Annotated in this window: 108 protein-coding genes, 4 tRNA genes and 1 pseudogene; 46 read left to right on the forward strand and 67 right to left on the reverse strand. The window is 44.7% G+C overall.

What is annotated here, in order from left to right:
* Positions 1-123: 123 nt before the first annotated feature.
* From tuf to rpsJ, 23 genes are all read right to left on the reverse strand, one after another.
* Complete coding sequence (gene tuf, locus DBZ36_RS01750; RefSeq protein ID WP_120353205.1) at positions 124-1,308, reverse strand: elongation factor Tu; 1,185 nt, start codon at positions 1,306-1,308, stop codon at positions 124-126.
* 104 nt (positions 1,309-1,412) lie between these two features.
* A tRNA-Thr gene (locus tag DBZ36_RS01755) sits at positions 1,413-1,488 on the reverse strand.
* Between the two features lie 15 nt (positions 1,489-1,503).
* Positions 1,504-1,578: transfer RNA gene (locus DBZ36_RS01760), tRNA-Gly, on the reverse strand.
* 39 nt (positions 1,579-1,617) lie between these two features.
* Positions 1,618-1,701: transfer RNA gene (locus tag DBZ36_RS01765), tRNA-Tyr, on the reverse strand.
* Positions 1,702-1,733: 32 nt separating this feature from the next.
* Positions 1,734-1,809, reverse strand: a tRNA-Thr gene (locus tag DBZ36_RS01770).
* 111 nt (positions 1,810-1,920) lie between these two features.
* Entirely contained in the window at positions 1,921-2,883 is a 963-nt protein-coding gene (gene birA / locus DBZ36_RS01775; protein WP_120353206.1) for a bifunctional biotin--[acetyl-CoA-carboxylase] ligase/biotin operon repressor BirA, read from the reverse strand.
* Positions 2,873-3,925 carry a UDP-N-acetylmuramate dehydrogenase gene (murB, locus tag DBZ36_RS01780; RefSeq protein ID WP_120353207.1) on the reverse strand — a complete coding sequence of 351 codons (1,053 nt, stop codon included), beginning with the start codon at positions 3,923-3,925 and terminating at the stop codon, positions 2,873-2,875. Before murB ends, birA begins: the two co-directional genes overlap by 11 nt.
* Before the next feature lie 5 nt (positions 3,926-3,930).
* Positions 3,931-4,884 (reverse strand): type I pantothenate kinase, encoded by a 954-nt coding sequence (gene coaA, locus DBZ36_RS01785; RefSeq protein ID WP_120353208.1) that lies wholly within the window; start codon positions 4,882-4,884, stop codon positions 3,931-3,933.
* Positions 4,885-4,971: 87 nt separating this feature from the next.
* Positions 4,972-6,456: an efflux transporter outer membrane subunit gene (locus DBZ36_RS01790; protein WP_120353209.1), complete on the reverse strand. Its 1,485-nt coding sequence runs from the start codon at positions 6,454-6,456 to the stop codon at positions 4,972-4,974.
* Entirely contained in the window at positions 6,446-9,529 is a 3,084-nt protein-coding gene (locus DBZ36_RS01795; RefSeq protein ID WP_120353210.1) for an efflux RND transporter permease subunit, read from the reverse strand. The genes DBZ36_RS01790 and DBZ36_RS01795 overlap by 11 nt, the downstream gene beginning before the upstream one ends.
* Complete coding sequence (locus tag DBZ36_RS01800; RefSeq protein ID WP_120353211.1) at positions 9,526-10,620, reverse strand: efflux RND transporter periplasmic adaptor subunit; 1,095 nt, start codon at positions 10,618-10,620, stop codon at positions 9,526-9,528. Before DBZ36_RS01800 ends, DBZ36_RS01795 begins: the two co-directional genes overlap by 4 nt.
* Positions 10,621-10,728: 108 nt before the next feature.
* Complete coding sequence (locus DBZ36_RS01805) at positions 10,729-11,619, reverse strand: LysR family transcriptional regulator (RefSeq protein WP_120353212.1); 891 nt, start codon at positions 11,617-11,619, stop codon at positions 10,729-10,731.
* 462 nt (positions 11,620-12,081) lie between these two features.
* Positions 12,082-12,330 carry a 30S ribosomal protein S17 gene (rpsQ, locus tag DBZ36_RS01810; protein WP_120353213.1) on the reverse strand — a complete coding sequence of 83 codons (249 nt, stop codon included), beginning with the start codon at positions 12,328-12,330 and terminating at the stop codon, positions 12,082-12,084.
* Positions 12,330-12,521: a 50S ribosomal protein L29 gene (rpmC, locus tag DBZ36_RS01815; protein ID WP_120353214.1), complete on the reverse strand. Its 192-nt coding sequence runs from the start codon at positions 12,519-12,521 to the stop codon at positions 12,330-12,332. The genes rpsQ and rpmC overlap by 1 nt, the downstream gene beginning before the upstream one ends.
* Positions 12,521-12,931 (reverse strand): 50S ribosomal protein L16, encoded by a 411-nt coding sequence (gene rplP / locus DBZ36_RS01820; protein WP_120353215.1) that lies wholly within the window; start codon positions 12,929-12,931, stop codon positions 12,521-12,523. Before rplP ends, rpmC begins: the two co-directional genes overlap by 1 nt.
* Before the next feature lie 11 nt (positions 12,932-12,942).
* Complete coding sequence (rpsC, locus tag DBZ36_RS01825) at positions 12,943-13,635, reverse strand: 30S ribosomal protein S3 (RefSeq protein ID WP_120353216.1); 693 nt, start codon at positions 13,633-13,635, stop codon at positions 12,943-12,945.
* Positions 13,636-13,645: 10 nt separating this feature from the next.
* Positions 13,646-13,978, reverse strand: a complete 333-nt coding sequence (gene rplV / locus DBZ36_RS01830; protein ID WP_120353217.1) for a 50S ribosomal protein L22 — start codon at positions 13,976-13,978, stop codon at positions 13,646-13,648.
* 10 nt (positions 13,979-13,988) lie between these two features.
* Positions 13,989-14,267: a 30S ribosomal protein S19 gene (rpsS, locus tag DBZ36_RS01835; protein WP_120353218.1), complete on the reverse strand. Its 279-nt coding sequence runs from the start codon at positions 14,265-14,267 to the stop codon at positions 13,989-13,991.
* Between the two features lie 11 nt (positions 14,268-14,278).
* Positions 14,279-15,106 (reverse strand): 50S ribosomal protein L2, encoded by an 828-nt coding sequence (rplB, locus tag DBZ36_RS01840; protein WP_120353219.1) that lies wholly within the window; start codon positions 15,104-15,106, stop codon positions 14,279-14,281.
* A 12-nt stretch (positions 15,107-15,118) separates the two neighbouring features.
* Positions 15,119-15,421, reverse strand: a complete 303-nt coding sequence (gene rplW / locus DBZ36_RS01845) for a 50S ribosomal protein L23 (protein WP_120353220.1) — start codon at positions 15,419-15,421, stop codon at positions 15,119-15,121.
* Positions 15,418-16,023 (reverse strand): 50S ribosomal protein L4, encoded by a 606-nt coding sequence (rplD, locus tag DBZ36_RS01850; protein ID WP_120353221.1) that lies wholly within the window; start codon positions 16,021-16,023, stop codon positions 15,418-15,420. Before rplD ends, rplW begins: the two co-directional genes overlap by 4 nt.
* A gap of 15 nt (positions 16,024-16,038) precedes the next feature.
* Complete coding sequence (rplC, locus tag DBZ36_RS01855) at positions 16,039-16,674, reverse strand: 50S ribosomal protein L3 (protein ID WP_120353222.1); 636 nt, start codon at positions 16,672-16,674, stop codon at positions 16,039-16,041.
* Positions 16,675-16,705: 31 nt separating this feature from the next.
* Entirely contained in the window at positions 16,706-17,017 is a 312-nt protein-coding gene (gene rpsJ, locus DBZ36_RS01860) for a 30S ribosomal protein S10 (RefSeq protein ID WP_014290685.1), read from the reverse strand.
* Between the two features lie 391 nt (positions 17,018-17,408).
* Here rpsJ and DBZ36_RS01865 point away from each other — a divergent pair, with 391 nt between their 5' ends.
* The 4 genes from DBZ36_RS01865 to DBZ36_RS01880 all read left to right on the forward strand — a co-directional run bounded on the left by DBZ36_RS01865 (position 17,409) and on the right by DBZ36_RS01880 (position 21,117).
* A complete protein-coding gene (locus tag DBZ36_RS01865; RefSeq protein WP_233558075.1) occupies positions 17,409-19,331 on the forward strand; it encodes an ATP-binding protein in 1,923 nt (640 codons plus the stop codon).
* Positions 19,332-19,333: 2 nt separating this feature from the next.
* Positions 19,334-19,828, forward strand: a complete 495-nt coding sequence (locus DBZ36_RS01870) for a response regulator (RefSeq protein WP_120353223.1) — start codon at positions 19,334-19,336, stop codon at positions 19,826-19,828.
* A gap of 88 nt (positions 19,829-19,916) precedes the next feature.
* Positions 19,917-20,807, forward strand: a complete 891-nt coding sequence (locus DBZ36_RS01875; protein WP_120353224.1) for an endonuclease/exonuclease/phosphatase family protein — start codon at positions 19,917-19,919, stop codon at positions 20,805-20,807.
* 4 nt (positions 20,808-20,811) lie between these two features.
* Positions 20,812-21,117, forward strand: coding sequence for a DUF5329 family protein (locus tag DBZ36_RS01880; protein WP_120353225.1), 306 nt, complete (start codon positions 20,812-20,814; stop codon positions 21,115-21,117).
* A gap of 65 nt (positions 21,118-21,182) precedes the next feature.
* Here the strand turns inward: DBZ36_RS01880 and DBZ36_RS01885 are convergent, their stop codons facing one another.
* The 4 genes from DBZ36_RS01885 to DBZ36_RS01900 are packed head-to-tail and all read right to left on the reverse strand — an operon-like array spanning position 21,183 to position 24,414.
* Positions 21,183-21,560, reverse strand: coding sequence for an MmcQ/YjbR family DNA-binding protein (locus DBZ36_RS01885; RefSeq protein ID WP_120353226.1), 378 nt, complete (start codon positions 21,558-21,560; stop codon positions 21,183-21,185).
* A 23-nt stretch (positions 21,561-21,583) separates the two neighbouring features.
* Positions 21,584-22,402, reverse strand: coding sequence for a DUF2797 domain-containing protein (locus DBZ36_RS01890; RefSeq protein ID WP_120353227.1), 819 nt, complete (start codon positions 22,400-22,402; stop codon positions 21,584-21,586).
* Between the two features lie 60 nt (positions 22,403-22,462).
* A complete protein-coding gene (locus DBZ36_RS01895) occupies positions 22,463-23,293 on the reverse strand; it encodes a nitrate- and nitrite sensing domain-containing protein (protein ID WP_120353228.1) in 831 nt (276 codons plus the stop codon).
* Positions 23,293-24,414 carry a methyl-accepting chemotaxis protein gene (locus DBZ36_RS01900; RefSeq protein WP_158589008.1) on the reverse strand — a complete coding sequence of 374 codons (1,122 nt, stop codon included), beginning with the start codon at positions 24,412-24,414 and terminating at the stop codon, positions 23,293-23,295. Before DBZ36_RS01900 ends, DBZ36_RS01895 begins: the two co-directional genes overlap by 1 nt.
* A gap of 507 nt (positions 24,415-24,921) precedes the next feature.
* Here DBZ36_RS01900 and phnC point away from each other — a divergent pair.
* The 15 genes from phnC (at position 24,922) to DBZ36_RS20665 (ending at position 36,033) form a co-directional block, all read left to right on the forward strand.
* A complete protein-coding gene (gene phnC, locus DBZ36_RS01905; RefSeq protein WP_120353230.1) occupies positions 24,922-25,743 on the forward strand; it encodes a phosphonate ABC transporter ATP-binding protein in 822 nt (273 codons plus the stop codon).
* 23 nt (positions 25,744-25,766) lie between these two features.
* Positions 25,767-26,774: a phosphonate ABC transporter substrate-binding protein gene (gene phnD / locus DBZ36_RS01910; protein ID WP_120353231.1), complete on the forward strand. Its 1,008-nt coding sequence runs from the start codon at positions 25,767-25,769 to the stop codon at positions 26,772-26,774.
* Between the two features lie 65 nt (positions 26,775-26,839).
* Positions 26,840-27,628: a phosphonate ABC transporter, permease protein PhnE gene (phnE, locus tag DBZ36_RS01915; RefSeq protein ID WP_120353232.1), complete on the forward strand. Its 789-nt coding sequence runs from the start codon at positions 26,840-26,842 to the stop codon at positions 27,626-27,628.
* Between the two features lie 30 nt (positions 27,629-27,658).
* The gene (gene phnF / locus DBZ36_RS01920; RefSeq protein WP_120353233.1) at positions 27,659-28,357 is read left to right on the forward strand and encodes a phosphonate metabolism transcriptional regulator PhnF; all 699 of its coding nucleotides are present in this window, start codon (positions 27,659-27,661) and stop codon (positions 28,355-28,357) included.
* Complete coding sequence (gene phnG, locus DBZ36_RS01925; RefSeq protein ID WP_120353234.1) at positions 28,354-28,812, forward strand: phosphonate C-P lyase system protein PhnG; 459 nt, start codon at positions 28,354-28,356, stop codon at positions 28,810-28,812. The genes phnF and phnG overlap by 4 nt, the downstream gene beginning before the upstream one ends.
* Complete coding sequence (gene phnH, locus DBZ36_RS01930) at positions 28,809-29,414, forward strand: phosphonate C-P lyase system protein PhnH (RefSeq protein WP_120353235.1); 606 nt, start codon at positions 28,809-28,811, stop codon at positions 29,412-29,414. The genes phnG and phnH overlap by 4 nt, the downstream gene beginning before the upstream one ends.
* The gene (locus DBZ36_RS01935; protein ID WP_120353236.1) at positions 29,405-30,478 is read left to right on the forward strand and encodes a carbon-phosphorus lyase complex subunit PhnI; all 1,074 of its coding nucleotides are present in this window, start codon (positions 29,405-29,407) and stop codon (positions 30,476-30,478) included. Before phnH ends, DBZ36_RS01935 begins: the two co-directional genes overlap by 10 nt.
* Positions 30,475-31,353 (forward strand): alpha-D-ribose 1-methylphosphonate 5-phosphate C-P-lyase PhnJ, encoded by an 879-nt coding sequence (locus DBZ36_RS01940; RefSeq protein ID WP_120353237.1) that lies wholly within the window; start codon positions 30,475-30,477, stop codon positions 31,351-31,353. The genes DBZ36_RS01935 and DBZ36_RS01940 overlap by 4 nt, the downstream gene beginning before the upstream one ends.
* Positions 31,346-32,173 (forward strand): phosphonate C-P lyase system protein PhnK, encoded by an 828-nt coding sequence (gene phnK, locus DBZ36_RS01945; RefSeq protein ID WP_120353238.1) that lies wholly within the window; start codon positions 31,346-31,348, stop codon positions 32,171-32,173. Before DBZ36_RS01940 ends, phnK begins: the two co-directional genes overlap by 8 nt.
* A gap of 13 nt (positions 32,174-32,186) precedes the next feature.
* Complete coding sequence (phnL, locus tag DBZ36_RS01950) at positions 32,187-32,900, forward strand: phosphonate C-P lyase system protein PhnL (RefSeq protein WP_199711755.1); 714 nt, start codon at positions 32,187-32,189, stop codon at positions 32,898-32,900.
* Positions 32,887-34,023 (forward strand): alpha-D-ribose 1-methylphosphonate 5-triphosphate diphosphatase, encoded by a 1,137-nt coding sequence (phnM, locus tag DBZ36_RS01955; RefSeq protein ID WP_120353240.1) that lies wholly within the window; start codon positions 32,887-32,889, stop codon positions 34,021-34,023. Before phnL ends, phnM begins: the two co-directional genes overlap by 14 nt.
* Entirely contained in the window at positions 34,023-34,643 is a 621-nt protein-coding gene (gene phnN / locus DBZ36_RS01960; protein WP_120353241.1) for a phosphonate metabolism protein/1,5-bisphosphokinase (PRPP-forming) PhnN, read from the forward strand. Before phnM ends, phnN begins: the two co-directional genes overlap by 1 nt.
* Positions 34,631-35,410, forward strand: a complete 780-nt coding sequence (gene phnP, locus DBZ36_RS01965; protein ID WP_120353242.1) for a phosphonate metabolism protein PhnP — start codon at positions 34,631-34,633, stop codon at positions 35,408-35,410. Before phnN ends, phnP begins: the two co-directional genes overlap by 13 nt.
* Positions 35,407-35,709 carry an LbetaH domain-containing protein gene (locus DBZ36_RS20660; RefSeq protein ID WP_233558076.1) on the forward strand — a complete coding sequence of 101 codons (303 nt, stop codon included), beginning with the start codon at positions 35,407-35,409 and terminating at the stop codon, positions 35,707-35,709. Before phnP ends, DBZ36_RS20660 begins: the two co-directional genes overlap by 4 nt.
* 33 nt (positions 35,710-35,742) lie before the next feature.
* On the forward strand, positions 35,743-36,033 hold the full coding sequence (locus DBZ36_RS20665) for a DapH/DapD/GlmU-related protein (RefSeq protein WP_267900167.1): 291 nt from the start codon (positions 35,743-35,745) through the stop codon (positions 36,031-36,033).
* A 46-nt stretch (positions 36,034-36,079) separates the two neighbouring features.
* Here the strand turns inward: DBZ36_RS20665 and DBZ36_RS01975 are convergent, their stop codons facing one another.
* The gene (locus DBZ36_RS01975; RefSeq protein WP_120353243.1) at positions 36,080-37,456 is read right to left on the reverse strand and encodes an MATE family efflux transporter; all 1,377 of its coding nucleotides are present in this window, start codon (positions 37,454-37,456) and stop codon (positions 36,080-36,082) included.
* A gap of 123 nt (positions 37,457-37,579) precedes the next feature.
* On the opposite strand from DBZ36_RS01975, the gene DBZ36_RS01980 reads away from it, so the two are divergent.
* Positions 37,580-38,452, forward strand: a complete 873-nt coding sequence (locus DBZ36_RS01980; RefSeq protein WP_120353244.1) for a LysR family transcriptional regulator — start codon at positions 37,580-37,582, stop codon at positions 38,450-38,452.
* A gap of 60 nt (positions 38,453-38,512) precedes the next feature.
* Here DBZ36_RS01980 and argH read toward each other — a convergent pair whose 3' ends face one another.
* The 5 genes from argH to argC all read right to left on the reverse strand — a co-directional run bounded on the left by argH (position 38,513) and on the right by argC (position 44,500).
* Positions 38,513-40,390 carry an argininosuccinate lyase gene (argH, locus tag DBZ36_RS01985; protein WP_120353245.1) on the reverse strand — a complete coding sequence of 626 codons (1,878 nt, stop codon included), beginning with the start codon at positions 40,388-40,390 and terminating at the stop codon, positions 38,513-38,515.
* A gap of 85 nt (positions 40,391-40,475) precedes the next feature.
* Positions 40,476-41,696 carry an argininosuccinate synthase gene (locus tag DBZ36_RS01990; protein WP_120353246.1) on the reverse strand — a complete coding sequence of 407 codons (1,221 nt, stop codon included), beginning with the start codon at positions 41,694-41,696 and terminating at the stop codon, positions 40,476-40,478.
* Positions 41,697-41,742: 46 nt separating this feature from the next.
* Positions 41,743-42,660, reverse strand: coding sequence for an ornithine carbamoyltransferase (locus DBZ36_RS01995; protein WP_120353247.1), 918 nt, complete (start codon positions 42,658-42,660; stop codon positions 41,743-41,745).
* Between the two features lie 17 nt (positions 42,661-42,677).
* The gene (gene argB / locus DBZ36_RS02000) at positions 42,678-43,493 is read right to left on the reverse strand and encodes an acetylglutamate kinase (protein ID WP_120353248.1); all 816 of its coding nucleotides are present in this window, start codon (positions 43,491-43,493) and stop codon (positions 42,678-42,680) included.
* Positions 43,490-44,500 (reverse strand): N-acetyl-gamma-glutamyl-phosphate reductase, encoded by a 1,011-nt coding sequence (gene argC / locus DBZ36_RS02005; protein ID WP_120353249.1) that lies wholly within the window; start codon positions 44,498-44,500, stop codon positions 43,490-43,492. Before argC ends, argB begins: the two co-directional genes overlap by 4 nt.
* Positions 44,501-44,810: 310 nt before the next feature.
* On the opposite strand from argC, the gene ppc reads away from it, so the two are divergent.
* From ppc to DBZ36_RS02020, 3 genes are all read left to right on the forward strand, one after another.
* Positions 44,811-47,456 (forward strand): phosphoenolpyruvate carboxylase, encoded by a 2,646-nt coding sequence (gene ppc / locus DBZ36_RS02010; RefSeq protein ID WP_120353250.1) that lies wholly within the window; start codon positions 44,811-44,813, stop codon positions 47,454-47,456.
* 143 nt (positions 47,457-47,599) lie between these two features.
* Positions 47,600-49,180 (forward strand): methyl-accepting chemotaxis protein, encoded by a 1,581-nt coding sequence (locus DBZ36_RS02015; RefSeq protein WP_233558078.1) that lies wholly within the window; start codon positions 47,600-47,602, stop codon positions 49,178-49,180.
* A 113-nt stretch (positions 49,181-49,293) separates the two neighbouring features.
* Positions 49,294-50,475 (forward strand): OmpP1/FadL family transporter, encoded by a 1,182-nt coding sequence (locus tag DBZ36_RS02020; protein WP_120353251.1) that lies wholly within the window; start codon positions 49,294-49,296, stop codon positions 50,473-50,475.
* 69 nt (positions 50,476-50,544) lie between these two features.
* On the opposite strand, the gene DBZ36_RS02025 is transcribed toward DBZ36_RS02020, so the two are convergent.
* The 12 genes from DBZ36_RS02025 to DBZ36_RS02080 all read right to left on the reverse strand — a co-directional run bounded on the left by DBZ36_RS02025 (position 50,545) and on the right by DBZ36_RS02080 (position 61,774).
* Complete coding sequence (locus DBZ36_RS02025; RefSeq protein WP_120353252.1) at positions 50,545-51,042, reverse strand: GDYXXLXY domain-containing protein; 498 nt, start codon at positions 51,040-51,042, stop codon at positions 50,545-50,547.
* Positions 51,035-52,087: a DUF4401 domain-containing protein gene (locus DBZ36_RS02030; protein ID WP_120353253.1), complete on the reverse strand. Its 1,053-nt coding sequence runs from the start codon at positions 52,085-52,087 to the stop codon at positions 51,035-51,037. The genes DBZ36_RS02025 and DBZ36_RS02030 overlap by 8 nt, the downstream gene beginning before the upstream one ends.
* Positions 52,075-53,013, reverse strand: coding sequence for a DUF2157 domain-containing protein (locus tag DBZ36_RS02035; protein ID WP_120353254.1), 939 nt, complete (start codon positions 53,011-53,013; stop codon positions 52,075-52,077). Before DBZ36_RS02035 ends, DBZ36_RS02030 begins: the two co-directional genes overlap by 13 nt.
* A 106-nt stretch (positions 53,014-53,119) precedes the next feature.
* Positions 53,120-54,001, reverse strand: coding sequence for a methylenetetrahydrofolate reductase (metF, locus tag DBZ36_RS02040; RefSeq protein ID WP_120353255.1), 882 nt, complete (start codon positions 53,999-54,001; stop codon positions 53,120-53,122).
* 178 nt (positions 54,002-54,179) lie between these two features.
* Entirely contained in the window at positions 54,180-54,701 is a 522-nt protein-coding gene (locus tag DBZ36_RS02045; RefSeq protein ID WP_120353256.1) for a pyridoxamine 5'-phosphate oxidase family protein, read from the reverse strand.
* A 52-nt stretch (positions 54,702-54,753) separates the two neighbouring features.
* Positions 54,754-56,913, reverse strand: coding sequence for a TonB-dependent hemoglobin/transferrin/lactoferrin family receptor (locus DBZ36_RS02050; protein WP_120353257.1), 2,160 nt, complete (start codon positions 56,911-56,913; stop codon positions 54,754-54,756).
* Between the two features lie 51 nt (positions 56,914-56,964).
* A complete protein-coding gene (locus DBZ36_RS02055; protein WP_120353258.1) occupies positions 56,965-57,753 on the reverse strand; it encodes a heme ABC transporter ATP-binding protein in 789 nt (262 codons plus the stop codon).
* Positions 57,754-57,757: 4 nt separating this feature from the next.
* Positions 57,758-58,750, reverse strand: coding sequence for a FecCD family ABC transporter permease (locus tag DBZ36_RS02060; RefSeq protein ID WP_233558084.1), 993 nt, complete (start codon positions 58,748-58,750; stop codon positions 57,758-57,760).
* A 79-nt stretch (positions 58,751-58,829) separates the two neighbouring features.
* Positions 58,830-59,684 carry a heme/hemin ABC transporter substrate-binding protein gene (locus tag DBZ36_RS02065; protein WP_120353260.1) on the reverse strand — a complete coding sequence of 285 codons (855 nt, stop codon included), beginning with the start codon at positions 59,682-59,684 and terminating at the stop codon, positions 58,830-58,832.
* Positions 59,681-60,094 (reverse strand): ExbD/TolR family protein, encoded by a 414-nt coding sequence (locus tag DBZ36_RS02070; RefSeq protein WP_120353261.1) that lies wholly within the window; start codon positions 60,092-60,094, stop codon positions 59,681-59,683. Before DBZ36_RS02070 ends, DBZ36_RS02065 begins: the two co-directional genes overlap by 4 nt.
* Entirely contained in the window at positions 60,087-60,869 is a 783-nt protein-coding gene (locus tag DBZ36_RS02075) for a MotA/TolQ/ExbB proton channel family protein (protein WP_120353262.1), read from the reverse strand. The genes DBZ36_RS02070 and DBZ36_RS02075 overlap by 8 nt, the downstream gene beginning before the upstream one ends.
* 5 nt (positions 60,870-60,874) lie before the next feature.
* Positions 60,875-61,774 (reverse strand): energy transducer TonB, encoded by a 900-nt coding sequence (locus DBZ36_RS02080; protein WP_147394984.1) that lies wholly within the window; start codon positions 61,772-61,774, stop codon positions 60,875-60,877.
* A gap of 70 nt (positions 61,775-61,844) precedes the next feature.
* On the opposite strand from DBZ36_RS02080, the gene hutX reads away from it, so the two are divergent.
* The 3 genes from hutX (at position 61,845) to greB (ending at position 64,465) form a co-directional block, all read left to right on the forward strand.
* Positions 61,845-62,351, forward strand: coding sequence for a heme utilization cystosolic carrier protein HutX (gene hutX / locus DBZ36_RS02085; RefSeq protein ID WP_120353264.1), 507 nt, complete (start codon positions 61,845-61,847; stop codon positions 62,349-62,351).
* Between the two features lie 8 nt (positions 62,352-62,359).
* Entirely contained in the window at positions 62,360-63,700 is a 1,341-nt protein-coding gene (gene hutW, locus DBZ36_RS02090) for a heme anaerobic degradation radical SAM methyltransferase ChuW/HutW (protein ID WP_120353265.1), read from the forward strand.
* Between the two features lie 276 nt (positions 63,701-63,976).
* Positions 63,977-64,465 carry a transcription elongation factor GreB gene (greB, locus tag DBZ36_RS02095; RefSeq protein ID WP_120353266.1) on the forward strand — a complete coding sequence of 163 codons (489 nt, stop codon included), beginning with the start codon at positions 63,977-63,979 and terminating at the stop codon, positions 64,463-64,465.
* A 22-nt stretch (positions 64,466-64,487) separates the two neighbouring features.
* On the opposite strand, the gene DBZ36_RS02100 is transcribed toward greB, so the two are convergent.
* The 4 genes from DBZ36_RS02100 to DBZ36_RS02115 all read right to left on the reverse strand — a co-directional run bounded on the left by DBZ36_RS02100 (position 64,488) and on the right by DBZ36_RS02115 (position 71,111).
* Entirely contained in the window at positions 64,488-64,730 is a 243-nt protein-coding gene (locus DBZ36_RS02100) for a hypothetical protein (protein ID WP_120353267.1), read from the reverse strand.
* Positions 64,731-64,869: 139 nt separating this feature from the next.
* Positions 64,870-66,204 (reverse strand): sigma-54-dependent transcriptional regulator, encoded by a 1,335-nt coding sequence (locus DBZ36_RS02105; RefSeq protein ID WP_120353268.1) that lies wholly within the window; start codon positions 66,202-66,204, stop codon positions 64,870-64,872.
* Positions 66,201-68,720: a PAS domain S-box protein gene (locus DBZ36_RS02110; RefSeq protein WP_233558079.1), complete on the reverse strand. Its 2,520-nt coding sequence runs from the start codon at positions 68,718-68,720 to the stop codon at positions 66,201-66,203. Before DBZ36_RS02110 ends, DBZ36_RS02105 begins: the two co-directional genes overlap by 4 nt.
* A 36-nt stretch (positions 68,721-68,756) precedes the next feature.
* The gene (locus tag DBZ36_RS02115; protein WP_120353269.1) at positions 68,757-71,111 is read right to left on the reverse strand and encodes a HEAT repeat domain-containing protein; all 2,355 of its coding nucleotides are present in this window, start codon (positions 71,109-71,111) and stop codon (positions 68,757-68,759) included.
* Between the two features lie 381 nt (positions 71,112-71,492).
* On the opposite strand from DBZ36_RS02115, the gene DBZ36_RS02120 reads away from it, so the two are divergent.
* The 6 genes from DBZ36_RS02120 to DBZ36_RS02145 all read left to right on the forward strand — a co-directional run bounded on the left by DBZ36_RS02120 (position 71,493) and on the right by DBZ36_RS02145 (position 80,041).
* A complete protein-coding gene (locus DBZ36_RS02120) occupies positions 71,493-72,584 on the forward strand; it encodes a cytochrome c peroxidase (RefSeq protein WP_120353270.1) in 1,092 nt (363 codons plus the stop codon).
* A 10-nt stretch (positions 72,585-72,594) separates the two neighbouring features.
* Positions 72,595-73,803, forward strand: a complete 1,209-nt coding sequence (locus DBZ36_RS02125; RefSeq protein WP_120353271.1) for a cytochrome-c peroxidase — start codon at positions 72,595-72,597, stop codon at positions 73,801-73,803.
* Positions 73,800-74,393 (forward strand): arsenate reductase (azurin) small subunit, encoded by a 594-nt coding sequence (locus DBZ36_RS02130; RefSeq protein ID WP_120353272.1) that lies wholly within the window; start codon positions 73,800-73,802, stop codon positions 74,391-74,393. The genes DBZ36_RS02125 and DBZ36_RS02130 overlap by 4 nt, the downstream gene beginning before the upstream one ends.
* Positions 74,394-74,395: 2 nt before the next feature.
* Positions 74,396-77,092, forward strand: a complete 2,697-nt coding sequence (locus DBZ36_RS02135) for a molybdopterin-dependent oxidoreductase (protein WP_120353273.1) — start codon at positions 74,396-74,398, stop codon at positions 77,090-77,092.
* A gap of 61 nt (positions 77,093-77,153) precedes the next feature.
* Positions 77,154-77,459 (forward strand): c-type cytochrome, encoded by a 306-nt coding sequence (locus tag DBZ36_RS02140; RefSeq protein WP_120353274.1) that lies wholly within the window; start codon positions 77,154-77,156, stop codon positions 77,457-77,459.
* A 257-nt stretch (positions 77,460-77,716) separates the two neighbouring features.
* The gene (locus DBZ36_RS02145; protein ID WP_120353275.1) at positions 77,717-80,041 is read left to right on the forward strand and encodes a Tex family protein; all 2,325 of its coding nucleotides are present in this window, start codon (positions 77,717-77,719) and stop codon (positions 80,039-80,041) included.
* Here the strand turns inward: DBZ36_RS02145 and DBZ36_RS02150 are convergent.
* From DBZ36_RS02150 to bioH, 3 genes are all read right to left on the reverse strand, one after another.
* Positions 80,038-81,003, reverse strand: coding sequence for a putative metalloprotease CJM1_0395 family protein (locus DBZ36_RS02150; protein WP_120353276.1), 966 nt, complete (start codon positions 81,001-81,003; stop codon positions 80,038-80,040). The genes DBZ36_RS02145 and DBZ36_RS02150 overlap by 4 nt on opposite strands.
* Before the next feature lie 2 nt (positions 81,004-81,005).
* A complete protein-coding gene (locus tag DBZ36_RS02155; protein WP_120353277.1) occupies positions 81,006-81,251 on the reverse strand; it encodes a hypothetical protein in 246 nt (81 codons plus the stop codon).
* A gap of 154 nt (positions 81,252-81,405) precedes the next feature.
* A complete protein-coding gene (bioH, locus tag DBZ36_RS02160) occupies positions 81,406-82,125 on the reverse strand; it encodes a pimeloyl-ACP methyl ester esterase BioH (RefSeq protein ID WP_267900168.1) in 720 nt (239 codons plus the stop codon).
* Positions 82,126-82,207: 82 nt separating this feature from the next.
* Between bioH and DBZ36_RS02165 the strand changes: the two genes are divergently transcribed.
* Positions 82,208-82,915 (forward strand): ComF family protein, encoded by a 708-nt coding sequence (locus DBZ36_RS02165; RefSeq protein ID WP_120353279.1) that lies wholly within the window; start codon positions 82,208-82,210, stop codon positions 82,913-82,915.
* A 53-nt stretch (positions 82,916-82,968) separates the two neighbouring features.
* Positions 82,969-83,547: a Fe-S biogenesis protein NfuA gene (gene nfuA, locus DBZ36_RS02170; RefSeq protein WP_120353280.1), complete on the forward strand. Its 579-nt coding sequence runs from the start codon at positions 82,969-82,971 to the stop codon at positions 83,545-83,547.
* A 343-nt stretch (positions 83,548-83,890) separates the two neighbouring features.
* On the opposite strand, the gene DBZ36_RS02175 is transcribed toward nfuA, so the two are convergent.
* A complete protein-coding gene (locus DBZ36_RS02175) occupies positions 83,891-84,085 on the reverse strand; it encodes a hypothetical protein (protein ID WP_120353281.1) in 195 nt (64 codons plus the stop codon).
* Between the two features lie 562 nt (positions 84,086-84,647).
* Between DBZ36_RS02175 and tnaC the strand changes: the two genes are divergently transcribed.
* The gene (gene tnaC / locus DBZ36_RS20810) at positions 84,648-84,722 is read left to right on the forward strand and encodes a tryptophanase leader peptide (RefSeq protein WP_120353375.1); all 75 of its coding nucleotides are present in this window, start codon (positions 84,648-84,650) and stop codon (positions 84,720-84,722) included.
* A gap of 190 nt (positions 84,723-84,912) precedes the next feature.
* Positions 84,913-86,334, forward strand: coding sequence for a tryptophanase (gene tnaA, locus DBZ36_RS02185; RefSeq protein ID WP_120353282.1), 1,422 nt, complete (start codon positions 84,913-84,915; stop codon positions 86,332-86,334).
* 290 nt (positions 86,335-86,624) lie between these two features.
* Here the strand turns inward: tnaA and DBZ36_RS02190 are convergent, their stop codons facing one another.
* Positions 86,625-87,188 carry a pyridoxamine 5'-phosphate oxidase family protein gene (locus DBZ36_RS02190; RefSeq protein ID WP_120353283.1) on the reverse strand — a complete coding sequence of 188 codons (564 nt, stop codon included), beginning with the start codon at positions 87,186-87,188 and terminating at the stop codon, positions 86,625-86,627.
* A 213-nt stretch (positions 87,189-87,401) separates the two neighbouring features.
* On the opposite strand from DBZ36_RS02190, the gene DBZ36_RS02195 reads away from it, so the two are divergent.
* Entirely contained in the window at positions 87,402-87,656 is a 255-nt protein-coding gene (locus DBZ36_RS02195) for a DUF4282 domain-containing protein (RefSeq protein WP_120353284.1), read from the forward strand.
* Positions 87,657-87,717: 61 nt separating this feature from the next.
* Here the strand turns inward: DBZ36_RS02195 and DBZ36_RS02200 are convergent, their stop codons facing one another.
* The 5 genes from DBZ36_RS02200 to DBZ36_RS02220 form a co-directional block, all read right to left on the reverse strand.
* Complete coding sequence (locus DBZ36_RS02200; protein WP_120353285.1) at positions 87,718-88,182, reverse strand: DUF302 domain-containing protein; 465 nt, start codon at positions 88,180-88,182, stop codon at positions 87,718-87,720.
* Positions 88,183-88,339: 157 nt separating this feature from the next.
* Positions 88,340-88,897, reverse strand: a complete 558-nt coding sequence (gene yjjX, locus DBZ36_RS02205) for an inosine/xanthosine triphosphatase (protein ID WP_120353286.1) — start codon at positions 88,895-88,897, stop codon at positions 88,340-88,342.
* 90 nt (positions 88,898-88,987) lie between these two features.
* Complete coding sequence (gene gpsA / locus DBZ36_RS02210) at positions 88,988-89,992, reverse strand: NAD(P)H-dependent glycerol-3-phosphate dehydrogenase (protein ID WP_199711760.1); 1,005 nt, start codon at positions 89,990-89,992, stop codon at positions 88,988-88,990.
* Positions 89,993-89,997: 5 nt separating this feature from the next.
* Complete coding sequence (gene secB / locus DBZ36_RS02215; protein WP_120353288.1) at positions 89,998-90,483, reverse strand: protein-export chaperone SecB; 486 nt, start codon at positions 90,481-90,483, stop codon at positions 89,998-90,000.
* Between the two features lie 51 nt (positions 90,484-90,534).
* Entirely contained in the window at positions 90,535-90,966 is a 432-nt protein-coding gene (locus DBZ36_RS02220; RefSeq protein ID WP_120353289.1) for a rhodanese-like domain-containing protein, read from the reverse strand.
* 304 nt (positions 90,967-91,270) lie between these two features.
* On the opposite strand from DBZ36_RS02220, the gene gpmM reads away from it, so the two are divergent.
* The 6 genes from gpmM (at position 91,271) to DBZ36_RS02250 (ending at position 96,128) form a co-directional block, all read left to right on the forward strand.
* Positions 91,271-92,800 (forward strand): 2,3-bisphosphoglycerate-independent phosphoglycerate mutase, encoded by a 1,530-nt coding sequence (gene gpmM, locus DBZ36_RS02225; protein WP_120353290.1) that lies wholly within the window; start codon positions 91,271-91,273, stop codon positions 92,798-92,800.
* Positions 92,801-92,942: 142 nt separating this feature from the next.
* Positions 92,943-94,067 (forward strand): murein hydrolase activator EnvC family protein, encoded by a 1,125-nt coding sequence (locus DBZ36_RS02230; RefSeq protein WP_147394985.1) that lies wholly within the window; start codon positions 92,943-92,945, stop codon positions 94,065-94,067.
* Positions 94,052-94,864 carry a divergent polysaccharide deacetylase family protein gene (locus tag DBZ36_RS02235; protein ID WP_120353292.1) on the forward strand — a complete coding sequence of 271 codons (813 nt, stop codon included), beginning with the start codon at positions 94,052-94,054 and terminating at the stop codon, positions 94,862-94,864. Before DBZ36_RS02230 ends, DBZ36_RS02235 begins: the two co-directional genes overlap by 16 nt.
* A 47-nt stretch (positions 94,865-94,911) precedes the next feature.
* Positions 94,912-95,145, forward strand: a complete 234-nt coding sequence (locus tag DBZ36_RS20670) for a YkgJ family cysteine cluster protein (protein WP_120353293.1) — start codon at positions 94,912-94,914, stop codon at positions 95,143-95,145.
* A 147-nt stretch (positions 95,146-95,292) separates the two neighbouring features.
* Positions 95,293-95,727 carry a hypothetical protein gene (locus DBZ36_RS02245; RefSeq protein WP_120353294.1) on the forward strand — a complete coding sequence of 145 codons (435 nt, stop codon included), beginning with the start codon at positions 95,293-95,295 and terminating at the stop codon, positions 95,725-95,727.
* A 17-nt stretch (positions 95,728-95,744) separates the two neighbouring features.
* Positions 95,745-96,128, forward strand: coding sequence for an acetyl-CoA sensor PanZ family protein (locus tag DBZ36_RS02250; RefSeq protein WP_120353295.1), 384 nt, complete (start codon positions 95,745-95,747; stop codon positions 96,126-96,128).
* 19 nt (positions 96,129-96,147) lie between these two features.
* Here the strand turns inward: DBZ36_RS02250 and glpX are convergent, their stop codons facing one another.
* Together glpX and DBZ36_RS02260 are read right to left on the reverse strand one after the other, a co-directional pair.
* Positions 96,148-97,155: a class II fructose-bisphosphatase gene (gene glpX / locus DBZ36_RS02255; RefSeq protein WP_120353296.1), complete on the reverse strand. Its 1,008-nt coding sequence runs from the start codon at positions 97,153-97,155 to the stop codon at positions 96,148-96,150.
* A gap of 163 nt (positions 97,156-97,318) precedes the next feature.
* On the reverse strand, positions 97,319-97,906 hold the full coding sequence (locus DBZ36_RS02260; RefSeq protein WP_120353297.1) for a DUF4202 domain-containing protein: 588 nt from the start codon (positions 97,904-97,906) through the stop codon (positions 97,319-97,321).
* A 187-nt stretch (positions 97,907-98,093) separates the two neighbouring features.
* On the opposite strand from DBZ36_RS02260, the gene ald reads away from it, so the two are divergent.
* On the forward strand, positions 98,094-99,209 hold the full coding sequence (gene ald, locus DBZ36_RS02265; protein ID WP_120353298.1) for an alanine dehydrogenase: 1,116 nt from the start codon (positions 98,094-98,096) through the stop codon (positions 99,207-99,209).
* Positions 99,210-99,241: 32 nt separating this feature from the next.
* On the opposite strand, the gene DBZ36_RS02270 is transcribed toward ald, so the two are convergent.
* Both DBZ36_RS02270 and rpoH read right to left on the reverse strand, forming a co-directional pair.
* Entirely contained in the window at positions 99,242-99,733 is a 492-nt protein-coding gene (locus DBZ36_RS02270; RefSeq protein ID WP_120353299.1) for a DUF4357 domain-containing protein, read from the reverse strand.
* Positions 99,734-99,802: 69 nt separating this feature from the next.
* Positions 99,803-100,657, reverse strand: coding sequence for an RNA polymerase sigma factor RpoH (rpoH, locus tag DBZ36_RS02275; RefSeq protein ID WP_120353300.1), 855 nt, complete (start codon positions 100,655-100,657; stop codon positions 99,803-99,805).
* Between the two features lie 377 nt (positions 100,658-101,034).
* Between rpoH and nirB the strand changes: the two genes are divergently transcribed.
* Positions 101,035-103,569, forward strand: a complete 2,535-nt coding sequence (nirB, locus tag DBZ36_RS02280) for a nitrite reductase large subunit NirB (protein WP_120353301.1) — start codon at positions 101,035-101,037, stop codon at positions 103,567-103,569.
* Between the two features lie 10 nt (positions 103,570-103,579).
* Entirely contained in the window at positions 103,580-103,933 is a 354-nt protein-coding gene (gene nirD / locus DBZ36_RS02285) for a nitrite reductase small subunit NirD (protein WP_120353302.1), read from the forward strand.
* A gap of 59 nt (positions 103,934-103,992) precedes the next feature.
* Here nirD and DBZ36_RS02290 read toward each other — a convergent pair whose 3' ends face one another.
* The 4 genes and pseudogenes from DBZ36_RS02290 to ftsY all read right to left on the reverse strand — a co-directional run.
* Complete coding sequence (locus DBZ36_RS02290; RefSeq protein ID WP_158589009.1) at positions 103,993-104,508, reverse strand: GNAT family N-acetyltransferase; 516 nt, start codon at positions 104,506-104,508, stop codon at positions 103,993-103,995.
* 13 nt (positions 104,509-104,521) lie between these two features.
* Positions 104,522-105,472, reverse strand: coding sequence for a permease-like cell division protein FtsX (gene ftsX, locus DBZ36_RS02295; RefSeq protein ID WP_120353304.1), 951 nt, complete (start codon positions 105,470-105,472; stop codon positions 104,522-104,524).
* The gene (ftsE, locus tag DBZ36_RS02300) at positions 105,472-106,149 is read right to left on the reverse strand and encodes a cell division ATP-binding protein FtsE (protein ID WP_120353305.1); all 678 of its coding nucleotides are present in this window, start codon (positions 106,147-106,149) and stop codon (positions 105,472-105,474) included. Before ftsE ends, ftsX begins: the two co-directional genes overlap by 1 nt.
* A 12-nt stretch (positions 106,150-106,161) precedes the next feature.
* Positions 106,162-107,142 (reverse strand): annotated as a pseudogene (gene ftsY / locus DBZ36_RS02305) (signal recognition particle-docking protein FtsY); the annotation flags it as partial.
* Positions 107,143-107,165 lie beyond the last annotated feature (23 nt).

Below are 107,165 nucleotides of genomic sequence, written 5' to 3' on the forward strand. Positions count from 1 at the left end.
AGTAGCAGATGAGGTGTATGGCTTAAAATATGGATATAAAACAGGCAAAGTTTTTTAGAACATTAGAAACGAAAAAAGCCCGCGTTAGCGAGCTTTTTTTAGACTGGATGTACTACATTTCGACTAGGCGAAAATCTTAGCTACAACACCAGCACCAACAGTACGACCACCTTCACGAATCGCGAAACGTAGACCTTCGTCCATCGCGATTGGGCAGATTAGCTCTACAACAAATTTCAAGTTGTCGCCTGGCATTACCATTTCTACGCCTTCAGGAAGCTCTACAGCACCTGTTACGTCAGTTGTACGGAAGTAAAACTGTGGACGGTAACCTTTGAAGAATGGAGTGTGACGTCCGCCTTCATCTTTGCTTAGTACGTATACTTCAGCTTCGAACTTAGTATGTGGGTTGATTGACCCTGGAGCTGACAATACTTGACCACGTTGTACATCTTCACGCTTAGTACCACGTAGAAGAATACCACAGTTCTCACCAGCACGACCTTCATCTAGAAGCTTGCGGAACATTTCAACGCCAGTACAAGTCGTTGTAGTCGTTTCTTTAATACCAACGATTTCTACAGACTCACCAACTTTAACAATACCACGCTCAACACGACCAGTTACAACAGTACCACGACCTGAAATTGAGAATACATCTTCAATTGGTAGTAGGAACGGCTTATCAATGTCACGCTCTGGCTCTGGGATATATGAATCAAGAGCTTCTGCAAGCTCGATGATTTTAGCTTCCCACTCTTCTTCGCCTTCAAGCGCCTTAAGTGCTGAACCTTGGATCACAGGGATATCATCGCCTGGGAACTCATATTCAGAAAGAAGTTCACGAACTTCCATTTCTACTAGCTCAAGTAGTTCTTCGTCATCAACCATGTCACATTTGTTCATGAATACGATGATGTAAGGAACACCAACTTGACGTGAAAGCAAGATGTGCTCACGCGTTTGTGGCATTGGGCCATCTGTAGATGCAACAACCAAGATTGCGCCATCCATTTGAGCAGCACCGGTGATCATGTTTTTAACATAATCGGCGTGTCCTGGGCAGTCAACGTGTGCATAGTGACGCGTAGGAGTATCGTATTCAACGTGAGACGTTGAAATAGTAATACCACGCTCGCGCTCTTCTGGAGCGTTATCGATTGCTGCGAAATCTTTAGCTTCACCGCCGTAAACTTTAGCAAGTACGTTAGTGATTGCTGCTGTAAGAGTAGTTTTACCGTGGTCAACGTGGCCAATAGTACCTACGTTCACATGCGGTTTTAGACGTTCAAATTTTTCTTTAGACATGATAGTCCCTTCTGGATAAAAATCTGTGCCACGCGGTGCACATAGGATTTTGGTTTTGTCAAAACGACAAAAATGATAACAGATGGACTTATAGCAGGGAAGACTGGTGCTGATAGGCAGATTCGAACTGCCGACCTCACCCTTACCAAGGGTGCGCTCTACCAACTGAGCCATATCAGCACAATCTTTGTGTCTTGGAGCGGGCAGCGGGAATCGAACCCGCATCATCAGCTTGGAAGGCTGAGGTAATAGCCATTATACGATGCCCGCATCAATACCTACTGGTAAGACGACCTATTACCGTAATAGTGGTGGGGGGGGACGGATTCGAACCATCGAAGCTTGCGCGGCAGATTTACAGTCTGCTCCCTTTGGCCACTCGGGAACCCCCCCACGGTCTTTCTTTCGAAAGTACTTAAGCTAAATGGTGCCGACTACCGGAATCGAACTGGTGACCTACTGATTACAAGTCAGTTGCTCTACCTACTGAGCTAAGTCGGCACTGCTTAAGTGCTGCGCATTCTATGCAACCCCATTTTCAAAAGCAACACCAATTTTCAAAAAAAACACGCTTTTTTGTTTAGCCGCGCACTTTTCGGGCATTTTGACCAATTATTGGCTTCTTAAGGATACTTCTCCAGCCAGATAGGCGTTTATTTGACCGGCTTCGTTCAATAAAAAGTTTCCCTGTTGATCGATACCATGTGCATATCCGCTCTTTTTCTTACCATTAGAAAATTGTAGGTAGACCGGAAGCGATGCAAAACAATCAAATTCCGGCCAAACCTTAGCAAACGGAGAAAACCCTTGAGCTAAAAATAGGCTCAATTGATTGTGGACTTGATTAACAATTGCGATTAAGCATGCATTGCGGTCTACCGTTTCAGTTTTCAAACTTTGCAAGTCACAAATTTTTTGGTCTATTTGCGAATAGGCTGACAAAGGTAATTGGACATTAATGCCAACACCGATAATCAATTGCAATCTACCGTCGGCCTGCCCCACCATTTCAACTAGGATACCGCCAAGCTTTTCTCCGTTGGCGTAAATATCATTAGGCCACTTGAGTCCAACATCGTTATAACCTTGGTCTCGTAGAGCTTGAGCGCAAGCGATTCCGACGACCAAACTCAACCCCATGGCCGCTTCTATGCCGTCGTCGATTTGCCAAAGCAAGGAAAGACACAACTGAGACGCATAGGGGGTAAGCCAATTTCGCCCTCGCCGTCCACGTCCCGCGCTTTGATGTTCAGCAACCACAATTTGCCCTGGAGGACATGCATCTTTATTCGCCATCAACCATGCATTGGTTGAATCAATACTATGAAATAGTTTCAGTGGGTGCGGCGCTATCTCAGCAGAAATTCGACTCTCTTCAAGCAAACTTAATGGGGTTGCCAAACGATAACCTTTACCTTTGACTTTGAAAATCTCCAGTCCAGTTTGTTCTAGATCGTGGATATAGTTAGCGATGGTGGTTCGGCTAATCCCTAGCTCTAAAGCCAGGGCTTCTCCAGACACAAATTGCCCCTGATTTAAATGACGAACCAGTTTAAACGCCATATCAGATTGCATGGTTTATTCCGCTCAGCCTTGCCAAACAATCCATCGCATCACATTCACCCAAGGCGTTAATGAATCGCACTTCCGGCTCAATCTTGACTCCAAATCTTTCTTGCACTCGTAGCTGTACATACTTGGCCAACTGCAGAACATCACTAGCGCTTGCCTGCGCAACATTTACCAAGACTAAGGCCTGCTGCTCGTGTACTCGAGCACCACCGACTGTATATCCCTTAAGACCGCATTGATCAATGAGCCATCCCGCCGCAAGTTTTGTTTCGTCATCTTGTTTGGTAGCAAAATGAGGTGCATCAGGATACCGAGATAACAATGTCTCTAAGGTCTGTCTATCGACGATAGGATTTTTAAAGAAGCTACCGGCATTACCCAACACCTTTGGGTCTGGCAATTTGGCTCTACGAGTTTCACAGACTTTATCAAAAATAGCTTGCGCAGTGGGTATAGGGCCTAGATCTCGCAGAGGTCCATAATCACATACTGGGTGCCATTTTTTAGGCATCATTAATTCAACTTCAGTAATGACTGCGCGACCTTTAAGACTCGATTTAAAAATACTATCGCGGTAGTCAAACTGGCATTGCTCAGCACTGAGTTGGTAGCTTACTCCATCGTAAAGGTCCGTATACCGAACTCTATTCACAAACTTACAAACTTCCACGCCATAAGCGCCGATATTTTGCACCGGAGCGGCGCCTACCGTGCCAGGGATAAGTGCTAGATTCTCAAGCCCATAGATGCCCTGAGTGATACACCACTGCACCAACTCGTGCCAATTTTCACCGGCGCCAATTCTTAAAATCCAGCTGTGCTCTAATTCAATAACTTCTCGCTTCAGAATACGGTTGAGCCAAACGTCGATTTCCAAATTACAGGTCAACAGTAGATTCGACCCTTCACCAATGATTAGAGGTAATGGACGATCTGGTTTAAGCAATTCGACGGCATTGTTAAGCCTAGTTGTACTATCAATGATGTACAGCTTTTCAGCTTTGCACTCAAGTCCAAAGCTGTTGTATTTAGCAAGTGAATTCATAGTTCTTATTTTCTTAAACGAACACGCTGAATTTGGTGGTTGTCACCTTTTTCCAGAATTAAGTCGGCGTGGCCGCGGGTTGGGTTAATATTCTCTAGTAGATTTACTTCGTTGATCGAATCCCAAATGCCACTAGCGACATCGGTTGCTTGTTTCTGATCTAACTGAGCATAACTGTGGAAATAGCTTTGTGGGTCAGCAAACGCACCTTTTCTGAACCTAAGAAAGCGTTCAATATACCAGCGGCGTAACAAGTCCATTTCAGCATCGACAAAAATCGTGAAATCTAAAAAATCACTAATCAGAGAACGTGGACTATTGCCATCGAAATCGCTGCGATTTTGCAGCACATTGAGACCTTCTAGTATCACAATGTCAGGCTGGCGCACTTCAACAAACTGTTCAGGAAGAATATCGTAGCTTAGATGTGAATAAATCGGTGCACTAACCACGTCTCTGCCAGACTTTAAACGCGCCACAAAATCCAATAAGGCCTTTGTGTCATAGCTTTCAGGAAAGCCTTTGCGCTTGATTAAACCACGCTTTTTTAATTCCTCAAGCGGGTATAAGAATCCGTCAGTTGTAACAATGTCAACTTTGGGATGTTCTGGCCAACGAGAAAGCAGGGCTTGGAGAATGCGCGAGGTGGTACTTTTACCAACGGCAACACTACCGGAAACACCGATAATATAAGGCACATGCTGCTTATTCCCCAAAAAATTGGTAATGACTTCACGTCTGTCCTGTCGCGATTTTACGTACAGATTAAGTAAACGAGACAAAGGTAAATAGATATCGACAACCTGTGACAACGATACATCTTCATTGATACCTTGGAGCTTGGCTAAATCGTCTTCACTAAGCGTCATCGGGACTGATTGACGTAGCTGTGCCCATTCACTACGTTGGTAGTCGAAATACTCGAGAGGGCCGTGTTCGCCTTGGGCGGCAAATTGCATAGGGTGCTCCATAGTTTAAGCGCCACAACCTTATAAAAAACTACTACTAATAGCAAACCTCCCTGTCTGCATTATCCATTATTTCACTTAAACATTAGGTAAGCTGTTTATATTCCAATCACCACCTAAGGCTTTATGTAGTAAAACTACCGTATGTGCCTGTTGTAATTCAGCAATGATCATGGCGTCAGAAAGCTGATTTACCTGCCGCTGAGCATCCAACACCGCAAGGTAATCAATCAGCCCTGCTTGATATAACTCCCGAGCACGCTGCAACGCGCGCTGTCCTTGGATATTTGCTTCTCTGATACTTTGGTAGAATTTATAACCATTACCATAAGCGATCAGCAAGGTCTCTACTTCAGTCACCGCGGCTTGATAAGCTTGTTGGTGCATTAGCACCGACGTTTTAACTTGCGTATCAGCTATTTGCTGTAAAGCGTCTTGTCTGCCACCGTCAAAAATATCCCACTTAACTCCCAATGCAGCTCCCCATGTGAAAGAATTGGATTGGAACAAGTCTCCAAAATCACCACTTAAAAGTCCCGGTCCGCCGGTTAAATAGAAGCTAGGGTAGCCTTGCGCTATTTGTGCTGCTAATAGCTCATCACGGATGGCGATTTGGCTGAAAGTCAATTGTAAGTCAGGCCGGTTTAGCAATAGCTCCGATGGCAGTCCTAAAGGAACTGATGCCTTATAAGCGGGTAAATCAACGTCATTATATAGATCTGCAAGCTGGGTTGGGCTTTCAGCCACTAGCATCGCCAAACGATGTAAGTGAACTTTTTGTGCAGCCTCAATCGCATAACGATTAGCCTGAGTTGTTGCCAACAAAGCCTTCGCACGGGTCACATCAATATCTGATGCAAGGCCATTTTCTGCAAGGCTTTGAGCGATGTCTAAAGTTTTCCGCTGATCGCTGATATTTTCATCTGCAATCTTCAATCGTTTTTGCGCGCCTCTAAATTGCAAATAGTTTTGAACAACCTCGGCACTAACCGCAATTAGCACCCCCTCTCTTACTATCTCCACTTGCTCTGCTTGCAATGCTGCCGCTTGAGCATAGTTGTCAATCTTACCAAACACATCCAGTTCCCAGGACACGCTAGCACCTAAGAAAAAGGCATCGTTATTTTGAGATAATAAGTCCCCACCCATCATCTGAGATAATTGTTGACCTGCATTAGAATCTTGCAGATCAAAAACCGGCCCAAGTAGCGGATCGTTTTTACTTAGCCCATAGCTTGCAACACCTGCTCCTAAGCTTACCGTCGGGACTTTAAATGATTCGACAGCCTGCTGATAAGAACGCGCTGCTGTTATACGTTGCTGTGCCATTTTGAGATTGATATTTTGCTCTTGTACTCTGGCAACTAATGCATTGAGCTGCTCGTCTTCAAAACCGTACCACCAATATTGTTGTTGCACGTCAAGACCCTTGCTTAGCTCTGGGCTCTGGTTTAGATACACTCGATCCCAATGTTGTTCAGGCTGAACTTCGGTATGGTTTGTTGCGCAAGCAGTTACCAGCAGTGCACTCAACACAATTACTAATCGTTGACTATATGTCATAGTTTAGGTGCTCCACTTTTAAGCTTTCGACAGAGGGATTTGGCTTAGATTGGTGACGATGTACCAGTACATACATTGCTGGCATGATCACTAGCGACAGTAATGTCGCGGCAAACAAGCCTCCAATGATTGTTGCGGCCATTTGGTCGAACAATAAATCACTAAGCAAAGGAATCATGCCTAAAGCGGTTGTCAGCGCTCCCATTGAAATTGCCAAAGTACGATTTTGAGTCGCAGATTTAACGGCGCTTTTTAGGTTCGCTCCCTGATTTCGCTCTAATTCGATCTGGTCCATCAATACGATTCCGTTCTTAATGATCATTCCTGTCAGCGTTATCACCCCAACCAAAGCCATAAAGCCGAAAGGTATGCCACTTAAAAACAACATCCAAGCGATACCAATAAAAGCTAAAGGTAAACTAAGAAAAATAATCGTTGGCTGCTTAAAGCTGTTAAACATACCGACCAGAATTATAAGCATTGCCAGCATCGCCTTGGGCAGTTGAGCCAGAGTGTCACTGATAGCGCGGTGCTCATCATAATACTCGCCACCCCATTCGAAGCTGTAGCCATATGGTAATTCTATCGCTTCGATTTCAAGCATGAGTTGCTTGCGAACCTCACTTGGAGTCTTACCCCAAACATCTGCTTGGGCAGTGATGGTTCGAACTCGATCACGGCGCCAAATTACACTTTCTTCGGCTTTGAACTCGAAATCATCAACAACTTGAGCCAGCGGAACACTATGCATTCCAGATATTGAGCGCACAGGAAGTGAGTCAAGATTATCCAAACTAGTGTTCGTACTGCGCAAAATTACCGGTATTTGACGATTATCCTTAGCAAAGACCGCAACCGGCACGCCTTCTGTCGCTCGTTTCAAGGCCAATGCTACGTCAGCACGATTAATCCCGGCTTTGCGAGCCGCATCTTGATTTAGTAGGGGGACCAATACTTTACTTTGCTGACGCCAATCATCCCTCACTGCCAAGGTATTTGGGTTGGCTTCGAATATAGCTTTAGCTTGATCTGCGAGTTGATGTAAAACTTGGGGGTCAGGTCCACTAAATCTTGCTTCGATATTGTATTTGTCACTAGTAGCAAGTTTTAGTTTACGAAACCGAGGCTCCGCATAGGTGAAATTTTCTTCCAACCAAGGTACGCCGCGTTGAATCAAGGTATCGACATCCTCCGGCGCACGCACGTTAATCAGTATTTGCCCGTAACTGCTGTCATAGGGCTCAGGTTCAACGGTTACAGAAAATCGAGGCGCACTGGTGCCTACTGCTGTTAGTACATCAAGAACTTCATTTTGCTCCAATAACCAGCTCTCAACTTTTTTGAGATCGGTCGAGACTAAGTCAACACGACCGCCGTTTGGTAACCAATAATCTAGAAACAACATTGGCCGATCAGATGCAGGGATAAAGTTTAACTTCATATGCGGGACGACAAGAGCGGTGATCAGCATTAAGGGGACAATAGAAAGCAAAACAACAAAGGGTCTATTCACCACAGTATCCAATACTTTGTTATAAATCCTAGCTGCTTGATTGCCAAATTTTGAAGATTTTTCTTCAGGACAGCGCTGAATAAAATGCGTACACAACAGCGGCGTTACTGTCATTGCTATAAACCATGACAATAGTAAAGACGCACCAACCAGTATCGGTACCGATATGGCGAATTCACCCGCATCAGTTGTGGAAAACAACACCGGCATCGTGCCCATAATGGCAATGACAGTAGCCCCAAACAAAGGCCAAGCCATTTCAGCGACGGATTCAATAGCCGCTTGCTTAGGTGCCACTCGTAATTTTAGTTTACTAATATACAAGTCAACAATCACAATCGCATTATCAACTAGCATTCCTAGAGCTAAGATAAAGGTTCCAACTGAAACCCGATGCAAGTCAAGGCCCGCCAACAACATAAAGCACAAGGTCATCAAGATGGTTAGTAGTAAACTAAATCCTACAATCCCTGCACTTTTGGGTCCCATGAATATCCATAAAACCGCTACTACAATTAAAATTGATTCAGCTAGATTCACCATGAAGTTTTTAAGTGACTTGTTAACTTCATCTGGTTGAAAAGCAATAGTGCCTATTTCTACGCCTAAAGGTAATTCGTTCTGATACTGGGTAATTAACTGCTTTATTTCCTCACCTAAACTTACAACGTTCACCCCATTTTGCGGGCTGACAGCTAGAACGACTGCGGGCTGTCCATTATATCGATTCTCAACCAACATTGGATCTTGGTAATCAAAGTAGACATCCGCAATATCTCCGAGCCTCACAATCCCACTATTTAGTTCACCAATACCGCTGTATAAACTTAGGTTCTTAATATCATCAAGAGTGTGAAAACCACTGCTTTGATCCACTCTGATACGTTCAAATTGGGTTTCGAATTGGCCTGCATCAAAGGTCATATTGTGGCTAGCAAGTTGATTTAAGACTTGAATACCGGACAACTGATACTGCGCTAAGCGCTCATCAGCAATATCGATATTAACCACTTGTTGAGCAACGCCGTGTAGCTCAATTTTTTTGATTCCGGTTACAGACTTAATCCGTCTTTGTAGCTCTTGAGCATAGTCATGCAGTGAACTGGCAGGAACGTCTTCTCCGTAAACAGCAAACACCATGCCGTAAACCTCAGAGAACTCGTCTTGCACGATACTAATTTGTGCACCCGCTGGTAGCTGAAGCTTGAGGTCATTGATTTTACGTCTTAGCAAATCCCACTGTTGTGGCAACTCACTCCCTGGTAATCCCTCTTGAAGATCAACAAAGACCATCGACATTCCAGGACGTGAGATTGAACGAAGCCGGCGTAAACTGCCCATTTCTTGCAATTTAGTTTCAACGGTATCCGTCACTTGCCGTTCAACTTCAAGCGCGGACGCTCCGGGGTATAAGGTGACTACGGCTGCAGTTTTGACAGTAAACGAAGGATCTTCCAATTTACCTAATTGGAAGTACGAAATAACCCCTGATATCAGGCAGATAACAGTGAAGAAAATAACAAAGACTTTTTGACGTATCGCGAATTGTGCAAGGTTCATTGAGCACCCCAAACGTATCGTTGTTGTTGTCCAATCGTTTGGCCCTCGACAACAAAGTCGACACCAACTGCAAGTAATCTGTCTCCTTGTTCTACATCGCCAGATACACATATCTTATGGCTGTCGATTAGCGGCACTTCTACCATAACGCTGCGCACTTTATTGACATCAATTTTGTATACTTTGGCCTGATCACCATTCATGCTTACGGCACTGTGCGGCAGGCAAACAAGTCCAGCCAAACTGGAGTTCTCAATCTCAACGGCAACTCGTGCCATTTTACCTGGCAATACTGACTCCGGCTGTTCTGGCAAACTAAAGCTAAGTTCATACGTTTGTTTAAGCAGATCAGGCGAGCTTGTCATTTCACTCACGTGCGCTGATTGCGACTGACTTTGCCCAAACCATGTTAGTTTTGCAGACTGTCCATGTTCAAAGTGTTGACGGTGGGCCTCTGGAATTTGCGCTACAAACTCCAAGCTATCATTCGCCTGTAAAAACATCACCGGCACACCAGGTAAGGTTTGCTCAAAGCTTTCTGAATAAACGTCGGCAACGGTAGCATCAAAAGGTGCATACAATTTGGTATAAGCCAAGGCATCTAGGGTTTTTTGTAAATTCTGTTCGATGACCTGCACACCCGCTGCACTTCGAGCAACAGCTGATTTTGCCCGGTCAAGATTGACCGCGGCTATCGCATTATTAGCATTGGCTTTTTGTAATCTTTTTTGTTCCACTTTGGCCAGTTGATGCGATGATTTGGCTTCGATTAGACGGGCTTCAATCTCATTAACTAGGACTTGGTAATCATGCGGGTCTAGCTCTGCCAGCAATTGCCCTTCGACAACCTCCTCGCCAGACTGAACATGAATGTCGGTAATAGTCCCTGGTACGCGAAAACTAAGACGTGTAACGTCAGTGGAACGAAACTCTCCGCTATATTCATGGCGTTGGATAGAGCTATTTGAATCTATTTCTATAACACTAACGGGTCTTAGTGTTTTACTTTGGTTTAAATCTTGCTGCTCCATGCAGGCACTCAGATTGAGCGTACACATCCCTAGTGTAATGATTCGCAGAGCAGTGTTCATACGGCACCTCTTAGTTTAATAATCGAGGTATTGTACGAATGAAAACCGTTATGATAAGTGCGTGAATCGAGATCTCTTTGTCTCGTTTTTTGAGACAAACAGAAACAACTAAGGTAAAGGAACTAAATACTCGGTAATTCTTTGGCTAAAGAAATCAAGAACACTCTGAGCTGCGTGACTTAGGGATTTTCGTTCAGAAAAAACAACCCAAATAGTTTCAATTTCACTTTGATATTGACTAAAAATTTGTTCCAATTGCCCAGATTGAAGTTGTTGTTGAACTTGATGTTGAGGTAGCAAAGCTATACCCAATCCACTTTGCACCGCTAGCACAATAAAATTGTAATTATTGCTAACAATATGGCCATGAACATCAATGTCTGTTCCATCAAAAGTCCAAGGACTGGGTGTACCGGTTTTTGGGTGGCGATATCGGATGCATTCGTGCTGTTCGAGTTGATCTAGTTGGCGTGGCATGCCATTGCTTTGTAAATAATCAGGGCTAGCTACGCAAACCAACGGTGTCGATACTATAGGTTTTGCCACGTAACTAGCGTCATCAAGAACGCCGACTCTAAAAGTTAGGTCCAAGCCCTCTTTGTACAAGTCTAAGTGGCTATCAGAGAAAACCAAGTCTAACTCAATATCAGGATACTGAGCCCTAAACTCTTGAAGCGGACCATTTAACCATTGTTCGCTATATGGAGCCAATCCAATTCTAACGACTCCTTTTGAAATCTGCTGCGTACTTTGCGCAGCATGTTGTGCGTTATCAAGTTGCCCGATAGCTGCCTGAATACCTGCAAAGTATTGACGACCGGCTGTTGTTAGCGTCATTTGTCTGGTGCTTCTGGCAAAAAGCTTGAATCCTAGCTCAACTTCCAAGGTGTTTATTCTTCGACTTACATTAGCGCGAGGAACGCCATATGCCGTAGCAACCGAAGCAAAATTGCCCATTTCAACAACACTTACGAAAAGTTTAAGATCTTCGATTTTCATGGCTATTCTTAATCTCTATGTTAGCGGTTGATAGTAATGACTAGAAAAATGATAAACAAGTCATACCAATCCTATTAATGAGTTGGTCGTCATTAGTTGTATATAGAATTGTTTGGATCAATGAAAATATCGCAGTTAGTAGTTGACCTAATGACACCGTTTTTGTCGCTGGAAAGAGATAGTAATCGACTAGGTTGATTAAAAAATTATACCAATCCCATTATATTTTTGGTCTTTTACTTGTTGTACTAAAACGGAAGAATTCGTAGTTATTAGCGGTCTAATGACAAGAGTTATGACGACAAGATTGGTGTTTTAGTCAAACAATAGTGATCAATAAATTACTGTGATTGGTATTAGTAGGATTGGGATAATACCCTATCTCAATTTTCACTGACAAAAAAGGCTCCCGAAGGAGCCTTAGTGTTGATTCTAAAAAGAATCAGCGCGGTAAGCCGAAGCTTAAGCTTTTGTCACAATCTCAACCAAAGTCCAAGACTTGGTTTTAGAGATTGGTGCACATTCTTTGATGCTTACTACATCGCCTTCAGAGACAACGTTTTCTTCATCATGAACGTGAAGCTTAGTAGTACGCTTAATGAATTTCCCATAGATAGGGTGTTTCACTTGGCGTTCAATAGCAACAACGAAAGACTTATCCATCTTGTCACTAACTACTTTACCTTGCAATGTACGGAGAGATTCGCTCATTACGCACCTGCCTTCTGGTTCAAAATAGTTTTAACACGCGCGATGTCGCGGCGTACATTTTTCAACAAATGCGATTGCGCTAGCTGACCAGTGCTCGCTTTCATGCGCAGGTTGAACTGCTCACGTAGCAAGTTTAGAAGTTCAGCATTAAGCTCTTCTACATTCTTTTCTTTGAGTTCGTTAGCTTTCATTACATCACCGTCCGAGTTACAAAAGTGGTTGCAATTGGAAGCTTGCGAGCAGCAAGTTCAAATGCCTCACGTGCAATTACTTCAGAAACACCGTCCATTTCATAAAGTACTTTGCCCGGTTGGACTTGAGCTACCCAATATTCCACGTTACCTTTACCTTTACCCATACGAACTTCGAGTGGTTTTTCAGTAATTGGCTTATCTGGGAATACACGAATCCAAATTTTACCTTGACGTTTAATATGACGTGTCATCGCACGACGTGCAGCTTCAATCTGACGTGCTGTCAGACGGCCACGGCCAGTCGCTTTAAGGCCGAAGTCACCGAAAGATACTAATTGACCTTTGGCAAGACCACGGTTACGACCGGTAAAAACCTTACGGAATTTAGTACGTTTTGGTTGTAACATTACCGAGTCTCCTATTTAGCGTTGCGCTTGGCACGCTTAGGCTTACTTGGAGCTTCTGGTGCAGGAATTGGCATACCGCCAAGAATTTCACCTTTGAAGATCCAAACTTTAACACCGATGATACCGTAGGTAGTCAGTGCTTCAGCCGTTGCGTAGTCAATGTCTGCACGAAGTGTATGTAGAGGCACACGGCCTTCACGATACCATTCAGCACGTGCAATTTCAGCGCCGCCTAGACGACCGCTAACTTGAACTTTGATGCCTTTAGCGCCTAGACGCATTGCGTTTTGAACAGCACGCTTCATAGCACGACGGAACATTACACGACGCTCAAGTTGACTAGCGATAGACTCACCAACCAATTGTGCATCAAGTTCAGGCTTACGAACTTCAGCAATGTTAATTTGTGCAGGTACGCCAGCTAAGATAGCGACGCGCTTGCGCAATTTTTCTACGTCTTCGCCTTTCTTACCAATCACAACGCCTGGACGGGCTGTGTGGATAGTAACGCGAATGCTTTTAGCAGGACGTTCGATAGTGATACGTGCAACAGAGGCGCTCTTCAATTCTTTAGTCAAGTATTGACGAACTTTATAATCGCTGTTGAGGTTATCAGCATACTCGCCTTTATCGGCATACCAGGTTGAGTTCCATGGTTTTACGATACCTAGGCGAATACCATTAGGATGTACTTTTTGACCCATTGCTTATCTCCTAGTTATCAGATACAACCACAGTTATGTGACTGGTACGCTTGATAATACGGTCTGCACGGCCTTTCGCACGAGGGCGAATGCGTTTTAGAGTTGGTCCGTCATCTACAAAAATTGTAGTTACTTTCAACTCATCAATGTCAGCGCCTTCATTGTGCTCGGCGTTGGCAATTGCAGATTCCAATACTTTCTTAACCAAAGTGGCAGCTTTCTTAGTGCTGAATTGAAGCTGAGTTAAAGCTTCTTCCACTGGTAGACCGCGTACTTGGTCAGCAACCAATCGTGCTTTTTGCGCAGAAGTTCGGGCAAAACGGTGTTTAGCTAATGCTTCCATCATTTATTCCTTATTTCTTCTTCGCTTTCTTATCTGCAGCATGGCCGCGATAAGTGCGTGTTGGTGCGAACTCACCCAGTTTGTGACCGATCATTTCATCAGTAACAAAAACTGGAACATGCTGACGACCATTATGGACAGCGATGGTCAACCCGATCATTTGAGGTATGATCATTGAGCGACGAGACCAAGTTTTCAATGGTTTCTTGTCCCCGCTTTCCATCGCTTTCTCTACCTTCTTCAACAAGTGCAGGTCAATGAATGGACCTTTCTTGAGAGAACGTGGCATGGCGATTCCCCTTATTTCTTAGAACGACGACGTACGATATATTTATCAGTACTCTTGTTTTTACGAGTTTTGTAACCTTTGGTAGGTACGCCCCAAGGTGTAACCGGGTGACGACCACCAGATGTACGACCTTCACCACCACCGTGTGGGTGATCAACCGGGTTCATTACAACACCACGAACCGTTGGACGGATACCACGCCAGCGCGTTGCACCAGCTTTACCAAGTTTACGAAGCATGTGCTCAGAGTTACCAACTTCACCGATTGTTGCACGGCAGTCAGATAAAACTTTACGCATCTCGCCACTACGTAGACGAAGCGTTACGTATGCACCATCGCGAGCGATGATTTGTACGTAAGCACCAGCAGAACGTGCTATTTGAGCACCTTTACCAGGCTTCATTTCTACTGCGTGTACTGTTGTACCCACAGGAATGTTACGCATTGGAAGACAGTTACCTGCTTCAATTGTCGCGTCAACGCCAGACATCAATTTGGTTCCAGCAGAAACGCCTTTTGGAGCCAAGATGTAACGACGTTCGCCATCTGCATACAATACCAACGCGATGTTCGCGCTACGGTTTGGATCATATTCTAAACGTTCTACTTTGGCTGGAATGCCATCTTTAGTACGTTTGAAATCCATAATACGGTAATGCTGCTTATGACCACCACCATGGTGGCGAACAGTAATACGACCGCTGTTGTTACGACCCGCTGTCTTTGACTTAGGCTCCAACAAAGGTGCGTAAGGTTTACCTTTGTGCAGGTCCTTGTTTACCACTTTAACAACGTGGCGACGACCAGCAGACGTAGGCTTACATTTTACAATAGCCATTTAGCTTAACTCCTATTCTGCGCCGCCCATAAAGTCGATATCAGCGCCTTCTGCCAAGGTCACGTATGCTTTCTTCACGTCATTACGACGACCGAAACGAGCACCGTGACGCTTAGTTTTACCTTTAAGGATCAAGGTAGAAACGCCAGTTACTTCAACTTCAAATAATTTTTCAACAGCAGCTTTGATTTCTGCTTTAGTTGCATCAGCAACTACTTTGAAAACGACAGTGTTGTCGACTTCTGCAGACATAGTGCTCTTTTCAGAGATATGTGGAGCTACTAGAACTTTCAACAAACGTTCTTCGCTGATCATGCTAACCACTCCTCAATTTGCTTAACTGCGTCAGCAGTAACCAATACTTTATCAAAAGCAATCAAGCTAACTGGATCAATACCAGCAACATCGCGTACGTCTACTTTGTAGAGGTTGCGAGCAGCTAGGAACAAGTTCTCATCTACTTCTGGAGTAATGATTAGAACATCGTTCAATTCGTATTCTTTCAATTTAGCGACAAGATCTTTAGTTTTTGGAGCTTCAACTGTGAAAGCTTCAACAACGATAAGACGCTCTTGACGAACTAATTCAGAAAGGATACTGCGGATAGCACCGCGATACATTTTCTTGTTTACTTTTTGGCTGTGATCCTGAGTCTTAGCTGCGAAGGTTACGCCACCGCTGCGCCACAATGGGCTACGGATTGTACCTGCACGAGCACGACCAGTACCCTTTTGACGCCATGGCTTTTTACCGCCACCGGACACTTCCGAACGAGTCTTCTGAGCACGAGTACCTTGACGCGAACCTGCAGCATATGCAGTTACGACCTGGTGAATCAGTGCTTCGTTAAACTCACGTCCGAAGGTAGTCTCGGAAACTTCAAGAGCGCTCTGCGCATCTTTCAATACCAATTCCATTACTATCTCCTAACGTTACGCTTTAATAGCTGGTTTAACGATGACATCGCTGTTTATAGCGCCAGGTACCGCACCTTTTACAAGGATAAGGTTGCGCTCAGCGTCAACGCGTACTACTTCAAGGTTCTGAGTAGTAACTCGTTCTGCACCCATGTGACCAGACATTTTTTTGCCTTTAAAGACTTTACCTGGGCTTTGGTTTTGACCAATAGAACCAGGTGCACGGTGGCTCAGAGAGTTACCGTGAGTCATGTCTTGGGTAGCAAAGTTCCAACGTTTAATAACACCTTGGAAACCTTTACCTTTAGAAGTACCAGTAACGTCTACTTTTTTAATTTCATTAAACAGATCAACGTTTAGCTCATTGCCAACTTCAATCTCTTTACCTTCTCCGTCTGTTAGACGGAATTCCCACAGGCCACGACCTGCTTCAACACCTGCTTTGGCAAACTGGCCAGCAGTAGGTTTGTTGATGCGGCTCGCTTTTTTAGCGCCAGTGGTCACTTGTAGAGCACGGTAACCGTCAGTTTCCTCAGTGATAACACGAGTAACACGGTTTGGCTCACATTCGATTACAGTCACAGGAATCGAGACGCCTTCTTCAGTGAAGATGCGAGTCATTCCTACTTTACGACCGATTAGACCAATCATTGTAAAAACCTCTTATTCGTCAGACTCAGGCTTAACCCAAGCTGATTTGCACATCAACACCAGCAGCCAAGTCTAGACGCATCAAAGCGTCAACTGTTTTATCAGTTGGCTCAACGATATCAACTAGGCGTTTGTGGGTGCGGATTTCATACTGGTCACGCGCATCTTTGTTAACGTGCGGTGATACAAGTACTGTATAACGCTCTTTACGAGTAGGAAGTGGAATTGGACCACGAACCTGAGCGCCAGTGCGTTTTGCAGTTTCTACGATTTCCGCAGTAGATTGATCGATCAGACGGTGATCAAATGCTTTCAAGCGGATTCGAATTCTTTGGTTCTGCATGTACAGAGCTCCAAATTAAAATAAAAGAACCTAACAAACACCAACTACATCCTATTCCAAAATCTGGGGATGGTGGTGCATGCGACGAGTAACGTTTACTCCCAAATCGGGAGTACTGTCATTACTGCAACTCATATCGAATCGCAGCCGGTCGTTAGACCGCCTTAAATTAAGGTGGCGCTATTATACTCAGCCAGCTTTCTAAAACAAGCCTTATGTAGAAAAAAACAGCGATACTCTCGTCCTATCCAAAATCAAAGCTCGATATATGCTGTAACTAGGCCCTTAGTCTTGGTATCTACCTCAAAATGCTTACTTGGTTCACTCTTTTACTCTCAAAAGTTATCTATAATGACGCCAGCCTGTGGTTATTCCTTGAATAGAGAGCTTTATGCCAGCAAGTCAGAATAGACGCTCCATTATCCTTTATAGCAACAACTCGATTGAGCTCGGTGATTTGGTTCCGCACTTGGAGCATTTACGCGAGGATTTTGACTTACTTAATTGCAATCACCTAGAGCAAGCACTAAACCAAGCGCAGCAACTCAAGCTGAACAAGCAAGAGTTAGTGATGGTTATTTGTGGAGCAGGTGTTAAACATGAACCACTTTGCGAAATGCTCACCGGTATTAAGGCCTATGGCGATCCGCTCACCCTAGTGATTAGAGATCTAAGCGAAGACCATGATCCGCAACAATTGGCAAAAATTACTAATATCGCCGGACTTAACGGCCTGTTACTGAAGCCTTACACTGCCGGGGCATTCATTTCTCAAGTACAACGTCTAGTTGAACAATACCGCTCTACCCCACAACTTCTGGAACGTTATACCCAACATCATCAAGATTGGTTGCAACAAAAAGTAGAAGCCAAAGTTAGTAAAATGCGCGCTGGCTTTTTTGACTACACCAGCATGACAGATGCCGAACTGGTCGACAAAGTTAGTCAAGAGTTGTTTAAGTTCTTTCAAGACAACGACGAAAACCATTTATGCCGTACTTATAGTAAAGGCCACTTACTTACTCAAGAAGGCGCCGAGAACGACTTTTTGTGGTTTATCTCTAGTGGCGAAGTGGTCCTAAAACGCAGCGACGAAGAACAAGAACTAGAAGTAGCGCGGATGGGAACAGGTTCACTGGTTGGCGGTATGTCGTTTGTCACTGGAGAACGCGCGTTTACCTCTGGTGAGACAACCTGCAATACCGAAGTGATTAAACTCGATAGGAAAACCTTTGCTCGGGTAATGGAAACAAGCAGTTCTCTGCTTGCTTTGTTTACTAACTTGTTACTACGAAACTTTAATCGTAGACTTCAAAAAAGCATTCTGACCAAGTTGCAATTGCAGCGCACCATTAACTCCTTAGATCAAGCTTACGAACAGTTATTTGAAAAAGAAAAAATGGCGGTTTTAGGACAACTCATCGCTGGTGTTGCACATGAATTAAATAACCCTGTTGCTGCCATTTTACGTGGTAGCGAAACAATCAGTGAACACATTCCAGATTTAGTTAGAAACTCTTTGCCTCAGTCAGAACAGCAACTGGGTCTTGATATTTTACAAAGCGCCATGAAAATTAGTCCGCTGTCTACCCGAGACATCCGCAGCCGAGCTCGAGAAGCACAGCAATATTACCCCAATAATCTAATGGCCCGTAAAGCCGTATTGATGGGACTAGACTCAAAAGAAGCGTTCAAAGCCCATTTCACAAGTAGCGATAGCGATACCAAGCTTGATGCCTTGGAGAAGTACCATCAAGTGGGCACTTTTCTGCGCAACATTTCAGTTTGCAGTCATCGCATCGCGGATTTGGTTAAAAGTCTTAAGCACTATTCCGGACAGGACCCAGAACAGCAAGTCGAAAGCGATATCAATGAAGGACTAGCTGAAACCGTTATGATTCTAGACAACCGTCTGAAGCATTTTAATGTCGATTGTCGTTACGGCGAACTGCCCTCTTTAGCTTGTTACCCTATTGCACTGCAACAAGTTTGGACCAACTTAATCGCTAATGCCTTAGATGCCATGGAAGAAGGTGGAAACATTAGTATTAGCAGTCAATTTTTTGATGTATCACCAAGCTATATAAATGTTGTTATCGAAGATAATGGTCCAGGTATTCCAGATACAATTAAAGACAAGATATTTGAGTTAAACTACACCACCAAACGAGAAGGTAATTTTGGTCTTGGGATTGGACTTACTATTTGCCAACAAATTGTCACACAGCACCAGGGGCAAATAACCGTCGTGTCAGAGCCCGGAAATTTCACCCGTTTCACAGTTAGCCTACCGGTAAACCACCAGCGAGGATAAAAATGAGCCAACTATTTGTAGTATGCATCGACGATGAGCGCGCCGTTCTAGATAGTGTTATCCATGACTTACAAGCGCTCAATGAAGCCTTTATTGTAGAAGCGTGTGAAAGTGTCGCCGAAGCAAAAGAAGTCATCGCAGATAATCTAGCCGATGGTAACAAACTTGCCTTAGTACTTGCGGACCATATCATGCCTGATGAACTAGGCGTTGAGTACTTGATTACCCTCAATCATGAAGAGCAAACCATCAAGAGCAAAAAAATATTACTGACGGGACAAGCCGGTCTTCAAGAAACCATCGAGGCTATTAATAGGGGGGGGCTTAGTTACTACCTAGCGAAGCCATGGAAACCTGAACAACTCCAAAAAGTGGTGATAGAGAAATTAACTGATTATGTCATCGAAAATGACGAGAACCCGCTACAGTATGCTCAACACCTTGATAGCAAACGTATTTTTGAAGCGGTTGCACAGAATCGGCTGAATTTCGACTAGCAGGAATTCAGATCTATACTAGGCATCTGAACGAGCTCGTTTATACTGAGTTGCTATTCATTGTTTCAGTATTCTACAGAGAACACAGATGCCGCGTCGCTTAATCGTTGTTGTTGCTTCACTAAGCCTGCTTTTGTGCGTGGCTCTGCTAGTTCTGCCGTCATCAAAAGACCCGCATTCTCGCTTAGTTGAAAATCCTATCGTTGAATATGAAGCTGCTAAGGCGCGAGACAACACAACCGTATTGAAGGTGATGAGTCTTAATGCTGCACATGGTCGTGGAACCAGCTTTAGCCAAATATTGCTTAGCAAAGACCAAATCGAAGCCAATCTAAATGCGATAGCCCAGTATATTATTGAAGAGGACCCTGATTTAGTCGCCCTGCAAGAAATAGATGCGCCATCTTGGTGGACTGGAAACGTAGACCAAGTGCGTTACTTGGCCGAACAATCGGGCTTTGCTTGGTCAAGTCATGGTATCAACACGCGAAATATTTTTGGCAACTATGGTACGGCCATTTTGTCAAAGCATCCGATACTTGCAGCCAATCGGTATAATTTCGCCCCATCGCCTCCAACCCCACAAAAAGGCTTTACCCATATCGAAGTGTTATGGCAACAGCAGCGCGTTAACGTGGTGTCCATGCACCTAGATTTTGCGCGACGTAGCGTACGCCAAACGCAAAGTGAGGCAATGAATGATTTAGTGCGCCTCAATGCGGCGCCAAGCATCGTAATGGGAGATTTTAATAGTCAATGGGCAAAGCCGCAAAGCGTGGTACGAAGTGTAGCCAACAGCCCGCACCTTAAAGCCTATGCTGTTGATTCGAATGAATTAGGTAGCTACGGCAACGACCGAATAGACTGGATTTTTGTTAGTCCAAAAATTGAGTTTGTTAGCTATCGCAATGGCCCTGCTTTATTTTCCGACCATCGACCCGTTATCGCGCAGTTAAAACTCAAACCGCATAAGGACTGACAATTTGCTTAAGCGCCTTCAACTAGTGCTGCTTACACCTTTATTGGTCGCGACAGCTATACAAGCGAAACCAAATCAAGAAACAATGCTTGAGATTGAAGCCTTAATTCAGACGGTTGCAGATAGTAGCTGTATATTCCACAGAAACGGCAGCTCGCACGATGCAGAGTCCGCCGCTGAGCATCTTCGCCTCAAGCTAAGCAATGGTGCCAAGTATGTAAACACCAGCGAGCAGTTCATCGAGCGCCTTGCGAGTAAAAGTTCGTGGACGAATAGGACCTACACGATTGAGTGTGAAGCGAGACCATGAGCAGTGAGCAATGGTTAAAACAAAGTTTGCGCGCCCTAAGAACTCGGTAAGGGCGCTATAAGGGATTATTGCTGCGATGAGTCTTGGAGACTGCCCAACAACTGTTGCTGCTTGTACTTCGGCAAAGAATCCAAGACCAAATTGTACGAATTGTCAGCCATGCGCTGTAATTCACCTTCAGGCACGCTGTCATTGAGTAGGACACTATTCCAATGGCGTTTATTCATATGATAACCGGGGGTAACAGCTTCAAATATGTCGCGCAACGCAAGTGCCTCTTCTGGCTCGCACTTTAGGTTCACTCGAGCTACGCCTTGATATTCCCCCATTAATGCAAACATTTTACCTGCAACTTTATAGACCGGCGTAACCGTATCGAAGGGGTAGTCCACACTGGCACCGGGTTTCGATAGTAAGTAGTCGTTAAACTGTTCTCTATTCACACCAGCCTCCTAACTTGGGTGGTCTAAGACAACCACTCCAATTCATATGAACTGTATTTTCGCATGTTGATGACGCCGCAATCCAAATACAAATATTGCCCTTTAATTCCCAAGAGCTGTCCCTGAACTAACGGTTCTTTGTCTAAGTTTAGACTCTTTATCTTTTCAGGGTACTGTTGTACCGGAAAATTAAGTTGCTGCACTGACTCGGATTCAAGTATGTGTTCTATGCTGCCTTCTCCAAAGCGTTGTTCTAGTGCTTTGAGCTCAGGTTCAATTTGTTCTAATAGCTGACGAGCTTGTGTCACTAAATCGATGCTGTCTGCTGGGCCTTTAAGCATGTTTCGCCAATTAGTTTTATCGCCAATAAAACGCGCTAACTCAATCTCAACCAATCCTGATAAATGGCGATTTTTAACCTTAAGAATGGCAAGGGCTTCACTTGCGCCTTGATCAATCCAGCGGGTTGGGATTTGATTGTGACGAGTTATTCCAACTTTGATTGCCGAGGTATTAGAGAGATAAACATAGTGCGGCACCATACAATGCGTATCGCCCCATTGCGGCTCGCGACAGGTTCCAACGTCGTAGTGACAGGTCTCTGGCTTCATCACACACATATCGCACGCAGCCAGCTTGCGCATACATACAAAACAATGCCCTTGAGAATAACTCTTTTTAGTTTTCTTACTGCATGCACTACAGTAGATATTGCCCGTGAACTGAAATGAGATACTGCTACCGATAAGCGGATTTAAATGAAGCTCTTGCTCACCTAAAGGTAAAAAATAGTCAATACTCTCGCCTAATTGAGCACGCATTTTTTTTATAGTTCCGATCATTCTCTAGCCCTCATATTTTGATGAGCCTAGTGTCTTGTGCTGTAAGCCGCAGGTCAAGCCTCAAATGAAAGACTTGCTCGCAATAAGCTGTTTAAGTTCAGCTAAGGTTTCATCGAAACGTACCAATACCTCTTCAAGTGCCAATGTAGCTACATCAAAGTAATCATTTGCGCTGACCGACGGGCTGTCCACAATAACTTTTTGCGTCAATAAATCGAGAAGATTGTTAAGCGCGGCATTACGAACATCATGATTTTGTTGGCTAACATTCGAGATAGCTTGATGCAAGTAGCTCAAACGGATGCGATTGACACTGGTGCAACGACCTGTTGCAGCCACTCCTGTGCCTATGGCCCGTGCTTGCCCAACATTTTCGGCCGTTACTAATAAGTCTTGCCATAAATAGCGGATCGAGCGCTGATCTTGATCTTTAACCTCGTACAATTGGTGCTGTTCTGCACAATCGTCTATCAAATACAAAATACTGGAAATAAGCTTACTGTGTTGTTCCAAGTTGTTATTCGAATCAAGTTTCTCGAAACCAGTTGATAAACGCTGCCAATGTTCTTGAATGGCCGCCCAATCGGGGTTGTTCGCAATCCAAGTTCCATGATTAGACAAAGCCATGCGTTGTAAATTAATTTGTGTCTGTAGCGGGAGAATACGTAACGAGAGGCTGTGATCACCACAAACATAACCATTGCTTAAGCCGCGATGTTGCTGAACTAGGCTTAGGATATTGCGAAGCTTCTGCAACCAAATTAAGCCTTCCAAGAAGCGAGCCTTTGAAATCCGTCGTTCACGAATAGCTAGCGTAACCATCAAAACTATGAGCAATACTGTGGTTGATATCATGACAACTTGTGCTGAACTATTACTAAATATTTCCATTAGTGCACCGCCTGTTGAGTTAGATTTTTAAGATGCTGCGCAACATTGGCACTTTGCTTCGCCATATAGGCATTACGGTCTGCCGTTATAGCGACTTGCTCCATTGATTTGCTTATTTCTTGAGTCGCCACTACTTGTTGTTCAGACGCGCTGGCGATACCCGAAACTTGGTCGGTCATTTCATCCATTGCAATCACTATCTGTTCTAAGGAACTGGTGGCGTCTGCCACGCTACTTTGACAGTCATCAGTACTTTTGACGACTAACAACATCTGTTGGACCAGCTCGCTCATACTGTCAGTGATTTCGCTCACCTGTTGGTTGATTGCATGTGCTGAGTCATGACTGCGTTTGGCAAGCGCGCGTACCTCCTCAGCTACAACCGAAAAGCCTCGGCCATGCTCTCCTGCCCGCGCAGCTTCTATTGCGGCATTAAGTGCTAGAAGATTGGTTTGTTCAGCGATATCTTGGATAAAGCGAGACATGGAAATCACAGCTTCAAGTTTACGATCAAGGGCCTCTAAACTGGTGCTAGTTATGTCAACCTGCTGATTAACAATCGTAGCCTGACGTTGAGCATGCACTAAGTCATCTCTACCTTGCTTACTCAAAGCTGAGCCCTTCACTATTACCTTGCTGGTAATTTCAAGTCGCTGCGATACATCATCAAGGCTTTGAGAGATCTCGGTTGCAGCTGAAGCAGAGTTGGTTGTGGCATCGGCTTGGCGTTGACAATGGCTAGCCACTTCCCTGGCATTTCCAGCAAGCTCTTTGGCAGAAAAACCCATTTCGTCAGCCACTGCTTGAACTGCAGTTTGCCGCCTTTTAGCCATACGCATTAAATCATCAATGATGGGGTATAAGGGCTCTAAAGGCCCTGCAGAGCTTGAATCAAACTCGTTGCACTCTCCTGCTTCAAAGGCGGCTCCTTGCTTAAAAAACTCTTGTTGGTCATGCCGGATTCCATCTAACACTTTCCAAGCCAGCGTCGAAACAACGAACAAAATGACAAAGGCTTGTTGCTCATATCCAAAAACCGCCAAACCAAAACACAAGAAAAGCGTCAATAGTTGACCATACGCTGCTCGGTTCACTCCTAAGGAACGAAGATATCTATGCATGCGAAACTCCTTGTCACCCATGACTACAAAATCTATCGGCTAGATTTATAGGGAGCAATTAGTGTTCCAAAGGTATATTCAAAACAGAGAGTTATCATATCTATTTGTTTTTACTAAACAAAAACCCCGAACACTCATTCATTAACGTAAAGATTAGTGTACAGCGCACCAAGTTATAGCAAACAGGATTAACAAATTGATGCAGTCACGCATCTAACGCACCAAATTCGTGCGTTGCATTTGAAAATTGTAAAAACTTTCGCTTTCCACATAACGAATCAAACTAGTCCTAGCTTATTCAAAACTCAATATTGCTGTTTTATTGATTCTCGTAAATAACAATACTGCTTATCGTTTTCCTTTTTTATGTGTGAAAAATGAACCGTAAGAAAGCTAGTCGGTATTTCAAAATAGTCATGAAATGGTCATTAAACATACATGTCTAGATAACTTCATTGTCACAATTCCCGCCTAATTTAGAGCCATCTAAAGAAAGGGGACACAGTGATGACATCAACAGTAATCGAAGTTAGAAAGCTAGCGAAACATTTTGGAGACACATGTGCACTTGCAAACATTGATCTAGATGTAAAACAAGGCGAGATGCTTGGATTACTAGGGCCATCAGGATCAGGTAAGTCCACATTACTTCGCCATCTAAACGGCCTTGTTCGCGCTGACAAAAACAGCAAAAGCAGCATTAAAACATTAGGTAACGATGTTCAAATAAATGGAAAATTTAGCCGAAGCGTGCGAACAAGCCGCAGTCAAACGGGGTATATTTTTCAGCAACATAATTTAGTTTCTCGCTTAAGTGTTCTTCAAAACGTTTTAATTGGAGCCTTAAGTAGCACGCCTAAATGGCGCAGCTTATCGGGAAACTTTACCACCCTACAAAAATCGAAAGCCCTACAGGCCCTCGACAAAGTTGGTCTTAAACAATTTGCTAAACAACGGGTTTCCACCTTATCCGGTGGACAGCAACAACGCGTTGCTATCGCTCGCGCTCTTATGCAAGACAGCAAACTAATTTTAGCTGATGAACCTATTGCATCCTTAGACCCTGAAGCTTCACGAACCGTAATGGAACTGCTGCGTTCTATCAATAAAGAACTAGGTATAGCCGTGGTTGTGACACTACACCAAGTAGAATTTGCACTTGAATACTGCCCTCGAATTGTCGCTCTTAAAGATGGCGAGATTTATTTCGACGGCCCGAGTCACGATTTAAATCAATCGAAAATAGATCAACTTTACGGAGCAACTCAGCGAAAAGCTGCCGAAGCTCTACCCAATCTTTCACCCTCCCTTTGGCCTCAGTTGGCCTGAACCATTAATAAGGAAATAATGGTATGTTTAAAGCTCTGCGAAAAATATCCACGCTTGGACTAATCTTAGCCGGAACGCTAAGCAGCTCGTTAAGTTTTGCGGCTGATGAAAGCATGAAAACCTTGAATTTTGGGATCATCTCCACCGAGTCCCAACAAAACCTTAAAACCACTTGGGCACCTTTCCTTGAGGAAATGGAAAACAAGACCGGTCTGGAAGTTAAGGCTTTCTTCGCACCTGATTACTCAGGAATTATTCAAGCAATGCGTTTTAATAAAGTCGACGTTGCATGGTTTGGCAATAAATCGGCAATGGAAGCTGTAGACCGTGCAGGTGGTGAGATCTTCGCTCAAACTGTCGATGTAACAGGGAATCCCGGCTACTGGAGTGTGTTGGTGACGCATAAAGATAGCCCTCTGAATTCACTTGAAGACGTAATCGCTAAACGTAGTGAACTTACCTTTGGCAATGGCGATCCAAATTCAACCTCAGGATTTTTGGTTCCTTCATATTATGTATTCGCCAAGAACAACATTTCGGTATCCGACTTCAAACGCTCGATGAACTCAGGGCACGAAACAAATGCTTTAGCCGCTGCGGCGAAGCAAGTTGATGTTGCCACAGGGAATACTGAGAACATGGACCGCTTACAGATAACGGCTCCAGAAAAACATGCTCAATTAAAAGTACTTTGGAAATCACCCCTCATTCCTTCTGACCCAATCGTTTGGCGAAAAAATCTACCCGAAGACGTAAAAGGAACCGTCTATGACTTCTTTATGGAGTATGGAACCAGCGGTGACGCGAAAGAACTTGCCGTTCTTGAAGCATTACAGTGGGCGCCTTTTAAAGCCTCGAGCGATTTACAATTACTTCCAATCCGCCAGTTGGTGTTATTCAAAAATCGCGTAGGAATAGAGAACGATACCAAATTAGCCACTGACGACAAAACCGCGCAGCTTCAGCTAATTGACGCTCAATTAGCTGAATTGGACCGCCAACAAGGCGCTCTGCTCGCAATGAGCCAATAGCCACATCATTGGACGGTCCGCCGTCCAATTTTTTTTGCCCAACATGTCTAGATAGGTTTTTGTTAATGAATATAGCAGCGATATCCCAACCGAAATCATCACGTTTTTCTATAGCTAAAACCCTAAGCTGGGCTCTAGTTTTTGCAGTGCTAGTTTATTCATGGCAAGGCGCAGAAATAGCCCCTTACAAATTGTATCAGGACGCTGGGAATATGGCTGAGTTAGCAGCAGACTTTTTCCCTCCTGATTTTGGACATATTACTTACTACCTTGAAGAGATGCTGATCACCTTACATATTGCGTTGTGGGGCACAATCTTCGCAATTTTTCTTTCCATCCCTTGCGCGCTGCTGTGTGCGGAAAACCTAGTGCCAGCATGGGTCTATCAGCCGATGCGTAGGTTGATGGATGCAGCCAGAGCTATCAATGAAATGGTATTCGCTATGCTGTTCGTCGTAACGGTTGGTTTGGGGCCATTTGCGGGAGTTATGGCTTTGTTTATCCATACCACAGGCGTATTAGCAAAGCTTTTTTCTGAAGCCATCGAAGCTATCGATCCTGGGCAAGTTGAAGGTGTTCGAGCTACCGGAGCAACCAAACTTGAGGAAATACTATATGGCGTGATCCCTCAAGTACTCCCACTTTGGATTTCATTCTCTCTCTATCGTTTTGAATCTAATGTCCGTTCAGCAACCGTTGTTGGTATGGTCGGCGCAGGTGGCATTGGTGTCATTCTTTGGGAAAGCATTCGCGGTTTTATGTTTGAACAAACATGCGCAGTGATGATCATCATTGTCATTACAGTCAGTAGCCTTGATTTCGCCTCACAGCGCATTCGAAAGCTATTTATCTAAGCAACTGTCTTACAAAAGAATCCAAAGAATATGCCTCTTTATCTCGACATCGCTTTGAGTTTAGAACAAGAAATCTCGAAGTATTATCAATTTGGTGAACAGCTTCCTGCTGAGCAAGACTTAGCGAAACGTTATGGCGTGAATCGTCATACATTGCGCCGCGCAGTCGATGAGTTGGTACGTCAAGGATGGCTTCTGCGTCAACAAGGTAAGCGACTACAAGTGCTTAGAAAACCCGTTCGTTATGCCTTGCATAGTGGAGCACGATTTACCGATAGCTTTCGCTTAGCTGGTGCATCTCCTAAAACCGAAGTACTCAGCTACTCGACACAAAGAGCTGATGAGCGATGTGCTCTTAACTTAGGCGTCGCCAAAGATAGCAACATACTGCTCATTCAAACCTTACGCTATGTGGATGAAGTTCCGGTATCACTAATTTCTCACCACATTATCGATGGACCGCACAGGCATACTTTAAGCCAATTCAGAGAAGGATCTCTGCATCATTTGTTGAATCAGCAGTGCCAAATAAAACTCAAAAGAAGTCGAACCTTGGTAAACCTTGCAAGTGCTAACAACGATGAGAGCCGTAAGTTGAATACGGTCAAATCAGCGCCATTGCTGTGTCTCTACACCCTTAATCGCGACATCCAAGGAAGACCTTTCGAATATTCAATTTCTAAAAATCGCGCCGAACTCGTTGAACTCTGTATGGAACATGACACATGACATCTAATCAAAATAATGCCGAACGTCAGCGCTGGCTAAGAGTCATTGCTCTTGCGCAGCCATCGCAACTATTCGAATTTTGGGACTCTCTTGAGCTAAACCCTATCGCTGAAGTTATTCGGCAACCTGAAATCGGTCTTGCACAAGTCAAGGCAGCAACAGGTGGAAGTGGTGATGCTTACAAACTGGCAGACGTCACAATAACCCGCAGCAGCGTGCGCTTAGACAGTGGTCACGTTGGCGTCTGCTATATAAAAGGCCGCTCGAAAAAACACGCTTTAGTTGGAGCAATTCTCGACGCATTAATGCAAAACCGAGACTTCAGCGCGCAAGTTGAAAAACTTGTAATTTCTCCTTTGGAAAAGATATTTGCTCAAGAAGTGGCTCAAATCCGTAGTGATAATAAAAAAACTCAAGTTGATTTCTTTACCTTAATTCGCGGGGAAGACGAATGACCATTCAATCAGGATTTTCACAGCCAGTCTTAGACTCTCAGGCCTGCTTTCGACAAGTACTTGCTGCGCTTAGTGAGCCAGGGAGCGTTAATACGCTTGGTTTACACATAGGCTTTGAACCTTTAGCTGCAAGCGTTTGCCAAATAGTCTTAAGCTTATGCGACAACCATACCCAGCTGTTTGTTGATCCCTCTTCACTTATGGAATCGCAGTCGACATTAGACAACGTGATTGAAAATATTAAATTTCATACCGATACCAAGATCTCAGATAAATCTCGTGCTGATTTTGTTATCACCAGTGCCAGCTCACCTTTTGTTGCCGAAGACTATAAGTCCGGTACTGAGATGTATCCTGAAGACAGTGCCACAATTTTACTGGAAACCAACTCTTTTGAAGGTGGCACCTTACTGCAACTCAGCGGACCTGGCATTGAACATACTCGGCAAGTGAGACTTGGCCACATCCACTCCAGTCTTCTTGATGCGCTAATTCAACCCGCTTACAAATACCCTCTCGGGCAAGATTTCATATTTTGTTGTGGGGAACAAATAGTCGCGATCAGCCGAACCACCAAAGTGGAGATATCCGCATGTATGTAGCCGTAAAGGGTGGTGAAAAAGCGATCGCCGCTTCCCATGCACTGCAGGCAAAAAAAAGACGTGGTGATACGAAGTTAAATGAAATAAGCATCCACCAGATCGAACAACAACTTAGTCTTGCTGTTGATAGAGTCATGACCGAAGGAGGTATTTATGATCGCCAGCTAGCTGCTCTTGCTCTCAAACAAGCCTGTGGTGATCAAGTGGAAGCTATTTTCTTAGTGCGCGCCTATCGGACAACCTTAGCCCACATTGCAAGCTGTGAACCTTTGGATTGTGCCAAGATGCTTGTTGAAAGGCGTATTTCAGCAATCTACAAAGACCTGCCTGGCGGCCAGCAACTCGGTGCAAGTTTTGACTACAATCATCGACTGCTAGATTTTAGCTTAATGGCCGAGTCCGAACCATCAAACGAATATCCAATAAAGGCGAATGAGCTTGAAGATGAGCAGGTTTTTACCAAAGTGTTTTCACTGTTGGAACAACAAGGTTTAGCTAAATCAGAACAGAGTCGTGAACCATCTGAAGAACCATTAACTACCTCGCAAAGTTTTCCATATTCCAGAGTCGAACGTCTCGCTCAATTGACGCGCTCCGACGAAGGATTTTTATTAGCACTCGCTTATTCAACCCAGCGCGGATATGGACGCAATCATCCATTCGCAGGCGAAATACGAACAGGATTCATGGAACTAGAATTAGAAGCCGAGGAGCTTGGGTTCAGCATTTGCATTGGTCAAATTCAAGTTACCGAATGTGAAATGGTTAATGGTTTCGTGAAACCAGAGCAAGAGCAAGCCCATTTTACTCGCGGTTACGGCCTTTCGTTAGGGGCAGCAGAACGAAAAGCGATGGCCATCGCACTCATTGATAGGTCGTTGCAAGCAAGTGATTACGGGGAGGCTATCGACGGTCCAGCGCAGGATGAAGAATTTGTTCTTGCCCATGGAGATAACGTCGAAGCCGCAGGATTTGTAAGTCATCTTAAGTTACCCCACTACGTTGATTTTCAGGCTGAGCTTGAGTTGATTAGAAAAATGAGAAACACCAAGGATACGCTATGAGGTCTGTAAACGAGCATATCAATCAAAGCGCTCAATCTGAGCAAAACTACAACTTTGCTTATTTAGACGAGCAAACAAAGCGAATGATCCGTAGAGCGATTCTCAAAGGTATTGCTATTCCAGGTTACCAAGTGGCTTTCCAAGGTAGGGAAATGCCAATGCCGTATGGCTGGGGAACCGGCGGAATAATGCTCAGTGCTTCAATTTTGGGACCAAAAGATTGTTTTAAAGTCATCGACCAAGGTGCTGACGACACCACTAATGCCGTTTCAATTCGCCAGTTTTTTGAAAAGGTTTGCGATATAGAAGTTACGCAGAAAACAGCCAATGCAAGTGTCATTCAAACTCGCCACCGAATACCAGAACATAGTTTAGTTGAGGGCCAGATTCTAGTATTTCAGGTACCAATCCCTGAGCCTTTACGATTTATTGAACCCAGAGAAACGCGTACCAAAAAAATGCACGCTTATAGTGACTACGGCTCTATGCAGGTGAAACTATACGAGGACATTGTTCAATATGGACACATTGCTACCAGCTACGCCTATCCGGTTATAGTCCACGGACGCTATTTGATGGACCCATCTCCAATTCCAAAATTCGACAACCCCAAGTTACACATGAGCCCGGCATTGTTGGTGTTTGGTGCCGGTCGGGAGAAACGAATCTACTGTATCCCACCGTATACGGATGTCAAAAGTCTCGATTTTGAAGACCACCCATTCTCAATCCAGCAATGGGATCAAGCCTGTGCCCAATGTGGTAGTCACGATAGTTTTCTAGATGAAGTGCTCATCGATGACCAAGGCGGTCGAATGTTTGTTTGTTCCGACACTGATTTTTGTCAACAGCGCCAAGGAAATTCTAATGATTAATCTCGAGAGTAACATCGGTAAGCCAGCTGATGATGAACCCGCACAAGAGAGAGCAATTCTAAAATGCTGCGACTTAAGCATGTTATATGAACCAGGCAAGGGCTTCGAAAATGCCAATCTAGAAATCTTTAGTGGCGAAGTTTTGGCTATTGTTGGCGAATCGGGTTCTGGTAAAAGTAGTTTACTAAAAACACTTTCTGCACAGATCGATTCGCAACACGGTTCGCTGAATTATTTTCCAGCTTCTTCAACAACCAGCCTTAACTTAAAAAATATCAGCGAAGCTAAGCGTCAATCGCTCATTCGCAGCGACTTTGGGCTGGTGCATCAACATCCAATGGATGGACTAAGATCTCGGGTATCGGCTGGCGGAAATATAGCTGAGCCCCTGATGCAAAATGGCGAGCGTAACTATGAACAACTTCGTGCTCAAGCCTTGCATTGGTTAGATGCTGTCGAGATTGACTGCGACCGCATCGACGACTTACCAACAACTTTTTCTGGAGGAATGCAGCAACGCTTGCAAATTGCTCGTTGTTTAGTAACACAACCTCGATTGATTTTTATGGATGAACCTACCGCTGGACTCGACGTATCGGTTCAGGCGCGTTTACTCGATCTGATGCGTAAGTTGGTCAAACAACTGCAATTGAGTGTCGTACTCGTCACCCACGATTTATCAGTTGCCCGCTTACTCTCCGACCGAATTGTAGTCATGCAAAAAGGCAAAATCGTTGAAGCGGGTTTAAGTGACAGGGTGCTTGACGATCCGCAAGCACCCTACACCCAGTTGCTTGTTTCCTCTGTACTTCAATCTTAAAATGAGAAAGAAAATGCCTGCACTATTGATAGCCGAAAATCTAAGTAAAACCTTTGTGCTACACAACCAGAATATTCAATTGCCAGTGTTGTACCAACAAAGTTTGGAACTTCATGCTGGCGAATGCTTAGTCTTGAACGGACCTTCTGGCTCAGGAAAATCCAGCTTACTTCGCTCATTGTACGGAAACTATCAGACCGATAGCGGCAATATAAACATTCTGTCAGAAAATAGTTACGTCGATATCTGCCACGCTCACCCACGTAAAGTTGTTGCACTTCGCCGAAATACGATTGGTTGGGTAAGTCAATTCTTGCGCGTCATTCCACGCTTGCCTGCCATTGAGGTTGTCATGCAACCGATGTTGGAATCGGGTATCACTGAACATCATGCGCGCGATAAAGCCGAATACCTGTTGAACCATCTAAATGTCAGCCAAAGGCTTTGGGAACTCCCACCTGCGACATTCTCGGGAGGCGAACAGCAGCGCGTCAATATTGCTCAAGGCTTCGCTCTCGATTACCCAATTTTGCTATTAGATGAGCCAACAGCTTCTTTAGATGACAACAACTCCGCCAAGGTGATTGAGCTTATACAAGCTGCCAAACGACGCGGAGCTGGGATTGTTGGGATATTTCATGACGCCTGGGTTCGGGATCAAGTAGCCGACCGTATTTATACTATGCAAGCGATAACACCAAAGGGGAAAACTCGTGATTATCAATAACGTTAAGTTAGTCTTAGAACAGGAAGTTGTCGTTGGCTCAATCGAAGTTATTGATGGCCATATTGAATCGGTCAGTCAAAGTTTAAGTCAGCTTCCCGCAGCTATCGACGGCGAATTAGCCTATTTATTACCCGGTTTAGTCGAGCTTCATACCGATAACTTAGAGCGTTTTTTCACCCCTAGACCAAAAGTTAACTGGCCAGCAAACTCCGCAATGGCTAGCCATGATGCTTTAATGATTTCAAGTGGTATAACAACCGTTTTAGATGCTGTTGCTTTGGGATATATCAATGATCAAGGCGGTCGAATTGAAAACCTTGAACGCATGATCCACACCATTAGCGAATCACAACTCCAAGGTAATAACCGAGCAGAGCATTTTCTACATTTACGCTGCGAATTGCCGAACCAAGATACCGCGGGTCTTTTCGAATCGTTTGTCGGCAAAGGTTCAGTTGCCATGGTGTCTCTTATGGATCACACCCCGGGTCAACGGCAATTTGTAAATAGTGAGAAATACCGGACTTACTATATGGGGAAGTACGGAATGAATGAACAAGAGATGGCCAGCTTCGAAGCAGAGCAAACACTTGCATCAAAAAAGTGGTCGCATAGAAATAGACTCTCAATTGCTGAGTCTGCACGCGCTCGTGGCATTCCTTTGGCAAGTCACGACGATGCGACTGTCGCCCATGCCGAAGAATCTGCGAGTTTAGGTTGCGCGATTGCGGAATTCCCAACCACTATCGCAGCGGCCCAAGCCTCTCATGATGCCGGAATTTGCGTGATGATGGGTGCACCAAACATCGTTCGAGGCGGCTCACATTCAGGCAACGTCGCAGCCAAAGATCTAGCCGACATCGGTGTACTAGATATTCTTTCATCCGACTATTATCCAGCGAGTTTACTCGATGCCGCTTATCAATTAGCAAAAATGCCCAGCAACGATTACGGCCTAGAACATACCGTTCAAATGGTTAGTGCTAGGCCCGCCAAAGCGCTTTCTATGCACGATAGAGGCAGTATAGTGGCAGGTAAACGAGCCGATCTAGTACTCGCTCGTCCGGCGCAAGACCGACTGCGGGTAGACCAAGTGTGGCGTCAGGGAAAAAGGGTATTCTAATGCAAACGCCTTCCCATCAACATCAAACCAGCAATGCAAAACTGTTTATGCTGGTTGGCCCCTCAGGCTGCGGTAAAGATAGTTTGCTTGCTCAAGTTCGCGTGCAGTTATGCGAGGGAACGCCATTACTATTCGCCCACCGATATATTACCCGCTGTAAAAATAATAGTGAGGACCACATAAGCCTAAGCACCTTAGAGTTTGAGCAACGTAAGCAGCAAGGGCTATTCACTTTGCATTGGAAAGCGAACAACTGCCAATACGCCATCGGTAGAGAAATAGACCTATGGTTGAATGCGGGTCAAAACGTTATCTTCAACGGCTCTCGCGAGCACATATTGCAAGCCCATCAGCGTTTTGGCGACGCTTTGCGTGTCATTTGGATTGAGGTCTCACCAGAAATATTACGTCAACGTTTAGAGCAGCGTAAGCGCGAATCGACGGTTGAAATTGAGCAGCGTCTGCATAGAAACCAACAGCAACAAGCGAACAAAAACATGATCAGCCAGCAACTGACAGTCGTCACTTTGGACAACAGCGGACCGTTTACTGTAGCTGTGCAACGGCTGCAGCATTTAGTATACCAACATCAGGAAAGCTTAAAGCCATGTTCAGCCTAACGCTCTTGGGTACCGGCAGCGTTCATGCTCCACCCGTCTATGGTTGTAGCTGCGCTGCTTGTCAACATGCCTTAAACTATACATCAGCTAGCCGTGCACCTTGCTCAGCCCTGCTACGTACTGGCAAAGATACGATTTTGATTGATGCCGGTCACCCTAAACTACAACAGATATTCGAGCCTGGTAGCATTAGTGCCATTCTTATTACTCACTATCATATGGACCATGTCCAAGAGTTATTTAAGTTACGCTGGGCCATTACAGATCCCATAGATGTGTACCATCCTAATGACCCTCGCGGTTGTGACGATTTGTTTAAAAATCCCGGTATTCTCAAATTCAAATCACCCAATACAAATGGCACGACGTTTCACTTATCTAAGATTAAAGTCACTCCAATAGCGTTAAATCACAGCAAGCAAAGTAACGGTTATGTATTTCAAAGCACCGCGTTAACAATTGCCTACTTAACTGACACTAAGGGGCTCCCGCAGCAAAGTATTGAAGTACTACAACGACTCAATCCTCAATACATTGTTATTGACTGTAGTTTCCCTGCTCACATCGATAACGACAACCACAACAACCTAGATGACTTGATCCGACTTGCTAAAATCTTGCCCGGTTCAATGTGGGTGGCAAGTCATATAGGCCACGAATTGGATTGCGTGCGACTTTCTGGCGCATTGAAACTACCCAAAAACATCATGTTCGGATATGACGGACTTAGCTTGCCTATACTCCCCTCAAGTGAGAGCACCAAATGAATATCAACGATCAATTAAGCAAAATTACCAACATTGCCAGTTGTGCGCACGTTCATCAAAGTGAAATCGGGAATTGGACCGAGATTGGCCAGCGCTGTCGAATCGAAAATACTGAAATCGGCGACTATAGTTACGTACAACAAGACGTTGATATTTCATTATGCTCAATCGGAAAGTTTGTTTCTATCGCCGCAAGCGTACGTATCAACCCTAGTAATCATCCGTGGTGGCGCGCAAGTCAACACCACTTCACCTACCGACCTAGCAAATACGGTTTCGAAGAAAAACGAGACCAATAGGTATTTCAATGGCGCGCAGAAAACAAAGTCAGCATAGGTCATGACGTATGGATTGGTCATGGGGCAATCATAATGCCCGGTGTTAGCATAGGAAACGGGGCGATTATTGGCTCCGGTAGTGTTGTCACAAAGGACGTAGCCGCGTGGACGATCGTTGTTGGGAACCCTGCGAAAGAGTTACGCCCTCGATTTGAGACGAGTGACATTGGCGAGCGCCTGCAACATTTGGAATGGTGGAACTGGCCTCACCACAAGATTGCTGAAGCGCTGCCTATTTTCCAAGGTAGCGTGAGTGACTTTTTGGACAACTACGAGCAACAATGAACAGATTTGACCCATTGCTCACAAGATTTTTCTCAGGCTTGTGAGCTTAAGGCTGTAATGCTCTATCAAAGAATGCTGTTTTTGGCACACTTAAGCGCTGATATTCGCGATATAGCATTGGACTAATCAACAAGCAGAAAACGATATTGGAAGACGGAACTGACAACCAGACACCGTCAATACCAAATAGTTTTGGCAAGACGTACAAAAACGGTAATTGCACCAACATATTACCTATCGAAAGTAGCATCGCTTTTCCTGCCCTATCGATCGCCATAAAGTAGATGGAATTAACAAATATGAAACCGTCTAGGAATAGCGCCAATAGATGCAAACGGATCCCCCTAAGTGTTTTTTCTGCAAGTAGCGGGTCTTGATGACTAAACAGACCTATGGCTGCATCAGGAAATAGATTGATAAGTAACTGACAAGATAAGCCAACACCTACGACTACTTTTAGGGCTAGAATGAAAGTCGCCTTTATTTTCTCTTTTGATTGTTCACCATGATAATAGCTGATCGGCGGCTGCATACCATTGGCAATACCCTCTGCAAACAAATAGTAAAGCGTTGCTATATAACCAACAATTGCAAACGCACCTACATGGATCTCACTTCCATAGGCGAGTAAAAGTCGGTTATGGATCGCTAAAATAAAACCAAAATACAAAAACATAAATAAGCTTGAAGCACCCAGCTTATAGGCACTTAATGACGCACGGACATCAAGCAGTCTGATATCAAGCTTTAAGGGAGTCGCTGCTCTGCGGCTCAAAAAATAACTTAAACCTAGCAGTGCCACAACCGCTTGAGCGCCAACACTAGCCAGTGCAGCGCCGCGCAAGCCCTGGTCTAAGACCGCGATAAATAGATAGTCCAAAACAATATTCATAACGGCGCCGATCACCATTAATGCAGTTGATATATTGGGCTGGTCGTCATTTCTAATTAGCAGTGGAAGTGCGGTTGCTAATACCGTAATCAGAGCCCCTTTAGCAAATATGTTCAGATACTGCTGTGCAAAACCTAAGCTTGCTCCCTCAACAGATTGCATTGCTAACATGGCGTCACTGGCAAGCAGCATAAACAAAACAACTAACACGCCTATGACAAGACTCGAATAAAACGCGCTGGTTACAATGCGTTGTGACCTTGACGGGTTTTTCTCCCCTCGGCTTATCGACAAAAGTGCGCCAAAGCCCATACCCAACAGCAAACCAAAGCCAATAATAATAGCTAAAATAGGCCACGACACATTAATCGCAGCGAGACCTTCAAAGCCAACATAATGCCCAACGAAAATGCCATCAACAACTTGATACAAGCCACTAATCAGCATTGCAGCGACCGAAGGGATCACATAACGCCAAAAATTTTGGGACACACTTAATTGCTTTATATCGATAGTACTCGCGCTAGACATGCTGATCGTAACCTCTGTAGTTGGCCTAGCATTATCTAAGGAAATAAGATAAATGAAAGATGGTTTCCATCCGCAAAACGGATAGATATACTCTAATTTGATGGATGTTAATGGGTAGATTCAATGAGCTGGTCTTTTGAACAACTAAACTCTTTTGTAAATGCAGTGAATTTAGGGAGTTTCTCTGCAGCAGCGCGCCGCCTTGGTAAAGCACAATCGAGAGTAAGTACCGATATATCCAACTTAGAAGCCGATCTTGGATTTGAGCTATTTGATCGAAGTCAGCGCTTGCCGCAATTGACCGATAATGGCAAAGAAATGTTTGTCGAGGCCAAAGCAGTTTTATCGCAATGCCAGCGCTTAAACTCACGGGCGCTTTCAGTATCTGAGGGCAACGAAGCTGCGATTGTTTTTGCGATCGATGAAGCTGTGCCCATCACTGCCTTTGAGTCATTTTTTGAAAAAATATCAGACCAATTCCCTTTGTTAAAACTGACCATCATCAATGGCAGTCAATATGAAATAGCGCAATGGGTCGACGATGGTATTTGCGATCTTGGGATCTTGTTCTATCAACGACAGCTAGCACAGTCATTGGAGTTCACTTCAATTGGAAGCTTTAAGCAGACTCTAATTGTAGGTAAAAACCATCCTTTATCGGCAACGCCAGCTCCAAACCTGACGCAACTCAATCAATACCGTCAGTTAGTAATTTGGGATTTAGCCGCCAAAGGCGCACAAGCAATCTCCGCGAAGCACTGGCACATTGACAGCTTCTACTACATTGCAGCCTTAGTGACCCGCGGTTTAGGCTGGGCCCTAGTACCCGAACACATTGCCAGATCGCCATGGGTTATCGAAGGTATTGATGAACTAAGCTGTGAATACATTCCCGATTCATTATTGGTTGAGATGGGAATTGTTATTCGCCGAGACACAGGTATCGGACCCATTATGCAATGGATGTACACCGAGTTAGAGCATTTGTTTGATTGAAAAAACCCTCGCAATGCGAGGGTCTATTTGTTGCAATTACATAAATTGAACCGTGGCTAACTAAGCCACGTTTTGTTTATGGATCAGGCTTTGACGGTCTACGATAAACTCGAGAGCAACTTCATCACAGGCGTGTTGACGCGGACACATATCACAGTCTTTAAGCACCTTCTCGGGCAGTAAATGCTTGCTGGTTGGGCTGAAGCCAAGTTTCATAAAGAACTCTGGCACTCGGGTTAACACAAAGACTTTTTCAATTTCCATCTTACGTGCTTTCTTGAGTACAAATTCAACCAAGCCTCGACCTTGCCCATGCCCCTGTGAACCAGGATTCATACCTAGAGAGCGAACTTCAGCAAGGCCAGTATCATAGACGTAAAGCGATGCACATCCATTGATGAGCCCTGCTTGTTCACTTACAGCAAATTCGCCCACGGCTTGAACCAGATCAGGCCTCGCGCGAGGTAAATTCTCTCCGGCATCGGACCAATAACTCACCATCTCTTCAATTGCATCTAAGTCTGTCATTTTGGCAGCGCGAATGCGCCCACCACTAACATCACGACTCGCTAGACGTTCTTCTGCCTCATTGAGCGCATATTCAACCTGTTCGGGTGCGACACCACCTTTAGCTTGACGCTTAGCGAGGGTTGATTCGAGCGACAAATGCGGATAGACATCGTCTTCGATTTCAGGTGCAATCTCTTTAAACTGAGCAATGCTCATTTCTTCCAAGGGCAGCTCTAGCTCTATCGCTTTGACAACTGCAATACCAACGATGTGGTGTGCTTCTCTAAACGGAATACCTTTGGCAACCAAATAGTCTGCCAGTTCGGTTGCGTTGGAGTAACCACCTTGCGCGGCTTCACGGGTTGTCTCTTCATGCACTTGCATATCATCAAGTACAAACTCTGCCATCATCAGGCAATCACCCCAGGTATCTAGAGCGTCAAACAGGCCTTCTTTGTCCTCTTGCATATCTTTGTTGTATGCAAGTGGTAGTGCTTTAAGTGTCATCATGATGCCACTTAAAGAGCCATAAACACGCCCAGCTTTACCACGGATAAGTTCTAATGCATCCGGGTTTTTCTTTTGTGGCATCAAGCTTGAGCCTGATGTCACTTGGTCAGATAAATCTAAAAATGCTGATTCACCAGAATTGTAAAAAATTAAGTCTTCAGCCATTCGTGACAAATGCAGCATGCTAATTGAAGCCGTAGAGAGTAGTTCTACCACATGGTCTCGGTCGGAAACTGAATCTAAGCTGTTACGCGTTGCGCGTCGAAAGCCTAAGTCTTTAGCAATTTGATCGCGGTCCATTGGATAAGCAGTACCAGCCAAGGCACCACTGCCGAGCGGGCAACTATCTAAACGCTTCAAGCTATCGGTTAAGCGGCTGTAGTCACGCTCAAACATTTCAACATACGCCATTGCCCAATGTGAGAAAGTAACTGGTTGTGCACGTTGTAAATGAGTGTAACCCGGTAGAACGGTGGTTTGCTGAGAGCGCGCGAACAACACCAATTTTTGTTGTAGCTTGTCAAGATGAGCCAGAAGTTCGATGCCTTGATCTTTACACCAAAGCTTAAGATCAGTTGCTACTTGGTCGTTACGACTACGACCCGTATGTAGTTTTTTACCTAAATCCCCCACCCGTTGAATCAACTGTCCTTCAACCCATGAGTGGATATCTTCGGCATCGCTACCTAGAATTTGCTGCGGATTTTCAATAACTTGTTTTAGCAGGTCGTTAAGGGCTTTTTCTAATCGTTGTTGCTCAAGCTCAGTGATAATTCCAACTGATTTAAGCGCCTTTGACCAAGCAATTGAACCGATAATATCTTGTTCGGCCAAGCGGTAATCAAAACGCAGAGAATCGTTGAATTGTTTGAACCGTGAATCTGCTGCTTGGGTAAAACGTCCGCCCCACAATGCCATGTGAAAATTCCTATCTCTTTCTAAACGGTAGCGCCACGGAGCTAAGCCAGTGGCGCGTATATTGCTGTGTTATTCTTTTAGCTAATTACTGCGATTTTAATGCTTTTATCCGGCTTGCCAATGAATATAGGCGAATAAAGCCTTCGGCATGTTTTTGGTCATAAACGTCATCAGCGCCAAAAGTTGCAAAGTCTTCAGAGTATAAGCTATTTGGCGAACGTTTTTGTACTGCTTGGACCTGACCTTTATAAAGCTTCAGGACAACATCACCAGACATATCTTCAACCAAAGCTTCACTTGCAGCAATTAAAGACTTACATAGTGGCGTGAACCAACGTCCATCATATACCAAGTGTGCCATTTGTTGCCCCACTTGATTGCGCCAAGTACGGCTAGTCTTATCCAACACCAATTCTTCAATGGCTTGCAGTGCTGCAACCATAACCGTACCGCCAGGGGTTTCATAACAACCACGTGACTTCATGCCGACTAAGCGGTTTTCAGTAATATCGATACGGCCTACGCCATGAGCAGCAGCAATATCGTTTAGGGCAACAAGAGCGTTATAAGGCGACAATTGTTTCTCATTTACTGAAACTATACGTCCTTTGTCCACACCTAAGGTCACATACTCTGGCTCATTAGGTGCATCGATAGGATCAACTGTTAGCGTCCAAACACCTTTACTAGGCTCGTTCCATGGGTCTTCTAGCTCACCGCCTTCGTGAGAGATGTGCCATGCGTTTGCATCGCGGCTATAGATCTTAGTTGCACTTGCTGTAGTTGCGATATCACGCTCGGCCAAGTAGTCCAACAAATCTTCACGGCTAACCATATCCCATTCTCTCCACGGGGCGATCACGGTGAGCTCAGGGGCTAGTGCTGCAAAACAGCCTTCGAAACGGATTTGGTCATTACCTTTACCGGTACAACCGTGACATACCGCGTCGGCGCCTGTTTTACGAGCGACTTCGACCTGTGCTTTTGCAATAATTGGACGAGCCATCGAAGTACCCAGTAAGTAGGTTCCTTCGTAAATAGCGCCGGTTGCTATGGTTGGATAAATATAGTCAGCAACAAACTCGTCTTTAAGATCAACAATGTGACACTCGCTGGCACCTGAGGCGATGGCTTTCTCATGCAAGCCTTCAAGTTCTTCATCGCCTTGGCCAACATCGGCACAAAAAGCAATAATTTCGCAGTTATTGTAGTTTTCTTTAAGCCACGGAATGATTGCCGAGGTATCCAAGCCGCCTGAATAGGCCAAAACGACCTTTTTAATCTCTTTAGTTTGTAGAAGTGCCATGTGCTATTCCTTTAAAAGTATTTGCCGATACCGGACAAAGTCTATTTTATTTTGCGATTAACGAAACCAAAACTGCATTTTGGGCATGCATTCTGTTTTCGGCTTGGTCGAATATAATTGAGCTAGGGCCATCCATAACTTCAGATGTAATTTCTAACTCTCGATGTGCGGGCTGACAATGCAAGACATGCGAAATACCATTGTCGTTCATCATTTGCTGATTGATTTGATACGGCATATAACGAGACTTAACCGCTTCTAAAGGTGTGTCATCGCCCATAGAAACCCAAGTGTCCCCATAGACAACATCAAAGCCTTTAATCGCGTTGATATCGTCACTTACAATAATTTTACCGCCATGCTTAGCCGCCAACGCTTGAGCTTGTTGAACAATTTGCGCATCAGGACTGTATCCTTTAGGGCAAATAGCTGCCACTTCCATACCTAAGATCGCACCACCCAGAAGTAATGAATGAGTCACGTTATTACCTTCGCCAAGATAGGCCAGTTTTACTTTGGACAAATCAGAATAGTTTTCTGCGATGGTTTGGAAATCGGCAAGACCTTGGCAGGGGTGGTACAGGTCACACAGTGAATTGATAACTGGCACATTGCTATACTCGCGTAGTTCTAACAAGGTTTTGTGAGAATTAACTCGAGCTACAATGCCATCGGCCCAGCGGGTAATATTAGAAGCAAAATCTTTAACGGTTTCGCGAACACCCATAGCACCATTTTGTTGGTCGAGATAAACCGCATGCCCACCTAAGCGATTAATACCTATATCGAAAGTTACGCGGGTTCGCAGTGATTGCTTTTCAAATAGCGTGACGACACTTTTTCCGACAAGCGCTTGTGAGTAATCTTGCGGTTTTTGTTTTATTTTTGCAGCGAGTTCTAGCAAGCCCAATAGTTGGTCTTGATTGAGTTGATTTAGGCTTAATAAACTATTTAGTTGTGACATGCTTGTTCCAAAATTGGTTAAAAGGTGTTTCCAACAATCCGTGTTCCCTGGGCCTGACCCAGCGCCATCTTATGTTCGGGGCTTGCGCCCAAACTTCGTAAGAATTGCGCTAAATGCGCAGGCTGCTTCCATGAGGCTAAATTAACCGGTGCTCCAATATTTGCTGATGCTTCGAGTGCTGCTTTTACTTTGACCAACATACCATCAGTGATGACTTTAGCATCAATCAATTGTTGAGCAGATTTCGGAGTTATTTCGGCGATAACTTTACCATCGTGATCCAACACCCCTGGCACGTCCGATAACAACAGCAATGGCGCTTGCAACAAACTAGCAATTACGATTGCAGCGTCGTCAGCATTTACATTGTATAGATCGCCCTGCTCACCGATACCAATTGAACTGATAACCGGCATAAAACCCGATCCCAGTAACAGCTCTAGTAAGTTGGCATCTTTAGCCGTGCATTTACCCACTTGCCCTAAACGTGGGTCAAGCTGCTCAACATGGGTCATATTGCCATCACCAAGACACAAACCAACCGCATTAAAGCCGCTGGTCTTAGCCTGTGCACATAACAACTTGTTACTCGTACCTGCTAACGCACCTACAATAAACGGAATTTGGTCAAGCGGTGTCACTCTTAATCCGTCTAGCTTTTCACTGCTTTTACCTAAACCACTTAGCAGTTCATCAACAATTATCCCACCGCCATGCACCAACACCAAAGGCTGGTTGTCTAGCTCGCCAAGCGCCACAAAAAGGTTGGCTAAGGCTTCAGGAGCATTAAGAATGGCCCCGCCAAGCTTAATAATAATAGGCTTCACGCTCATAGCAATGACTCCATCATGTCAAAACCAAAGCGAATGTTAATACACTGCATGGCCTGACTTGCGGCGCCTTTCAATAAATTGTCCTCTGCACTCACCACAATCAAGTCTTGGCCCTGCTGTTGCCATGCCAAATCTAAAAATGGAGTGTTCACTACGCTTTGCAACTTTGGCCAAGCGCCATCGAGTAGACGCACGATGGGCTGATCTTGATAGGCACTCACGTATGCTTGCTGTACTTGTTCAGGTGTCGTTCCCGCTTTAAGAACCACGTTCATGGTTGCAAGAATACCGCGCTTATAGGAGCCCAAATGAGGGGTAAATATAACGTCTTGGCCCAAATGATGAACTATTTCAGGCTGATGGCGGTGATTGAACACGCCATAGGGTTGTAAACTCACTTCGCAAAAACTAGAGCCCATGCTGGCTTTACGCCCTGCACCACTTACGCCGCTGGTTGCGTTAATAACTGATTTATGGGAGTCACTAATAAGATTAGCGTTGGCTAAGGGCTTTAAGGCAGTCAAGGCGGCGGTTGTATAACAACCAGGGACAGCAATTAAACGTGTTTGCGCAACTTGTGCTGCGTTGTGCTCAGCTAAACCATACACCGCTTCTTCTAGCAGCTCAGGATAACGATGCTCAAAGCCGTAAAACTGCTGGTAGAAGTCAGTATTCGGAACTCTAAACGCTCCAGAAAGATCAAACACTATGCATGCGCAATCAAGTAAGGCCGCGGCAATATCGTGACTGACTTCATGGGCAGTTGCTAATAGAACCACATCAACATTGGGAAATAATTGTGGAATATCCTGAGGATCAAGCCCTTCGAGCTCTAGATCAACAATACCACTTAGTTCACCGTATAAACTAGACAAAGGTTTTCCAGCATCTACACTATTTTTACTAACATATAAACGGCTCAAGCTCAGCTGTGGGTGACGATTCACCATTTTAGCAAGCTCTGCACCCGTGTATCCGCTAGCGCCAATAATTACTGTATTTAACATGCTGCTACAACCCCTTCGCAGTACTAAAAGTTCATGCATTGAACTCAGAAAAAAATATGTTTTAGATGTTTTGACAGTTCACACATCTTATTTAACAGGAATAGTAACAGAGCGATATTTTTATTCAATAAAAATGAATAAGTATTTGATGGAAATTTTCTATCTCGAATGTAGTATTTTAATCAAAACTTTGACTGAGAACTCTTGCTCGGGTAAATTTTGTGAGCCACTGCAAGATTAACTGTAGTTTTATTACAAGCAAGCCCATAAAGTGTCGGCAACATCACTTTGGGTCATAAAGGAAAATAGTATGGCGGATTTACCAACACATGAATCAAACAGCAGTAGTTTAAGTTCCAACGTTAGCCTTTTAGGGCAATTACTGGGAAAAACGATTCAGGCTCACCTCGGTGAAGAATTTCTTAGCAAAATTGAAACTATCCGGGGCTTAGCGAAACAATCTCGAAATGGTGATGACCAAGCCCGCCAAGAATTATTGAGTTTATTGCGTAATCTCAGCGATGATGAACTACTACCGGTTTCACGCGCCTTTAGCCAATTTTTAAATTTAGCCAATATCGCAGAGCAATTTCATACGGTTTCGCGTAATTGCGAGGGCGATAGCTGTTCGTGTGACCCTATCGAAGCTTTATTTGTTCGCTTGAAGGAACAAAACCTAAGTGATGATCAAATCAAAAAAGCGATTCACGAGTTATCAATTGAATTGGTGCTAACGGCTCACCCTACCGAAGTGACGCGCCGAACTTTGATCAACAAACATGTCGCGATTAACGACTGCCTTGACTGGTTGGAGTTAGACGGTTTACCAAAAAACGAGCGTCAACGCCTGTTAGATCGCCTTGAGCAATTGGTTAATCAAGCTTGGCATACAGACGAAATCAGAAAACAACGTCCAACGCCAGTAGATGAAGCGAAATGGGGCTTTGCTGTAATCGAGAATTCGCTCTGGCAAGCGGTCCCTGAATTCTTACGTCAGTTTGAAAAGCTCACCCTTGAGCATTTCAATATGCGCTTACCGCTAGACGCTGCCCCGATCATCTTTACCTCGTGGATGGGTGGAGACCGTGACGGAAACCCCTTTGTTACGGCTAAAGTGACTGAAGAAGTGTTACTAAGCAGCCGCTGGGTAGCCGTTGACCTTTACTTAAAAGAAATTAGTCAACTGGTCTCAGAGCTGTCAATGAGCGATGCTAATGAGCAACTCATGCAGTACAGCAACGATCACGATGAACCCTATCGCGTTATCTTAAAAGAACTGCGTAATGACTTACGTGAAACCCATCAGTATTTGAGCGCTGTACTCCAAGGTCACTATACTGAAGCTCGCGATCTAATCACCAGCACCGAACAAGTTCGCGAACCATTAGAGCTTTGTTACCATTCGCTACACGATTGTGGCATGGGTATTATTGCTGATGGTTCACTACTTGATGTACTGCGCCGTTTGGCGTGTTTTGGCATCAACCTTGTGCGCTTAGACATTCGCCAAGATAGTCAACGCCATACTGACGTATTTTCTGAGCTAACTCGTCACCTAGGCTTAGGCGACTATGCGCATTGGGAAGAACGTGACAAACAGAGCTTTTTACTGCAAGAGCTAAATAGCAAGCGTCCACTAATTCCGCGAAAATGGGAACCTAGTGAAGCGGTTCAAGAAGTACTCGATACCTGCCACGTGGTATCACAACAAAACCGTGACGCACTCGGTATCTATATTATCTCCATGGCAAGTCATCCATCGGATGTTCTAGCGGTGCAGTTGCTATTAAGTGAAGCCGGTTGCCCATTCAGATTGCCAGTTGCTCCCTTATTTGAAACCTTAGACGATCTTAATAACGCTCCTGCCACCATGCAAAACTTATTAGGTGTAGATTGGTATCGCGGCTATATCAACGGCCATCAGCATGTAATGATTGGCTATTCAGACTCAGCCAAAGATGCCGGCGTACTTGCAGCGTCTTGGGCTCAATATCGTGCTCAAGAGTCTTTAGTGGCTATATGCGCCAATCAACAAATCAAGCTGACTTTATTCCATGGTCGTGGCGGTACGATTGGTCGCGGTGGTGCACCGGCACATGCAGCTTTACTTTCACAACCTCCGGGCTCCTTAGACGGTGGTCTGCGCGTCACCGAGCAAGGTGAGATGATTCGCTTTAAGTTTGGTCTACCAAAAGTGGCATTGGCAAGTCTAGAAATCTACGCAAGCGCAGTGCTAGAGGCGAATCTGAAGCCGCCTATGGAACCACTACCACAGTGGCGCGAACTAATGGACCAAATGGCAGCGACCTCTTGTGATGCTTATCGCAAAGTACTTTGGGGCGAAGAGCAATTTGTTCCGTATTTCCGCGCTGCCACACCTGAAGGCGAGCTTGGTAAACTGCCTCTGGGTAGCCGACCAGCTAAACGTCGTTTGGATGGTGGTGTTGAAAGTTTGCGAGCGATTCCTTGGATTTTCTCTTGGTCACAAAATCGCTTACTCCTACCAGCATGGCTCGGTAGCGGTGAAGCACTGCAAGAAATTATCGATAAAGAGCAACAACAGACACTCAGCGATATGACCCAATGGCCATTTTTCTACAATCGCCTAGAAATGTTAGAAATGGTATTTATGAAAGCCGATAGCTGGCTGTCGCAGATCTATGATGACCGCTTAGTTGCTGATGAGCAAAAACCACTGGGCGTCAGTTTACGCGAGAATCTACAACAGGCACGCAGTAATCTATTGTCGCTAATCAAAAAGGACGAGTTGCTGAGCCATCAGCCATGGGTGGTTGAGTCCATTAACTTGCGTAACCCGTATATTGACCCCTTGCATGTATTGCAGGTTGAGTTGCTTAATCGCTCGCGCAACAATAGTGAAATACACCCGCTTGTCGACCAAGCTCTAATGGTCAGCATCGCTGGTATTGCTGCTGGTATGCGTAATACCGGCTAGGCAAACTAGCTTTCCAGCATTACTAAAGCGGGCTCGGCCCGCTTTTTTTGTAACAAAAATATAACATTTTGACTAAGGTCTAATTTCCTTCAGCACCAACAACTAGCCAAACTAATAGCCACTTCATCTCTATAGTGCTACTTATGAAACGTTTTTTTTGGTTGGGCCTAGGTTTCGCATACCTAGCATTTATAATGTTTTTACAATGGTTTTGCGAACAGTTATTACCAACTTCAGCCATAGCTGCGCGCTATTTTATAACCGCTGGCGTCAGCACGCTAAGTATTATCGCTTTGTGTATTTTTCAACAACGGACCCTAAAACGAGTTCTTTCTCAGGGCCCAGACAATTCAAGTTTTAATCGTTCAGCTGGGAATATCAGTGCACTAACCAGTCAAATTGCGATTGGCGCAGCTGAGGTGTCGCATTTTGTCGATGAAGTAAATCAGAGTATTGATAACAATGGCGAATACGCTAGCCGCATTGCGGTAGCTGCCGAACAACTTAACCAGACGACTAAAAGTTTAGGTGACAATGCTAAACATGTTCTAGAGCAAGCGCGTCATGCTCAACAACTAAGCCAAAATGGAAAAATAACCACCCAAGAAGGCTACCGGTCAATTGTCCAATTAAGCAAAGATGTCGACACTGCGGCATCACAATTATTGGCCTTAAAATCCAGCGCAGATCAAATTCGTAATATCACTAGTTTAATTGGTGGCGTAGCTGAACAAACCAACTTACTTGCGCTCAATGCAGCCATCGAAGCTGCACGAGCGGGCGAACACGGCCGCGGGTTTGCCGTGGTTGCTGACGAAGTAAGGGCACTTGCGGCCAAATCGGCACAAGCCACTAACGACATAGAAAGCATGCTAGCTAACATCCACAATGAAACTGACCAAACTTCGGCATTAATGCAGCAAGTGGTTGAGCAAACCTCCAGTGTTGTGGAGGCCATGCAAAAACTTGACGAAGGCTTTGGCGACATATCGTCCAGCATCGACCAATCCACCGATGCTATTGGACATATCGAGTCGGCTTTGCAAGAACAAGCCGATACCACAGCGGATATTTCAAGCTCAATTAATCAAGTACGCGACTCACTTACCCATACCGGTAGCCGCAGCAAAGACATTTCGAGCCAAGCCTATTCTTTATCGCAAACCACCGAAGGGATATTTACTGAGCTCGGCGATTGGGAAACGGGAACCTTTGAACAGCAAGTACTGGAAGAAGCGAATAGCGCCGCACTGCGCTGTGGCGAGGAGCTAGCAAACGGGCTATTAAGCGGCCAATTCACCGAAAGAGATCTTTTTGACCCTAAATACGAAGAACAAAGTGGCACCAACCCACCGAAATATTCGACACCATTTGACGAACTAACTGATAAATTGTTTCCGGCTATCCAAGAACCAATCCTCGAACGTAATCCACAAATTATTTATGCCGGCGCAGTCGATCAACGCGGATACTTTCCTACCCATAACCGTCGATTTAGCCAAATTTTGACTGGCGACTACCAGTTGGACATGGCAAATAACCGCACTAAGCGTATTTTTGACGACCCAACCGGGATACGCTGTGGTAAACACACCGATAAAGTGTTGCTACAAACTTATAAGCGCGATACCGGAGAAGTAATGCACGATTTATCAGTGCCAATATTTGTAAATGAGCGCCATTGGGGTGGTTTTAGAATTGGCTTTAAGGCGAGCAACGACTAAACATCAGTAAAAACTATAATTTAGTGTAGTCTTGACTTGCGTTTTAACTCGCGACTCTTATACTGCTCACCATTCATGGATGAACCCCTTATAACCATTACTAAAGGTCATTCATGAAACCTAGTTTTAAGCATTCCACCTTCGTATTTTTTCTCCTTCCAACCAGTGTTTTAGCCGGAGGTTTTCACCTTCCACAAGCAGCCTATGCCAATCTTGGAACAGCTGGCGCCGGTGACGGTGTCTACACCGGATCCGCAGCTTCAATCTGGTCAAACCCAGCTATTAACAGTTTTATCGAAGAAGACATATTTACGGTTAACGGCTTGGTGCTTGGTCTTTCTAATAAGTACTACGATTATGAAAATGCGGCTGATAATTCTGGGGAATCCGGCGGTTTACTCGGTGCAGCAGGTATTTTCTATACTCAAAACCTAAATGAACAATGGTCAGCGGGTTTGGCTGTTGCAACCATTGGTGGTTCAGCACTTGATTATGGACACTACTGGGCAGGCGCAGACCAAATCGTAGATGTTAGTTTGGTCACAATGCAAATCAATCCCTCACTTAGTTATAAAGTAAATGACCGATTCTCGATTGGTGCAGGTGTTCAAGCAAACTACGGTGCGATTGAAGGGGGGATGCAAGGTCCTATGGGAAGGCCTATCGACCTCGAAGCTGGCACCGACTGGGCCTTTGGATACAACTTGGGTATGGCATACCAGTGGAACGAGCAAACGATTACCGGTTTAAGCTATCGCTCCAAACTCGAACATGAATTTAGCGAAACCATAAGCATGGTGAACCAGCAAGGGAACTATGTCGTCGGACTCGATTCGGCAGCTTTTGCTCGCGCCGATATTAGCCACGAGCTTAATTCCGATCTCAAGTTACTCGGCAGTATTACCTGGACACAATGGAGTGACTTGCAAGAAACACCTGTATCTATCAATGGAAATAATGCACTTACAGTTGAGCGCAATTGGAAAGATACCTGGGCTTATGCTGTCGGGGTAGATTATCGTCTCAATGCTAAGACTCGATTAAAACTTGGCATATCATACGAAACATCACCACTTGATGACGCGCAATATCAAACACCTGATTTGCCAGTCGATCGCCAAATACGCTATTCAGCTGGCGTAAGCACTATTATCAATACCGTACCTGTAGATTTTTTCTACGAATATGCAGATCTAGGCACGCCACAGATTGCTCAAGTGGACGGTCTCGGCTCAAACCTCAACGGTTACTTCGACATGAAAGCCCATTTTGTAGGTTTTGCTGTAAGCTTCTAGGACGCTAAACAAAAATTAATGAACAAAATGCCCCGTCTATTCGGGGCTTTCTATTTTGCCAATATGGATCTATTTAGAGTCCTTAGATAAAGCCACAAAATTGTCATCAGCTAAATCAATCAATACCAGCTGTCCATTATCGGATAATGAAAATACCCCATATTCGGCAGCTTCGTATACCTGAGCGCTGCCTTCTTGAAAGAAAAAAGCATCACTAGCAAAGCGCAATTGCCCAGCTTCAATACCATAGGCAATTCGCTGTTGGTTCGCACTCAGGCTTACTTCGTCATCAAGACGGTTAAAACTTGCCAAGCCATTAACATCAATATCAAAAATTGCGAAGTCATGCTTTGAGCGTCCAAACTTGGCAAGCGCTTGTGATATTTGCGTACTGGCAACATAGCGCAGCGCCATGTAGTCGCCTTGCATTAAACTACGCGGATCGACCGGAGCTAACTTTAGATAGACCGTTTCACCATTTTCCAGGTGTTGTTCTTTTTGGAAAATCGTCCAATTTGCAAATGCCAAAATCAGAGCTAAGCCAGCAATTGCGATGCGTTTATTCATGCAGATTGTCCTTCAGCATGGTATGGCGAATTAAGCGAGGGATCATCGCTAGAGCTAGCGCTAACACCGCCAAAAGTTGCGACTTCTCAAGTAACGTTGCGCTTAAATGATAATAATAGAAACTCAAGTAAAGCAAACCAAAGGCAATGCCTAAGCTCATCAGAATTCGATTTTGTCTAGAAAACCCTAAGATCAAAACAATTATGGCAACCAGTACCCCAGAGGCTTGTGCAGCGACGAAGCAAACCAATAAGGCGAGACAATAAATCAGAAGCGTTGTGTTCCTCTTAAATGAATAGTCATAACGCCTAAGTAAGACGCTTAGCATCAGCATTGCAACAACGGTTTGAATAATGCCGCCAGACCAAAACCAATCGCTGCTTTCAAGCTGACCGCTTAAAAACAAATCATAAAGCCAAAACTGAGTATATGCCCCGGACAATAACAAGCTGCCTAAGGTCAAGCCATAGCCAAGCGCTCTAAACTGAGAAATGTAGCGACCAAATTGGAACTCTCGTAGCCACAAGGAGGTGCTTAAAATAAGTCCGATACTTGGCGCCAGCAAAGGCTGCGACATTTCAGCTCCAACACCAGCTAATCCCAACAAACAACATAACGCCGATATAGTGCGGTGTAGCGCATTTGGCATCAGCAAAGCTAAAAGCAATTGCATCAATGCGAAACCCAGCCAAAACTCTATGCCATGCGCTTCACTAAATAGTGCCCACACCAGTAATCCTTGTCCCGCACAGCTAAGTGCTAAACCAATATGTTCTCTAAAGTCTGAGTTTTGGGAACGCAAAAGAAGAAATGCACACCCAATGAGGATAAAGCCAAAGATGCTTGCAAAAATTGGGTCCTCAAACACTTCGAGTAGTGCCAGCGCAAGAAAGCCAAGTATCGAAAGTGCAGCTATCCAACCAGAAACGGCCATCAAGATCTTTAGATACCAAGGCGCACCGTCATCGAATGTCGGCTCAAGTCCATCCACTAAATTATTCGAACTTAGGATTTGCCACAGTTGATTAGTTTTTACTGGTTCCATTGACGCCCCACTGTTTTAAGCCAATGACTAGCAAAAGAACCCATGGCTATTGTTAGCCCAGTAATCAACAGCATGCCTCCGGCACTTTCTAGTACGTATTTCACTAGATGCATGTCGACAACTACGATAAATGATAAAGCCAGTGCAGCGAGTACCATGAGGTCAGGCTTTTTAAATCGGTAAATGAAAAAACAGCCCAAGCTCCAAAGGCCCCAGACCAGCCAGCGCCAGTAACTTGCATCTTGACTCCAAAATACTTGTTCAGCCAATAAGTTGTTGATACTGAGTAAGCTGATAGCCAGCAAAATCCGGCTTGCCCAGGCCTGTTTAAGCCATTTATATTTTAGGCTGCAAAGCTCCCAGCAAATTAACGCGAAGCTGCTAATAACAAAACACACCCAATATACAAAACCAGAGTAGCCAATACCGTCGACATATAATCCAGCGGATAAGGTCAACAGACCAATCCAAAACAAGTAAAGCGCTGGTAGTTGGCTGATGAGCATCCATGGGACAATCAGCAGCGCCCATAGCGCAAACAAAGTCCAGGGATCAGCGCCGCTTTGATAAATTTGCCCAATTAAAGCCAGCAAGGCCCCTACAAATAAGCTGGACGTAAATAACAGCATTTTTCCTAACATGGACTTAGCTGGGAGCAAACAATAGCTACCGATAGCTAACACTAAAAGACTTTGAACCACAGCCAATTTGGCAAAGCGGCCCATTGCATCCCAGTTATATGCGAAAAAGAAGATGACCGCGCAGGAAAACGCGATGGCGCTCAGCCAATAGCTCAGCTGAGAGATAAATTTGTACCAGTGTCTTGGCTCAGGGCTTAAGTGGGCAAGCCCTAAAGCTTGGGGGATATCGTGTTTATCAATACACCCCTGCTCAATGTAGTTGGTGATTTTAGATCTACTATTCATCACTAGGATAAGCTTTAAAGTCCATTTAATAATTAGCTTATCATACACTTAAGACATTTATCTGTTGGGCCAAGATCAATGACTATTGATTTCTACAAATAAAATATTAAGGACGGACACCTAAGGTGTGACAGATTGCATAACTTAGTTCAGAGCGATTTAAGGTGTAAAAATGAAAATCTTTGACGCCTTCTCGCGATAGAACTTTGACCATATCCATAGCAATGCTAGCCCCGACTAAGTTGCGAGTATTTTGGTCGTTGTCTAGGCCTTGAAACTGCTGGTGCAGCCAATTGGGAACTTTGACATTAGCAAAGTTAGCAAATTTTAGCAGGGTGTTGTAATTCGACACGGGTAAAATTCCCGGAACAATTTCCGATTCAATTCCAATGGCTGCGCAGCGGTCACGAAAGCGTAAGTAGCTTTCCACATCAAAAAAGAACTGAGTAATTGCTCGATTAGCGCCGGCGTCCATCTTTCGTTTAAGTGCTTGTAGATCCGCCTGTGCGCTTTTAGCTTCGGAGTGCACCTCAGGGTAGGCTGCAACCGAAATATCAAAATCGGCTTCTTGCTTAAGCAGCTCGACTAAGTCACTGGCATACATATTCGGTTTACTTGAACCGCTGGGTAAGTCGCCGCGCAGCGCAACAATGTTTTTGACACCGCTATTCCAATAATCCTTCGCAATCTGACGTAGCTCTTGTTCATTTGCATCAATACAGGTTAGATGTGGAGCTGCTACCAAGCCGGTGCGTTCTTGAATCGATTTAATTACGTTATGCGTTCGGTCACGGGTACCTGAGTTAGCGCCGTATGTCACCGAAACAAATGAAGGCTTAAGAGTTTGTAGACGCTCAATTGAGTCCCATAAGGTATTTTCCATACTTTCAGTAGTTGGTGGGAAAAACTCAAATGAGACGTTAATCTTTTTCAACTCGCTAACACTTTGGTTTAACGATTCGATTTGTTGTGCGTGATGAAAGCCCATCAGTAATTCCCTTTTATTGCCACTGAGACGTTTGGACGTCTATATGTCTACAAGATGACAATAAAAGGAGCTTTGATCAACGCTTATACTTACTGAAGCCATGATCATGAATTTATTTCATGACTTTGGAATTATTGCTGATAAAAATGACAAGCGTACTCGTCTATTGTTTATCAACTTAAGCCTTAGTCGTTAGGTGTCCATCGCGCAAATGCACCATGGACTCGCCACACACATTCGGGCCACTGAATTCAAAAGCTTTGCCAAAACCTTTCACAAAACGACCGCGGGTTACCACCAATTTGAATAAGTGAAAATCCCCAAGCTGACTTAGGTTCTGTGAACGCTCTCCATGACGAGCCACTAAACAAGCAACCCCATTGTGCCATTGCTCGCTATCACGAGGGATAGGCTGCGCAGTAAAACTATAGCTGACCCGCTTGCGCGCAAATAAATCTTTCGCATGGCTTTCATCTTCGACAATCAATGCCGCTGCCTTTGGCGTTTTGAGAAGATTTACCGCGTGCAAGGCAAGTTCGCTAAGCAGCACATAAAAACCATCGTCTTCGATGGCAAAGGGGGCATATGAAGCATATGGGTCCCCATCTGGAGTGATGCTAGATAAAAACATCGCTTTTTGTAGGTCTAATAGCTCTAATATTTCAGGGCCAATGCGACTTTGAATACGTTCACTACTCACGCTATTTTCCTTTTATTGCCTGCGAAACGCAGGCATGTTGTATAAAGTTTAACTAAAGCTCGTATTTGAAATTCGCACCAAAATTAATACCGCTTTGAGTGCGACGGTCAACGCCTTGGCTGCTTTCATCTAAATCACGGATGTCGCTGTAATACCAATACTTGGTATCAAGAAGGTTATAGATACCGCCGCGAATGCTTAGCTTGTCAGTGGCTTGATAGTAAGCATCAAGGTCGACAAGGGCATACCCCGGAGCTTTCAGGTTATCTTCATTCGACCAATCGTCACCTTCTTTTCCTGCAACTGCGGTCAATGTGCCTGACCAGCCCATACGTTTATTGCGACTATCAAATCCTAAACCCAAAACTGCAGTTAGAGGTGCAACACTATCCAAGGCCACATCATCACTTCGGTTTTCGCCTTTAGACCAGGCCGCCGACAATCGAGCATAACTACCTACAGGTAGTGAGCTTACGCGATCAAGACTAAGATTAGAGCTCAACTCGAGGCCATAAATGCGCGCGCTACCAATGTTTTGGTTCTGATACACATCCTTAGTGCCGCTGGTACCGGTTAAAACTCGATCGATAAAGTCTTTATAGTCATTATAGTAAGCGGCAAGTTCCCACTGCATGGCGCTGCCTTTGTGGCGCCAGCCCAACTCAATTGAATCACTTGATTCTGGTTTTAAATCAGCATTGGGCTCGATAATCGCACCCTGCCCATATACATAGTAAAGGTCTTGCGGTGTCGGAGCTTTAAATCCTTGAGAGTATTGAGCATAAATACTATTACCTTCGAGCAGGTGATATACCGCACCTAAACGCCCAGTGATCGCATCGCTATCAAAATCTACGTAACCTTCAGGACGATCTGGGTTCTCACTAGGGCTATAGCTGTAATTGTCATAGCGTAAGCCAGCGCTGAGCTGCAGGCGCTCATTAAGCAAAGCAATTTGATCTTGGATAAAGAGACCGTATTTTAAAGTATCGGTTTGCGGCGGCATCTCATCGGTGCCGATAGCCGTGCCATAGTTTTCCGATACTTGAGAATGATTTAGCTCAAAACGGGCATCGAGAATACTTGCCCCATAACTGATCAAATGGGTCGCATTTTCTCGAGATATTTCTTTTTCGGCCTGAACATCAAACTGAAGCGAGCTATCTTTGCCATCACGCTGCCGTACTCGATCCCCATAAAAAGGAGTCGTATCTAAAGTGCTGTATTTGGAATTCGATTGCTGCCAGTTTAACTTCCAAACTAGTTCGTCAAAGGCCTGTATATCGGCATACCATTGATGCTCCAAACCTAGTCGCGCTCTATCAACTTCATCTTTCGCATAATTATTTGTGTACTCAAACATACCCGGAACAATGACATAGCCTTCATTCGACAGAACCGAGATATCATTGCGCAATCGATAGTACTCGCCGGTAAAGTTCAAATTGTGCGAAGGATTCAGACTTAGATTTAGTTTCGCTAAAAAGTTATCGCTCTGATAATCGGCGGGGTCTGCTTGTCCGCGATCGCGGCCTTCAACATCTAACCCACTACTATGGGTTTTCAATTCACTGCCATCACGATGGGTGTAAATCAGCATAGCTTGCGCTTTGTCATTGACCTGTTTGGCTAAATTGACAGTGGCTTTGTAGCTTTCGTCACGGCTTTGGTAACCGGCATCTAAACTGGCATGGCCATCTTCACCCTGCAGCAGTTCCTCTGGGCTTTTCGTGCGCATCACAACCGCCCCGCCAAGTGCGTCACTACCGTATAGGCTCGACGCGGGACCTTTGTTTATCTCGATAACTGACAAGGTATCAGTCTCTATACCGCCCTGCCCCTTTATCATCGTACCGCCGCCTGGATCATAGGCGACTGGCTGCTCAACACCATCAACCAATACTTTGATGCGACTACCTTCCATACCGCGGACATTGAAATCGGTTGCTCCAAAGCGACCATCACTGTTCATCGAAACACCCGGAATATACTTCACGGTGTCTTCAAGTCGATTCACGCCTTGTTTTTGCATCTGCTCGGAATCGACACGGCTAACTGTCGCCGCAACATCCTCATAGTTTTGTTCTGTGCGTGAGGCTGACACGACCACTTGGTCAAACACAGTGACGCCTTGCTCGGCTTCCTCAGCGCTTAACAAACCGGAATAACAAAATGCGCTTAGGATGCTTAATGTAAGCGGATTAATTCTCATTGGATAGAGCTCCTTGTCTTTATAGACGGATTAGAATTGTTATAAATTGCTTCAAATGACCACCGGGAAGTTCGCACTATCACTGCGGATAACCTGGGCTTTATAGTCAAAAACTTGGGCAATATTTTCGGGGGTAAGTACTTGGTCTGGGCTGCCATTAGCGATAATTTCGCCTCGACTAAGTAAAACTAATCGCGAGCAATATCGGCTCGCCAAATTTAAATCATGCAGAACGCTGACGACGCAGCATCCTCTAGAAACTTGCTGTTGGGCATCAAGCATTAATGCCTGTTGGTGATTAAGATCTAAGGCACTGGTTGGCTCATCAAGTAGTAACAACTTCGCTTGGTCTTCAGACTGTGCCAATTGAGCACTCACTCGCGCATAGTGAACCCGTTGTTTTTCGCCACCCGAAAGCCGGGTATAGGGGCTATCTTTATAGCGCCATATATCCATTGCACGCATGCGGTGCTCGCAAATTGCTTGCTGACGTCGGTAGCCTAGACTACTGCTAAGCAAACCCATTTCGACAACTTCACTAACGCTAAATGCAAAGCTCAAGCTTGATGACTGAGGTAGCACTGCTAGTCGCTGGCTAAGCGCTAAAGGCTGCCACTGGTCTGACGATTTACCAAACCAAAACATGGTGCCTGAACTAGGCTTAAGTTCTCGGCTGATAAGCTTAAGTAAGGTCGATTTCCCAGCGCCATTGGCACCTAATAGTCCAAGGTGCTCGCCGGGATAAACCTGTAAATTTATGTTTTCAAGAACTCGATTTTCTTGATATTCGAAACTGACATTCTCGAGTCTTAAACTGGCACTTTGTTTTATGTCATTCATACCATCACGCCCCCGATAATAAGTTGCGTTGTTTCAGCAGCAGGCTTAAGAAGAATGGGGCACCGAGTACTGCGGTTATTAATCCAACGGGCATTTCAGCAGGACTAACCACAATCCGAGCAACGGTGTCTGCGGCTAACAACAAGCCAGCACCCAGCAACGCACTATAGGGGATCAATTGGTAATGATTTGGCCCAAGAATGAGACGAATGAGATGCGGAACAACCAAACCGACAAAACCAATCAATCCTGCGCAAGCAACTGCAACCCCAACCCCAAACGCAGTAAGCAAAATTAACCGTCTTTTTAGTGCTTGAACGTCTATCCCTAAGTGACGAGCTTCGGATTCTCCAAGCAACAAGGCATTAAGAGCCTTGGCATCACGCTGGAAAAAGACACTAATGATCACCAAGCACGTCCAACTGAGTATCAAATTAAATTGACTGGCTCCGGCCAAAGAGCCCATTTGCCATAAACTTAAATCACGTAGCATTTGGTCGTCAGCAAGGTAGTTCATCAGCCCAATTAACGAACCCGCTAGAGCTGATATTGCGATTCCAGCGAGTAACATCATGGTGACCGATGTTCCATTCACTGAGGTTCCTAAACGATAGATAAGTAAGGTCGTAACTAGTCCTGCGCTAAAGCTCGCTAGCGGCACTGCAACTAGCGATAACTGCTCTGGCAAGTCAAAACTGTTAGATACTTTTGAAAATAGAACAATGGCAAGCGCCGCCCCAACAGCGCAGCCAGAAGACACACCGATAATCCCAGGATCTGCTAAAGGATTCCGAAACAGTCCCTGCATTACCGCACCGCATTGCGCCAAAATCGCACCAATTGAAATACACAATAAGGCTCGTGGTAGACGGATCTGAGACACGATGACTTCACTACTATGAGAGAGTTCGAAATCAAAACCGAATCCACGACTCAGCAGTACCCGTAAGGTATCCGCAAACGAAATGGCCATGGGTCCTTGAGAAATCGTCAGCATCAAAATGGCGAATAAACCGAGAACGACCAAGCTCAAACGGCCCCACTGCAACTGATAGGCGCTTCGCATGTCCAACGTCTTAGAGCTCATCAAGCTGCTGCTCTATAAGGACCTGAGCAAGCTCTATGGTTTTAATGCCTACTCCACCAATTAGCGCAGTTCCTTCAATACTAACGATGCGACGATCACGACCTGCCGGCGTAAGCTTCAACAAGGGCTGCATTTCAAGCATTGCATCCACACCTCCTATAGCTTGCAAGCTATGGGAACTGATCAAAATGACGTCCGGCTGCAATTCTAAAATGGCTTCAGGACTCAAGGGTTTATAGCTTTCAAAATGGCCAGAAGTAACCGACTCTATTCCCGCTAAGTGCAGTAGCTCACTCGCACTCGTCTTATCACCAGCAACCGTCATTTTGCGTCCATCTGAGCTCATAACAAACATGCCGCGATTTGGCGCAACTTGCGTTTCAAGCAATTGCTTTCGCGAGTCGTCCAAGCTCTGTATCTCAGCGCGTGTTTGCTCAACTAATGCTTGCCCCTGCATTTCTTTAGACAAAACTTTACTGGTATGAGCAATACGTTCGAGAAGACCATCGACCCCCTTGGTTGCTGGTAACGTACTGATTTCAACACCAGCATTGCTTAGAACTTCAAGGGTGTTTTTAGGCCCCATTTCTTCGCTACCGATTAACAATGTTGGCTCTAGACTTAATAAACCTTCACTGGCAAGCGCACGGTGATAGCCAACCACGGGTATCGAGTCGTCCACTAAAGCGCGGCTGGTCGAGTCAACTGCCACCACGGTATCTAAAGCACCAAGCGCAATGACGATTTCAGTTACATTAGCCCCGGCACTAATAACGCGCACTTGCGCTTGGCTAGCAAAGCTGAAACTTAGGCTAAACATCAGTAAAAAAATCTTAAACTTCATAGGTTTTGTTCCATCAATATTTGGGTGTCGGTAATATCGTTTTCGCGAAGCAACGCGAGGACTTGCATAAACTTCTGCAAGCTCAGGTTTTGATCAGCTGCCACACTAATTTTCTGATCGGGTGCATTGCTTAAGTGGGCGAGTAGTTGCTGTTCGAAATCTTGCCAAGTGTCATAAAATTGCTGGTCGAGATACCAACCTTGGCTTTCAATTCCGATCACCAGCTGCGGTTTTTGATCCACGCTGTGCAACGCAGAACTGCCCGAAGTTGGAAGCTGAAATTCGAGGCTATGAACTTTGGCATTTAAGCTGAACATTAAAAAAACCATGACAATAAAAATAATGTCGATAAGCGGGGTTAAGTCCGCACCAAGACCGCTTTGAGAGCTCTGAGCTGGCAAATTAATCATTTGCGGTGACCATCACAAAATCGCCTTGCTGCTGTAATTGGCTTTGGGTGTACTGTTGTTTTGGGTTAGCAATCGCCGCTATGGTATCGACACCTTCAAGCAACAAGTTCCCTTGGTTAAGGATCTGTTCGAGTTGCTCAACCAAAACTTGTTTCCATAATCCAAGTAAGTAGCTTGCCACTTGAGCCGGTACCGCTAACATGAGTCCAACACAGGTCGTTTGCATTGCTAAACCGAGGCCATTGGATAACTGTGCAATCTCAACGCCTTGGCTGTTTTGCGACATTGCACCAAACATTTCCATTAAGCCTAAGACCGTACCTAACAAGCCCAACAGCGGTGTAATGACGGCGATTAGTGATAAAACTCTAAGCCCTCGATCAAGTTTAGATTGTTGTTTTTTAAGCCAAATTAGGCCCACTTCTTCTCGCAGTGACTTCTTACAATCCTTGTGTAAAAACAGAATTTTAAGTGCCGATACAGCTGGGCTTCTAGAGCGGGTAAAGCAATGCTGTTGCTTACATTCTTTGCATTGCTCTGGGCTTTGCGAATTAAGCTTGTGCGCAACTTTGAGCCAATGCTGCGAACGTATACTTAGGGCGTATGTGCTATAGCAAAACAAACGCTCAATAATGATTGCTAACGCAATAACAGAACACATCATCAGCGGAATTTGCACCGCGCCAAGTCGCGACGACCCTTCAATCGTTAAAAGGACAAGCGGGTCAAAACCCTGAAAAACTTGCTGCATTGATAATTGTTCTTGCTCAAACATCTCTCTTACCCCAAATCAAATCGAACCGGAATGCGTACTCTCGAAGCAACTGCTTTGCCTTGATTTTGCATCGGTTTAAACTGCCAATTTCGTACTGCTTTTAGCGCTGCTGCATCGAGGTCTTTGTACCCTGATGACGCTATGATCTTTATCTGTTGTTGATGACCCGCCCGACTCAAACTAACTTCGATGGTGACAACCCCTTCCTGCCCACGTTTGCGAGCCTTGCGCGGATAGTCTGGCGCTTGTGGGGGCCGGGCAAACTGTGGCTTAGTGTTTAGTTGTGCCGATTGGTCTAAACCTAACTTCGGTGCTGAACTCACTTGCTGCTGCGATTTACTCGGCAACTCTGTTTTTGACTCATGCGTCGGCTTCGTTTTAGCCACATCAATCACCTTCTCCGGCACCAGCTCTGGGCGTGCAGGTTTAGGCATTGCGGGCTCCTTACTTGGCTTGGGCGCTTTGGTACTTTTCTTAGGTACTGGCTTTTTAGCACTGCTTTCGCGCTTCTTGGTTTCTGCCACTGCTATCATTGGTTCAGCTTTCTTCACTTCAACAATTGGCTTAGGTTCTGGCTCAACGCTGTCTTTAGTAAGAGTTTCGGATTCTTCTTCCAAGATTTCAGGGTCCGACTTCATTTCTAATGGGTCTGATAACAAGGCATTTTCTTCATCTGTACTTGCTAACGCTTCTTTTTGATGCGGAGCCGCGACCAGCTTCAAACTCATTTGTGACGCATTTTGTCCTGCCATTGATACCTTTAGTGGCGCTTGTTTAGCGCTTATAGGCTGATAGCTTAAATGCAGCAATAAAGACAACAACAAGGCCAAAACCAAACGAAGCATAATCACATCGAGTTCTAAAATTTCCGGCACTATAGCAATCGATTGAATCCATGTAAACAAGATCCGTTATCATTTGCATTACCATTTACAAAATTGCTATGCTATACAAAATTCAAACGGAACGTTCAACATGCAACAACAAATACAAAGCGCCCTAACCAGCAGCCCAGACTCACTTCCACGCCAAATAGCGCAGCAATTAAACTGCTCAGAACTAGAGGTTTTAAAGCAATTACCCAAAGACATGGTTGCGTTTCTAGAGCGCGAACAACTCGAACCCTTACTAAAAGAGTTGCCAAATTTCGGTAAGATGACCACCATCATTCAGGCTGGAGAGCTCATATTTGAGGTAAAAGATGTATTCCCTAAGGGTCGAATCGGCCATGGTTACTACAATATTGGCGATCCCAACAGCCACCTTCACGGGCACTTAAAGTTAGAAAATATTGCTCACATTGCATTAGTGAGTAAGCCCTTTCGACAATCGGAGAGTCACTGCTTTCAGTTCCTAGATGCACAAGGTCATAACTTGTTTAAAATCTATCTAGGTCGAGATAAGCGTCGGCAACTGTTGAGTGAGCAGCTAGAGCGCTTTCAAGCTTGGAAATCCAACGCTCAATCTTTCGCTGAGCAATAGAGCCGCCCATGACACTTGATATCTCTTTAACCGGACGCCACTCGCCCGAGCCTTTGCTGTTTGCTTTCGATAAAAAGCTGGGACCGCATGCGGGTTCGCAAAATGCTCCCCCACTTTCAGGTCAGCAAGCACAAAGCGTTCTCCAACAACGATTTACCCGTAGCGGTCACCTTGGTAAGCGCGTGATATACATTCACATTCCGTTTTGCCGGGTGCGCTGCACCTACTGTAATTTCTTTCAATACGCATCCAAGCCCGAGCAGATTAGCCATTATTTCAAGGCCTTGAAAACGGAGCTCATTGCTCGCGCTAGTACCGCTTGGGCCCAAGCCGCACCTTTTCATGCGGTCTATGTAGGCGGCGGGACTCCAACTGATTTAAATGCTGAACAGATACAAGAACTGGGGCGTCTAATTCGTCAACATTTTCCGCTGCACAATGATTGTGAAATTACCTTAGAAGGGCGCGTTCATCGCTTCCATGAGCGTGAGTTTGAAGCAGCTCTAGCGGGAGGGTTTAATCGCTTTTCTTTTGGAGTTCAAAGCTTTAACACCAAAGTTCGCCGAGCAGCAAAACGTCTCGATGACAGAGAAGTAGTGATCAAACGACTGCAAAGCTTTGTCGCTTATGACGCCGCTCCCATCTGTATTGACCTACTTCTCGGACTTCCGTATATCGATCCGCAAATATTTCAACAAGACCTAGAAGATTTCACCGAATCAGGTGCTCACGGAGTAGATCTATACCAGCTCATAGGCATGCAAGGCTTACCGATGCATCAGCTGGTTGAAGCTGGGAAACTACCCGCACCAAGTACCACGGTTGAAAAAGCGAAGTTGTACGCACAAGGACATAAGTTCCTAACTGATGGGCAGTTTCGACAGTTGAGCACCAACCACTGGGCTAGGGATAATCGCGAGCGTAGTCTTTATAACAGCTATGCTAAGACTCAAGCTGAAGTCTTACCTATTGGCGCTGGTGCGGGCGGAAATATTTCAGGTTTCTCCTACATGCAACATCGAGATATTGACACTTACGTGAGCAGTATCGAGCAGGGACAAATTCCTTCCATGATGGTTATTCCAGCGGCGGAGAACGCCGCTCTGGTTTGCCAGATAAAGGCCGCTTGCGACCGCGGAGTGATAGACCTCAGAGCGATAGAAGCGTGCGCTTCGAAGCAACTGGGTCAACACAGTTTGGCTTTACTTAAAGCTTGGCAAAAAAACGGATTAGTAGAACCGATAGGTCAGCAATGGGTTATGACACTTGCGGGTCAGTTTTGGTCCGTCAACTTGTGTCAGGCGCTTATTAGACATTGCGAGAATTATTTGCAGCGTGCGGCAGCATAATAGAAAGTCAGATTGAACAAGGACGTTATACCATTCCTATCTGTTAGTTGGTCGTGATTAGTCGTATATAGAAATGCTTGAATTAAGGAAAAACCGCAGTTACTAGTTGACCTAATGACACCATTATTGATGCTGAGGCAAGTGATTGTAGTCGGCTATGCTGATTAAATAATGAGTAGGATTGGTATTACGAATTCTTTTGATTTTAGGCTGTATGGATAGGTCTGTGTAACATGGTATATTTCACGCAGATACATAACAATCCTTAGCGAACTTATGAGAACTGCAATAGTCACCCGGGAAGGCTTTAACAAGCTTAAACAAGAGCTCGATTTTCTATGGCGAGATGAACGGCCAGCCATTACCAAGATTGTCACATGGGCGGCAAGTTTGGGCGATCGCAGCGAGAATGCTGATTATCAATACAACAAGCGTAAATTACGTGAAATTGATCGTCGGGTTCGTTACCTGCGCAAAACCTTAGAAAACGTCAAAGTTGTCGACTACTCCCCCGTACAAGAGGGTAAAGTTTTTTTCGGTGCATTGGTGGAGGTCGAAAACGAAGACGGCGTTAAGCGCGAGTTTCGGGTGGTTGGCTATGATGAAATTTTTGGCCGCAATGATTATATATCTATCGATAGCCCAATGGCGCGCGCGCTACTAAACAAAGCCATTGACGACGAAGCTGTAGTTCTCACCCCGCAAGGCGAAACAACTTGGTACATCAATGCTATCAGCTATCCCGCTGCAGATTTAGAACAATAGCCTATAGCAATGCTGCCTGTGCTTATTCGTCGGGCAAGGTGTAGGTTCGTTTTTTCTTCACTTTAATCACCACGTCGCTGCGGTTTTGATTCTCATTTTGTACCTGATAAGAACGACCATAGCTCGGCAAGGTAATGGGTTTATCGGACACTTCCGGCTTTGTTGGGGGGCGAGATACTACAGCTAACTTGAAGCCGCAATCCTGACAAGCCATTAGAGAAGGCTTATGACCACCGCATTGCGGACAAACACTATTTGAACTCACAACTAAATCCTTGGATATTTCTTCGGTAAATTTTTTAGAGTGCTCAAAATAACACCCTGTGTTGATTTTTACATCGAATCTTGACAATTTTTTAAGATCATTTTAACGATTAGGCTATTTTCGATAGGTTTTTGACTATTTACTCGCGCTCAAGTAGACGTTGTAGCCGTGGTCTAGATATTTTAAGAATGTCGCAGGCTTTGCCTTTGTGTCCTTCTACGCTAGCCAACACACGCATTGCATACTGATATGCAATTTCTTGTAGGCTTTGGTCAGTTGATAAATCAGCAAGATCCAATGCCGATAAAGATACTGCTTCAGGCATTTGTATATCTTCTAATAAGTCCAAACTCAAAATATCCCCGCGGCAAATGGCCACAGCTTTGGTTAAGGTGTTTTGTAATTCTCGAACATTACCTGGCCATGAGTGGTGTCGCAATGCCTCCATCGCGTCAACAGCAACCTTGGTGATCTTAGAACCTAACTCTTTGTTCGCTCTGGCTAACAACTCTGGGATTAAGGCATCAATATCTTCCCGGCGTTCGCGCAAGGGGGGTAAATGAATGGGTACAATCTGCAAACGATAATAAAGATCTTCGCGAAAGGTTTTGGCTTTTAAGGCTTCGCTAAAGTCAATGTTCGACGCGCAGATAATGCGCGCATTGGTCTTTTTACTGTGCTTTGCCCCAATTGGTGTGAATTCTTTTTCCTGAAGTACCCGTAGTAACTTTGCTTGAATCACTAAAGAAAGCTCACCTATTTCATCTAAAAACAAAGTGCCCTCATTGGCCAATTCAAACTTACCTATTTGATCTTGAACAGCGCCTGTAAAAGCACCTTTTTTATGACCAAACATTTCGGACTCAAGCAGTGTTTCCACCAGCGCGGCACAGTTAATCGCAACAAATGGCGCATCTTTACCCTTGCCTGAATTATGGATGGCTCTCGCGACCATCTCTTTGCCAGTGCCAGATTCGCCGGTAATCATCACCGACGCATTAGTTGCGGCAATTCGCCCTATGGTTTTGTAGATTTCCTTCATTGCGTGGGAGCTACCCACCATCGACTGACCAAAGCTACTTGGAATTAGAAATGCTTCTTCTTGCGTTGATGCACTATATTCGACCGCGGATTCAACCGCACTGTCTAGTTCATCGATATCGATGGGTTTATGTATGTATTCATCAGCCCCTTGCTGCATCGCCGTGATCGTGCTGTCCATATCATGAAATGCAGTAATCATAATGATACGAGCTTGCGGTAAGAGCTGCTTAAACAGTGGGATGCCATCTAAACCCGACGTGCCTTCCATTCGAATATCCAAGATAATCACATTGGCACTAAATTCTGAGCACAAGGCTAAGCCGTCTTCAACACAATGTGCGACTTGCACCTCATAGGACAAAGATTCGAAATGCAGCTGCAGTGTGCGGCAAATTCCGAGATCGTCATCAATGATTAATAACTTGGTCATACTACCGCCAATCCTTGCTTTTCTTGCTCCCAAAGCTCTGTTTGGGTAGTAGGGATACGAATTCGCACCCGAGTACCTGAAGACTCCATCGCCTGCAGAGAAATATTTCCAGAATGAGTATCTATTATACGTTTAACAATCGCTAAGCCCAAACCGGTGCCTTGAGCTTTGGTCGTAAAGAATGGTTCGAAAACTTTATCGGCCAAACATGGGTCGATACTCTGACCATTATTTTCGATATCGATTAATAGTTGGGTATTAGAATCGGTAATCATGATATTGGTACTGACCATGACCTTTGCTGTTGCTATCTTACTTAACTTGGCAGCCTGAAGCGCATTGAGCAATACATTTTGCAAAGCCTGTCTAATCTTAATCGGATCGGCGTATAAAGTCGGCAAGTTAGGTTGTAACTGCACATCTAAAGCTATTCCCCATTCGCGGCTCAGTTTTTGTTGGCCGGCGATGATGGTTTGTATCAGTTTATTAATGTCGATCCATTCTGGCTTAAACTCATCAGGCTTGGAGTAGGCAAGCAACTCCTCAAGAATAGCCTCCATATACCGAACTTGATCTAAAGAGATGGTGAACATTTCGTCTTCAGATTTACGAGCGTTGATTTGAAGAACCATTTTAATTGAGCTCAGCGGGTTACGCAGGTCATGGGCTATCATATTGACAACTTTACCGACTTCTGCGAGCTTCTCATGTTGAATGCGATCGCGTTGCTGGCGTTCTACCTGCGCAAGCAAGCGCTTCTCTTCGGTAATATCTTGCTTAACAGCAACATAGTAAAGCGCTCGGCCCTCGACATCATTGACCGCTGATATACGAACTCGCTCCCAATAAAGCACCCCATTCTTTTTACGATTATGAAACTCACCTCGCCATTCCATGCCTTGGGTTAAGGTTGCCCATAAATTAGTATAATCGTTTACATCCATATCGCCTGACTGGAGAAACTTTGGTGAGCGCCCTAATACTTCATCGCGGGAGTAGCCGGTTAATTCACAAAAGAATGGATTCACATAAACAATCAGACCTTTTAGGTTGGTAATCATAACTGAGTTCTGACTGCTTTCGACCGCATGACTCAACTGCTGTAGCTGGTCTTGTGCTAACTTTTGTTCGGTTCTATCTTCACCGAGTAAGGTTAGGCTTAACTGCTGATGGAAACTTTCACTAAATGTGGATGTCCACGCGACAAGGTGTATTTCTCCCGACTTACTCATCACCACGCTTTCACTTTGGGCTTGATGAGTTTGCAGGCGTATCGCTTCATGTAATGCTTCGCTCGCTTGTGGATGAAGTTCTTGGGGAATAAAACGTTGTATCCAGTTAGAGCCCTCGACTTCATCACGTCGATAGCCCACCATATTTAAAAAGTAATCGTTACAAAAGGTAATGATTCCTCGGCGGTCCATGGTCACAGCCGCAAGTTGAATATTTTCCATGGTTTGCCGAAACTGCAACTCGTTGTGTCTTTGCTGACTTAAGAATCGGGTTTGCACCCGATAGCGACTAAAGACCGTGGCGCAAAATATTAGGCCAACCAACAGCAGTCCATAAACCCAAGCATAGCGTTCAAAAAAGGCCACGTGAGCCAGATCGAAGCGCTGCTGTGGGAAATCAGAAACAACGGTCCAAACCCCATTATTAGGCGCATCAACCGATGCAAAACTATAGTAATGCCCATCATCAGAAAACTGCCCTTGTTCAAGGCTTCTTATTTTGTCTAGGACACTAGCATCCAAAGAGCTTTTAGTATCAAAATTGAAGCGAGTTCGGGGATCGTCTGACGGATGGATCACCGCAAAACCTTGCGGATTGAGAAGATAAAGGTGGTTGATAAAATTAGGGGCAATATTAAATAGTTTGTGAATTAACTGGTCACCTTTGTAGTTCAGAACAATTACACCTAAGAGCCTATTTTTGTCGTCGTAGACTGGTGTACCAACCCGTATAGTCGGATTTAAGGGGTACTGAACTTTACCGTCCTCAACATTGAGATCCATTGGGGATATGTACACTTTACCGGCCTCAAGACCGATAGTTTGTTGCCAATAATAGCGCTGTGACTTGTCTTGAAGCTTATTTAAGGGAACTACCGCGACTTCACCATGAAAATTATTAACCCTAAGCTTTTCCATCCCATTAGGGTTAATAAAACGAATTTGGTCGTAATTAAGATTATTACTACTAAGTTGTTCAAAATAAGCCGTGAGCTCAACTACTGACTGAGAATTTTGACTCACAATTTTTTGTGATACATAGGCCAGGTTTTTAGCATCTGCTGACATTGTGGCTAAAGTTTCACCTAGTACCTCGTCAACTAACCCAACTATCACCAACTCGTTATTAAGTGCATATTGCTTATCTTTCTCAATACTCAGTTGATAATGGGCCAACATGAGTAAACTCAAGGCCAGCACACCAGGAACCAGCCAAAGCAGCAGTTCTGAGATTTGTATTTTTAAGCTTGGTTTAGTCGCAGTTGAATGCATTGCTTGACTCATATCCTTTATAGGAGCCCAGTGTAGACCATTGTTGGTCTAACTATATTTCAACAGGCTGCCAATGAGAGCAATCGCACGTTTTTCCGACTCAGCCTCTAATTCAGGTAGGCTTTGGGTTAAATTCATTAAAGCCCAAAGCGCGATGGGTTCAAAAGCACTAGTTGCTAACACATAGCATTCATCATTTTCTATCGCAGCCTTCAGCATCTGTTCTTGTATCTCGACACTTAGGCTATCGATACCTAACTTAGCAAACAAAGAAAATGCAGCCTTTCGAACACCAGTTTCGCTATCAACAAGTCGGCGCTGCAATATGCTGCTTAAACCTTCCACGTAGCTTTGCATACCCGATTTTCCGATATGGCTTTGCAAGGCAACTAAACAAGCCAAGCGTACGTGCGCATTGCTATCGTTTACCGCAAATAGTAGCAATGGTATAGCTTTGGAACGCGGCATATAACTCAATAGCTGAGCAGCGGCTTGTTTGCTTAATACGTCGCCATGATGCATCGCGTTACCAGCGCTTCCAATAGCATTGCTAGCCACTTTACGGCCTTGTTTGGTTGAACAAAGCTGAGTCAAACTGGTGAGTATCTCGCGATGTAATACCGGGCTTGCACCTAGCAATGCCTCAATCAGTAGCAGTTGATTCGCCTCATTGTTACCACTGGCCAAAGCTCGCACCGCTAGAATTTGATTATCAAATTCGGGTAAACGAGCTTTCTTTTTGCGATTTAGATCAAGATTATCTGCACTATCAAAATTTCCTTGCACAATATCGACGTAATCTTGCAATGAGTCATCTAACTGATTCGCCAATCCCATAATGTGGTCTTGGCTAGAAACTTGCGGTTGTTGCTCAATTTTTAAGTTTTGTTCAACACTGATTTGCTCAATAGCAGCCAAGGTTGAAAGTGGAACTGTAGTTAGTGCTTGGTACTCACCAGTGCTTTGAGTTCGTGCCTCCAACTGGGATTCCAATGTTGTATCTGGGCTATCAGTTTGCTCATCAACACTAGGTTCAATTACTGTGACAGCGATAGCTTCGTCATTAGCCAGCTCGCCAAGCACCAGCTTTTTTAGATGACGGCTGCCATCGATATCCACCAGCGCCTCAATTGCAGCTAAGCGTACGCTACTCTCAAACAATGGACCTTCGCGATCATTGCTTCGTTCTTCAATAATATGCTTAAGCGATGGCAAGCTGTGCTCTTCATGTGCAGGGAAACGTCGAACTTGACGTAATATCTGACTCATTATCTCTGAGGATAAATCTGGTTTGAGTTGTTCTAGTAAACCCAAAAGCAAGCTCTCTCTATGAATCGACTCTAAGAGCTCAACATCTAGTAATTCAACTAAGCTTAGTAGGGACTGAGTCTCAAGGTTTTCACCTAGTAAGGCCAATTCAGCTTGTTGCTGCGTATTAATTGGGGTTCCGATTTGCGCAAACAATCGCAAATAAAACGTCGTTGTAAGGTCATCACTGCCGTTAATTAAAGCAAGAAGTAACTCAAAACTAAATTGATACTGGCTGCGTAGCATGGCAGTGAAAGCCGCAGCCCTAACTTCCGCTGATGGATCGCAAGCACGCATAAGAATTTCATGGCTGATGTTGTTATCCATAAAATTGGAAAGTGACTCAATCGATAGCGCGCGTACGATGACATCATTACTTAGTAACTGCTGCAATAAGAACTCACACACCAAGGGCGCAGATTGCGACGGAGCCAGAGCTAAAGCCTTGACTATTTGCCGGCGTATATTGCTTGGCTTGTCTGCATATAGGCTAATAAGTTGCTCTGGTGCTAATTTCGCCATGCCCTGACAAAGTAGTTTTAGTAATTCAGGTTCGGGATCATCTGCCAAAAGGTCTGAAAACAATTGAAGGTCATCTGTTTGTATATCCTGTAGTAGACACGTGACCGCGTACAATTGTAAATCCCACCAGTCATCCCAATCACCGCTCAACTCAAAGCTTTCATCACTAGGACGCCCTAACGCAAATTCTGAAAATAGGTAGCGTATTTTTCGGTAACTGTCGTTCTTGTTTTGTTGCTCCGATAAGTTTTGCGCACAGAACCATAAGGCTTTTAACGCACTTAAACGGGCATCTCCTTCGGGATGAAAGCGAGCGACTTCTTCGAGCTCTCGAGCACCTGCCCCAGGTAGTTTTTCTAAAGCATTAGCGCAATCAATAACTACGTCGGGATCTTCGTGATATAGCCCTTGCGTTAAGGCTGGCACTGCACTTAGCATTTTTGCCTGTGCAACAGCAGATGCGCTAAAGCAGCGTTGAGCTTCATTACCTTGCTCAAGATAATTCGAAAGTAGATCCTGTGCGTTGGCTTTAATCTGGGTGCTGTTAACGACGATGCGATTATTGTCTGGCATGTTCACTTCCTGTAATAGCCTAGAGAAATCCAACCCACATGAAGAGAACGTTGGTTAGTAGCTTGTTTAAGCACGAACTATGCCGAAGCCTCAGATAATAAATATTACTGAGAAACCAGATAATTAGCGCCCACATCTTTGAGGGACTTATGACCCTTATTCGACTATTTAATGTTTTGTTCAAACTCAAAATAATGGTTTTAACGAAACGTTCAATTTGTAGCGTATTAGTTCTATATATTTGAGACAAAACCCTATAACAGCAAGGGTTTAAAGAAAGTTACAACTTGGCTTAATAAATGCTCAATAGTTCACGAGGAACTATTATTTGCAGCGTTTGAGTTTACAACGCCGCTCTAGCTGGAAGCTAAGGGGCAACCTATGAAAAAAATGCTTATCCTTGCTGCTACAGCTGTATTTTCACTCACAGCTCATGGGCAAGACACCGATATGAAAATATCCGCTTTACCCGAGCTCAAAGTCGATACAGCCAAAGCAGAATTAGGAAAACGACTCTTCTTCGACAAGCGATTGTCTGGGAACACAGTTTTATCTTGCGCATCTTGTCACGAGGCCAAATTTGGCTTCGCCAACTCAAGTCAAATGGGTCCTGCCTATACGGGGAGCGAAGGATTCCGCAACGTACCATCTTTAATGAACACCGCTTACAAAAAGTCGTGGTTTCACGATGGACGACTCGGCACAAATCTCAATGATGTTACCCGCGAAAACTTAACCGAAGATTGGTTAATGAATATGGACATGCGCTTAATGCAAGAACGCCTTAAGCAAGATCCAATTTATGTCGCGATGTTTAAAGAAGCTGGTATGGGTGAGCCCTCAAACGGTGGCGTGCGTAACGCAATTCCTGAGTACCTGAAAACACTACTCTCTGAACCAACAGCATTTGACCGCGGTGATCTGGGAAAAAATGAACAAGCCGGATTAGCCTTATTTACCGGCAAAGCGGGTTGCGTAGCTTGTCACAGCGGTCCATTACTCAGTGATGGAAAAGCCCACAACACAGGTGTTCCAGAAAACCTAGAGATATTCCGAGACCCAATGCGTCATCAAACCTTTATTGCGTTCAATATGTTTATGGGTGTTGAAAACTACATGAACCTAAAACGCGATGTCGGTGCACACGTTCAAAAGCACAAAGCTGATGGTAGTGACATGGGAAAATTCATGACACCTAGCTTGCGTGAACTGGTTCATACCGCCCCCTACATGCATAACGGTATGCTCGCGAGCCTTGAGGATGTTGTTGCGTTTTACAACGTTGGTGGCGGCGAAGATAGCCACAAGGACCCAGCAATTAAGCCACTAGATTTAAGCGACCAAGAACAAAAAGATTTAGTGTCTTTCTTACGTTCATTATCTGGTGAACTTCTCGATACTGATAAGCACGTGTGGTCAAAGAATGACTATAAGTACGAAGTCATTACCGACTGGAAGAACGTTAAAAACTAAGGAGCTCGAGATGAAAAACACTACGATCAGCTTGTCGATGCTCGCATCCGCGTTTTTAGCCTTCGCTAACATGCCCGCGCATGCAGACGACAAACAAAGCCAAGAGCCGGCCCCAATGGTTGAGCTTAATGGTCAATCTTATCCTGGCTTATCCCCGCTAGGTCCTGTACCCGTGCCACTAGACAACCCAATGACAGACGCAAAGGTTGAATTGGGTAAGGTTCTCTTTTTTGACGGTAAACTTGGTGGTGATACTTCAACTCCTTGCTCGGCTTGTCACAATCCGGCATTAGGTTGGGATTTCCCAACTGACCTATCCTTAGGTTATCCGGGTACCGTGCACTGGCGTAACAGTCAAACCATCATTAACTCAGCTTATTACGGTAATTTGTTTTGGGCGGGATCTTCAAAATCACTTGAAGGACAAGCTAAAAGCGCCGCCAAAGGTGGCGTTGCCGGCAATGGTGAAGACGACTTAATGGAAGCACGCTTAGCATTGGTGCCTGAGTATGTGAAAGCCTTTAATGAAGTCTTTGGCGACAACTATCCCAAGGTGAGTAATGCGTGGAAAGCCATCGCTGCTTTTGAGCGCACCTTAGTCCAAACCGATACACCATTAGATAGCTATTTAGCTGGCGACAAAAGTGCCTTAAGTCAGCAGCAAATTGAAGGGAAAGCATTGTTTGAAGGCAAAGCGAATTGCATAGCCTGCCATAACGGAGCGCTTGCATCTGATCAAAAGAACTACAACGTGGGTGTACCTAGTAACCTTCGCTGGGAGTCGGATGCACTTGCTCAAATTACCTTCCGCTATGAGCTGTATGCCAAAGGTAGTAACGAGAAAATGTATCGCGAGACTAAGTCAGACCCGGGTGTCTACTTCCGCGGAAAACGCAAAGACATGAAGGGTAAGTTCCGTACTCCAAGTTTACGCTACACCCTGTACACCGCGCCTTATATGCACAACGGCACGCTTGCAACCTTAGCTGATGTTGTCGATTTCTATAATTTGGGTGGTGTTGCTGCCGATGGCCGTAGCTCAAGCTTTAAAACCAAGAGCGATTTGATCAAACCACTTGGACTTGATGATGCTGAAAAAGCTGCTCTAGTTTCGTTTGTTGAAGCCTTTTCCGGGGAGAAAATGACAATGACTCCGCCGAAAGTTCCAGGTTACCAACGCCTATTTAGTGAAGAACAACTTGCCGAGGTGAAAAAATGATTTTCGACAAAAAGAAGCGTAAGGAAAGCGCAGAGGAGCACGGCAAGTGTATGCTATCTCGACGCGAGTTCTTGATGTATTCAGGAGCAAGCGCAGGGGCAGCAAGCATTATGTCGATTACTTTGTTCCCTGGCACTGCTCAAGCCAAACAAACCAAAGCACGCGTTGTTGGCTATCCGCGGATGAACATTGGGAAATTAAGCGCGCTTAAAGAAAATGAGCCCGTTTATTTCAACTATCCCGATGACGGACCCAACTCGCAAGCCATTCTAGTTAAAATGGATGTCCCTGCCGGCGGTGGTCTTGGTGAAAAACAAGACGTGGTTGGTTTCTCATTAATGTGTACTCACCAAGGAGGACCATTGATCGGACAATACAAAGTTGTGGGCGAACACCGTGTGTTAGGCCAATGTCCATTCCATCTGTCTACCTTTGATATGCGACGCCACGGAATAATTGTTAGTGGTCAAGCCTATGAAAGCTTGCCTCAGGTGTTACTTGAGCTAGACGGTGATGACATTTATGCGGTTGGGATTATGGGGCTGCTATTTGGCAGAACTGACAATATTATCGCGATGCAGGAGGCCTAATCATGACGACTAATTTTTATATACCTGAAGACCATGCACCGCTACCGCCAGCCAATGCTGATGTCATAACCACGGCTTGCGATTATTGTATTGTAGCTTGCGGCTACAAAGTATATCGCTGGGGTTTAGAGCAGCCTAATGGTGGGCTTGGCGCTGATGAAAACGCCTTTGGGGTTCAATTTCCGACAGCTCCCTTACAGTCTTGGGTTGCACCGGCGCAGCACAACGTGGTTATGCACCAAGGTAAACCGCACAATATTGTCATTGTCCCTGATAAAGACGCTAAAGCGGTCAACAAGACTGGTGACTCATCCATGCGCGGTGGCTTACTGGCTCAAAAACTCTACAACCCATCAACCGGTACTCGCGACCGTTTAACCCAACCATTGGTGCGTATTGGCGGTAGTTTACAGCCCGTGCCTTGGGATTTCGCTCTTGAAATCGCAGCTGAAGTTGGACGCCATGTTATTGATAATCATGGTGCGAACGCTTATTGCGTAAAAACCTACTCATATCAATATATTGAAAATACATACGCGATAACCAAGTACGCCTTACGACATGTGAATACGGCAAACTTTAGTTTCCATGACACACCGAGTGATGTGACATCAACCCCGGGCTTTAGAGATGCCGGCTTTGATAACTTTGGACCGAGTTACGATGACTGGGGCGCTGCAGATACCTTAATGATCTGCGGTACTGACCCTTACGAAACTAAAACCATTATCTTTACTCAATTCATTATGCCAGCGGTACAACGCGGCATGAAAACTGTGATTCTGAACCCTCGCGAAACAGCTGGTATTGCCTGGTTGAAGAAACAGGGTGGTTTACACATCGATCTCAACCCAGGCTCTGACACACTAGTTGTAGGTGCAATCATTCGCATCATTCTAGAAAACGGCTGGCAGGATAACGAGTGGATTGAGAACTGGGTAAATAACAAATGGGAATCAAGTTCAGGCTTCGGGCAAGGTACGCGAAACACACCTTGGCAGTGGCGTACAACTTGGGGCAAATTCCAAACTGATGGTTTCGAAGACTATAAAAAATGGAACTTGGCGCAAAAGGAATATGACCCTGAGTATGCCGCCCAAATGGCTGGCATCGACGTCGACAAGCTATTCTTAGCCGCAGAAATGCTGGCTAAGCCTGATGGTGACAAACGCCCTCGCGCATCAATTGGTATCGAGAAAGGCTTTTATTGGTCAAACAATACCGGGAATACCAACGCGATTTCTGCTTTGGCGTCGGTGATTGGTACGGGTGGACGAGAAGGCCGAGTGATTGGTCGCTTTGGTGGTCACCAACGTGGTGGGCAATCTGGTGGTAAACTTCCACGTAATAAGTCTCCTGAGAAAGTACCTGGTCGCAGACGTCGCGCCATTGATACCGACCGCTATTTGTATTCCGGTCATACCCGTATGGCACATGTTATTGGAACCACTTGGATCCAAGCCATGTGTGGTAGCCAAGGCTTACAGAAAAAGTTTTGGGAACTCACAACGGCCAATCCGCACCAAGTTTATACCTACGACAAACAAGAGATTATCGATACACTCAAAGCTCGTGCAGACTCAGGTGGCATGGTTGTTATTAACCAAGACATCTATTTACGCGACCCAATTGGGGCGAAGTTTGCAGATATCGTGTTCCCTGCTGCAACCTGGGGCGAAGTCGACTTTATGCGTGCTAATGGCGAGCGTCGCTTACGTCTTTACCAGAAATTTGCTGACGCTCCTGGGCATGCAAAACCCGATTGGTGGATCATTTCACAATTGGCTAAACGTATGGGTTATGACGGCTTTGATTGGGAAAACTCCAACGATGTCGCCGAAGAAGCCTCACGCTTTAGTCGTGGTAGCCGTAAAGATTTCAATATGATCAAAGTAGCTGCTCACGCGGAAGGTAAAACTCTGCATGAGAAGCTTAGAGAATACGGTACTGACGGCATACAAGGTCCGGTTTTCTACAACTATGATACCAAGAAATTGGTGGGCACCAAACGCTTGCACGACACCGAAATGACCAGTGAAGAACTGGCAGAAAAAGGCTTAAGTGATGGACCTCAAGGTGCAAACGTACTGAAGAAGCAACTCACAGCCTTTAACAGCCAAACCGGTAAAGTTAATTTGCAGAAACACCCTTGGGGCTTATTTAGTGACTTTTACGCTTGGCTACAACCTCGCGAAGACGAACTTTGGTTCTCCAATGGCCGCATTAATGAAATCTGGCAATCAGGCTTCGATGATGTTGAACGCCGTGCCTACGTGATGCAACGCTGGCCAGAAAACTGGGTTGAAATCCACCCAGAAGACGCTAAAAAGCGGGGGATTGAATCGGGTGATCAGGTCATGATGTATTCAGACCGGGTAGCTAACTTTAAAGATACGATTCTGGGTGTTCATGGCGACGACTTCCAATTTACCAAGCTTATGGAAAACGGACACATCAAATTGGATAAAGCCGCCGTCACGGCAGTTGCGATTGTAACTGAGTCAACCAAGCAAGGTTGCTTATACGCCAATATGATCGATATGCGTCAACCAAGTAACGCCTTAACCACTCGCGTAGTCGACCAAATTAGCGGCAACTACAACTATAAAATGGGTGTCGCTAATATTAAGAAACTTGGCGAATCGAAATATAAACATGAATTCAGAGCGTTCTCTTTTGCGCCGCGAAACATTGTTTAGCGCTTCGATTGCATGATGGATGAAGGGGCTCGCCCCTTCTTTTTTTTTACAAGGAAAACCAATGTTATTAAAAAATGTTTCTTCGGCTTTTTGGCTTGGCGTCATTTTGAGTACAAGTTCAGCCTTTGCAGCTGATATTGCCGAAGGTCAAACTAAATCAGCGATGTGCATCGCTTGTCACGGCGCCAATGGTATTTCGAACGCAGAAATTTACCCCAACTTAGCGGGTCAAAAAGCCACCTATTTGGAAAAGCAAATTATCGCATTCAAAGACGGGACGCGTATTGATCCAACTATGGCCGCAATGACGGCGACTTTAACACCCGAAGATATCGCTAACATTGCAGCATTCTACTCAAGCCTTTAATTAATTTTAGTAACCTCTTTGCCCAGTCAAGGCATTGAGGTCCTTATGAGTCGTATATAAATTTGCTTGGATCAAGGTAACAACGCAGTTACTAGTTAAGCTACTAACACCGTTTTGGACGCTGATTAAATATTTGTAGATTGGGTATAAGCTCCTAAATTGCCAACCATCCCCTCAATACAGTGAATACGGTAAAGCCATTTGCCAATTGCTCGGAATATATCTAAGGTGGTGCAAACCATTTTTGTGAGCCCTCGATGTCTGAACATACTCAATTTTCCGTAAAAATTTCACGCCAGATTGCCAGCGAAATTGGGTGTAAGCCCCAACAAGTAGAAGCTACTTTAGCGCTCATAGATGAAGGCTGTACGATCCCATTTATCGCTCGCTACCGCAAAGAGAAAACCGGTGGTTTAGATGATGAGCAATTGCGTACCCTTGAGAGTCGCCTTGCCTACTTGACTGAATTTGAACAGCGCCGAGTTGTCATCATTAAAGCGATCGAGGAGCTAGGCCAACTTGATCCTAACTTACTGAACAAAATTAATGGCGCTAGTAGTAAAACCGAGTTAGAAGATTTGTACCTGCCTTACAAAAGTAAGCGCCGTACCAAAGGTCAAATTGCAATTGAAGCCGGCCTTGGTGAGTTAGCTAAACAGCTATTCCAAAACCCCAATCAGGTTCCAGAGCTTTTGGCGAAGAGTTACCTCAATGAGAAAGCCGGCTTTAGCGATGTAAAATTAGTGCTTGATGGCGCCCGCTCCATTCTGGCTGAGCAGTTTGCAACCGATTCCCAGCTTATTGGCAAACTGCGAAAACTACTAGAGAAGCACGCATCTTTGGTGAGTCGCCTCGTTCCAGCGAAGGAGCAAGAAGCGCAAAAGTTCCGTGATTACTTTGATTATCAGGAATTGATATCAAAGCTTCCATCGCATCGTGCACTGGCGCTACTTCGCGGTAAACAAGCTGGATATTTACGTTTAAAGCTAGCACTACCTGAGCATTTAGGCCCGCAAGCAGCAATTGAGTTGATTGCTAATCATCTTCAAATCCGAAGCAGTACGAATGCCCGAGACTCTTGGTTAACATCCGTCGTTAGTAGTTGCTGGCAAACCAAGCTTAGCCCTAGTTTGGAAACTGAACTCATCGCTAAACTACGTCAACGCAGTGAGCAAGAAGCAATTTCAGTGTTTGCTAAGAACCTGAAAGACTTGTTACTCGCAGCCCCCGCTGGTACCAAAACAACCTTAGCTTTAGATCCTGGGCTACGGACGGGAGTTAAAGTTGCGGTTGTTGATGCAACCGGCAAAGTACTTGATACAGATACTATTTTCCCACATGCACCAAGAAATCAGTGGAGTCAGAGTTTATCACTGATAGAAAAACTGGTGAAAAAGCATAGCGTTGAGCTCATCAGTATCGGCAATGGTACCGCCTCCCGCGAAACCGAGAAGCTAGTTGCAGAAATGCAAAGCAAAATGGGGGCAAGCAACTTACAGCGAGTCATGGTGAGTGAAGCCGGTGCCTCAGTCTATTCTGCGTCAAAGTTGGCAGCCCAAGAGTTTCCGAATATGGACGTCACCTTGCGCGGAGCCGTTTCTATTGGCCGACGTCTACAAGACCCACTTGCAGAACTAGTTAAGATTGATCCCAAAGCCATTGGGGTCGGACAATATCAACATGACGTTAACCAAGTTGATCTTAATAGACAACTAGACACCGTAGTTGAAGACTGTGTAAATGCAGTGGGCGTTGAACTTAATAGCGCTTCAGCTCCCTTGCTTTCGCATGTTTCAGGCTTGAGTGCTAGCTTAGCTGAGAATATCGTGGCATACCGCGACCTTAATGGTGCATTTAGCGCACGTTCACAACTCAAGAAGGTACCACGCCTTGGTCCTAAAGCCTTTGAACAAGCCGCCGGATTTTTGCGCATCCGAGGAGCAAAAAACCCTCTCGATAACAGTGGCGTGCATCCCGAGGCCTATCCTATAGTTAAAGCCATGCAACAAGACAGCGGCCTAAAAATAGATGAACTACTCAATAACTCTAAGCAGCTAGAACAATTGGATTTAGGCCAATATGTGAATGATCAATTTGGTCTGCCTACGGTTAAAGATGTGGTTGCTGAACTCGAAAAGCCCGGTCGAGACCCTCGTCCAGAATTTAAAACGGCTAGCTTTAAAGATGGGGTCGAAACCATCAACGATCTTGCTCCAAACCAAAGACTTGAAGGTGTCGTAACCAACGTTACCAATTTTGGCGCTTTTGTAGACATCGGGGTGCATCAAGATGGCTTGGTTCACATATCAATGCTCGCAGATGGCTTTGTTAAAGATCCGCACTTAATCGTCAAAGCTGGCGACATAGTTAAAGTAACGGTGCTAGAAGTGGACATTCAGCGCAAGCGTATTGCTTTAAGCATGCGTAGTGAGGTAGTAAGCGCGCAAACGGTGAAACCGAGTCAAGCACCAATGGCGAAGTCATCAACAAACCATAGAATTAAAGCGCCAACAAAGAAACAAAGCAAGCCAACTAACAGTGCATTTGCAGATGCATTTGCCACGCTAAAAAATAGTGACTAAGCTGTAATCGAAAGGTTAGGCCGCGCAATCTCTAAGTTTGCATAACTGTTTTGATAGCGGTTTTGAATAGTTGAAATGCGCTCATCCATAGATTCCTTGATTGCAGCATAGTTTCTTTCAAAGGTTTCTTGGCTGTTTTTAGGTTCTAACTCAAATGGCGTGAATGGTTCGAATTCACTATCGGTCGAGGATTTTTTTTCTGGTTCAGGAAACGCTTGTAGTTGTCCCGCAGTTTGAGTCGCTTGCGCTTCGTCATCGGATTCTTGCGAGCCTTCTATCTGTTCCCTTTTCTGTGCTGCAAGTTCGCGTTGCGCTGCTGCGAGTTGACTTGCGGCTTGAGAAGCCACTTGCCGATCAGCTGCCGACATTTGACTAGGAGCTTGAGCCGCACGCTTAACTTGACGCATCTTGTCGATAGTCGCTTGCGGGTCATTGGCTATCGGAGCGACATCAATGCTGACTTCGCCATCAACTTTATAATTTTTACCGTCAGGACCACGCTCATAAGTATAACTAGGCGCTGAAGCATATTGTCCTCCAGCCGCAGCGTGTTGCTGTTCATGGGTTTCAACTTCGAGAGAACGTTTCTCAAGCTCACGAACTTTGGCCTGTTCTTGCTCGCTTAATTGATTACCAGCGTTCGGGTTTTGCTGTTTAGCGTCAGACTGGCTTGAGTCTTGTTGTGAACCAGATTGCCCATCGTTTGGGTCATCAGGAATTCGCAGGTCGTCATTGATATTCGCAGCTTCAACTTTGTTGGATTCTTGTTGTTGGGTTGCTGGCGGTTGGGTACTGCTCTTAAAGTTATCTTTTTGCGAGCCCACTTGCGATTCTTTGGCGTAGGGTGATAACTCTTTGGTCGGTGGGATAACCTCACGTAGCAATTTATCACGGCGCGCACTATCAGTCGGCGGGTTAACCGCTAACGGAATCATGTTGGGCGCTGTGACATTGATATTCAAAATTACACCTTAATATCGATTAATGTTCCTAAGGCTTCGTCAGCAGCAGCGATAATTTTTGCGCCGATGCGAGCACTATGCTCAGCCTCAGTTAAATGAATTATTGATTCGGTAAGCGGCTGTGTTGTTTGCCCTTTATCGACCAATGATGAACTCGCTATTTGCTGAGCATTATTAGCGATTTTTTGGTCCGCTTCACGCAGTAGTTGTAAGCCTGATTGGCTCGCCGAATTACCTGTAATCTGCATGTTTACCGCCTAAGCTGTTCACTTTTAGCATACCTTAAAAAGCGCTCTGTGTTAGATGCTAATTCGACGACTGCTAGTCTTGAGTCGATGCAACCAACAACAAGTAGTTAAAAAGTCGCAATCTGCCGTCCACAATTATAACAAATGATTAATATTACGCCAGTAAATGCCGCTTTATTGCACTACAAAATTCGGCAGGATCAGAGATAAAAGGTGCGTGGGACGCATCGCGGAACACAAGTTGTTGCGCATTTGAGTTAAGTTCTCTTATTTTTTCAATAGCTTGACGCGGAACAAGACGATCTAAATAGCCGTAAACTTGGATAAACGGAAGCTCAATTTGACCAAGCTGTGAACGCAAATCGCTATTTTTTAGCAAGGCTAAACTTTGTTCCAAGGTTTGTTGACTGGGCACAGGCTTAGTTTCCAGCCAAGTTCGCAGCTGCTTAATCTCAGCTTTTGCATGGGGGCTGCCCATTGCTTGAATTGCCATAAACTGATTTAAGGTTCGCTTAAAATTTTGGCTTAATCCTTTAGCAAACTGTTCTAAAACGCTTGCCTGCATTCCGGGCCACTGCGCTTGTTGCTCAAAGCAAGGGCTTGCGGCAACGGTCACCAAAGCTTGGACTCGTTGTGGATAGGTGATGGCGATATTAGTTGCGACTAAACCTCCGAGAGACCAACCAACAAAAATTGCCTTCTGCGGTAGGTTTTCTAGAACTAACTTACAGATGTTATCGAGACTATAATCGTCGGTTGCCAAAGCATTACCAAAACCAGGTAGGTCTAGACAGTGCAGTTTAAAATGAGGTTCTAGCTCCCCACGAATACCTTGCCAAATTTCTGAGTTCATTCCCCAGCCGTGGATCAACACCAAATCTGGTCTATTGATATTTGAGTCGATAGTTAACAAAATAGCCTACACTAATTAGATTGAACGCCAATACTAACGGAAGATGGGACCCAAAATCCAAAAAATACTCGCAAGCTTAGTGATGTGTCCGGTCTGCATGCAGCCCTTAGGTGAGACAGAACATGCTTGCTGCCAATGGTGTTGGCAGCGTCTGCAGCTCCCCCAAAAAACACGCTGTCCACAATGCGCAATAGAGGTGACATTTGATGGCTTATGCGGCGAATGCCTTAGCCAACCGCCCTACTTTGATTATAGTTACTGCCTTAGTGATTTTGACTGGCCTTATGCTGCACTCATAAAAAAATTTAAGTATCAAAAACAACGCTCGCTAGCTAAATTATTTGCACAGCAGATGTGGCTACAGTTCTCCGATTATAGCTATGATGTCGAGCAATTTGTTTTCGTCCCTATGCACTGGTGGAAAAAACATCGCCGTGGATTCAATCAAAGCCAAGCCCTGTGCCAGTACCTCAGTCAATTCAGTCAGATCCCCACCGATGCTCTGTTCAAAAGTACATTCCAAACTAAAAGCCTGGCTCAGCTCAATGCGAAACAACGACAAATTGCTTTGATCAAACGCTTCAGTTTAAGAGCAAAACCTAAGCTTAAACACATAGTTCTTATTGATGATGTGATGACCACAGGAGCCACATTAAATTGCTTAAGCAAACAATTAAAAGCTGCCGGAGTGCAACGAGTGGGGGTTTGGCTAATCGCTCGCACCGCAAAACCAAACAAGACTGGCACTTAAGCGCAAAATCATTACAATTAACCTAGTAATAAACTCAGGTATTAAGGAAAAGCATGATTCACATTTCGGATTCGGCGCAAGAGCATTTCGCTAAACTGCTCGAAAAACAGCCGGAAGGGACCAACATTCGGGTATTTGTGGTAAACCCAGGAACCCCAAATGCCGAGTGTGGGGTATCGTATTGCCCTATTGATTCTGTAGAAGATGAGGATACTCGTCTTAAGTTCAAGTATTTTGACGCCTTGGTTGATGACACCAGTGTCGCTTATCTTGAAGAAGCAGAAATTGATTATGTCACTGACAAAATGGGCGCACAGCTGACCCTCAAAGCACCCAATGCAAAAATGAAAAAAGTTAGCGATGACGCTTCTTTGATCGAGCGCGTTGAGTATGTCATTCAAACTCAAGTGAACCCTGGATTGGCTTCACATGGTGGTAATGTCACTGTGTTAGAACTTGACGATCAAGGCGTAGCAGTACTGCAGTTTGGTGGCGGGTGTAACGGTTGTAGCCAAGTCGACTTCACGCTAAAAGAAGGTATCGAAAAACAATTGCTAGAGCTCTTCCCAGGCGAATTGACCGGTGTACGCGATATTACCGAACACGAAGCTGGCGAGCACAGCTACTACTAGTTTGATGCCCTTGTCAAAAGCACCAAAGCGATTTGGTGCTTTTAACCATAATTCTTATTAACTTATGTTTGCTTAACCGAACTTGTCGATGAGAATCATAAAGCTAGGCATCAGCGCTTAAAATCACAGCCCTTGCAGCCTAAGCTTTGTCGAAAACAATCACCGTCCTACTAATACCAATCCCATTATATTTTTGGTCTTTTACTTGTTGTACTAAAACGCTTAGCTTTAGGGAGAAGTCGCGGTTATTAGCGGTCTAATGACAAGAGTTATGACGACAAGATTGGTGTTTTAGTCAAACAATAGTGATCAATAAATTACTGTGATTGGTATAAACACATCATTATCTTGCATCTTGTTTACAGTCACGTTTATCTTTGCCATGACCTTCTTGATCTCGGCACACTTCACGCGTGTCTTGGCGGTCATCACGACGATCTTCACGATGATCACCAACGATTTGAGCAGAAGCGCTTAATGGAATCAACGCTGATATCGACGTAGTAGCAAGCAAAACCGCTAGTAAAATATGTTTCATTTTATTCACCTAATTTGAATTTAAGAAATATCCAACATAGTGTTCAGTAGGAATCACTATGACTTTTAGTCGAGAATCCTTGGCATGCCTGCCTTTTCAGATAGAAGCTGAAACCCCAATATGTTTTACATTTATTTGTTCAAACTAATACAGGTATACGCTATATGCTCTCATCACAGATCGCGTTTCGACTAAGCTAACACCCACTAGTAATTGTTGTTTTACGATTATTCCCTTTAATGGTCTGCACTTAATTTGAGTTCAGAGATAAAGCTTATTTCTAAGCATTGTTTATCTCAGAAGTTGTATGAATAGTAGGCGGGGGGTGATGTGTTTTCAAATCATTTAAAGCTATAACTGATATACCAAATGGTAATATCATGGCCTTCAATAGTAATTCGAATACTAACAAGTATCCCCTTTAGTAGACGATTGGTTTAACGCTCTCGATTTAGAGAACTTTGTTGAGCTTTGGATCGCATAAATAACCACTAAGCAGTGACTAAAAACCACAGCTGTTGAACAATGGGGATGAGGAAAACAAAAAAGCAGAAACAGAACCATGACACCATTAAATCTATCACTGACTTGGTATAACCTCGATACCAATATTGCGTATTTTTTCCCATCTAAGTAGTCATTTACTCGTCTCTTATCAGACAAACCTCTGTGTTAAGCAATCAACCGTGATCGCCGCACAACTGTTCTCTAATTTACCAACACGCCTTCGCTACTAACCGAGCGAGTTTGTCTATCGCTATATTAAATGCGTGTTTGTAAGCACTTCGACGGCATATAAATCTTCGAAGTTATCAAGGTTAATGACTATGGAAAATTTTAAACACTTACCCGAGCCCTTTCGAATCCGCGTTGTAGAGCCGGTGAAACGCACTACTAGCGAATATCGCGCGCAAGCAATACAAGGTGCCGGGATGAATCCGTTTTTGCTCGATAGCGAAGACGTATTTATCGACTTACTTACCGATAGCGGAACTGGCTCGATTACCCAAAACATGCAAGCAGCAATGTTTCGTGGTGACGAAGCCTACAGCGGAAGCCGCAGCTATTACGCGCTCGCCAATGCGGTTAAAGATATTTTCGGCTACCAACATACCATTCCTACTCACCAAGGACGCGGTGCAGAGCAAATCTATATTCCCGTATTAATAAAACAACGCGAACTTGAAAAAGGCTTAGATCGCAGCAAAATGGTTGCGCTATCAAACTACTTTTTTGATACCACACAGGGTCATACCCAAATTAACTGCTGTGTTGCTAAGAACGTCTATACCGAAACGGCTTTCGACACGGCGGTGAATGCGGACTTTAAAGGCAATTTCGACATTGAGAAGTTAGAGCATGCGATACTCGAAGCGGGCCCTAAAAACGTGCCTTACATTGTGAGTACGATTACCTGTAATTCAGCCGGTGGACAGCCGGTATCTATCGCCAACTTACGAGCCGTTTATGAGATAGCGCAACGCTACGAAATACCTGTAGTCATGGACTCTGCACGATATGCTGAAAACGCCTACTTTATCCAACAGCGCGAAGCTGATTACAAAGATTGGAGCATTCAAGACATAACTCGCGAAAGCTACAAATATGCTGATTTACTGGCAATGTCGGCCAAAAAAGACGCCATGGTTCAGATGGGTGGATTACTGTGCTTTAAAGACGACAGCTTAATGCAGGCTTATACCCAATGTAGAACTCTGTGTGTCGTTCAAGAGGGCTTTCCTACCTATGGTGGCATGGAGGGTGGCGCCATGGAGCGCCTTGCAGTTGGACTATACGACGGTATGAATTTGGACTGGCTTGCCTATCGGATAACTCAGGTTCAATATTTGGTCGAGGGGCTGGAAAAAATAGGTGTGGTATGCCAACAAGCGGGCGGACACGCAGCGTTTGTGGATGCTGGCAAGCTACTGCCACATATACCAAGCCATCAATTTCCCGCCCACGCGTTGGCCTGCGAACTCTATAAAGTTGCGGGCATACGCTCAGTAGAGATTGGTTCACTACTACTTGGACGCGATCCAAACACAGGTGAGCAACTACCTTGCCCAGCAGAGTTACTCCGCTTGACCATTCCTCGGGCAACTTACACCCAAACCCATATGGATTTCATCATTGAAGCGTTTGAAAAAGTGAAACAGAATGCCGCTAAGGTGAAAGGACTGAGTTTTAGCTACGAGCCCGAAGTTCTGCGCCACTTTACTGCTCGTTTTGAAGAAATAGCTACCTAAACCATTGTTGCCCGAGGCACAAACGTGCCAAGGGCTTCTTATCACAGACTCGATGATTAATACCAATCCCATTATATTTTTGTCTTTTACTTGTTGTAATAGAACGCCTAGCTTGAGCAAGAAGTCGCTGTTATTAACCCTCCAATGACAAGGCTTATGACGACGAGATTAGTGTTTTAGTCAAACTATAATGATCAATAAATTACTGTGATTGGTATAAGCTTGCCGGTATCTGATGACGAGTTTGCACAAGGAGTTCTCGGCTATCAGCAACCTTCGCTCAGAATAAACTAGTCTTCTGAAATCCCGCTGCGCACTGCTATCTGCGTCTCAAAACCATCGATACTTTGTTGGTTTTTCTTTAGCCAGTATTTTTCGATGCCCGACTTTCCTTGGCGCTCAGACCATTGACTTAGGTCTTCCCTGTCATTTAAATACTGATAATTCGGTACCGACATGCCACACGAGGCCAATACAAAATCGATATTCAAAATGAAGATCTGGCGAGCAGCAACGCTAGGCTTAAATAGCCCCACATAGCTATCCCACTCAGGGTCTGCTTTATGAATAAGCTGAGCATGCCCATAAGTTCGAAGTATAAGTGGCGAACCTTCGAAAGCGCAAAACATTAAGGTCATACGAGACTCTTGCAACACATGGGCTGCTGACTCGTTACCACTACCGGTCAAATTAAGCCAAGCGATGGTCTTGTTATCAATGACTCGCAGACTATCCCCACCTTTAGGCGAAAGGTTTACTTGCCCCGTCAGCGCAGCCGTTGCAACGAAGTAAATCTGCTGAGCTTGAATAAACGCAACTTGTTTATCGTTCAACTGTTCGAATCGCTTTCCCATCTCTATTCCCTTAGCTAGCCAGATTGACTACCCTTATATCAGATCAGCTAAAAAAACGACAAACATGCTTTAACACTCAACACCTTAGAGGTACCCATTTAGATGTATTTACTGGCCTGTCTCAGTTTTTGATGTTACTTTCATTGCGAAAATAGACATTCACAGTGTTTAAAACGCAGCTCGATTAAAGCGACATTAACCTCAGGAACCGGTATGAAACAGATCTTCTTTTTTGACTCAATGCTCACCCCTAAAATAATCACTTTCGTATATTGGATCTTATTAGTATCCGCTGTGATTAGCGGCTTAATAACTATGTTTAATGGCTATCAAAGCAATGTATTCGGTGGCTTGATGATGATGGTTGGCGGCGTTGTTGGAGCTCGGATTTGGTGTGAGTTGATGATTGTTCTATTCAAGATCCACGAAAACTTGCAGAGAATAGCTGATTCAAAGTCTGAATCTTAAGCCCTAAAGTTGATGTGTTCGCAACCCCATTCGAACACATCACTGTTCTAACACAACGCAACTATTGAGTTGCGGCTTTCGATATCGCGGCCAGTGCTCCAGAAATCTTAGTAAAATACTCGTCACAACCTTCAACTTGGTGTCGTTGTTGTAAATAGGCCGGATCATTATACGATACCCAGGTCACATCTTCTTCATCGACCCAAACTAAGGCTTTTTGTGGCAGATCAATGGCAATTAGCTGTTCGCAGACCATGAGTGGAGAACCCACTTTAGAGTTTCCAAAAACGAATAATTCAGTTGATCTTAAATCAACGCCAATCATCGATGCCGATTGACTGTGCCAAACACGAGTCATGGTGCGCATGCCTTTGTCATCCAGTGCTTTTTGTAACAAGCTACGGGTTCTCGCAAAGTTGTGTTCGCTTTGAACATTAATCAAACCGTTGTCCGGCTTTCCCTGAGCAAACACAGAAGATGTTGTAGCTATCAAAGTTACGAGTGTTAACAGTCTAATAATTCGCATATGATCCTCAATTTTTTTGCTCTGCTGCCTTCAGGCTAACTACAGTGCTTTGCTAAATGGTTTATACAGCGAGTTGTGGTTTACGCAATTGATGTCCTACCTTACTAGTGTAGCTGATAGCGATGTTTTATAAAATTATTCGCCAAAGTTCCCTTCGCTAATCTGAATTGTCCTTTGCACCAAACAGCTTAGGGGATGCAAAACGACTCATCGCTAGAATAGCAGCCTGCTCATAGTTTCCTTGTCGGCTAGCAAGCCCATTAGTTAACAAACCGATGGCGCCCCCTTTTTGCTTAATATTGTGAGTATTAAATAACTGGTCCATCAAAGGCCCCAGTTCTTGCCCCTCGCATAGTGATTGATAGACACTCATGGGTAGCGGTAATTGCGCTCCTCTTCCGACGCTTGTTTGACGGCCATCAGCAATAACAACATAAGCAAAAGTAGCAGGACCATCTTCAAAGTTATCCACGCCACCTTCAATAGCAGCGTAATAGTCGGCCTGATGTTTAGTTTGACAAAATTCTAGCCGATTGAGCGCGCCTAGGCGGGTTTCTGCGTTGCTTAAGGGTTGCTCGCGAACGCCGGACGGCGCATCTATTCCCTGTACTTCGAGCTGTGCTTGAGGATTATAGGCAGCAATGGCATTTCTTATGGCAGCCACTTTCACCGGGTTTTGAGACGCTACCACCACGCGGATTAAAGATTTTTGCACGATATAACATCCTTATATTTGACTATCGCTAACCACATGACAAAAAAAACGCGGCTAAAGCCGCGCAGTTTTATCAATTAAAGAACAAGCTTACTCATCTTTTTGCGAACGAGCCAATAGATCTCTTGCCGCTTCACTGACTGATTTGCCTTGATACAAAACTTGATAGATTTGATCAACAATCGGCATCTCTACCTGATGTTTACGCGCCAATAAATAGACCTCATTGGTATTGCGAAAACCTTCGACCACTTGTCCAATCGACTCTTCAGCCTCTTGAATACTTAAGCCTTTACCTAAAGCTAATCCAAAGCGACGATTTCGACTTTGATTATCAGTACAAGTCAGTACTAAATCACCTAAACACGCCATACCCATAAAGGTTTCATTTTTAGCGCCTAAGGCTAAACCTAAGCGAGTCATCTCAGTAAGGCCGCGAGTAATCAATGCTGTACGGGCATTTGCGCCAAAACCGAGTCCATCAGCAAGGCCCGCACCAATAGCGATAACGTTTTTAACCGCTCCGCCAAGTTGCACCCCAATAATGTCGTCGTTGGTATATACCCTAAAGTGTCGTTCACAATGCAGTGTTTGCGCCAAGTAGCTTACCAACTGTGTGTCTGAAGACGACACTGAAATAGCCGTTGGTAGACCCGCGGCAAGCTCACGTGCAAAGGTAGGTCCGGAAATCACCGCTTGAGAAAAATCATCGCCTAGTACTTCATCGCACACTTGCGATAATAGTTTGCCGCTATTGGCCTCAAGCCCTTTAGTGGCCCAAGCAATAGATGCATTTTTTCGCAAAAACGGCTTTGCTTGTTCAAGCACCATAGCAAATACCGAGCTTGGGACAACGACTAGAACGTGATCAGTCTGGGATAACGCGAGTTGTAAATCATCGCAAAGCTCAAGGCTTTCAGGAAATGGGATCCCTGCTAGAAATTGTTGGTTCTCTCTCGCCTTAGCAAGATTAGCAACGTGCGCGGGCTCGTGCCCCCACAAAATAGTTCTGTGGCCATTGCGAGCAATCGCAATGGCTAAGGCGGTACCGTAGGAGCCGGCTCCTAGTACCACCATTGCGGCATCTTGAGACACAGCCATTAAGCTTGAGTCTCTGCCTCTTTTGCTGCTACTTGTTGTTGAACGTAGTTCGCAAACAAGGCATCAAAGTTAACCGGAGCTAGATTCAATTGTGGGAATGAACCACGCGCAACCAAGTTTGAAACTGACTCGCGAGCATATGGGAACAATATGTTCGGGCAGTATGCATTAATAGCATGCGCAAGTTGCGGCTCAGGTAGGTTACCTAAAGTGAAGATACCGCCTTGCTGGATTTCGCAAAGGAAAGCCGTTTTATCAGCAACTTTGGCCGTTACAGTTAAAGTCAGGACAACTTCATAGATGTTGTCTGCAAGCTTGCTACTGTTAGTATCAAGATCAACTTTAACTTCAGGTTTCCATTCAGCTTGGAAAATCTGTGGAGAGTTAGGCGTTTCAAAAGAAATATCTTTGGTATAGATACGTTGAATCGAGAATTCTACTTGTTGCTGCGCTTCACCAGCGCCATTTTGAACTTCTTCAGCCATGCTAAATAAACCTTCTTAATATGAATATGTACGAGCTCTTAGATCACTCTATTATTTTTTACGAGTTACTGGCAACTTCGACGCTGTCCACTCACCCATGCCACCACTCAAACTATATACGGGTGTAAACCCAGCTTTAACCATGGCTTTACCAGCAGTTCCAGAACGCATTCCGGTTTCGCATACTACGATGGTTGGGGTAGCTTTGAACTTTTCAATAGGAGTAAAGTTATTTGCTTGGATTTGTGTGAGCGGAATGTGATGTGCGCCCGCAATATGCCCTTTTTTAAACTCATCTGCAGTTCGAACATCAATCACAACAGCATCTTGTTTATTGATCAGCATTGTCGCTTCATGATTACTCACCGACTTGACTTTTGAAGTCGCCGATTGAAAAAAGCTGTAGATAATTGCGCCCAAAAGACCGAGCCAGGCAACAGACATCAGCGTGTGGTTGCCGACAAATTCCATTACTTCTTGCATCAAGTATTCCCATCATTTATCAGTTAAAGTTTCGGCCGCAGAGTATACACCGCCTATACCACAATAGCAGCTATTACCGTGGCCACAGCTGATCGAAACTATCATCTTGTGAAGCTAAACCCGCTTATAAGCTTGTAAACCAATGTTAATAGAGCTGCCTCAACCAAATAAATTAGTGGTGATAACAAGTGAGTAGATGATTTATTACAGCAAATTGTGCTGGATCAGGTGAACATTTCCAAAAGTGTAGTAAACTTTCAGTATTATCGCGTTTAACAAAATTTCATACCTTTAGGGAGATATCATGTCTGCGAGCAAAAAAACCTTAGCGCTAATTATTATGGATGGCTGGGGTTATCGTGAAGACAACAGTAACAACGCTGTTGCAAATGCCAAAACCCCCGTCCTAGATGCGCTTTGGGCGAATAATGCAAGCACCTTAATTCAAGCTTCAGGCTATGATGTTGGTTTGCCTGACGGTCAAATGGGGAATTCAGAAGTAGGTCATGTAAACATCGGCGCTGGTCGTGTTGTCTATCAAGACCTCACTCGTATCACCAAAGATATTGCTGAAAAAACCTTCTTTGATAACGCAACTATCTGTGGCGCAGTAGACAAAGCAGTTGCTTCGCAGAAAGCGGTTCACATTATGGGTCTATTTTCACCAGGTGGCGTCCATAGCCACGAAGACCACATGTTGGCTGCGATTGATTTGGCAGCAGCGCGTGGTGCAGAAGAAATTTACATACACGCTTTTCTTGATGGCCGTGACACGCCACCGCGTAGTGCTCAAAATACCATTACCCGTTTTGATGAGAAGTTTGCTCAACTTGGTAAAGGCCGTATCGCATCTATGGTTGGCCGTTACTATGCCATGGATCGAGATAATCGATGGGATCGTGTCCAAGAAGCCTATGACCTATTAACTCTAGGTAAAGGACTTCAGTATGCGAGCGCAACCGAAGCACTTGAAGCTGCTTATGCTAGAGATGAAAATGATGAATTCGTAAAAGCATCAGTTATCGGTGAAAGTGCTGCCACGATAAACGACGGCGATGCACTATTATTTATGAACTTCCGAGCGGACCGTGCTCGCGAAATTACCCGATGCTTTGTTGAACCAACATTTGATGGATTTGAGCGTAGTAAAGTTCCAAATGCTGAGTTTGTCATGTTGACTCAGTACGCTGCAGACATTCCAGCATTAAGTGCCTACCCACCTGAAGACTTAGTAAACACCCTTGGTGAAGTACTAGAAAGCGCGGGTAAAACGCAATTGCGGATCTCTGAGACTGAGAAATATGCGCACGTAACCTTCTTCTTTAATGGCGGCAACGAGGACCCATTCAAAGGTGAAAAGCGAGAGCTTATCCCGTCACCTAAAGTTGCTACCTATGATCTGCAACCAGAAATGAATTCCGAAATGCTGACAGACAAACTAGTCGCAGCGATTAAGAGCGCTGAGTATGATGTGATCATTTGTAACTACCCCAATGGCGATATGGTTGGGCATACTGGCGTTTATGATGCAGCGATTAAAGCTTGCGAAGCTGTAGACCACTCAATTGGGCGCGTTGTAGAGGCTCTCAAAGAGTCAGGTGGTGAATGCCTAATCACAGCCGATCATGGTAATGCGGAGCAAATGGTCGACCCTGAAACTGGCGGCATACATACTGCACATACCAACCTACCGGTTCCATTTATTTATGTTGGCCGCGAAGCCACAGCCGTAGAAGGCGGCAAGCTAAGCGATATTGCTCCGACAATGCTGAATCTAATGGGTATGGAAATTCCAGAGCAAATGACTGGAAAACCACTTATGCTCATTAAATAAATGACTTAAGTAATCATTGTTAAAGGGCCTTCGGGCCCTTTTTTTGTCGCCCAATTTGTCAATTTCTGTAGAATGAAGCCACGCTTTGATTTTCACCGCTGGCAGCCCCTTGTTTCAAATAAAACGATTGAAAAATTTATTCATGGCAAGCTTGTTATTATTTCTATGTTCAGAAGTAATGGCGGCCGCTGATCACAGCCGTCAATTGCTAGAGCTTCGCGCTAAAATGAGTGACCAACAGGGTGATATCGTAAGTCAGCAAAAAACCTTAAATGCTATCCAAGACTTGCTGAAAAAAGATGAACTGGCTCTAGCGAGCAGCAGTAAAAAACTTCGCGAATTACAAAGCGATCTGAAACAAAATAAAGCGACCGAAGCGAAACTCGTCACCGAACAAAGCAACTTAGAAGCTAAGCTCAAAGATCAGTCACTGCAACTTTCCAAATACCTTCGTGCGGCCTATATTGCTGGCGATGCTGAAGCCATAAAATTACTGCTTAAAGGGCAGGATCTGGATCAAATGGAGCGCAACATTACCTATTACCAGTATTTAGGGGAGGCTCGAGTATCGGCAATAAAATTACTACAGCAAAATCATCAAGACTTACTCAAAAATAAGAAAGCCCTCGATAGCCAGAGGCAAAAACTTCAAAAGTTGGTGGTTCAACAGCAGTCGGTTCAAAACTCCAACAAGGCACAACAAGAACAGCGCATGTTAACTCTAAAAGAAATGAACAAAGCGCTTGAAAACGATCAGTTACAAGTTAAAAAATTACTCGCTGATGAACAAAGTCTGCAGCTCCAAATCAACCAAATAATCGAAGAGCAGCAAGTACAATCGACAAGCACTCAGGTTTCAGAGTTTCCGCTTGTGGGATTGGCCAGTTTGAAAGGTAAGTTAAACCCACCGACCAAGGGTAAGGTTTTGCATTCATACGGCAGCAATAGCCAAGGAAGTAATACTTGGAAAGGTATCGTATTCGATGCTCATCCCGGGCAAGATGTGCTAAGTATCGCTGATGGTAAAGTTGTATTTTCAAATTGGATGCGTGGCTACGGTTTAGTGATAGCCATTGACCATGGCAAAGAATATATGAGCATGTACGGCTATAACCAATCACTTCAGCACAATGTAGGCGATTTTGTGCGAGCTGGGGATTTAATAGCGAAAGCTGGTAACAGCGGCGGTCAACAGACTAATTCCCTATATTTTCAAATGCGCTACAAAGGAAAAACGGAAAATCCTAAACGATGGTTAAAACCTTAATTTTTCTAACAAGCCTTGTGCTTGCACCTTTTAGTTTCGCAGCCCAGCTAAATATAATTATTGATGATTTGGGGCATTCCAATAGCGATTTCGAATGGCTCGGCTTACCAACTGAGATTACTTTCTCTATTTTACCTGGTCGGCATTATTCCCAAGCCTTAGCGCAAGCTGCGTATGAACAAGAGCGCGATATCATGCTACATATGCCGATGCAGGCGCTTGATGGTTCAGCCCTTGGCGAACATGGCCTTGAGCAACACCACAATGAGATCCAGATAAAAAGTAATCTTCTTGAAGCATTGCAGGGTCTGCCACAGGCCGTCGGTATAAACAATCACAAAGGAAGCTTGTTAACTGGTGACGCGCAGGCCATGCTGTGGGTGATGCAAGTGCTTAAGCAGCAACAATTATTTTTTGTCGATAGCCGAACTCACATCGCTACGGTCGCCCAGCAGCAAGCAATTGATTCTAATATCCCTAATTTACGCAGACATATTTTCCTCGACCATGTTGATTCGCTTCCGATGATCAAACAACAGCTACAAAGGGCTATTGCTGCGGCACAACGCAATGGTCATGTTGTTGCTATTGGTCATCCCCGAAGCAATACCTTACTTGCATTGCAACAAATGCAACTACCCGTTTCAGTTGAGCTGGTTTCAACCCAACAATTATTGGCACAGCTGTCCATAGACAATGGCTCTGACCAAACGGAGCGAGGTGAGACAATAGACGATTCAAGTAAACTAGCGTTGGTCTTACCAATACACAACAATAGTGAAACGGTGATCGACTAACTAGCTATGCTACACTACGCGCCTTTTACGCAATTTCAGGAGTTAAAATGGACTGTGTTTTGGGCTGTGGAGCTTGCTGTATAGCCCCGTCAATTAGCTCTTTGAACAAAGCCGCTGGCGTTAGATGTAAGCATTTGAGTTCAGAAAATCTATGTTTAATTTTCGACAAACCCGAAAGACCAGCAGTTTGTAGCCAGTTTAAAGCTTGCGATTGGATCTGTGGTGATGGCCCCAAACAAGCGTTGAAAACTCTAGAACGTTTGGAAATAGAAACAATTTGATCTCCAAGATCTAAAGAAACTAATCTAAACGGTCAGAATTACGTGCAAAATTTCACAAATTAGCTATTTTCAGCTTTTTAGTCTTGGATTTAGGCATCTTTGCAGTTAACCTCAAAATACTATTTTATTTGGTTGTGTTAATTATTCATGAAGCTTCTATCGATCCCCAACTACATCGATCATGACTATTTGCAAGCGATCTCGGTCGACTACCAAGCTATCGTAGATAACTCGACCAGTGCCTGGGCTGACAACAGCTGTCTAAAAAGTGTTAACGGCCAAGAGCTAATGCGTTTGTTTTTAGTCACATACAAATTCTGGAAAAAACGTCATTCAACAGCTCCAAATGCGCCGTCAATCGGAACTGGCAATCAATTCGATCTATTTCCCCTTTTGTGCCAAATAGCATTCACGCTAGAAGAATTGGCGCGTTTTGACATTTCTTATAACGACCAAAAGCTGCAACTAACCCTAAATACTTCGGTTGAAACTCTTGTCGAGTATTTAGAATTATACGCAGAGCTGCGCATTGAGATTAAAAATCTTGAGCTCGGTAGCTATGCCAAGCAGCAGGCCGTTTAGTTAGCCGCGGATTAAACATGCGTTTATCAACCTATCAAGTAACACAAGTTAGCGAACAGCTAATTAATGACCTGCAAGCCTTCGACTCAAAACTTAAGCCTAAACAGATTGTTGAACGTATTGAGAACAGCAATGGGCTGTTATTGTGCGCCACTTTTAATCAGCGCCATGTGGCCTATACTTGGGCAGAAAAAAATGGAGTAGTGCTTGAACTACTTGAGTTTGAAGTTCGTGATATTACCCGTCGTCGCGGTGTAGGCGTGTTTCTGTTTCAACAGTTGGCGGGGCTTGCTAAACAGCAACAATTCGAAAGTTTGCGCTTTCCAGAAACACAAAGCCCAGCAACACTGGGCTTTTACAGACATTTAGGCATTGTTCCTATGCAAGACTACAAGCTATAGCAACAATGTAGGGTTTAAGCTAAACGACTAACTCACGTAATTCACTATCTTTACGATCAAGGTAGTGAGTTGACTGAATCTTTCGGATAGTTCGGGTTTTACCACGAATCAACAAGGTCTCTGTGGTCGCAATGTCGCCTTGACGCACAATCCCTTCAAGTAAGTCTCCCTTAGTGATCCCTGTTGCTGCAAAAATAACATTGTCGTTTTTGGCCATATCTTCAAGTAGTAGCTTTTGATTGACTTCAATGGACTGTTCTTTACAACGTCGGATTTCGTCCGCTGCGAGAACTTTGTTTTCGTCACTGCTTCCTTTAACCAAATCACGTGGTAGTAAGCGCCCCTGCATATCACCACCTAATGCGCGAATAACAGCGGCCGAAATTACTCCTTCAGGAGCACCGCCTATACAATACATGACATCAACATTATTTAGAGGCATACAGGTCAGTATTGAAGCTGCAACATCACCATCTGGAATTGCGAATACCCGTACGCCCCATTCTTGCATTTGGGCAATAATGTCGTCGTGACGCGGCTTAGCCAAGGTAATCACAGTCAACTCAGTTAGGGGTTTATTGCTAGCTTTAGCTACAATTTCTAGGTTTTGTTTAAGGCTCAGATCCAAATCAATTTTGCCTTTCGCCGCCGGACCCACAACTAATTTTTCCATATACATATCGGGGGCACGCAAAAAGGTATCTTTTTCACCGACCGCTAATACAGCTAAAGCATTATTTTGCCCCATAGCCGTCATGCGAGTCCCTTCGATAGGGTCAACCGCAATATCGACACTGTCGCCTCCGATACCCACTTTTTCGCCAATATAAAGCATTGGCGCATCATCTATTTCGCCTTCACCAATGACAATCTCACCATCAATGTCAATTTGATTGAGCATAAATCGCATGGCTTCTACCGCTGCCTGATCCGCTTTGTTCTTGTCACCTCGACCTAGCCAGCGATGACCAGCCAAAGCCGCAGCTTCTGTCACACGGGAAAATTGGAATGCGAGTTCTCGTTTCATTATCTACTCAACCTATAGTTTGAAGCTTGGACGGGCTTAACCAACACCACACGGGGCGGCATTGGTTAGTTCAAAATCGTGGCATATTATAGCAGATGAGAACTCAACAGAGGTAAATTTCAGCGTCTCTGTAAGTGATTGAGATAAGGGTGCAAGGCAGAAGTTAGGCTAAGGCTTCAAGCAAGACTGACTTTAACTCAGCCGCTAGCTCGAGTTCCAAAATCGAAGCATGCCCTTTATCTGACATCTTGTTCCAAGTCTTTGCAATGATAGACAGCAACTTGTCTTTATCATGCTTCGCAGCAAAATCGCTTAAGTAGTGTTTTACAAACACAATGCATATCACATCTTCAAGACACTGAACTTCTGCGTCTTTATTTAGCCGCTCTTTACGCAATAGTTGTGCTATTCGTTGCTGCTGTGATGACTCAACGTGATGCTTCTCTAATATTTCTTGGCATAATTGCGCATGCTTTTTACCAAGGTCTTTGCGCCAATTTAGGTACCCAGCTTTACCTTGAGGATAATCACTGCGTGCAGAAAGCCAGCGCCCCATGTGTTGAGCTCGGGCGGCAATTTGTAACTCAGGACTAGCATTAGGTTCAAAATCGCTTAGTACTTGCGTCATTCGCTGACTATAGAGTACTTCCTTGGAAAGCCACTGCCCTATCTCGTTGCATTCCTTATTTGGGTCGTCTTCATTAAAAAAATCAATATCTGAAATTACCCGTTCCAAAGTCGTTTGTTGCATTTTTGTTGCCCTTTAAATGATTTCCTTTTGCTAAGCTGAAGCTTCTCAGAATTTAGTTTCAAATGCACCCTTAAGTGGCAGTGCATGCACCTATCTATCACTTGATCGGCATTCGCTTTGTGCTAATAATATAGCCACAGACTAGCGTAACGCGCTGGATTAACCTTATTAGATGGAGATAATGACTATGATTATTGGCGTACCTAAGGAAATAAAAAATCACGAGTACCGGGTCGGAATGACACCGGCAAGTGTCTATGAACTATGCCAACATGGTCATCAGCTATTGGTTGAGACACAGGCCGGCGTTGGCATTGGTTTTAGCGACCAAGATTATCAAGATGTGGGTGCTACCATCGTCACAAACGCTGCCGATGTGTTCGCTCAAGCGGATATGATAGTAAAAGTAAAAGAACCACAAGCCGTTGAACGAGCACTACTAAGACATGATCAAATTCTATTTACTTACCTGCACCTCGCGCCCGATTTACCACAAACTGAAGATCTTATTAAATCTGGTGCTGTATGCATCGCCTATGAAACGGTAACCAGCGCACGCGGCGGTCTTCCATTACTTGCGCCGATGTCGGAAGTTGCAGGCCGTATGTCTATCCAAGCTGGAGCAATGGCACTTGAAAAATCTAAGCAAGGTCGAGGAGTACTGCTGGGTGGAGTACCTGGAGTCGAGCCAGCAAAAGTCGTTATTCTAGGCGGTGGAATGGTTGGACGTAACGCAGCACAAATGGCGGTTGGAATGGGGGCGAATGTAAGCGTACTTGACCGAAATGTCGATGTACTTCGCCAACTAGACGCCGATTTCCGTGGTCAATTGCAAACTATCTATTCAAGTAGCGCCAGTGTTGAAGAACAAGTGAGCACAGCAGATTTGGTGATTGGCGGCGTACTACTGCCCGGTGCGGCAGCTCCCAAGCTGATTACCCGTGCAATGCTTAGCAAAATGAAACCCGGAGCTGCGATTGTAGATGTCGCTATTGACCAAGGCGGTTGCGCTGAAACATCAAAGGCAACGACGCATCAAGACCCAATCTACATTGTGGACGGCATTGTTCACTATTGTGTAGCCAACATGCCTGGTGGTGTCGCGAGAACGGCAACCATGGCCCTAAACAATGCAACACTTCCTTACATCGTTACATTAGCCAACAAAGGTTATCGCCAAGCCTTGCTTGATGATGAGCATCTACGTAATGGTTTGAATGTCATGCACGGTAAATTATGTTGTGAAGAGGTGGCCCAAGCACTGCAATTGGACTACGTAACCAGCGAAACCCTACTGAACTAGGTAGCCCATTACTTATAGGCGAAAAAGGCTCTTTAAGAGCCTTTTTTTTGTCCATAGCCTCGTTGTTTTAGACTACGTCCCCAGTGATCCTGCCAAGCATCGAGGCCAGAGCGAGCATTGCTAGCCACTAAGCAAGCAGCGGCGCTGGGACTAGCAAATGCATAGTCTCGCATAAACTGAAGTCGCTCATCGTCAAGCTTAACCAAAACGTGCTCTTCAACCAGCTTATTTCGAAGCTGCAAAATGCTGGGCCGCAATGAATCCGCGTTGCCTAAAGCAATCGTAGAGCCTTTTACAATGGTGAAGCCGGGCTTACTTTTCTTGCCTTGCGGAAAACCCCACGCTTTAACGTGTTTTACCTTAAAGCTAAAATCGGCGCTGGGTTCGGGTTCAGGTTGATTGCTAATCAATGATTTTAAAGCGATTAACTGTTGATAGAGATCGATAGGAATGATGGCAGCAGACTTATTGCCATCATTATCAATAATAAAACTAACTTTGTTTAAATCGAGAGGATCGTCCATGAGCCAAAATTATAACTTAGTAAAAGACTAAAATTAGCATAGCTAGCAAAAAAATTCTGCTAAACCTGCCTAATTATACATCTGTGCTTTCAGTTTTTTCATCGCGTTCTTCTCTAACTGGCGAATTCGCTCTGCAGAAACGCCGTATTGCTCTGCTAATTCCTGCAAGGTTGACTTGTTTTCATCTAACCAGCGGCGCGTCACAATATGAGCACTGCGCTCATCAAGCGTTTCTATAGCAGCTTTAAGTTTACGATTGGAGTTATCATCCCAGTCTTGTGCTTCAACACCAGCAGCAAGATCAGAGCTTTTGTCTTCTAAAAACTGAACAGGAGCAAAGCCACCGCCTTCGCGTTCATCATCGTCATTGGCAAGATCGAAGGCTTGGTCTTGAGCGCTCATTCGCGACTCCATCTCAAGTACATCTTTAACACTGACGTTTAGTTCGCTAGCAACTGTATGCACTTCTTCTTGTGTGAACCAGCCTAATCTTTTTTTATTCTTACGAAGATTAAAGAACAGTTTGCGCTGTGCTTTGGTTGTTGCCACTTTTACCATGCGCCAATTACGTAAGACATATTCATGGATCTCAGCTTTAATCCAATGTACTGCAAACGAAACAAGACGTACGCCTACAGTCGGGTTGAAGCGTTTAACCGCTTTCATTAAACCAACATTACCTTCTTGGATAAGATCTGCTTGTGGCAGACCGTAGCCGGCATAATTTTTAGCCACATGCACAACGAAGCGAAGATGCGACATAACCATCTCTCTTGCTGCGCTCACATCTCCATCATCAAATAACATATGTCCGAGCTCAAGCTCTCGCTCTGGCGTTAGCATATCAATTTGATTGACGGCTTGAATGTAGGCCTCAATGCTCCCTTGAGGGACCAAAGACATAGACTCAATGTTGTGGTTCATAATTACCCCATAAAAAATTCAAGAAGCGAGTGTAGCACAAGCGCAATAATAGATTGAAGTTTGAAATCCAAATTTACAGGTCTTTACGAATGGTAATCCTGCTATGTGTGATTATAGGCCACGATATCAATTCGTGAACTGTAGTTTTTACGATTAAAATTGATGTAAGGATCAACACCAATAGCACTTGTAAGGTGCGAAATCGATCCACGCTAGTGCAAGCTATAACCTAAGGAGTAGTAATTCGCTACACTTTGGATTCCGACGAAATATTTCTAACCAATTGTTAAATAAGGATTAATTTAATTTATGTGAACCAGATCTTACTCTGGCATTGGCTTTGCGTACTTAATCATAATGATTTTAGGGAGAAAGCCATGAAAAAAATTATCGTCGTTGGCAATGGCATGGTTGGCCATCACTTCATCGATCAATTACTTGCTAGTGACAGCGAGTTTGAGATAACCACTTTTAGTGAAGAAGCGCACTTAGCTTACGATCGCGTGCATTTGAGCAGCTACTTTACCGACAATAGCGTCGAAGCACTGATGCTTACAAATGAGCAATACTACGATGACAATGGGGTTCGCTATTTAGTGAATGATCGAGTTGTTGCCATTGATAAAACCCTAAAATGTATCCATACCCAAAATGGCGTAACTGCATCGTATGATAGCCTAGTTATTGCCACCGGTTCATTTCCATTTGTTCCCCCTATACCTGGCAATGACAATGAGCATTGCCATGTATATCGTACCATTGAAGATTTAGATGCTATTCGCAACAGCGCCAAAGACGCACAAATAGGCGTCGTCGTCGGGGGAGGTTTATTAGGTCTCGAAGCTGGCAAGGCTTTGGTCGATTTAGGACTAAAAACCCACGTAGTCGAATTTGCTCCGCGCTTGATGGCGGTGCAGCTTTGCAGTGAAGGGGGTGGATTGCTTCGCGGTAAAATCGAAGAGCTAGGCGTAGAAGTTCACACCGAGAAGAACACCCAAAGTATTACCCAAGGCGAAAGCTGCCGCTACCGAATGAATTTTGCAGATGGCAGCTTCTTAGAAACCGATCTGATTTTATTTTCTGCGGGTATCCGACCTCAAGACAAGCTGGCTCGCGATTCTCAAATTGAAATTGGAGAACGCGGCGGCATAGTGATTAACGATTATTGTCAGACCAGCGAGCCAGACATTTACGCGATTGGTGAATGTGCTTTATGGCAAGGCAAGATTTTTGGTCTTGTCGCACCAGGCTACAGCATGGCAAAAGTTGCCGCAAAGCACATTGATGGCCATATCGATAAGCAATTCCTTGGTGCAGATATGAGTACCAAGCTTAAGCTATTAGGTGTGGATGTAGCTAGCATTGGAGACGCACATGGCGTAAGCGACGGCTGTAAAACCTATCAGTTTTTAGATGGCGTAAACGGCGTCTACAAAAAACTGGTCGTCAATTCGTCTGGTGATCGTTTGTTAGGTGCAATAATGGTTGGAGATGCCAGCGACTATGGTCAGTGGCTACAACTGTATTTAAACGATATGCCTTTAAGCCAAGGCCCAGAGTATTTACTGCTCCCTGACGCCGACGAAGGCTCATCTAGCTCAGCAATGGGTGTTGATGCACTACCAGACTCAGCAAGTATTTGTTCTTGTTTTGATGTTACTAAAGGCCAGATCCGTGAAGCGGTTCAAGCTGGCGCTTGCAGTATGGCGGATATTAAATCATGCACTAAAGCCAGCACAGGTTGTGGTGGTTGTAGCGCCCTCACAACTCAAGTACTCAATAGCGAGTTGGAAAAACAAGGCGTTGAAGTTAGCACCGACATCTGCGCGCATTTTGCCTATTCACGTCAAGAACTGTTCGACATTATTAGAGTGAAAAAGATCCAATCCTATGACGCTCTATTAAGTGAATATGGTAGCGGGGGTGGGTGTGAAATTTGTAAGCCAGCAGTCGGTTCAATTTTGGCGTCCTTATGGAACGATTATGTCTTAGATGACGCCCATATCGGTTTACAAGACACCAATGATATTTTCCTAGGTAACATGCAAAAAGATGGTACCTACTCGGTTGTACCTCGCGTACCTGGTGGAGAAATTACCCCAGATAAGTTGATTGCAATTGGCCAAGTCGCAAAGCAATTCGACCTTTATACCAAGGTAACCGGCGGTCAAAGGATCGATTTGTTCGGTGCCCAGTTGCATGAATTACCGATCATTTGGCAACAGCTTATAGATGCCGGCTTTGAAACCGGTCACGCTTATGGCAAATCCCTACGAACCGTTAAATCCTGTGTGGGTTCAACTTGGTGCCGCTTTGGTGTGCAAGATAGTGTTGGCATGGCCATTGATTTGGAAAATCGCTACAAGGGCCTTCGCGCCCCCCACAAAATCAAGTTTGGCGTCTCAGGCTGTACCCGCGAATGTGCGGAAGCTCAAAGTAAAGACATTGGCATTATTGCAACAGAAAATGGCTGGGGGCTTTACGTTTGCGGTAACGGCGGCATGCGCCCACGTCACGCAGACCTCTTTGCCACTGATCTTGATGACCAAACCTTGGTCAAATACATTGACCGCGTACTTATGTTCTATGTACGAACCGCTGATCGCCTGCAACGAACCTCAGTTTGGATGGAAAATCTCGATGGTGGTTTGGACTACTTAAAGGAAGTCGTGATCGACGACAAATTAAACATAGCTGCCGAACTTGAGTCTGACATGCAAAATGTTGTTGCAAACTACCAGTGTGAGTGGAAAACCACCATCAATGACGAAAAGCGCCTACAACGCTTTAAACAGTTTATTAATACCGATGAACTCGACAGCAACATCAGTTACGTCAGAGAGCGCGGACAGCGCCGTCCGGCAACTGAAGTAGAAAAAATTTCAACCATCGAACTTGTCACTGAGGCTTAAGGAGCAGATCATGAGTCAATTAACATCGAACGACGGGCAACCAAACTGGGTGAAAGTGGCTGATAAGTCGCAACTATTTCCTAATACTGGGGTCTGTGCTCTCGTCAATCAGCAGCAAATCGCTATTTTTTGGGATCAGCATAAAGACCAGCTGTTTGCAGTAAGCAATTACTGCCCGTTTAGCAAAGCTAACGTGCTTTCACGCGGCTTGATTGGAGACTATCAAGGGCAAAGTATGCTTGCTGCTCCAACCTATAAGCAGCGGTTTAACTTAGAAACGGGTGAATGCTTCGATGACGAGCACGTATCAATCGCCGTCTACCCAATTAAAGAAAGTAATGGCGAAATTTTGATTGCGGCCTAAGTAGCCAACTTGCAAAATCCAAAAGGCTGCTAGTGTGCAGCCTTTTTTATACGCGCAATTTAATCAGAATTTGGATTAAGCAACGCGCTTAAAATATGATCTTGCCAGCGTCCGTCGATCTTTAAATACTTGAGCGCAGTCCCTTCACGCTTAAAGCCAACACTCGCGAGTAGACGTTCCGAACGGGTATTGCGCGGCATGTAATTAGCCATAACACGATTAAGCTTTAGTACTTCAAAAGCATGCGTACAGCTATACTCAACCAGTTGCTTACCGATCCCCTTACCTTGCGATTGTCCGTCGACCGAATAGCCTAAGTAACAGGCTTTGAATGGTCCATGAATAACTCCTGAGAGATTGGCTAATCCCAGCATGTTATCTTGTTCAAGCCAGATGAAGTGTGCTTCTAGTCCTTGCTCTTGGCCAGAGCACCAAGCCTCAAGACGCTGTTGCCAGCTTTTCAAATTGTGGTAGTTCGCCTCGCGTTGAGGCTCCCATGTTTTTAGATGATGTGCATTGCGTTGATAATAATCAACAAAGCGTGGAGCATCTGCTTGGGTAACTAATCGTATCACTTCGAATAATCCATTACTTCGGTTCAATCAGACGTATATTTCGGCGAACTGACCACCACGAGGCAAGCAGTGATACACCAAGTGCGGAGATCATCAACAGCAAAAATTCTTGGGCACTTTGTCCTAGTAATGTGAGCTGCTGACCAAAAGCTAAACCTAACTGAGATAGCGCATATTCGCACCAGAACAGCATCAAGTTACATAGAACCCAAGCCAATAAACCGCCGGTTAAGCCTATCCAAAACCCGGTATAAAGAAACGGGCGTTGAATAAAACGAGAGCTAGCACCGAGTAATTTCATCACTTCAATTTCGTCACGGCGGCTGAGTATATTTAAACGAAGCGTATTACTAATAATCAACACGACCGCGGCCACCAGCAGCACAATGAGAAACAAGGCGCTCTGGCTAAACATCGCCCGTAAGGCATCAAGTCGCTCCAACCACTCCAAATCTAGCTTAGCTTGTTCAACCCAAGGGGCTTGCGCTAATTGACTTAACAATTGCTCGGCCTTATCTGCAGATTGCCATGAGCTCGCTAACTGCACCACGATCACATGCGGTAAAGGATTGTCTTCAAGAAGCGACAATACCGAACCAAAACCAGCACGTTGCTGCAGTTGATCCAAACCTTGGTCACGATGAACAAATTGAGTATCGGCCACGCCGCCTTCTGAGCTGAGCTCAAGTTGCCATGCTTTGGCCTCTTTTTCAGTGACGCTTTGTTGTAGGTAGAGTGAGATTTGACTATTACTTTGGATTGAGTCGGTTAAGCGTTGTACGTTTTTGTAGGCTAGTTGCAAAGCGGCCGGCATGCTTAAACACACGCCAATAACGGCGATAGACAGCATTGAACTAAGTGGTGTTCTCCATAATTCGCCCAGACTCGCCAAGGCTTGTTGCAAGTGGCGAACCCAGTACATTTTGAAGCGCTGAGTAAAAGAGACGCGATGCACAGAAGCCATTAGAGTTGCTCCCTTAGTAATCCGTTATGGGCTAGCTGTCCTTGCTTAAGCACCAAGCATGGGTAGCCTCGCTCTTGAATCAAATTCAAGTCATGACTGGCAATTAATACCGTTACCCCTACTTGATTAAACTGTTCGAACAAGCGCATGATTTCCAGCGAAAGTTCTTGGTCCAAATTACCGGTTGGTTCATCAGCAATCAACAGCGCAGGCTTATTCACTACAGCGCGCGCAATACCAACGCGCTGCTGTTCGCCACCAGATAACTCTAAGGGTAAAAAACGAGCTTTATCATGCAAGCCAACTTTATCGAGCGCCGCATGTACACGTTTCGTTATGTCGCTAAGCCCATAGCCATCAATAATCAACGGCAGTGCGACATTATCAAACACCGTTTTATCATTTAACAATTTATAGTCTTGAAAAATAACACCGATTTGACGCCGAAGGTAAGGTACTTGGCTAGCCTTAATCCGGCTAATGTCGCGATTCCCAATAAAAACTTGACCATCGCTGGGGCGTTCTATTGCCGTGATTAATTTAAGCAAGGTGCTTTTCCCTGCGCCAGAATGACCAGTCAGAAAAGCCATCTGACCTTGCTCCAAATTAAAGCTGACCTTCTGTAGTGCGCGGTGGCTACCGGGGTATACCTTGCTCACTTGCTCAAATCGAATCATGTTCGCTTTACCCTATTCGGCTTCTTCGTTTTGACTAAACAAGGCATCGACAAACGCCTTAGACTCAAATGGTCGTAGATCGTCAATACCTTCGCCAACCCCAATATATCGAATAGGGATAGCGAATCGATCGGCCAAAGCAAACATAACCCCACCTTTCGCTGTTCCATCCAGTTTGGTCACAGTGAGACCGGTTAATCCAACTGCTTCATGGAATATTTTGGTTTGACTGACTGCATTTTGACCGGTGCTGGCATCAATGGTAAGCATGACCTCATGCGGTGCATCAGGGTCAACTTTTTTCATGACACGTACAATTTTACTCAACTCATCCATGAGGTGTGCTTTGTTCTGCAAGCGACCGGCGGTATCGGCAATTAATATATCAACATTCTTAGACTTGGCACTTTGCAAGGCATCAAAAATAACCGAGGCGCTATCTGCACCGGTATGTTGGGCAACCACTGGAATGTCATTGCGTTGTCCCCACACTTGCAGTTGTTCAACCGCGGCTGCGCGGAAAGTATCGCCGGCGGCTAACATTACTGACTTACCTTGCTGCTGAAATTGTTTAGCCATTTTGCCAATCGTTGTGGTTTTGCCCACACCATTAACACCAACCATCAATATCACAAAGGGGCCATTACTGCTTTTCACATCGAAGTCAGAGTCGGCTTTTTCAAGCAATTGACACATGTCTTGCTTTAACAACTGATACAAGGATTCTGCATCTTTAAGTTGGCTTCGGCTTGCATGTTCGGTCAGTTGACTAATGATCTTTGTGGTGGTGTCTACACCGACATCGGCAATTAGCAGCTGCTCTTCAAGCTCTTCAAATAGCTCGTCATCAATCTTTTTGTCTTTGAACAAGCTGACAAAGCTATCACCAAAATTCTGTCGGGTTCGTTTAAGACCCGCTTTAAGGCGAGCGAAAAAACCAGGACGTGTGGCGGGCTCTGGCTCTGGCTCTGGCTCTGGCTCTGGCTCTGGCTCTGGCTCTGGCTCTGGCTCTGGCT

The organism is Alginatibacterium sediminis (assembly GCF_003610775.1).
GTDB lineage: Bacteria > Pseudomonadota > Gammaproteobacteria > Enterobacterales > Celerinatantimonadaceae > Alginatibacterium > Alginatibacterium sediminis.

Bases quoted from the DNA above. Each gene is read 5' to 3' on its own strand.
- tuf (WP_120353205.1), bottom strand. From the start codon at position 1,308: ATGTCTAAAGAAAAATTTGAACGTCTAAAACCGCATGTGAACGTAGGT.
- birA (WP_120353206.1), bottom strand. From the start codon at position 2,883: ATGCAATCTGATATGGCGTTTAAACTGGTTCGTCATTTAAATCAGGGG.
- murB (WP_120353207.1), bottom strand. From the start codon at position 3,925: ATGAATTCACTTGCTAAATACAACAGCTTTGGACTTGAGTGCAAAGCT.
- coaA (WP_120353208.1), bottom strand. From the start codon at position 4,884: ATGCAATTTGCCGCCCAAGGCGAACACGGCCCTCTCGAGTATTTCGAC.
- DBZ36_RS01790 (WP_120353209.1), bottom strand. From the start codon at position 6,456: ATGACATATAGTCAACGATTAGTAATTGTGTTGAGTGCACTGCTGGTA.
- DBZ36_RS01795 (WP_120353210.1), bottom strand. From the start codon at position 9,529: ATGAACCTTGCACAATTCGCGATACGTCAAAAAGTCTTTGTTATTTTC.
- DBZ36_RS01800 (WP_120353211.1), bottom strand. From the start codon at position 10,620: ATGAACACTGCTCTGCGAATCATTACACTAGGGATGTGTACGCTCAAT.
- DBZ36_RS01805 (WP_120353212.1), bottom strand. From the start codon at position 11,619: ATGAAAATCGAAGATCTTAAACTTTTCGTAAGTGTTGTTGAAATGGGC.
- rpsQ (WP_120353213.1), bottom strand. From the start codon at position 12,330: ATGAGCGAATCTCTCCGTACATTGCAAGGTAAAGTAGTTAGTGACAAG.
- rpmC (WP_120353214.1), bottom strand. From the start codon at position 12,521: ATGAAAGCTAACGAACTCAAAGAAAAGAATGTAGAAGAGCTTAATGCT.
- rplP (WP_120353215.1), bottom strand. From the start codon at position 12,931: ATGTTACAACCAAAACGTACTAAATTCCGTAAGGTTTTTACCGGTCGT.
- rpsC (WP_120353216.1), bottom strand. From the start codon at position 13,635: ATGGGTCAAAAAGTACATCCTAATGGTATTCGCCTAGGTATCGTAAAA.
- rplV (WP_120353217.1), bottom strand. From the start codon at position 13,978: ATGGAAGCATTAGCTAAACACCGTTTTGCCCGAACTTCTGCGCAAAAA.
- rpsS (WP_120353218.1), bottom strand. From the start codon at position 14,267: ATGCCACGTTCTCTCAAGAAAGGTCCATTCATTGACCTGCACTTGTTG.
- rplB (WP_120353219.1), bottom strand. From the start codon at position 15,106: ATGGCTATTGTAAAATGTAAGCCTACGTCTGCTGGTCGTCGCCACGTT.
- rplW (WP_120353220.1), bottom strand. From the start codon at position 15,421: ATGATCAGCGAAGAACGTTTGTTGAAAGTTCTAGTAGCTCCACATATC.
- rplD (WP_120353221.1), bottom strand. From the start codon at position 16,023: ATGGAATTGGTATTGAAAGATGCGCAGAGCGCTCTTGAAGTTTCCGAG.
- rplC (WP_120353222.1), bottom strand. From the start codon at position 16,674: ATGATTGGTCTAATCGGTCGTAAAGTAGGAATGACTCGCATCTTCACT.
- rpsJ (WP_014290685.1), bottom strand. From the start codon at position 17,017: ATGCAGAACCAAAGAATTCGAATCCGCTTGAAAGCATTTGATCACCGT.
- DBZ36_RS01865 (WP_233558075.1), top strand. From the start codon at position 17,409: ATGCCAGCAAGTCAGAATAGACGCTCCATTATCCTTTATAGCAACAAC.
- DBZ36_RS01870 (WP_120353223.1), top strand. From the start codon at position 19,334: ATGAGCCAACTATTTGTAGTATGCATCGACGATGAGCGCGCCGTTCTA.
- DBZ36_RS01875 (WP_120353224.1), top strand. From the start codon at position 19,917: ATGCCGCGTCGCTTAATCGTTGTTGTTGCTTCACTAAGCCTGCTTTTG.
- DBZ36_RS01890 (WP_120353227.1), bottom strand. From the start codon at position 22,402: ATGATCGGAACTATAAAAAAAATGCGTGCTCAATTAGGCGAGAGTATT.
- DBZ36_RS01895 (WP_120353228.1), bottom strand. From the start codon at position 23,293: ATGGAAATATTTAGTAATAGTTCAGCACAAGTTGTCATGATATCAACC.
- DBZ36_RS01900 (WP_158589008.1), bottom strand. From the start codon at position 24,414: ATGCATAGATATCTTCGTTCCTTAGGAGTGAACCGAGCAGCGTATGGT.
- phnC (WP_120353230.1), top strand. From the start codon at position 24,922: ATGACATCAACAGTAATCGAAGTTAGAAAGCTAGCGAAACATTTTGGA.
- phnD (WP_120353231.1), top strand. From the start codon at position 25,767: ATGTTTAAAGCTCTGCGAAAAATATCCACGCTTGGACTAATCTTAGCC.
- phnE (WP_120353232.1), top strand. From the start codon at position 26,840: ATGAATATAGCAGCGATATCCCAACCGAAATCATCACGTTTTTCTATA.
- phnF (WP_120353233.1), top strand. From the start codon at position 27,659: ATGCCTCTTTATCTCGACATCGCTTTGAGTTTAGAACAAGAAATCTCG.
- phnG (WP_120353234.1), top strand. From the start codon at position 28,354: ATGACATCTAATCAAAATAATGCCGAACGTCAGCGCTGGCTAAGAGTC.
- phnH (WP_120353235.1), top strand. From the start codon at position 28,809: ATGACCATTCAATCAGGATTTTCACAGCCAGTCTTAGACTCTCAGGCC.
- DBZ36_RS01935 (WP_120353236.1), top strand. From the start codon at position 29,405: ATGTATGTAGCCGTAAAGGGTGGTGAAAAAGCGATCGCCGCTTCCCAT.
- DBZ36_RS01940 (WP_120353237.1), top strand. From the start codon at position 30,475: ATGAGGTCTGTAAACGAGCATATCAATCAAAGCGCTCAATCTGAGCAA.
- phnK (WP_120353238.1), top strand. From the start codon at position 31,346: ATGATTAATCTCGAGAGTAACATCGGTAAGCCAGCTGATGATGAACCC.
- phnL (WP_199711755.1), top strand. From the start codon at position 32,187: ATGCCTGCACTATTGATAGCCGAAAATCTAAGTAAAACCTTTGTGCTA.
- phnN (WP_120353241.1), top strand. From the start codon at position 34,023: ATGCAAACGCCTTCCCATCAACATCAAACCAGCAATGCAAAACTGTTT.
- phnP (WP_120353242.1), top strand. From the start codon at position 34,631: ATGTTCAGCCTAACGCTCTTGGGTACCGGCAGCGTTCATGCTCCACCC.
- DBZ36_RS20660 (WP_233558076.1), top strand. From the start codon at position 35,407: ATGAATATCAACGATCAATTAAGCAAAATTACCAACATTGCCAGTTGT.
- DBZ36_RS01975 (WP_120353243.1), bottom strand. From the start codon at position 37,456: ATGTCTAGCGCGAGTACTATCGATATAAAGCAATTAAGTGTGTCCCAA.
- DBZ36_RS01980 (WP_120353244.1), top strand. From the start codon at position 37,580: ATGAGCTGGTCTTTTGAACAACTAAACTCTTTTGTAAATGCAGTGAAT.
- argH (WP_120353245.1), bottom strand. From the start codon at position 40,390: ATGGCATTGTGGGGCGGACGTTTTACCCAAGCAGCAGATTCACGGTTC.
- DBZ36_RS01990 (WP_120353246.1), bottom strand. From the start codon at position 41,696: ATGGCACTTCTACAAACTAAAGAGATTAAAAAGGTCGTTTTGGCCTAT.
- DBZ36_RS01995 (WP_120353247.1), bottom strand. From the start codon at position 42,660: ATGTCACAACTAAATAGTTTATTAAGCCTAAATCAACTCAATCAAGAC.
- argB (WP_120353248.1), bottom strand. From the start codon at position 43,493: ATGAGCGTGAAGCCTATTATTATTAAGCTTGGCGGGGCCATTCTTAAT.
- argC (WP_120353249.1), bottom strand. From the start codon at position 44,500: ATGTTAAATACAGTAATTATTGGCGCTAGCGGATACACGGGTGCAGAG.
- ppc (WP_120353250.1), top strand. From the start codon at position 44,811: ATGGCGGATTTACCAACACATGAATCAAACAGCAGTAGTTTAAGTTCC.
- DBZ36_RS02015 (WP_233558078.1), top strand. From the start codon at position 47,600: ATGAAACGTTTTTTTTGGTTGGGCCTAGGTTTCGCATACCTAGCATTT.
- DBZ36_RS02020 (WP_120353251.1), top strand. From the start codon at position 49,294: ATGAAACCTAGTTTTAAGCATTCCACCTTCGTATTTTTTCTCCTTCCA.
- DBZ36_RS02025 (WP_120353252.1), bottom strand. From the start codon at position 51,042: ATGAATAAACGCATCGCAATTGCTGGCTTAGCTCTGATTTTGGCATTT.
- DBZ36_RS02030 (WP_120353253.1), bottom strand. From the start codon at position 52,087: ATGGAACCAGTAAAAACTAATCAACTGTGGCAAATCCTAAGTTCGAAT.
- DBZ36_RS02035 (WP_120353254.1), bottom strand. From the start codon at position 53,013: ATGAATAGTAGATCTAAAATCACCAACTACATTGAGCAGGGGTGTATT.
- metF (WP_120353255.1), bottom strand. From the start codon at position 54,001: ATGGGCTTTCATCACGCACAACAAATCGAATCGTTAAACCAAAGTGTT.
- DBZ36_RS02050 (WP_120353257.1), bottom strand. From the start codon at position 56,913: ATGAGAATTAATCCGCTTACATTAAGCATCCTAAGCGCATTTTGTTAT.
- DBZ36_RS02055 (WP_120353258.1), bottom strand. From the start codon at position 57,753: ATGAATGACATAAAACAAAGTGCCAGTTTAAGACTCGAGAATGTCAGT.
- DBZ36_RS02060 (WP_233558084.1), bottom strand. From the start codon at position 58,750: ATGCTGACGATTTCTCAAGGACCCATGGCCATTTCGTTTGCGGATACC.
- DBZ36_RS02065 (WP_120353260.1), bottom strand. From the start codon at position 59,684: ATGAAGTTTAAGATTTTTTTACTGATGTTTAGCCTAAGTTTCAGCTTT.
- DBZ36_RS02070 (WP_120353261.1), bottom strand. From the start codon at position 60,094: ATGATTAATTTGCCAGCTCAGAGCTCTCAAAGCGGTCTTGGTGCGGAC.
- DBZ36_RS02075 (WP_120353262.1), bottom strand. From the start codon at position 60,869: ATGTTTGAGCAAGAACAATTATCAATGCAGCAAGTTTTTCAGGGTTTT.
- hutX (WP_120353264.1), top strand. From the start codon at position 61,845: ATGCAACAACAAATACAAAGCGCCCTAACCAGCAGCCCAGACTCACTT.
- hutW (WP_120353265.1), top strand. From the start codon at position 62,360: ATGACACTTGATATCTCTTTAACCGGACGCCACTCGCCCGAGCCTTTG.
- greB (WP_120353266.1), top strand. From the start codon at position 63,977: ATGAGAACTGCAATAGTCACCCGGGAAGGCTTTAACAAGCTTAAACAA.
- DBZ36_RS02105 (WP_120353268.1), bottom strand. From the start codon at position 66,204: ATGACCAAGTTATTAATCATTGATGACGATCTCGGAATTTGCCGCACA.
- DBZ36_RS02110 (WP_233558079.1), bottom strand. From the start codon at position 68,720: ATGAGTCAAGCAATGCATTCAACTGCGACTAAACCAAGCTTAAAAATA.
- DBZ36_RS02115 (WP_120353269.1), bottom strand. From the start codon at position 71,111: ATGCCAGACAATAATCGCATCGTCGTTAACAGCACCCAGATTAAAGCC.
- DBZ36_RS02120 (WP_120353270.1), top strand. From the start codon at position 71,493: ATGAAAAAAATGCTTATCCTTGCTGCTACAGCTGTATTTTCACTCACA.
- DBZ36_RS02125 (WP_120353271.1), top strand. From the start codon at position 72,595: ATGAAAAACACTACGATCAGCTTGTCGATGCTCGCATCCGCGTTTTTA.
- DBZ36_RS02130 (WP_120353272.1), top strand. From the start codon at position 73,800: ATGATTTTCGACAAAAAGAAGCGTAAGGAAAGCGCAGAGGAGCACGGC.
- DBZ36_RS02135 (WP_120353273.1), top strand. From the start codon at position 74,396: ATGACGACTAATTTTTATATACCTGAAGACCATGCACCGCTACCGCCA.
- DBZ36_RS02140 (WP_120353274.1), top strand. From the start codon at position 77,154: ATGTTATTAAAAAATGTTTCTTCGGCTTTTTGGCTTGGCGTCATTTTG.
- DBZ36_RS02145 (WP_120353275.1), top strand. From the start codon at position 77,717: ATGTCTGAACATACTCAATTTTCCGTAAAAATTTCACGCCAGATTGCC.
- DBZ36_RS02155 (WP_120353277.1), bottom strand. From the start codon at position 81,251: ATGCAGATTACAGGTAATTCGGCGAGCCAATCAGGCTTACAACTACTG.
- DBZ36_RS02165 (WP_120353279.1), top strand. From the start codon at position 82,208: ATGGGACCCAAAATCCAAAAAATACTCGCAAGCTTAGTGATGTGTCCG.
- nfuA (WP_120353280.1), top strand. From the start codon at position 82,969: ATGATTCACATTTCGGATTCGGCGCAAGAGCATTTCGCTAAACTGCTC.
- DBZ36_RS02175 (WP_120353281.1), bottom strand. From the start codon at position 84,085: ATGAAACATATTTTACTAGCGGTTTTGCTTGCTACTACGTCGATATCA.
- tnaA (WP_120353282.1), top strand. From the start codon at position 84,913: ATGGAAAATTTTAAACACTTACCCGAGCCCTTTCGAATCCGCGTTGTA.
- DBZ36_RS02190 (WP_120353283.1), bottom strand. From the start codon at position 87,188: ATGGGAAAGCGATTCGAACAGTTGAACGATAAACAAGTTGCGTTTATT.
- DBZ36_RS02195 (WP_120353284.1), top strand. From the start codon at position 87,402: ATGAAACAGATCTTCTTTTTTGACTCAATGCTCACCCCTAAAATAATC.
- DBZ36_RS02200 (WP_120353285.1), bottom strand. From the start codon at position 88,182: ATGCGAATTATTAGACTGTTAACACTCGTAACTTTGATAGCTACAACA.
- secB (WP_120353288.1), bottom strand. From the start codon at position 90,483: ATGGCTGAAGAAGTTCAAAATGGCGCTGGTGAAGCGCAGCAACAAGTA.
- DBZ36_RS02220 (WP_120353289.1), bottom strand. From the start codon at position 90,966: ATGCAAGAAGTAATGGAATTTGTCGGCAACCACACGCTGATGTCTGTT.
- gpmM (WP_120353290.1), top strand. From the start codon at position 91,271: ATGTCTGCGAGCAAAAAAACCTTAGCGCTAATTATTATGGATGGCTGG.
- DBZ36_RS02230 (WP_147394985.1), top strand. From the start codon at position 92,943: ATGGCAAGCTTGTTATTATTTCTATGTTCAGAAGTAATGGCGGCCGCT.
- DBZ36_RS02235 (WP_120353292.1), top strand. From the start codon at position 94,052: ATGGTTAAAACCTTAATTTTTCTAACAAGCCTTGTGCTTGCACCTTTT.
- DBZ36_RS20670 (WP_120353293.1), top strand. From the start codon at position 94,912: ATGGACTGTGTTTTGGGCTGTGGAGCTTGCTGTATAGCCCCGTCAATT.
- DBZ36_RS02245 (WP_120353294.1), top strand. From the start codon at position 95,293: ATGAAGCTTCTATCGATCCCCAACTACATCGATCATGACTATTTGCAA.
- DBZ36_RS02250 (WP_120353295.1), top strand. From the start codon at position 95,745: ATGCGTTTATCAACCTATCAAGTAACACAAGTTAGCGAACAGCTAATT.
- glpX (WP_120353296.1), bottom strand. From the start codon at position 97,155: ATGAAACGAGAACTCGCATTCCAATTTTCCCGTGTGACAGAAGCTGCG.
- DBZ36_RS02260 (WP_120353297.1), bottom strand. From the start codon at position 97,906: ATGCAACAAACGACTTTGGAACGGGTAATTTCAGATATTGATTTTTTT.
- ald (WP_120353298.1), top strand. From the start codon at position 98,094: ATGATTATTGGCGTACCTAAGGAAATAAAAAATCACGAGTACCGGGTC.
- DBZ36_RS02270 (WP_120353299.1), bottom strand. From the start codon at position 99,733: ATGGACGATCCTCTCGATTTAAACAAAGTTAGTTTTATTATTGATAAT.
- rpoH (WP_120353300.1), bottom strand. From the start codon at position 100,657: ATGAACCACAACATTGAGTCTATGTCTTTGGTCCCTCAAGGGAGCATT.
- nirB (WP_120353301.1), top strand. From the start codon at position 101,035: ATGAAAAAAATTATCGTCGTTGGCAATGGCATGGTTGGCCATCACTTC.
- nirD (WP_120353302.1), top strand. From the start codon at position 103,580: ATGAGTCAATTAACATCGAACGACGGGCAACCAAACTGGGTGAAAGTG.
- ftsX (WP_120353304.1), bottom strand. From the start codon at position 105,472: ATGGCTTCTGTGCATCGCGTCTCTTTTACTCAGCGCTTCAAAATGTAC.
- ftsE (WP_120353305.1), bottom strand. From the start codon at position 106,149: ATGATTCGATTTGAGCAAGTGAGCAAGGTATACCCCGGTAGCCACCGC.